This window comes from Methylobacterium sp. E-066 (genome assembly GCF_022829635.1).
Taxonomy (GTDB): Bacteria; Pseudomonadota; Alphaproteobacteria; order Rhizobiales; family Beijerinckiaceae; genus Methylobacterium.
In genome coordinates this window covers 53,918-165,528 of record NZ_JAKSYO010000096.1, presented here as the reverse complement: position 1 = coordinate 165,528, position 111,611 = coordinate 53,918, and the positions used below count along the sequence as shown (strand labels likewise).

The following is a 111,611-nucleotide window of genomic DNA, read 5'->3' as shown; positions in this document are numbered from 1 at the left end:
ACCCGCCCACTACGAGGCGGCAGTCGGGTGAGAGACCACGGCGGTGAATGCGGGTTCCGGGGGCGTCTCGGCTGCAATACGGCTTGGCCGTGCGGCTTGGGCGCCATGGGCAGTGACCGCTGGCATTGGAGTCGCGGGATCGGGGCGCTGACAAGACATCGCGACGAGAAAGACGGCAGCGGCCGGGGGTGATGCCCGGTCGGTGCCGCGGGTCGCCGCGGGGATCGGATCCCGCGCGTATTTGGCCGTCACCTGGGTCCCCGCGGCGTCCCGCGTCCCTCGTGCTGGGTCTTCTTGGGCCATGCCCCCGGCGCCTCAAGGCGGGTGGGGACGATGACGCATATCTGATAGAGACCGCGGCAGACCCGAAACATTGACGTTCGCCCGGCGGGCTGCCATCCGCCGGTCCGACATGTCCGCCCGCGGCACCGTTGAGTCCTGAACACAATGACAGACCTGATCGAGACGATCCGCCGGACGCTCGTGCCGATCCACAAGGAGGGCTATCCCTTCATCCTGATCGGCATCGTGCTGACGGTGCTGGCCGGCTACTTCTCCCAGTTCTTCGGCTGGATCTTCCTGATCCTCACCCTCTGGGTCTGCTACTTCTTCCGCGACCCGGAGCGGATCACCCCGGTGGAAGACGGGCTGGTGGTCTCGCCCGCGGACGGGCGCGTCAACCTGATCGCCACCGTGCTGCCGCCGCCGGAGCTCGACCTGCCGCAGGTGCCCACCTTACGGGTCTCGGTGTTCATGAACGTGTTCGATTGCCACGTGAACCGGGTGCCGGTGTCAGGCCGGATCGGCCAGATCCACTACACGCCGGGCCTGTTCCTCAACGCCGAGCTCGACAAGGCCAGCGACGACAACGAGCGCAACGGCATGGTCATCGAGACCAGCCATGCCGGACAGGCCAAGCGCGTCGGCGTGGTGCAGATCGCCGGGCTGGTGGCGCGGCGGATCGTCGGGTTCGTCTCGGCCGGGGACACGCTGGCGGTGGGCGAGCGGTTCGGGCTGATCCGGTTCGGCTCGCGGGTGGACGTCTACCTGCCGGCCGGCGCCACCGTGCTGGTCGGGCTCGGCCAGAAGGCCGTGGCCGGCGAGACGGTGCTGGCCGATCTCGGCGGCGGCCCGGGGCGGCAGTTCAAGCGGATCTAAGCTGTCATGGACGATCTGTTCCCGCCCTTCGCGCCCGATCCGAACGAGCCGCGCCCGCGCCGGTTCAAGCCGGTGCCGTTCCGGATGATCGCGCCCAACATGATCACCCTGATGGCGCTCTGCCTCGGGCTGACGGCGATTCGCCTGGCCTTCGAGGGCAAGTTCGAGCCCGCCGTCATCGCCGTGGTGGCGGCCGGCGTCCTCGACGGCATCGACGGCCGGGTGGCGCGGCTGCTCAAGGGCACGTCGCGCTTCGGGGCCGAGCTGGATTCGCTCGCCGACTTCGTGAATTTCGGCTGCGCCCCGGCGCTGATCCTCTACGGCTTCGCGCTGTTCCACCTGAAATCCGCCGGCTGGATCGTGGCGCTGATCTTCGCCATCGCCATGGCCCTGCGGCTCGCCCGCTTCAACGCCATGCTGGACGACCCGAACCGGCCGGACTGGAAGAAGGACTTTTTCGTCGGCATGCCGGCCCCGGCGGGCGCGCTGACCGCGATGCTGCCGCTCTACCTGCATTTCCTCGGCTTCGGCGGCGAGAGCTGGGCCGCCCCGGCGATCCTGATCTACGTGCTCGCCATCGCCCTGCTGGTGGTCTCCACGGTGCCGACCTTCTCGGGCAAGACCATGGGCAAGCGGGTGCCGCGCAGCCTGGTCCTGCCGATTTTTCTGTTCGGGGTCGCGGCCTTCGGCATCCTGATCAGCTACCCGTTCGAGGCCCTGGTGGCGGTGAGCGGCGGCTACCTGCTGACCATCCCGGTGGTCGCGGCCCAGTACCGCCGCCGCGCCAAGGCGGAACTCGCCGCCCCCGCCGAGGAGCCGGCGATCGGCCAACCTTGAGCGCTGGCTTTCGGGGAGCCGGCCCCTAGTTCCACCGATGCGTTCGGTGGGGGGCGGTGGATGCTCGAGGAATTCAAAAAATTCGCGTTGCGCGGGAACGTGGTCGATCTCGCTGTCGGCGTGATCATCGGCGCGGCCTTCGGGGCGATCGTCAATTCCGCCGTGCAGGACCTGTTCATGCCGGCGATCGGCGCGGTCACCGGCGGGCTCGATTTCTCGAACTACTACATCCCGCTCTCGTCCAAGGTGCAGGCCGGGCTGCCCTACGCGGATGCCAAGAAGCAGGGTGCGGTGCTGGGTTACGGCCAGTTCCTGACGTTGACCATCAACTTCATGATCGTGGCCTTCGTGCTGTTCCTGGTGATCCGGGCCATGAACAAGCTGCAGAACGCCGAGGCCAAGAAGCCCGAGGCGGTGGCCGAGGTGCCGGCGGACGTGAAGCTCCTGTCGGAGATCCGGGATATTTTGGCGGAAAAGCCGCGGGCCTGACGTGGAGACGTCAGGTCAGACCTTGGGCTTGCCGGCGTCCTCCGGGTTGACACCGAGGGCGTCGAGGATCTGGTCGAGGGCCTGACCCACTGCGCCGGTGCCCTCCTCGTGGGTCTTCAGCCGGGTCTCGAGCCGGCGGATCTGCGGCTCGAACGCGTCCGGCACCGGATCGTCCCCGAGGAAGCGGGGCTTGTCGGTGCCGACGGGCAAGACGCCGCGCAGTTGCTGGCCGAGGTGATCGCGCACCGGTTCCGGCAGCGTCGCGCCGGGCTCGCTCGGATCCTGGCTCATGGTCGCCTCGTCCTTCATCTGGAGCATCAACGGCTTCGCCGGAGAACCGTTGCGCCGCCGCGGGGTCCCTCACGAAAACAGGCCCCGGAGCGGGTGCTCCGGGGCCCGGTGGGCCGGTGCGGGACCGGCCCGTGGAATCAGTCGATGACCTCGACGATCCGGTGGCCGCGATCGACCAGCACCGGGCGGTCGTTCACCACCGTGTAGCGGTAGCCCGGCTGCACGCGGTACTCGGTCGGGACGTCGTAATAGGTGACGCCGCTGTTCGGCAGGGTGGAGCCGACGGCGACGCGGCCGTCGTAATCGTACGAGCGAACGTTGCGCTCGCGAACGTAGCTGCGGAAGCGCGGCGCCATGTCGACGCCGAGGATGCCGCCCACCGTGCCGGTGGCCGCACCGACGGCGCCGCCGACGATCCCGCCGATCGGGCCGGCCGCGTCGTTACCGGCGGCCGCGCCGCGCTCGGCACCCGGGATGGTGCCCTGGGCCTGGGCAGCGAGCGGCAGCGACAGGGCGAAGGCCGAGGCGGCGATCAGGGTCTTGAAGGTCATACGAGACATCTCCGTTCCGTGGCGTTCCGCCGCAGCAAAGGCAGCGAAGCTCGGGCCGGTAACGCCCGATCCCCGGATTCGGATGCATCTTTTTTCCCGGGCGACGGACCGCCCGGGGCGCAGGCTACGCGTCCTTGGGCATCGCCGACTGGATGAACCGGTCGGAGCCAAGATCCTCCTCGTCATAGCCCAGCAGCTCGGCCAGCCGGCCGCGGGCGCGGCTGACCCGGCTCTTCACGGTGCCGACCTTGCAGCCCATGATCGTGGCGGCCTCCTCGTAGGAGACGCCTTCGGCGCCGACCAGCACCAGGGCCTCGCGCTGGTCCGGCGGCAGCTTGGCGAGCGCCGATTGCAGGTCCTCGACGTCGAGCCGGTCGCCCTGGTGCGGGGCCGTGGCCAGCCGGGCCGCGTAGGAGCCGTCCTGGTCCTCGACCTCACGGACCCGCTTTCGGTGATCCGAGTAGAAGATGTTGCGCAGGATCGTGAACAGCCACGCGTTGAGGTTGGTCCCCGGCTGGAACCGAGCCCGGTGCTGCCAGCCCTTGAGCAGGGTGTCCTGGACGAGATCGTCCGAGCGGGCGGGGTTCGAGGTCAGCGACAGCGCGAAGGCGCGCAGCGACGGCACCGCAGCGAGCAGGCCGTTGCGGAATTCCGGCTCGATCGCCTCGCCGCGGGCGCGCAGCGCCTCTTCCAGCTTCTCGAGCAGGTCGGCGAAGCGGGACGGCAGCACCTCCTCGCCGATCCGCTCGTAGACGGTGCGCAGGTGCTCGCCGAGATGCGTGCGGATGTTCGGGGCGAGGTTCGGGCGGCCATCCCGAAGCCCATCCTCTTGGGACAGGACGGTGTCGGTCTCGTCGCGGCTCATGCGTATCGTGCTCGTCAGCTCATCGTGGCTCGACCTGCGGTCCGGACCGGTCGAGGCGGATCGCTTGTCGGCCGAACTCCCCCTCAAGTCCGGTCGATGCGCTCCTATTACAGGCGTTCTAGCGCATCGGAGGCGCGCATGCACCCTCGCCCAAGCTCGACTTAAGAAGCCCCGACCGGTCTCAACAGGCGGATCGCCCCATCCCGCAGGGTCAGGACATCGCCGCGGGCGAGGTCGGTCCAGCGCTCGTCCCGGGTCAGCGCCTGGGTGGCGATGACCGTGACCACGTCGCTCTCGGAGGTTTCCTGCGCAAAATTCACCTGCCAATCCTCGTCGATCAGGGTGGCGGTGCCGAACGGCGCCCGGCGGGTGAGATAGCAGAGGCGCTTGCCGCAATGGGCGTAGAGCGTGCGGCTGTCGGTCAGCAGCATGTTGAACACGCCGAGCGCATGCAATTCGCCCGCGAGGTCGGCCACGGCCCGGTCGAGGGTCGCGGGCCGAGGCAGGGCCTGGAACCGGGCCTGGAGGCGGCCGAGCATCCAGCAGAAGGCGTGCTCGCTGTCGGTGGAGCCGATCGGCATGAAGCTGCCCAGCGGCAGCCGCTTCACGCCCTTGAGCTGGCCGTTATGCGCGAAGGTCCACCGGCGGCCCCACAATTCCCGCGCGAACGGGTGGGTGTTCTCCAGGCTGACCCGGCCGCGATTGGCCTTGCGCACATGGGCGACGACGATGCGGCTCTTGATCGGCATGTCGCGCAGCAGCCGGGCCAGCTGCGAGCGCGAACTCGGCTCCGGCTCGTGGAAGCTGCGGCAGGTCCGCCCGTCATAGAAGCTGATGCCCCAGCCATCGGCATGGGGCCCGGTGTCGCCGCCGCGCCGGGCGAGGCCGGCGAACGAGAAGCGGATGTCGGTCGGCACGTTGGCGCTCATGCCGAGCAGTTCGCACATGATGGATCAGCCTAGGAGGGTCGCGCGGGATCGTCGGTCTGCCGCCATCCGACATGGCCCGCGGCGGGCATTCAGAGCCTCTCACAAAACTCCCGCCGCACCGTCGCGTGCGAAGGAAGGGCCCCCGGAAACCGGGAGTTTTGTGAGGTGCTCTCAGTCGCCCGACACGCGTCCGGCCGTCCGACGCTGCGCGCGTTCATGGAGGAACACCGCCGTCCAGCCAAGGGCGAGAACCAGTGCGGGCGTCACGACGAAGGCGACGACGAAACTCGCGTTCATCCGGCTAATCCCCTGAGTACACGCCTTGCCCCTAGATGTAGGCTGACCGCGATCGAAAGCCAAACCGTCGTTCCGATGAGCAGCACCCAAGGCTCGACCAGCGTGCGGAAGTTGCTGACATTGTAGATATAGCCGGCCAGCGGCGTCGCGATCCCCACCGTGACGCAGGACGTCGCGACCGTGTTGAGGGCCGATGCCAGCAGCTTCGTCTGCTCGATGCGGACAGGATCGGTCACCCGCGTATCCCGGCTTCTACCGCGCCAGATAATCGGTCAGCGTCATCCCGACCATGATGGCGACCCAGAAGAAGCCGAGCCCCGAGAACAGCCGCACCAGCGGCGGCTCGTGGATCACCTCCATGGAGACCAGGAGGATCAGCGCCACCATCACGGCGACGACCAGGAGCTCGACGATCCAGACCTGGGCGAAGGGCAGGGTGGCCCCCAGGGTGACGTTGACGGCGAGCAGCGCCAGCAGCGCCAGGAAGGTCAGAACCGGCGTGCGCAGCCGGCGCCGGAGCAGGGCGCGGTCGTCGGCGTTGAGGGTCGACCAGGGCGCGAGCAGCCTCATGCCTGATGCTGCTCCGGACCGGAATGGCCAGTTCGATCCGGAAGCATCGCGAGAGCGTCCTGCGCGGCGGCGGCGGCGTCCGGATCCGGCCCGGCGGCGAGTGCGGTGAGCTCAGCGCTCGCGACGCGGCGGCTCTCGGGATCCGCCATCGACACGCGATCCGCGTCCAGAAAGTGAAGCGCCTCGGACCGCGCCTCGAAGGAGCCGTTGCGGAGGATGTTGACGAGGCCCTCCAGAGAAAGCGTCCCGCCCAACTCGTCGAGGGCGAACAGCAGCGACCCGGATTGCGGGGCAACGTCAGCTCGCCGGAGGAGCACGCCGATGCGTTCCGCGGCACCGGCCGCCTTCAGTTCCGCGAGCGCCAGAGCGGCGGCGTTGCGCAGGCGGTGCGAACCGGTCCGATCGAGAAGGCGCGCGATCTCCGCTGCCGTCAGGGCCGGCGGCAGGCTCCCGACGTCGCGCAGCCACGCGATCATCTGCTCCTCGTCGACGGAGCCCGGAGATTCCCAATCCTGTAGAGCGACGGCCATGCTCAAGACCTTACACGATTCCGACCCGATTTGATCCACGCCTCATATTCCGCAAGCGCCTGCTCCCGGCTCTCCAGATCGCGTCCCCCGGACTCCTCCTTGCCGACGCGATGCCACCAGCGCCGAAAGGCTTCGAAGTCAGGCTGCTGGTCGAGGCCGAACCAACGGTCGCGCCGGGTCTGCGATCCGCCCCGAAAGCGGCCGCTCGGCTCCTTCGACATCGCATCGCATCCCCCGACTCACCGGTTCACGACATAAAGGATCGGGAAGGCCAGGATCCACACGAGGTCGATGAAGTGCCAGTACAGGCCGTAGACCTCGATCCAGTTCTGGTGGCGGGACAGGAAGCCGGCCTTGGCGGCCATCCAGGTCATGCCGAGCAGGAGGGCGATGCCGGTGAACAGGTGGGCCGCGTGCAGGATCGTGGCGACGTAGTAGAGGTTCACGAACAGCCGCGCCGGCGGCGTCTCGGCCAGGGCGAAGGGCCGGCTGCTCAGGAACGGCATCATGTGCTCGTCCCAGTCGGCGTAATACTCGTAGCCCTTGAGCACCAGGAACAGGCCGCCAAGCGCCGCGGTCGCGAGCATCGCCCGCACCATGGCGCGCTGCCAGCCGATCCGCGAGAACTCGATCGCCATCGACATGGTCAAGCTGGAGCAGATCAGCACCACGGTGTTGGTGGCGCCGATCCAGAACTTGAGGTGCTTGGCCGCCGCGACCGTCGCTTCGGGGTGCAGGATCCGGGTGATCAGCGCCACCAGGAACAGCGCCGAGAACAGCAGCAGCTCGGTGATCAGCCAGGCCCAGATGCCCAGCGTCGCGGCGGCCCGCTGCTGGCCCACCGTCTCGAAATGCCCGGCGCGGGCGACCCCGACGCCGTCTGCCAGCCCCTCGCTCATCCGTGCTGGTCCTGGGATTCCTGCGCCTGGATCGGGTAATCGTAGGGGATGCGCGGCACTTCGGGCGGGCTGAGGAAATTGTGCTTGGGCGGCGGCGAGCCGGTCTCCCATTCGAGCCCCTTGGCGTTCCACGGGTTGGCGGGCGCCTTGCGGCCGAACCACAGGGAATAGACCAGGTAGAGCATCGGGAAGATGTAGCCCGCGGCCAGGATCGTGGCGCCGGCCGAGGACAGCACGTTCAGCAGCTGGAACTCGACCGGATAGGTCGCGTAGCGGCGAGGCATCCCGAGATAGCCGAGGATGAACTGCGGGAAGAAGGTGACGTTGAAGCCGAGGAAGATCAGCACCGCCGAGACCCGGCCCCAGGGCTCACTGTACATCCGGCCGGTGAATTTCGGCCACCAGAAGTGCAGGCCGCCCAGGAAGGCCAGCACCGTGCCGCCGACCATGATGTAGTGGAAATGCGCGACCACGAAGTAGGTCGCGTGGATGTGCTGGTTGATCGCCAGCGTCGCCAGATAGAGGCCGGTGAGCCCGCCGAGGACGAACAGCCCGATATAGCCCATGGCGTAGAGCATCGGCGTGTCGAGCCGGAGGGAGCCCTTATGGATCGTGGCGGTCCAGTTGTAGACCTTGACCGCCGAGGGCACCGCCACCGCGAAGGACAGGGCGGAGAAGACCAGGGAGGCCAGGTCGCTCTGGCCGTTGACGAACATGTGGTGGCCCCAGACGAAGAAGGTCACCGAGGCCAGTCCGATCGACGCGTAGGCGACGAACCGGTAGCCGAACAGCTTCTTCTGCGCGAAGGCCGGGACGATCTCCGAGATCACTCCCATGCCGGGCAGGACCATGATGTACACGGCCGGGTGCGAGTAGAACCAGAACAGGTGCTGGAACAGCACCGGGTCGCCGCCATAGGCCGGGTCGAACACGCCGATATGGAAGCCCCGCTCCATGATCAGCAGGATCAGGGCGGTGGTGATCACCGGGGTGGCGAGCAAGAAAATCAGGCTCGTGGCGTAGTGGGCCCAGACGAAGATCGGCAGCTTGAACCACGTCATGCCGGGCGCCCGCATGGTGTGGATCGTGACCACGAAGTTGAGGCCGGTGAGGATCGACGAGAAGCCCACGATGGTCACGCCGATCAGGGCCGGCAGGACCCAGGTGTTCGAGAAGGCGGTGGAGAGCGGCGCGTAGAAGGTCCAGCCGGTATCGACGCCGCCCAGCACCAGCGAGACCAAGGTGAAGAACGCCCCGGCCATGAACACGTACCAGCTCGTCAGGTTGAGCTTGGGGAACGCCAGGTCCTTGGCCCCGATCATCAGGGGGATCAGGAAATTGCCGAAGGTCGCCGGGATCGACGGGATCAGGAAGAACCACACCATCACCACGCCGTGAATGGTGAAGGCCTTGTTGTAGGTGTCGTTGGTCATGATCGCGCCGTTCGGCACGATCAGCGCCAGACGGACCACGCCGGCCGCCACCGCCCCGATCACGAAGAAGCCGGTGATCGAGGTCAGGTACAGGATCGCGATGCGCTTGTGATCGGTGGTGAGGAACCACGAGCGCAGGGTCGAATCCGCGTGGAGATAGTCCGCCTTGCGCCCGAGGGTGGCCTCCGGCGCGTGCGGCTCGCGGCGGGCCGTGCCGCCGACGCTGCCCGTTGCGCTCATGATGTCGCCTTCATGGATTGGCTCTCATGGAGTCGCCTGCGCGGCCTTGCCGGAGGCCGGCGCCGTGTAGGATTTCAGGAAATCGATGAGGCGGCCGAGCTCGTCCTCCGGGATCCGCCCGGCGAAGCTCGGCATGACCTGCTTGTAGCCCTCGGCGAGCCGGTCGCCGTTGGGGTTCAGGATCTTTTCGCGCAGCCAGGTCTCGTCGGCCGTCACGGTGCGGCCGTCGGCGAGCTTCACCGGGCTGCCATAGAGCCCGGCGAGGCTCGGGGCCTTTACGGCCGAGCCGGGATCGTGGCAGCCGGCGCAGCCATAGGCCTCGTAGAGGGTGCGGCCGGCCGCGACCTTGCTCTGCTGGGCGCCGGCATGGGTCAGCCAGTCCTGGTAGTCGCCGGGGTTCATGAAGGTGACCTCGCCGCCCATCACGGAATGGTCGGTGCCGCAATATTCCGAGCAGTAGAGGTGATAGGTGCCGATCTTGTCGGCCTTGAACCACAGGTCGGTGTAGCGGTCGGGCAGGGCGGCGACCTGCAGGCGCACGGCCGGCAGGTAGAGGGCGTGGATCACGTCCTGGCTGATGATCCGCAGGCGGATCGGCTGCCCGATCGGCAGGTGCAGGTCGTTGATCTCGGCCTGGCCGGTGGGATGCTGGAACTTCCACATCCATTGCCGGCCGATCGCCTCGATCACCATCGCGTCGGGCGGCGCGTTCCGCGAGGCCACGTACAGCCGCGCCCCCCAGACGAAGAAGATCAGCGTCAGCAGGAACGGGATCAGCATCCAGCTGATCTCGATCAGGTTGGAGCGGATGCCGGACGGGTGCCGGTCCGCCTCCGAGCCCTCCCGGTAGCGCAGGGCGAAATAGGTGATCGCCACGAAGACCGGCACGGTCAGCAGCAGGGTCAGGACCGTGAAGGCCAGGATCAGCAGGTCCGTCTCGGACGCGGTGGCCGAGACCGCGGCGGGCCAGAGTTCGAGGGCAGCGTGGTTCGGCGTCATCCTGCTACCGGTCCGGCGCGTCGAGGGGGCGGCCGACGATCAGGTCCATGGCCCGGTCGATCGGGATGCGGGCCCGGGTGCGGGCCGGGTCGCTGTAGCCGTAGCCGGCGAGCCGGGCCGCAGCCTCGGCCCGCTGACGGTCGAGGTCGGCATAGGGGTCCGCCTGAAGGTTCGGCGGCGGCGGCGTCAGCGGCGCGGTCTGCTGGCGCGTCAGGGTCGGCAGGGTCCGGCGCTGGCTGGCGCTGAAGGCGCCCATCAGCCAGATCATGGTGCCGATGACCGTCAGGACCGCGAGCGCGAGGCCCGCCATCACCAGCGCGGTGTTGCGGACGCCGACATCGCGCGTCTCGTAGCCGGGACCGTCGGGATCGCGCGGGGCATTGGCCGGCGTGCCGCGGGGCGGGCGGCCGTTCAACAGGCCGCTGCCACGCAGGGTCAGCCCGGCCAGGATCGCCGGGATCAGGCCGGGACCGGGGGTGCCGCCGACGCTCATGCGACCCTCCCGGCGCGCCGGGCTGTCGGTGCCGGTCGCCCGCGCAGCAGGAGATGGAGCGCGGCGGCGAGACACGCCACGGCCAGGGCCGCGAGCGCATCGGCCGGACGGATCACGAACCGGTCGCGCAGGGCCGGGGTGACCAGCCAGAACATCTCGAGGGCGTGCACTGCGAGCGCCGCGCCGGCCAGGATCCGGGTGGTCGGGCGGCCCGGCCGCAGGGTCGCGAGCCCGGCCAGCACCACGACGATCCCGGCCGCGATCGACAGGCCGCGCCCGAGCCCGCCGCCCCGGGCGAAGTACCAGGCGACCTCCGGCGGCAGGTTGGCCGACCAGACGATCAAGAACTGCACGAAGTGCAGGAACGCCCAGAGCCCGAGCAGCACCACCAGGGGAACCAGCCGGCCGCGCCCGGGCGCGGTGCGCCCACGGCCCACCGGCTCCGGCTCCTCCCAGGCGAGCAGGATCGCGGCCGCGAAGGCCAGCCCGCTCCAGGCGGTCATCACCAGCAGGCCGAGCAGCGTGGAATCCAGCCGCGGGTCGAGGGAGGCGATCACGTCGGTGGTGAACAGGGTGCCGACCACCGCATGCAGGCCCACCGCCGGCACGGTGCGGCCCTCGCCCGGCTCGTCGAAGGGCCGCGCGAAGCGGAAGGCCAGCCAGGTCCAGGCCGCGAGATACGCGATCACCCGGGCCACGAAGAACGGCGTGGTGAACCAGAAAGCCGCGAGCGGCGTGCGCGGCGCCGCACCGACCCAGGGGTAGAGCACCGGCACCGCGGCCAGCAGCGGCAGGCCCAGCAGCGCGGCCACCGGCATCAGCGCCATCAGCCGGCGCAGGCCCGCCAGCATCTCGACGCCGCCGCGCTCGCGCACGCGCTTGCCGAACCGCTCGGCCACGATCGTCACCGGCAGGGCGCCGACAGGCAGCGCCAGGAGGACGAGCCAGGCCGCGAGATACGCGCACGCCGCCCCGCGCCAGCCGCCCGCGAGAAAGCAGCAGGCCAGCAGGCCGAGCCCGAGGAGACCGAGCAGGAGGGGGCGGCTCACTGGGTCGCCTCCAGGCGGGTCCGGTCGTCCGGCGACAGGCTCGCGACGGGCGCGTCCTGGCTGAGCTGGAGCGCCCGGACATAGGCGACGATCGCCCAGCGGTCGGCGGACGGGATCATCTGCGCCATGCCGAACATGGCGCGCCGGCCGTTGCCGATGGCGTCGTAGATCTCGGCGGCCGGGGCCTTGCGCAGGGGCTCGGCGGTGAGGTCGCCGGCATGCGGGAAGCCGCGCTGCACGACGATGCCCTGGCCGCGCCCGTCCTGGCCGTGGCAGGGGGTGCAGAACACCGCGTAGCGCTGCCGGCCGCGCTCGACCAGGTCCTGGCTGATCGTCTGCGGCTGCGGCGCCTCCCGGGCCGGATCGGTCCGCGGCACGGTCCCGGCGACCGGCTGGCGCATGGTGATCTGGCGGGGGAAGAACGGGTTCCGGTCCCAGGTCTTAGCCCGGGCCTGGTCGTCCATGTTGGCCTCGCCGCAGGCCGAGAGGGCCGGCAGCGCCGCGAGCAGGATGAGGCCGGCGGCGCGCCTCATCGCGGGATCCTGCGGATCTCGAGGGGGCGCCCGGCCTCGACCGGCAGGCTGGTCAGCCGGCGCTCGAACCGCGCCGCGTCGAAGCGGTCGCTGCGCGCCTCCGCGGAGAGGAAGAACCGGTCGTCCGAGGCGCGCAGGAAGCCCGGGATGTTGAAGGCCGGGTGGTTCAGCCGCGGCAGGCGGTTGAGCACCAGCAGCGCGAGGTGGATCGCGATGCAGCCGGTCATCATCGCGAAGGAGATGCTCGGCACCACGAAGGACGGCCAGGACAGGCGCGGGCGCCCGCCGATCAGGAACACGTAATCGTAGGCCGTGGCGTAGACGCAGAGCGCGTAGAAGCCCGCGCCGCCGAGCAACGCGCCGGCCAGCGCGTAGGGCAGGATCGAGCGGCCCTCCAGGCCCAGTGCCCGCAGGGTCCGGGGCATCGGCACCGGCCCGTGCCCGTCGAGATGGACATGGTCCGGCGGGCTGATCCCCGACACCGCCTGGAGGGCGGCGGCGAGGTCGGACTGGCTGGCGAAGGTGGCGGAGACGCCCCAGAGCGGCGCCGGCCCGGGATTCTCCTCCGGCCGGAGGGTGGCGCGGGACGCGGCCTCCCGGGCGGCGGCCTCGGTGCCCGGCGCCCGGGCGAGGGCCAAGCGGCGGCTCTCGATGATCGAGACCGCCGGCAGGTAGCGCAGGAACAAGAGCAGCAGGGTCAGGAACAGGCCGAGCGAGCCCGCGAAGGTGGCGATGCCCCAGGGATCCGGCCCGTAGGGCAGCCGCGAGGAGGGCAGGAAATCCTGGGTCAGGGTGACGACCAGCACCATGACGTGGTCGGCATAGGCACCGGCCGCGACCAGGAGCCCGACCGCCGCGATCGCGAGGGGCGCCGTTCGGGCGCGGGCCGACCACAGCACCTGCGCCGGCAGGACCAGGCCGAGGATCGCGGTCCACGAGACCAGGGCGTGGTCGCCGGTCATGCGCCGCACCAGCACGGCCCGCGCTTGCGCGTCGCCGTTGAGGAACGTGTCGAAATACTCGGCGGCGTAGCAATAGGCACTGGCGCAGCCGAGGCCGAGCAGCAGGCGGCCGAGCAGGTCGAGGTGGCGCGCGGTGACCAGGCTGTCGAGGCCGTAGACGACGCGGATCAGCACGACGATCGCCGCGGTGATGCCGACGCCGGAATAGACCGCGTTCACCAGGAAGCTCACCGGCAGCAGGGTGCTGTGCCAGCCCGGCATCAGCGAGCCGGCCAGCATCACCGAGGCGCCGGTCTGGACCGAGACCACCAGCAGCACGCCGAGCAGGGCCACCGTCCGGTAGGCCTGGACCCAGATCTGCCAATGGGCCGCCGAGCCGCGCCAGCCCGAGGCGACGATGCCGTAGACCTGCGCGCGCAGGAGCGCGCGCTTGCGGGTGCGGGCCTTGGCGTCGATCTGGCGCATCGCCTCCACGAAGGCGCGGTCGCGCAGGGTCGCCAGATCCGGCAGCAGGCCGATGAACCAGAGGCTCACGCAGATCACCAGGAAGGCGACGATGTCGATCGCGTCCCACAGGAGCGGCGAGCGGAATTGCGGCCAGAGGTCGTAGGTGTTGGGGTAGGGCAGGTTCCAGAAGAAGAACCACGGCCGCCCGAGATGGATGATCGGGTAGAGCCCGGCCGACGCTGTGGCGAGCAGCGCCAGGGTCTCGGCGATGCGGTTCACCGCCCCGCGCCACTCCGCCCCGAGCAGGAGCAGCACCGCCGAGACCAGCAGGCTGCCGGACGCCACCCCGATCCACCAATCGTAGCTCGCGATGTCGAGCGCCCAGACGACGGCATTGTTGTTCGCCCAGACCCCCGGCCCGGCATAGAGCAGGGTGCCGAGGGTGAAGACGAACATTCCGAGCAGCGCCACCGCCCCCGCGAAGGCGATCCACCAGCGGCGGTTGCGCGGATGCGTCAACGGGATCGCGGTGACCGTGCCGCCGATGCCCTGAAGGGTTTCGTCCGGCCGGATCAGAGGACCGCCTGCGAGAGCGCCGGACATGCTCAGCCCTCCCGTCCGGTGGGATCGGCGGCGGGCGCGAGCCCGGCGAGGTAGGTGGTGCGCGGGCGCGTGTTCAGGTGGCCGAGCAGCGCGTATTCCCGCGGATCCTTGCGGGCGGCCGAGACTTGGCTCGTCGGGTCGGCGACGTTGCCGAAGGTGATCGCCCGGGTCGGGCAGGCGCCCTGGCAGGCGGTCTCGACGGCGCCGTCCTGGATCGGGGCGTGCGCGTCCTTGGCCGAGGTGACCCGGGCCGCCGCGATGCGCTGGATGCAGTAGGTGCACTTCTCCATCACGCCGCGGGCGCGGACCGTGACCTCGGGATTGCGCTGCTGCTGCTGCACCGGGGTCATGCCGCCGGTATAGTCCAGGTAGTTGAAGCGGCGGACCTTGTAGGGGCAGTAGCTCTGGCAGGTCCGGGTGCCGACGCAGCGATTGTAGACCTGCAGGTTCAGGCCCTCGCTGTCGTGCAGGGTCGCCTCCACGGGGCAGCCGACCTCGCAGGGCGCCTGCTCGCAATGCATGCACGGCACCGGCTGGAAATGCGTCGTCGGCGCGTCGAGCCCGCCCGCGTAGTAGCGGTCGACCCGCAGCCAGCCCATCCAGCGCCCGAGCGCGACCTCCTCGCGCCCGACCACCGGGATGTTGTTCTCGGCCTGGCAGGCCGTGATGCAGGCGTTGCAGCCGGTGCAGGCATCGAGGTCGATCGCCATGCCCCATTGCGCCGCCGCGCCGGTCAATTGGGTTTCCGGGGCCGGGTAGAACGAGGCCGGGGCCGGCGCGCCCTTGGGGTCGCCCACCGGGGCGGCGCCCAGAGCCTGGACGCGGACGATATCCTCGCCCTCCATCGTGCCGAGGTTCTGGGTGGTCGCCGGCATCCGGCGCCGGCCGGTCTTGGTCAGCCGCGCCCCGGTGAGCCGCCAGGGCGTCGCGACGGGCCGCAGGGTCGCGGCGTCGTAGCCGAGGCCGTTCGAGAGGTGGTCCGGCACGGTGCGGCCGTAGCCGAGGCTGAGGGTCACGGTCTCGGCGGCCTGGCCGGGCAGGATCCAGGCGGCGCCCTCGACGGCACGCCCCGCCGCCTCGACCCGCACGATGTCGCCGGTGGCGACGCCCTCGCGCTCGGCGAGACGCGGGCTGAGGGCGATGACGTTCTCCCAGACGATCTTGGTCAGGGGTTTGGGCAGTTCCTGCAGCCAGGCGAGGTCGGCATGGGTGCCGTCCCAGATCGTGGAATCGGGGCGGAACACCACCTCGATCCCGTCCGCGGCGGGCGCCGGAGGGGAGGGCGGCGCCTCCTGCGTCAGGGCGACATCCTCGGTCGCGCCCGCGCTCTCGGGCCAGAAACCCCGGCGCAGGGCGTCGGCGAAGCGGGCCTCGAACGCCGCCGCATCCTCGCCTTCGGTCCGCCAGCGCGCCTTGAGCAGGCCGAGCGCGTCTTCGCCGCCCTCGCTCCCGCGCCCGTCGGTCAGGAAGGCCAGCATGTCCGGGAGGGTGCGGCCGTTGTAGAGCGGCGCCACCGTCGGCTGGATCAGCCCGACCGTGCCGTCGAGGGAGCGGACATCGCCCCAGGATTCCAGCGGATGCGCGATGGGCAGGTGCCAGTCGGCATGGGCGCCGGTCTCGTCGTCATAGAGCCCGGCATGGATCTTGAGCGGCACGCGCTCCATCCGGGCGGCGAAGTCGAGGGCGGCGGGCGCGTCGTAGACCGGGTTGGCGCCGAGCACGATCAGCACCTTTACGGCGCCGCGCTCCATCGCCTCCGCCAGATCCGCCAGGGTGCCGGCCCCCGCCTCGACCGCGGGCGCCGTGTGCCGCAGGGTCGCCCCGGTATTGCCGAGCGCGCCGTTGAGACGGTGGGCCAGGGCGTGCAGGTCCGGGCTCGCGGCGAGCCCAGCCGTGACGATGCCAGCGCCGCGTGCCTCGGCGAGCGCCTTGCCGGCGCCCCGGGCCCAGCGGGACACCGGATCGTCACCCGCAGGCGCGGCGCCGCCCCCGGCCAGGGCCAGGAGATCGCGCGCCAAAGCTTCGAGGCGGCCGGCCGGCACGGCGACGCCGTGATCGGCCTTGGCGCTGGTCAGCGTCGGGGTCGGGGCCGCGGCGTGCAGGGTGAGCAGGCGGCCCTCGGCATAGGCCGCCCGGCGCGCCGCGCTCCAGCGCCCCGACAGGCCGACCTGGCCGGGGCCGAGATCGAGGAAGTCGCCGTCCAGGGACACGATGGTGCGCGCCCGGCCGAAATCCGGAATCGTCTCCAGCGGCTTTCCATAGGCGCGGCGGGCACCTTCGTAGATCGCCTCGCGGCCGACGCCGGCGCCGGCGAACCAGCGCAAGGCCGGATAGGCGGCCCGCATCCGGGCGATCTGCGCCGCCACGGTGGGCGAGGTCACCGGCCCGGTCACCAGCGCCACGCCCTCGCCCCCGGCTTCGTGCCAGGCGGGCATCTGCGCCTGGAGGGCCGCCCGGAACGCCGCCCAGGAACTCGGGCGGCCGAGATGCTGCACCGCCTGGGAGCGGAACGGGTCGTAGAGGCCGAGCACGGAGGCCTGGGCCAGCACGTCGGTGCCGCCGTGGCTCCAGGGATGCTCGGGATTGCCCTCGACCTTCAGCGGCCGGCCGTTGCGGGTGGTGACCAGGATGCCGTTGCCGAACCCGTCGAACACCGCCGAGGAGGCGTACGACAGGTCCGTGCCCGGCACGATCCGCTCGGGCTGGTTGACGTAGGGCACCTCATAATCCCGGCTCCCGCCGCCGCAGGCGGTGAGACCGCCGAGCGCGAAGGAGGCGGCCATCAGCTTGAGGAAGCCGCGCCGCTCCGGGGACGCGGCGAGCCGCGCCGCGGAGGGGAACTCGGCCGCGAGGTAGTCGCGGAATTCCGGGCTGTCGGCGACGGCGTCGAGGCTGCGCCAGAAGCGCGGGCCGTCGCCGCCGGCGAGTTTTTGGCGCAGGGCCGCGATGTCGGATCCGCTGGTCATCGGTGGCAGATCCCGCATTCGGTCAGCCGCGAGCCGCCGCGGATATGGTACTCGGCCACGAGCTTCGGCCCGAGCGTCGCCTGGTCGGCCGGCGGCTTCCAGGTCATGTTCCAGACCTCGTCGGGCGTGCGGACGTATTTCTCCGGCGCCCGGTGGCAATCGAGGCAGAACTGCATCTCGAAGGCGTTGGCCCGGTAGGTCATCTGCATCGCAGTGACCTCGCCGTGGCAGGTCGAGCAGCCGATGCCCTTCGTCACATGCACCGAGTGGTTGTAGTAGACGTATTGCGGCAGCTTGTTCAGCCGCACCCATTCCAGCGGCTTGTCCTGGGCGTAGCTGTCGCGCACCGGCTTGAGCATGTCCGAGCCGGTCCAGATCTGCGAGTGGCAGGTCATGCAGGTATGGGTCGGCGGGATCCCGGCCGAGGCGACCTTGTCGACGGTGGTGTGGCAGTAGCGGCAATCGATGCCGAGCTCGCCGGAATGGTGCTTGTGGCTGAACGGCACCGGCTGGGCCGGGGCGATGCCGACCCCGGTGACGTAGTTCGAGCGCACGATCCCGGCCGCCAGCACCGGCAGGCCGACCAGGCAGGCGACCCCGGTCATCAGGGCGAGCCGGTAGATCGCGTCCGCGCCGGGCGTGAACAGCTGCGCCATCAGGCACGCCCGCGGGGCGGCACGATCCGGTCTTCGGGTTCGATCTGCTCAGCCTCGCGCCGCAAGCGTCGCCCCACCGTTGGTCCCGGGTTGGACAGTGCAGCGCAGCGGAACGCCGACGCAATGCGACCAAAGCGGCCGGGCGCCGGGGCGGCCCGCCGCGACCGTCCCAGTCTGGAACCTAGAGCTTTTCCAGACGAGAGCTAGAACATGGATCATCAAACCGGCCGCTTCCGGCATCGAGCGCTCGACACTTCCCGCCGGCGGCGCAAGACCTCCCGCCAGCAGCGCAAAATCTCCCGCCAGCGGCGCAAGACTTCCCGCCGGCGGCGCGAGGGCCTATGCGCTGCCTGACCGGGGCATGGCGGCCCGATCCCGCCGCCGCCCCATCCCGGACTCGCCTCGGACCCCTATGGATTCCGATCCCATCGTCCTGACCTGGCGCGCCGCCCGGCGCCTGCACGTCACCGCCGTCGCCCTCGTGGTCGGGCTCGGCGCCCCGCTCTGCGCGCTGGCCCTGCTGTGCCTGCGCGATCTGGTCGCGGTGCTGCCCCGCGACGAGGCGCCGGCCCTGCCGTTCCTGCGGGTCGCCCTGTCGCTGCCCGGCCGCGAGATCGTGCTGGCGCATGGATTCCCGATGCGTCCCGCCGAGCTGGAGCTCGCCGCCTTCCTGTGCATCGCCGGCTGCGCGCTGGCCCTGGCGGGGATCGGCTGGGTCGTGGCGCGCCTGTGCTTCAAGGCCCAGAACCAGGCCGCGGACGCCGTCCGGGAAAGCGTCCTGCGGGCGATCCTCGACGCGCCGGCCGGGGGCCGGGACGAGGCGCGCAGCCTCGCCCGCCTGGTCGGGGAGGTGCTGGGGCGGGGCGACCGGCTGCTCGCCGCCGGCATCGTCGTGCCGGCCATGACCCTGGCGGCGCTGCTCTTCGCCCTCGGCTTCGCGGGGTTGGCCGCCCCGCGGCTGATCCCGACCGCGGCGATCGGGCTGGCGGCGATCGGGCTGGCCTACGGGCTGGTCCTGGAACGCGCCCGGGACCGGCAGGACCTGCGCCTGCGCTCGAGCACCCGGGCCGAGACCAACCTGAACGACCTCGTGCGGCGGCTGCCGGCGGTGCGGGTCCACGGCGCCGCGGCCCTGGAGCGGAAGCGCATCGCCGCCCGGGTCGCGGCGATGCGCACCAAGGTCGCCCGGGCCGAGGCGCGGCTGGCCTATGCACGAGCACCGGCGCTCGCCCTGGCGGTGATCCTCCCGGCCATCGCCATCGGCACGGCCCTGTGGCGCTCCACGGCGCCGGGCGCACCGCCGGCACCGCCGGTCGATCCGGCCGCGCTGCTCGCCGCCACCGGGGCCTTCGGCCTCGCCGGCTGGCTCGCCGCGATCTGCGCCCGGCTCTGGACGGTCCGCAGATCCGTCCGCCCGCGCTTTCGCGACCTGGCGCGTCTCATCGCGATGCTCCAGGGGCGGCAGGCGAAGGCCACCCGGACCGGGCTCGCCCCGCCGCTCCCCCGGTCCGGCATCCTGGCGACGCAGGGGGTCGGCGCCTTCGACCCGGCCAGCGGCGAGCGGCTGACCGGCGTCGACGTCACCGTCACGATGCCGAGCCATGTCGCGATCACCGGCAGCCGGGGCAGCGGCGCCCGGGTGCTGGCGGCGGTGCTGGCCGGCCAGATCGAGCCGACCGCCGGGGCCGTCACCTATGCGGGCTCGGACCTGCGCGGCTTCGACGCCGCGGAGCGCGCCCGCCGCATCGCCTTCGCGGCCGGGGAGGCGATCCTGATGGAGGGCTCGCTCCGGCAGAACCTGCTCTACGGCACCGAGCCGGCCAACGCCCCCGACGACATCGCGCTGATCGGGATCAGTCGGCTCACCGGCCTCGACGGCTTCGTCTACGCCCGCGGCCTGACCGGCCGCCTCGACCCGGCGACCCAGCCCCGGCTGGCGGCGGCGATCGTCGCGGCCCGCCGGACCATGCGGGCGGCGCTCGCCGCCAAGGGGGCCGAGCGCCTGGTCGAGCCGTTCGACCCGGAGCGCTACAACCATCAGGCGAGCATCGGCGAGAACATCCTGTTCGGCGAGCCGGTGGGCGGCGCCTTCGCGCCCCTGCGGTTCGCCCGCCACCCCTACCTGCGGGCGGTGCTGGAGGCCGAGGAGCTGGTGCGGCCGCTCACCGAGATCGGCCTGTCGGTCGCCCGCAGCACGGTGGAGATCTTCGCCGACCTGCCCAACGACCATCCGCTCTTCGACAATTATTCGCTGTTCCAGGCCTCGGAGCGGGGATATTTCGAAGACCTCGTGGTCCGCCTGCCCAATGCCGCGAGTTTGCGCCGGGGACCGGCCGGCCAGCGCGACCGCACGCGGTTGATCGGCCTGGCCCTGCGCTACAGCGAGTCCCGGCACCGCTTCGGGCTGATCGATGCCGCCTTCGAGCAGCGGCTGGTCCAGGCGCGCCGCTCCTTCGCCCGGATGCTGCCGCCCCACCTCGCCGGCGCGGTGGAGTTCCACGATCCCGGCCGGGTCAATCCGGCCGCCAGCCTCGAGGAGAACCTGCTGTTCGGCCGGATCAGCCTCGGCGAGGCCAATGCCGAGCCGCGGGTGCGGGCGCTGGTGCAGCGGATCCTGGCCGACGAGGGGCTCGAAGCCTCGGTCTACAGCCTCGGCCTCGACAGCAAGGTCGAGATCCAGCCCAGCACCGGCGCGCTGGCGGACGGCGCCATCAACGCCCGGGAGCGCGTGGCGATCGAGCTGGCCCGCTGCCTCGCCCGGGAGCCCGACATCCTGGTGGTCGCGGTGGCGCTCGAAGACCGCACGGTCGAGGGCGTGCGCGACCGCCTCGCCCGGCTCCGCCAGGCCCGGGCCGGACGCGGCGTCATCGTCTGCCTGCCCGAATCGGGCGTGCCCGACGGGATCGAGCCGTTCGACGCGGTGATCGCCGTGGAGAACAGCGCGGTCGTCGCCCCCCAGGCCGCCGAGGTCGCAGAGCCGGAGCCGGCCCTCGCCTGAGGGCTACGGCCTCACGACGGCCGCAATGGCCGGTCAGGTCGGGACGCCGTGCCTGCCCGGCCTCGATTCCCCCTCGCCCGGCCGATCCAGCGCGGACGGTTCATGCCCTTCCCGATACCGAGATCCCTCGCCGCCGGCCTCGTGCTCCTGACCGCCTGCGGTCCGAGCGCGGCGCAGGCCGGAAAGGCCGACGCGCCGATCCCGGCCGCGACGCTTGCCGTCATGGCGCAGAAGGGCACCACGGCCGCCGCCCCGGTGCTGTTCCGGGCCTACAAGAAGGAATCCGAGATCGAGGTCTGGAAGAAGGGCCCGGCCGGGTACGTCCACATCAAGACCTTCCCGATCTGCCGCTGGTCCGGTCAGCTCGGCCCCAAGCGCAAGAGCGGCGACCGGCAGACCCCGGAGGGGTTCTACACGGTGCCCCGGCGCCAGATGAACCCGAACTCGCACTATTACCTGTCCTTCGACGTCGGCTATCCCAACGCCTATGACCGCGCCCATGGCGGCACCGGCTCGGCCGTGATGGTCCACGGCATCTGCTCGTCGATGGGCTGCTTCGCCATGACCGACGGCACGGTCGGCGAGATCTACGCCATCGCCCGGGAGGCCCTGAACGGCGGCCAGGCGGCCTTCCAGTTCCAGTCCTATCCGTTCCGGATGAGTGCCGAGAACATGGCCCGCCACCGGACCGACCCGAACATCGCGTTCTGGCGCGAGCTCAAGGCCGGGTCCGACCGGTTCGAGGCGAGCCGGGAGGAGCTTCAGGTCTCGGTGGTCGCCGGCCGCTACGCCTTCGCGCCGTCCCGGGATCCCGCCCGGGAGGCTGCCGTCGCGACCTACCGCGCCATCGAGGAGGCACGGATGGCAACGCTCGCCGAATCGGGCGAGCCCGCCGTGCGCACCACCTATTCCGACGGCGGCCAGCACGCCTTCTGGGCGGCCTATACCGCCCGGGGCGGCGCGGTCGGCGACATCAGCCGGCCGGAGGCTCTGGCCTATGCCGGCCAGGAGGTGGTGGTCGTGCCCGGCCACCGGGCGCCGCGCCCGGTGCCGGAATCCGTCTGGGCCGCCTGGGGCGGGCCCGAATCCGGTCTCGCGCTGCGGCAGATGGCCGGCTTCGTGCCGGTCTACGAGCGGGCGGCGGATCCGTTCGGGGCGCTGGCGGGCCGCCTCCCGGCGCGCTACGGCGACGGCCTGCCGTCCCTGCTGGCGGCGGCGCTCGCCGAATCCCCCGGCACGGCCGCCGGACACCCGATTCGGGCGGGCTCGGGCGCGGGCCTGATCGCCTCCGCCGAGCGCCTCTAGGCATGCACCGGACCCCGAAAGCGGCCCATCCGTGTGCGCGGCCGCACATCACGACGGCGTGCGGACCCCCAATTCATTGTACGGCAGGGGATGAGCGGTACTCCTGTCCCGTCGGCCTGCCGTATTCAGCGCTACCTTCCCGGAACGGCGACGGGGTTTCGATCGTAACGGATCGGGACCGACTGTCCGCAGATTCGTGATCGCCATGTCCAAGTATCCCGAGCCGACCATCTGCGCGGCCGATCAGGGCCTCGTCCTCCGATTCTGGGGCGTGCGCGGCTCGACTCCGGTCAGCGGCCCGCAATATGCCGAGTTCGGTGGCAGCACGCCCTGCATCGAGGTGCGCTGCGGCGAGCGGATGTTCGTGGTCGACGCCGGCTCGGGCATCTACAACCTCGGCCAGGGCCACCGCACCGATCTCCCGCGGGATGTCGACCTGCTGTTCACCCATCTGCATCTCGACCACACCGCGGGCCTTCCGTTCTTCAAGCCGGCCGTCCTCGACGCCGATCGGGTGATCAACACCTATTGCGGCAATCTCGGCGGCGAATCGGCCGGCCCGACCCTCGATCGCCTGTTCGCGCCGCCGCTCTTCCCGGTTACCCTCGACAGGCTGTGCTGCACCTTCAACCACCACGGGTTCGAGGCCGGCCAGACCCTGACCTTCCCGGACGGCTCGCGGGTCGACACGATCCTGCTGAACCACCCGCAGGGCTCGGTGGGCTACCGATTCGAGCATGGCGGCCGGCGCCTGTGCCTGATCAGCGATATCGAGCACAGCGACCCCTGGCCGGATCCCGAGCTGGCCAAGTTCGTCGCCGGGGCTGACCTGATGGTCTATGACGGCATGTTCACCGACGGCGAGTATCCGACCTGCCGGGGCTGGGGGCACTCGACCTGGCAGAAGGGCGTCGAGCTGGCGCGGATGGCCGGCGTCAAGGCGCTGGCGATCATCCACCTGCACCCGGCCCATTCCGACACGGCGCTGCGCGACATGGAGGCCGATCTCCAGGCGGAGATGCCCACCGCCTTTATCGCCCGCGAGAGCCAGAGCATCACGGTCGGCGCCCCGCGCTCGGTGAGTGGCCGGGCCGGCAACCGCCCCACGGTGGCGCGCGAGGTCCGGCGCCGGATCAAGGTCGCCTGATCGTCTCGGTCAGAAGGGGCGCCCGCTCCGGGGCCGGCTGTACCGGCGATAGGCGAACAGCACGAACAGCGCGACGCCGATGGTCAGGATGCTCCAGCCGTAATTGCTGATAAGCTGCGCATCAATCGGGTGGCCGATCAGGCCCAGCGCGACGAGCAGTCCGAAGACGGCGATCACCGCCGAGACGAGCATCCCTAGAATCATCGTGGTCCCCGGCGGCCCCGGCCGGCGCAGCCGCCCGGCGAATTCGTCCGTGGAAATGCATGGGGGCGGTGCCCGTTCCCGGTCGTGTCCGGCGCCGCGAGGCGCTAATCGCGCCCTGGCGCGCATGGGCGGCTCCCAAGGCGCCGAACTTAGGCTAAGTAGGCGCGCACGACGGCGCCCCGGGGCGCGCGAGGAGCCCGAGACCACGGCGATGACCGGCCCACAGAACACGCCTCAGGACAGCATGCCCGCATCCACCGCCGCCACAGGCCCGCTGCGCCCGCAATCCCAGCTCGTGACGATCTTCGGCGGCTCCGGCTTCCTGGGCCGCCACGTGGTGCGGGCCCTCGCCAAGCGCGGCTACCGGATCCGCGTCGCGGTACGCCGGCCGGACCTGGCGCTGTTCCTGCAGCCGCTGGGCAAGGTCAACCAGATCGTGGCCGTCCAGGCCAACCTGCGCTACCCCGAATCGGTGGCCCGCGCGGCCGAGCGCTCGGACGTGGTGATCAACCTCGTCGGCATCCTGCAGGAGACCGGCTCGCAGAGCTTCGCGCGGCTGCAGGTCGACGGGGCCGCCGAGATCGCCCGCGCCGCCGCCCGGCAGGGCGCCCGGATGATCCACGTCTCGGCGATCGGGGCGGATCCGGCCTCGCCGTCGCGCTATGCCCGCACCAAGGCCGAGGGCGAGGCCCGGGTCTTCGCCGCCTGCCCGGACGCGGTGGTGTTCCGGCCATCGCTGGTCTTCGGGCCGGGCGACAGCTTCTTCAACCGCTTCGCCGGTCTCGCCCGGGCGCTGCCGGTGCTGCCGCTGGCGGGCGGCCAGTCGCGCTTCCAGCCGGTCTTCGTCGGCGACGTCGCCGAGGCGATCGCCCGGGCGGTCGACGGCGCCGTGCCGGGGGGCAAGGTCTACGAGCTCGGCGGACCGGAGGTCGCCACCCTCGAGCACCTCGTGCGCTACATGCTCAAGACGATCCAGCGCAAGCGCGCCGTGGTCGACCTGCCGCTGCCGGTGGCCAAGCTCCAGGCCCGGCTCCTGGAGGTCGCCGACACCCTGACCTTCGGCCTGCTGCCCGACAGCCTGAAGCTCACCCGCGACCAGGTGATCCTGCTCCAGAACGACAACGTCGTGTCCGAGGCCGCCAAGGCCGAGGGCCGCACCATCGAGGCGCTCGGGATCACCCCGACCGCCGCCGAGGCGGTGGTGCCGGGCTATCTCTGGCCGTTCCGCAAGGCGGGCCAGTTCGCCACCGACCGGGACGAAGAATACCTGGCGGAGGTGCCCGACTCGATCGCACCGACGCCCATGGGTCCCGGCTCCCAGCACAGGCCGCAGACCGCGTCCGGGCCGGCGATCGGCGCCGACGCCGGCAGCTCCCCGGGAAGCGCCCAGAGCCGCATGGGCACCCGCTGGGGCACCCGGACGATGAGCTGACGGGTCGGGGCTCCGCCCCGATACCCTGCCAAAGGGCCTCGGGCCCTTTGGAAACCCATTTCCTTGCCGGTGAGGGCGTTGATATCCCCGCGTTCTCCTCGAAGGAGACAGCGCCTGACCTCGTCCGGGACCACACGATGATCGTCACCCCGTGGAACGGATCGGCAGGCTTGGCGTGAGACGCATCCTCGTCACCGGCGCGGCGGGCTTCGTCGGCGGCCACGTCCTGCCGCTCCTGGCCGTGTCGGGCGCCCGCGTGGTCGGGATCGGCCGCGGCGCACCCCGGGACCTGCCTGCGGGAGTCGATTACGAGCGCATCGACCTCCTCGACGAGGCCGCTTTGAGCGGCTTCATGGCGCGCTTCCGGCCGACCGAGATCCTCCACCTCGCCGGCCTCGCCTCGGTGGGTGAGTCGGCCACCGGGCCGGGCCAGACCTGGCGGGTGAACGTCAACGGCCTGATGAACCTCGTGGCGGCGGTCGAGGCGGTGCCGGGCTGCACGCTGTTCTTCGTCAGCTCGGGCGAGGTCTACGGCGGCGCGTTCCTGGCCGGTCATGCCCTCTCCGAGGAGGCCGAGCCCCTGCCGCGCAACACCTACGCCCGCTCGAAATGGGTCGGCGAGCAGCTGCTGCGCGACCTGCTGCCCCGGATCGGCGTGAAGCTCGTGGTGCTGCGGCCGTTCAACCATATCGGCCCGGGCCAGGACGAGCGCTTCGTCGTGGCCTCCTTCGCCGGGCAGATCGCCCGGATCGAGGCCGGCCGTGCGCCGCCCCTCCTCGAAGTGGGCAACCTCTCCTCGTACCGCGACTTCCTCGACGTCGCCGACGTGGCGGGCGCCTATGTCGACCTGATCGGCCGCGCGGAATCCCTGGCGGACGGGAGCGTGTTCAACATCAGCTCCGGCGTGCCCCGCACCATCGCCAGCGTCCTCGACGGCCTGCGCATCCGCGCCCGGGTGCCGTTCGAGATCCGCGTCGCCCCCGAGCGGGTGCGTCCGAGCGAGATCCCGCTGGCCGCGGGCGACGCGACCCGCCTGCGCGGAGCCACCGGCTGGCAGCCCCGGGTCGCCTGGGACGACGCCCTGGCCCGGGTGCTGGACGATGCCCGCGCCCGGCTCGCCCCGGAAGAGGGCTGAGACCCCTACCGGACCACCCCCTTCGCCACCAGCGCGTCCCGCGCCTCCGCCGAGACATCCAGCCGCTCGGCCAGGATCTCCTGGCTCGACTCCCCGAGGCCCGGCGGCATGCGGCGTACGGGCAAGCGGCGCCCGTCGAGGCGGTAGGGCGGGGCGATGACGTGGGCGTTGCCGGCGCCCTCGACCACGAGCCCGGCCTCCTGCGCGCGGTCGCAGGTCAGCGCCTCGCGCAGGCCCATCACCTCGCCGCAGGGGATACCCGCCCCGCGCAGGCGCGCGATCAGGGGCGCCCGCTCCCACTTGGCGAGCTCGGCCTCCAGGATCGGGATGAAGACGGCGCGGTTCTTCGAGCGGTCGAGGTTGGTGGCGAAGCGCGGGTCGGCGCACAGGTCCGGCCGTTCCAGAACCTGCTCGCAGAAGCGGCGGTACTGGGCGTTGTTGCCCACCGTGATCACCACCGGCCCGTCGCCGGCCTCGAACACCCCGTAGGGCACGATCGACGGATGGGCGTTGCCGTAGCGCGGCGGGTCGATGCCCCGGGCCAGCGCCTCAAGCCCGTAATAGGAGGTCAGCGCCACGCCGCAATCGAACAGGGCGAAGTCGATGGTCCGGCCGCGCCCGGTGCGCGCACGCTGGAACAGGGCCGCCAGCACGGCCTGGGCGGCGTATTGCCCGGTGAACAGGTCCACCGCCGCGACCCCGAACTTCAAGGGCGGCCCGCCGGCCTCGCCGTTGAGCGCCATCACGCCGGATTCGCCCTGTACCACGAGGTCGTAGCCGGGCCGGGTCGCCTCCGAGCCGTCCGAACTGTAGCCGGCAATCGAGCAGTAGATCAGCCCGGGATTCTCGGCCGAGAGCGCCGCGTAGCCGAGGCCGAGCTTGTCGGCGCCGCCGGTCTTGAAGTTCTGGACCAGCACGTCGCTCTCGCGGGCCAGCGCCTTGACGATCGCCAGCCCCTCCGGCGTGGCGAGATCGACCCCGATCGAGCGCTTGTTGCGGTTCACGCTGTCGAAATACGAGGTGTTGCCGGGGGTGGTCGTCACGCCCCAGTCCCGGGTGTCGTCGCCGCGCTCCGGGTGCTCGACCTTGATCACGTCGGCGCCGAGATCACCCAGCACCTGCGCACACCACGGCCCCGCCAGGACCCGGGACAGGTCGAGGACGCGGATCCCGGTGAGGGGCAGGTCGGATGACGGGTCAGAGTCCATCGCAAAGATCCTCAGAGCGCGCATCACACCGTGAAAAGTCCTGGTTCATCAGGGCTCCGCCCTGACAACCCGCCAAAGGGCTCGCCCTTTGGAAACCCGATCCCATGGGTTTTCACGCGCCCATCACGCCGTCGAGGCTGCGCACGGCCGCGACGAGTTTCGGGCGGACCACGTCCATCAGGAACCGGGCGTCGGTGATGACGGTGGGGCCGCCGCAATTGACCGACATGGGCGGCAGGCCGCCGCCGGGGTGGAATCCCACCGCGATGGCGCAGACCGTCTCCTGCCAGTCGCCGAACGAGGTGCAGCAGCCGATCTCGCGATGCTCGGCCACCGCCCGGTCGAGGCCGGCGCGCAGGGCGGGCCAAGCCACCGGGTCCAGGGCCTTCAGGTCCTCGTAGATGCTCTCGCGCTCGCGCTCGGGACACACGGCGACGTAGGCGCGGCCCATGGCGCTGCGGGCGAGCGAGATCCGCGAGCCGGTATCGAGGTTCAGCGAGATCGCGGCCGGCCCGCGCTGGCAATCGACGTAGCGCATGCTGAGCCGGTCGCGCACGCCCAGACCCACCGAGGCATTGGCCGCCTCGGCCACCGCCCGCAGGGCCGGCCGGGCGATGCCGCGCACGTCGAGCCCGCCGAGCGCCGCCGCGCTGAGGGCGATGGTCGCCGTGCCGAGCCGGTAGCGGCCGGTCTCGGCGGCGTGGTGCAGGTAGCCGAGCTTGGTCAGGGTGTAGGTCAGCCGCGACACGGTGGAGCGCGGCAGGCCGCAGGCCGCCGCGAGGTCGTGGTTGGCGAGGCTGGTCCGGCCCGGGCCGAAGCAGGCCAGCACCGCGAGGCCCCGGGCCAGCGCCGTGACGAAGTGGCGATCCTCCTTGGCGCCGTCCTCCTTGGCGCCGTCGCCCGGCGCCGCATCGGGATCGGCCAGCAGGTCCTGATCGGCGGTCCTCATCGGCGCAGGAACGCCGCGAAGGCCGCCTGCGCCTCCGGGCCCCGACGAAGCGCGTGGAACACCTCCGCCTCCTCGGCGAGCGTGCGGGCGACGCTGTCGTCCTGGCCCCGGCGCAGCGCCCGCTTGGTCGCCGCGATCGAGGCCGGGGGCAGGGCGGCCAGGGCGCGGGCCCGACCGAGCGCAACCTCCAGGGCCGTGCCCTCCGGGACGGCGGCGTTGACGAGGCCCGCCGCCACCGCCTCCGCGGCGCCGAAGGGCTCGCCGAGCATCAGCAACTCCGCCGCCCGCTTGGTGCCCGCGATGAGCGGCAGCAGGTAGCTCGACCCGCCTTCCGGGCTGAGGCCGAGCGCTGTGAACGGCAAGCGGAAGCGGGCGCCGTCCCCGGCATAGGCCAGGTCGCAATGCAGCAGCAGCGTCGTGCCGATGCCGACCGCGTGCCCCTCCACCGCGGCGACCACGGGCTTCGGGCAACCGCGCAGGGCCTTCAGGAAGGTCAGGCCCGGGCTGTCGCCCGCGGCCTCGACATCCTGAAAATCCTTGAGATCGTTGCCGGCGGTGAAGCAGCCGCCCGCCCCGGTGAGCACCACGGCGCGCAGGGTCTCGTCGGCGCCGGCGGCGTCGAAGGCGGCGGCGAGGCTCGCATAGGTCGCCCGGTCGAGGGCGTTGCGCCGCTCCGGCCGGTCGATGGTGATCAACCGGATCCCGGGCTCCGGATCGGCGATGCGGACGCTCAAGAGACAGCCTCACCGGCAAAATCCGCGGCGACGCCCGCGAGACCGGCCCGGGCGGCGGCGTATTCCCGAGCGAGCCGGGCCACGAGGTCGGCCGTGGCCGGCGCATCCGCGATGGTGCCGACCCCCTGGCCGGCGCCCCAGACGTCCCGCCACGCCTTCGCGCTGGCGCTGCCGAAGTTCATCGCGGTCTTGTCGCGCACCGGCAGCGCCTCGGGATCGAGCCCGGCGGCGCGGATGCTGGGCGTCAGGTAGTTGCCCGGAACGCCGGTGAAGTAGGGGGTGTACAGGATGTCGGCGGCGGCGCTGCCGGCGATCATGTCCTTGTAGCCCGACGCCGCGTTGGCCTCCCGGGTGGCGATGAACCGGGTGCCCATATAGGCGAGGTCGGCGCCCATGGCCTGGGCGGCCAGGATCGCCGAGCCGGTGGTGATCGCCCCCGACAGGATCAGCGGGCCATCGTAGAAGCGCCGGATCTCGCCGACCAGGGCGAAGGGGCTCAGCGTGCCGGCATGGCCCCCGGCGCCGGCGCAGACCAGGATCAGCCCGTCGACCCCCGCCTCCAGGGCCTTCTCGGCGTGGCGGACATTGGTGACGTCGTGGAACACCACGCCGCCATAGGCGTGGACCGGGCGGATCACCGCGTCCGGGGCCCGCAGCGAGGTGATGATGATCGGCACCCGATGCCGGACGCAGGCCTCGACATCCTGCGCCAGGCGGTCGTTCGAGGCGTGGACGATCTGATTCACCGCGAAGGGGGCGATTTTTCGGGCCGGATCCTTCGCGCGCTCTTCAGCGAGCGTCCGCGTGATCGTCGAAAGCCATTCGTCGAGCAACTCGGCGGGCCGGGCGTTGAGCGCCGGGAACGCGCCGACCACCCCGGCCAGGCATTGCGCGATCACCAGCTCCGGTCCCGACACGATGAACATCGGCGCGCAGATCACCGGCAGGGCGAGGCGGCCGCGGAGAACTTCCGGGAGGCGCCCGGCCGGGCTCTGTTCGGGGCCGTCGCTCATCGGAGGCTGCCGGGCTGTTGGCCGATACCGCGCACAGCGATCCTCCCTGATCGGTCGGGCGGCCCGGCCCTTGGAACCTGCCGGGGCGGGTTCGAGCCGGAATCGCGCCCGGGGCGGGTCTGAATGGCATGGCGCCCGGCACCGGTCAAACCGCTCCGCTCGGCGGCGTCCGCGATGCGGAACAGAATGACGGGACCGGCCTTTGAAACCTGTGTCTCCTTGACGTCCCGATCCTCACAGACCAACATCCTCGCCAATTGCGAACGATAATTCTGCACAGCAGAACAGGGGAGAGCGCCGCTTTGGTTCGTTACGAGGTCGATGGCGGCGTGGCCGTGCTCACGCTCGCCAACCCACCGGTCAACGCGCTGGGCGCCGCGCTGCGGGCTTCCCTCGACGACGCGCTGGCGCGGGCGGGAGCCGACGCATCGGTCCGGGCGATCGTGCTGGCGGCCGAGGGCAAGGTGTTCGTCGGCGGCGCCGACATCTCGGAATTCGGCAAGCCGCCCCAGGCGCCGAGCCTGCCGGACGTGCTGGAGCGGCTCGATGGCTGCCCGAAGCCGGTCGTCGCGGCGATCGGCGGCGCGGCGCTGGGCGGCGGGCTGGAGCTGGCGATGGCCTGCCATGGCCGGATCGCGGCGCCTGTGGCCAAGCTGGGCCTGCCGGAGATCAAGCTCGGGATCATCCCGGGGGCCGGGGGCACGCAGCGCCTGCCGCGGCTGATCGGGCCGGACGTCGCCTTCACGATGATGCTCACCGGCGAGCCGGTCTCGGCCGAGACGGCAGCAGGGCTCGGGATCGTCGATGCCGTGGTGCTGGGCGACCTCGTGCCGGCGGCCCGCACCCGGGCCCTGGAACTGGCCGATTCCGGCGCCCTGCCGCGGGTGCGCGACCGGGCGGACCGGCTGACCCCGGAGGCCCGCCAGGCCTTCGAGGCGAAGGCCGAGGCGGCGGTCAAGCGCGATTCCGAAGCGACCAACGTCCACGCCCTGGCCCGAGCCGTGCGCGCCGGCCTGGACCCGGACGCGTTCGACGCTGCGGTCGCCGTCGAGCGGGCCGAGTTCCGCACGCTGGTGGAGGATCCGCGCTCCAAGGCCCTGCGTTACGCCTTCTTCGCCGAGCGCGAGGCGGCCCGGGTGCCGGGCCTGTCGAAGGACACGCCCCGCCGCCCGATCGAGACGGCCGCGGTGATCGGCGCCGGCACCATGGGCGGCGGCATCGCCATGTGCTTCGCCAATGCCGGCATCCCGGTCACCGTGATCGAGACCGAGGCCGGCGCTCTGGAACGCGGCCTCGACCGGGTGAAGGGCCTCTATGCCGGCTCGGCCAAGCGCGGCTCGATCACCGAGGCCCAGCGCGACGCGCGGATCGGCCGGATCACCCGAGCGATCGGCCTGGAGAACGCCGCTCAGGCCGACATCGTCATCGAGGCGGCCTTCGAGGACATGGCGGTCAAGCGCGAGATCTTCTCCAAGCTCGACGGCATCGCTAAGGAAGGCGCGATCCTGGCGAGCAACACCTCCTATCTCGACGTCGACGCCATCGCGGCGGTGACCGGCCGGCCGCAGGACGCGCTCGGCCTGCATTTCTTCAGCCCGGCCAACGTCATGCGCCTCGTCGAGGTGGTCCGCGCCGGCAAGACCGCGCCCGACGTGCTCGCCACCGCGCTGGATCTGGCCAAGCGCCTCAACAAGCTGCCGGTGACGGTGGGCGTCTGCTTCGGCTTCGTCGGCAACCGCATCCTGGAACGCCGCAGCCGCGCCGCCGAGCGCCTGCTGCTCGAAGGCGCCCTGCCGCACGAGGTCGATGCCGCCGTGACCGCCTTCGGATTCCGGATGGGTCCCTTCGCCATGAGCGACCTCGCCGGCCTCGATATCGGCTGGCGCTCCCGCAAGGATTTCGGCGGCCGGGCGCCAGTGGCCGACGCGCTGGCCGAGATGGGCCGGTTCGGCCAGAAGACCGGCCGCGGTTTTTTTGTGTATGCGGACGGCGCCAGGACTGGGACCCGCGATCCCGAGGTGGAAGCGCTCATCGAGAAGACTTCAGCCGAGCATGGCATTGCCCGTCGAAGCTTCAACCCCGAAGAAATCGTCGCCCGGCTGATGTACCCGATGGTCAACGAGGGCGCCCGGATCCTGTCGGAAAAAATCGCGGCGCGGCCCGGCGACATCGATACGATCTGGATCAACGGCTACAACTGGCCGGCCTGGCGCGGCGGCCCGATGCACTGGGCCGACACGGTCGGTCTCAAGAGTGTCGCCGAGGCGCTGACGCGCTTCGCCCGGGAGACCGGCGACGACAGCCAGGAGCCGGCGCCGCTGCTGCGCAAGCTGGCGGATGAAGGTGGACGCTTCGCCACTTGGAAGGCGACGGCCTGATGGCCTGCCGGCCGATGAGGGTGCCGTTACGGGGTCGTTCGTGCGCCACCCCTTTCCCGGGCGCATGGAGCGTCAGCGGAATGCGACCCGGGACCCAGCACAAGACCGCGCGAAGCGTCCTTACAAAGAGATCTGTGCCGCTCCGCGGCGCTTGTGTTGCTGGGTCCCGGATCACCTTCCACTGCGTTTCAGGCGTCCGGGAAAGGGGCGCGGTTCATCCGCCCAAGGCTGCCAAGCTCATGGCGAAGAGCGGTTTTTGGATCACGCTGTGCGCAGCTTGCCCGAGCGGAACCATCACATCGACCGACCGCAACGCCGTTTTGAAGCCCCAGAGGAGCCCGGCATGACCGACGCGGTGATCGTCTCGACCGCCCGCACGCCGATCGGCAAGGCCCATCGCGGTGCGCTGAACCTCACCCGCGGCGCCGACCTCGCCGCCCACGCGATCCGGGGCGCCCTGGACCGGGCTCGGCTGGAACCGGACTCCGTGGAGGAGGTGGTGCTCGGCTGCGGCTATCCGGAGAACGCCACCGGCGGCAACGTCGCCCGCCACGCCGCGCTGGTGGCGGGGATCCCGGTGGAGTCGGCGGGCGTCACGGTCTCGCGCTTCTGCGCCTCGGGGCTCGAGGCGATCGCCAGCGCGGCCCGGCGGATCATCCTCGACGGCGTTCCGGTGGCGGTCGCGGGCGGGGTCGAGTCGATCAGCCTGGTCCAGCCGAAGGTCCAGCGGGAGCTGACCCGCAACGCCTGGTTGGAGGCGCATCTGCCCGCGATCTACATGCCGATGATCGAGACCGCCGACATCGTCGCCGAGCGGTACGGCATCTCCCGGGAGGCGCAGGACGCCTTCGCGCTGGAGAGCCAGCGCCGCACCGCCGCCGCGCAGGCGCAAGGCCTGTTCGATGACGAGATCGTCCCGATGAGCGCCGTGATGGCGGTGACCGACAAGGCCACCGGCGAGACCCGGGAGGTCGAGACACGGCTCGCCAAGGACGAGGGCAACCGGCCCGACACGACCCTCGAAGGCTTGGCGAAGCTCAAGCCCGTGCGCGGGGAGGGCGCCTTCATCACCGCGGGCAATGCCAGCCAGCTCTCGGACGGTGCCGCCGCCAGCGTGCTGATGTCGGCCGAGGAGGCCGCCCGGCGGGGCCTGACGCCGCTGGGCACCTTCCGGGGCTTCGCCTCGGCCGGATGCGGGCCGGATGAGATGGGCATCGGCCCGGTCTTCGCGGTGCCGCGCCTGCTGGAGCGGCAGGGGCTGACCGTCGCCGATATCGACCTGTGGGAGCTGAACGAGGCCTTCGCGTCCCAGTCGGTCTATTGCCGGGACAGGCTCGGGATCGACCCCGACAAGGTCAACGTCAACGGCGGCGCCATCGCGGTCGGCCATCCGTTCGGCATGTCGGGGGCGCGGCTCGTGGGCCACGCCCTGCTGGAAGGCCGCCGCCGCGGGGCGCGCTACGCCGTGGTGACCATGTGCGTGGCCGGCGGCCAGGGCTGCGCCGGCCTGTTCGAGATCGGAGGCTGACGATGGATCTGCGCTTTACGCCGGACGAAATCGCGTTCCGCGACGAGGTCCGCAGCTTCTGCCAGACGGAGATCCCGGCTGGCATACGGAAGAAGGTCTCGGAGGGGCGCAGCCTCGCCAAGGAGGACATCGTCGCCAGCCAGCGGATCCTCAACGCCAAGGGCTGGGCGGTGCCGCACTGGCCGCAGGAATGGGGCGGCCGGGATTGGACCCCGATCCAGCGCTACATCTACACCGAGGAGCTGTTCCAGGCGGCGGTGCCGCTGCCGCAGCAGTTCAACTGCTACATGTTCGGCCCCGTCCTCGCGACCTTCGGCCGGCAGGACCAGAAGGCGCGCTTCCTGCCGCGCGCGGCCAATCTCGACGATTGGTGGTGCCAGGGCTTCTCCGAGCCCGGCGCCGGCTCGGATCTGGCCTCACTCAAGACCAAGGCGGTGCGCGACGGCGACCACTACATCGTGGACGGCCAGAAGACCTGGACGACGCTGGGCCAGCACGCCGACTGGATCTTTTGTCTCGTCCGCACCGACTTCGAGGCCAAGAAGCAGCGCGGCATTTCCTTCCTGCTGATCGACATGAAGACGCCCGGCATCACCGTGCGGCCGATCCTGACCCTGGAGGGCCGGCACGAGGTCAACGAGGTTTTCTTCGACTCGGTGCGGGTGCCGGTCGAGAACCTCGTCGGCGAGGAGAACCGGGGCTGGGACTACGCAAAATTCCTGCTCGCCAACGAACGCACCGGCATCGCCCGGATCGGCCTCACCAAGGAACGCCTTCAGCGGATCAAGCGCCTCGCCAAGGAGATGCCGGCGGGCTCCGGGACCATGTGGGACGACCGCGATTTCCGCGGCCGGGTCGCCGAGGTCGAGGTCGAGCTGAAGGCGCTGGAAATCACCCAGATGCGGGTGGCAGCCAAGCAGGGACGGGCGGATTCGGTGGAGCCCGACCCCGCCTCCTCGCTCCTCAAGATCCGCGGTTCGCAGCTCCAGCAGGCGGCGACCGAATTGCTGGTCGAGCTCGCCGGCCCGTTCGCCCTGGCGGCGCCGGCCCGCGGGGCAGGGGCCAACAACCTGCCGGGCGGCTTCGATTGGGTCGATGCCGCGGCGCCGAGCTACTTCAACAACCGCAAGGTCTCGATCTACGGCGGCTCCAACGAGATCCAGCACAACGTCATCGCCAAGGGGATTTTGGGGTTGTGAGGGCAGGCGGGCCGCCCCCGCCGACCCCACCCACCCCCCTCATCCTGAGGTGCGGCGAAGCCGCCTCGAAGGAGGGCTCCAGGGATCGCGGGGCCGGCTGGAGGGCTCCTTCGAGGCCTCCGCTGCGCTCCGGCACCTCAGGATGAGGGTGTGGGTGGGATGAACGCCGCGACCGTGACCTTCCGCGAGAGAACACCACCATGGATTTCGACCTGAACGAGGACCAGTCGCTCCTGCGCGACAGCGTCGAGCGGCTGGCGGCGGATCTGTATCCGTCGCTGGAGAGCCGGCAGGCGCGGCTGAAGGCGCCGCTGGGCTTCCCGGAGGAAGGCTGGGCGGCGTTCGCCGAGCTCGGCGTCACCGGCCTGCCCTTCTCGGAAGCCGAGGGCGGGCTCGCCGGGGGGCCGGTGGAGACCATGCTGGTCATGGAGGCGGTGGGCCGCAACCTCGTGGTCGAGCCGCTGTTCGCGAGCCTGGTGCTCGGCGCGACGGCGCTCCGGCTCGGCGGCAGCCCGGCGCAGACGGAGACGATCCTGCCCGGCGTGATCGACGGCAGCCTGCGGCTCACCCTGGCCCATACCGAGCGCCAGTCCCGCTACGACCTCCACGACGTGGCGACCACGGCCCGGCGCTCGGGCGACGGGTTCGTGCTGAGCGGGGCCAAGAGCGTCGTGCCCAATGCCGACGCGGCCGGGCTGATGGTGGTCTCAGCGCGGGTCTCCGGGGAGCGGCGCGACCCGCACGGGATCGGGCTGTTCCTGGTGCCGACCGACGCCGCGGGGGTAGCGATCGAGGCCTACCCGACCCAGGATGGCGGGCGCGCCGCGGAGGTGTCGTTCTCCGACGTCGCGCTGCCGGCCGATGCGGCGCTGGGGGATCCCGAGGGGGGCCTGCCCCTGCTGGAGCGGGTGGTCGAGCACGGCATCGCGGCTTTGGCCGCCGAGGCGGTGGGCTCCATGGACGCGCTCCACAAGCTGACGGTGGAGTATCTCAAGACCCGCACGCAGTTCGGGGTCAGCGTCGGCTCGTTCCAGGCGCTGCAGCACCGGGCGGTGGACATGCTGATCCAGCTGGAGCAGGCGCGCTCGATGGCGCTCTACGCCGCCATGATGGTCGATGCGGAGGATCCCGTGGCGCGGGCGGCGGCGCTCGCGGCCGTGAAGGTGCAGATCAACAAGGCCTGCCGGTTCGTCGGCCAGGAAGCGGTGCAGCTCCACGGCGGCATCGGCATGACGCTGGAATATATCGGCGCCCACCACTTCAAGCGGCTCGCCATGATCGAGTACCAGCTCGGCGACACCGCCCACCACCTGCGCCGGATCACGCAAGGGGAGAACGGACTGCTGGCAGCGTGAGGGGCGATTTTCGCGCACCATCCCGCCCAAACCCCCGTCATCTCAGAGGCTGTGAGTTCTCCGATCCTTCGAGGAGGGAGCGCGACAGGCCCCCTCTCCCGTGCGGGAGAGGGCTGGGGTGAGGGATCAGGTCTATCCGGAGAGGTCGCACCCCTCACCCTGTCCCTCTCCCGCACGGGAGAGGGGACCCGCGCCTCGTCCTGGCGTTGCAAGCCCGTCTGTCGATCGAAAGACCAGAGCCTGTCAGAATGGGTGGGATGAACCAGGCAAAAAAGATCAGTTGAACAGCGAACCCACACCGCCCTGCACGCGGCCGAGGCCGGCGCGGGCGACGGCGTTGTTGGGTTCGATCACGGCGGCGCGCTGGTAGTTCTCCAGGGCCTCCTTGCGCTGGCCCGACTTCTCGTAGGCCAGGCCCCGATAGGCCCAGGAGGTGGCGTCCTTGTTGTTGACGTTGAGCGCCGCGTTGTAGTCCTCGATCGCCTTCGGGTACTGGTTGGTGGCGATCAGGCTCTGGCCGCGGGCCGCGTAGGGCGCGGACACGAACGGGTTGCGGTCGATCGCGGCGTCGAAGTCGGCGATCGCCTGGGTGTCCTGACCCTGCTTCTGCTTCACCAGACCGCGGGCATGGTAGGCCTCGGCCGATTCGGGCATCAGCCGGATCGCGACGTTGAGGTCGGCGAGCGCCTGATCGACGTTGCCCTGGGCGCGCTCGACATTGGCGCGGCCGATATAGGCCGGGCCGTAATTCGGGTCGATGCCGATCGCCTTGGTGAAGTCTTGGAGCGCGGCGGCGTCGCGGCCGACCTGGCGCTCGGCCAGCGCGCGGTTGTTGTAGGCCGAGCCCGAATTCGGGTCGATCTGGATCGCCTTGGTGAAGTCCGCGATGGCGTCGTTGAACTGGCCGGCGCGGGCATAGGCGGCGCCGCGGGTGTTGTAGGCGGCGGCGTCGTTCGGGTTGCGCTGGATCACCTCGGTCAGCGAGGCGATGTTGACGTTGGTGGCGCCCGTGGTGTCGGTCTCCACCACCGCGTATTGCCGCGGGCCGGCGGCGCTTCCGACGGTCTCGCAGCCCGCAAGCGCCGCGGCCGAGAGCGTGGCCGCGCCGATCAGCGCGATCTTGTGTGCCAGCCCGTTGCGTACGATCATCGCCCCACTCTCCCCGGGGCACGGCCCGCCCCGCGTGCCCACCCCGCCCCCGAATCTTGTCTGTCGCCCGGCTTACGCCGCGCCCCCTCGTCTCCGGGGCACCGTCGCGCATCGCGGTGAATGCCGGCTTAAGGATACGCGGTCCCGCGACCGGTCACGCCGTGGTGGAAGCTTTGGGATGTGGCGAAGGTATGGCTCGCGGACGCGCGCAGGCCGTGTCGCGGCCTCCGGCGCGCGCGCGGCCGGTCCGGTGTGTTCCCGAAGCCGCAGAACCGGGCTCGGTCAGGCCTCCGGAACGCGCCCGAGCCGGGTGACGTGGCCCATCTTGCGGCCGGGCCGGGCCTCGCCCTTGCCGTAGAGGTGCAGGTGGGCGCCGGGCTCGGCGAGCAGGGCGGACCAGTCGTCCGCCTGGGCGCCGATCAGGTTGCGCATCTCCACCGGCAGCCCGCCGACCCGGGCCGAATCGCCGAGCGGCCAGCCGGACACCGCCCGGACATGCTGGGCGAATTGCGAGGTGATCGCCCCCTCGATGGTCCAGTGCCCGGAATTGTGCACCCGCGGCGCGATCTCGTTGACCACGAGGCGCTCGGCCCCGTCCTCGCGCACCAAGAACATCTCGACGGCGAGCACGCCGACATAGTCCAGGGCGTCGGCGATCCGGCGGGCGATGTCGAGGGCGGCGCGGGCGGTCTCGGGGGTGAGGCCCGGGGCCGGCACCCGGGTCAGCGCCAGGATGTGGTCGCGGTGCTCGTTCTCGCACAGGTCGAAGGCCGCGAAGCCGCCGTCGCGGCCGCGGGCGGCCACCACCGAGACCTCGCGCTCGAACGGCACGAACCCCTCCAGGATCAGCGGCGCGCCGCCGAACTCGGCAAACAGCGCGTTGCGGTCGCCCTCGGCGCGCTCGCGCAGGATGCGCTGGCCCTTGCCGTCGTAGCCGAACCGGCGGGTCTTGAGCACCGCCGGCAGGCCGAGCGCCGCGATCGCCCGGTCGAGGTCGTCGGGCGTGTCGACCGCCTGGAACGGCGCGGTCGGGATGCCGAGCCGGTTGATGAAGTCTTTTTCGGTGAGGCGGTCCTGGGTGGTCGACAACGCCTCCGCGTTCGGATGCAGGGCGGCGTGCCGGGCCAGGATGTCGGCGGTGGCGCGCGGGATGTTCTCGAACTCGTAGGTCACCGCGTCCACGCTCCGCGCGAAGGTCGCGAGCGCTTCGGCATCATCGTAGGCCGCGCAGGTGGTGAGAGCGCAGACGTCGAAGGCGGGGCTGTCCCGGTCGGGCGCGTAGACATGCACCTTCAGCCCGTAATTGGCCGCCGCGAGCGCGATCATGCGCCCGAGCTGGCCACCCCCGACGATGCCGAGGGTGGAGCCGGGCTTCAAAACTGTTTCGGTCACGAAAGCTTTTCCGTCTCCGGCCGTTCGGCCACCGACGCGGTCTGGGCCGCGCGCCACGCATCGAGGCGTTCCGCCAGGGCAGGATCGGCGAGCGCCAGCACCGCGGCGGCGAGCAGTGCCGCGTTGACCGCCCCGGCCCGGCCGATCGCCAAGGTCCCCACCGGGATGCCGGCCGGCATCTGGACGATCGAGAGCAAGCTGTCCTGGCCGGACAGGGCCTTGGATTCCACCGGCACGCCGAAGACCGGCAGGCGGGTCATCGCGGCGGCCATGCCGGGCAGATGGGCGGCCCCGCCGGCGCCCGCGATCACCACCTTGAACCCGGCCGCGACGGCGCCCTTGGCGAAGGCTACGAGCCGGTCGGGGGTGCGGTGGGCGGAGACGATGCGCGCGTCGTACGGCACCCCGAGCGCGTCGAGCGTCTCGGCGGCGTGCCGCATGGTCGCCCAATCGGACTGACTGCCCATGATGATCGCGACCGGAGGCGACGCCATCGTTTGTCCCGGCAAAAGAGGGCGCTTACAGGCGGGGCGGCCCGGCGGCAAGGCGCCGCGCCGGCGCGTCCACTGACATCAGGCGATGATGTCCGGGGTGAGCGCATCCTCGATATGGTAGATCCGGTCGCGCAGGGTCAGCTTGCGCTTCTTCAGGCGCTGGATCTGGAGCTGATCCCCGGCGACGCTGCGCTCCAGCGCCTCGATGGCGCCGTCGAGCCCCCGGTGTTCCTCGCGCAGCCGATTCAGCTCGGCTTCGAGATCCGCCGGCTGCACGTTTTCGTTCGACTCGTCCGCCATCGTCACCCGCGGTATCGAAGACCGTTCCGTGTCGAAGAGCATGCGTTACACCCCGCCGCGGGACAAGCCGGCCCGGCAAGCATTCGTCAGGCTTGACCGGAGAAAAGGCTTCGACAGGTGCGGCATCCTGTGCCAGTCTCCATGTGTCGGAACAATGACAGGAGATTCGACTCATGTCGCTGCAGACGCATTTGAGCCAACTCGCCCGGAAGCACGAAGCCCTCGAGCGTGAGATTCACGAGGCGATCCACAGGCCTTCTGCGAACGACCTCCATATTGCCGAACTGAAGCGACGGAAACTTCTTCTCAAGGACGAGATCAACAGGCTGCAAGCCGGCAACGATACGCTGCACTGAGCCGCGCCTGACTGTCCCACGGTTAGACATCCAAGACGAGAACCGCCGCATCGGTCCGCCCGGTGCGGCGGCTTCTTTTCGTGGGGTGATGACCACTCTCTCCCGACTACGGCCCTCAGCCCGGGGAGCCCGCCAGACGCCACCGCGATCCCTGGAGCCCTCCTTCGAGGACGCTGCGCGGCACCTCAGGATGAGGGGGTTGGGTGGGAGGGGCGTTGTGCGGCTGGGCGCTTGGCCAGCATCCGCACATCATCCCAGTCGCCGCGGATCAGCGCCTCTTTCTTAGCCCGGCTCCAGCCCTTGATGCGCCGCTCCGCCGCGACCGCGTCGACGATTCGGTCGAACTGCTCGGCATAGATCAGCGTGACCGGGCGCCTTCGGCTGGTGTAGCCCGGATACGTGCCGGCCTCATGCTCGCTGAGGCGCTTGTCGAGGGACGACCCACGCGCGGAGCCGACATAGTAGCTGCCGTCCGAGCACCGCAGCATGTACACGAACGCATTCACGGCCCGACTCAGCTCGTCGCGGGACGCCGAGCCTAACGGTTTCTACCGCCCCTCCAACCCACCCCCTCATCCTGAGGTGCCGCGCAGCGGCCTCGAAGGAGCCCTCCAGAAATCGCGCGGCCGGCTGGAGGGCTCCTTCGAGGCCTCCGCTTCGCTTCGGCGCCTCAGGATGAGGGGGTGGGTGGGAGAAGCCGACTCTCCCGCTGAGCCGGGTCTCAATCCATAAGCGCGTCATCATCCCCCAAACGACCACCCGCGCGCGCAAAAAACAAGAATCAGCTACGCTGCCCGTGATGCCGCCGGAGAGCGGCCTCCGAGGACACGCCGCGCCGATGACCACCGCCAGCCTGCCGGGCCGCTATCCCGAGATCTACGACGCGGCGCGCCGCGACCCGGAGGCGTTCTGGCTGGAAGCGGCCGGGGCGCTCGACTGGTCGCACCCTCCCGAGCAGATCTTCGCGCCGGAGTCCGGCCCCTACGGCCGCTGGTTCCCGGACGGGACGCTCAACGCCTGCCACAACGCGGTGGACCGCCACGCCGACGGAGCGCGGGCCGAGCAGGCGGCGATCCTGTACGATTCCCCCGTCACCGGGACCAAGCGCAGCATCAGCTACCGGGAGCTGCGCGATTCGGTGGCGGCGCTCGCCGCGGTGCTGGCCGAGCTCGGCGTCGGCAAGGGCGACCGGGTGATCCTGTACATGCCGATGGTGCCCGAGGCGCTGTTCGGCATGCTGGCCTGCGCCCGGCTCGGGGCCGTGCACTCGGTGGTGTTCGGCGGCTTCGCGGCGAACGAATTGGCCGTGCGGATCGAGGATGCCGCCCCGAAGGTGGTGCTGGCCGCCTCCTGCGGACTCGAGCCGAACCGGGTGGTCGCCTACAAGCCGCTGCTGGACCTCGCGATCTCGACCTCCCGGCACAAGCCGGAGGCCTGCCTGATCCTGCAGCGGCCTCAATGCGCCGCGAGCCTGGTCGCGGGGCGCGACTACGACTGGGCCGAGACCGTCGCGGCCGCCCGGGCGGCGGGGAAGCAGGCCGCCTGCGTGCCGGTGGCTGCCACCGACCCGCTCTACGTCCTCTACACCTCCGGCACGACCGGCAAGCCGAAGGGGGTGGTCCGGGATACCGGCGGCTACCTCGTGGCGCTCGCCTGGTCGATGCCGAACCTCTACGGCGTCCAGCCCGGCGAGACCTATTTCTGCGCCTCCGATATCGGCTGGGTGGTCGGCCATTCCTACATCGTCTACGCGCCGCTGCTGCACGGCTGCACCACGGTGCTGTACGAGGGCAAGCCGGTGGGCACGCCGGATGCCGGGGCGTTCTGGCGGGTTGTCGCCGAGCACGGCGTCGTCTGCCTGTTCACGGCGCCGACGGCCTTGCGGGCGATCAAGAAGGAGGATCCGGCCGGGTCGCTGGTCGGCGCCTACGACCTCTCGGCTTTCCGCAGCCTGTTCCTGGCCGGGGAGCGGGCGGATCCGGATTCGGTCGCCTGGGCCGAGCGGGTGCTGGGCCGGCCGGTGATCGACCATTGGTGGCAGACCGAGACCGGCTGGCCGATCGCCGGCAATCCGCTGGGTCTCGGCCTCCTGCCGGTGAAGCACGGCAGCACCTGCGTGCCGATGCCGGGCTACCGGGTCGAGGTCCTGGACGAGGGCGGCAAGCCGGTCCCGCCCGGCACGATGGGCACCATCGCGATCCGCTTGCCCCTGCCGCCCGGCTGCCTGCCGACCCTGTGGGGCTCGGACGCGCGGATGCGGTCGAGCTACCTCGCCACCTTCCCGGGCTATTACGACACCTCGGATGCCGGGGTGATCGATGCCGACGGCTACATCACCGTGCTGGGGCGGACCGACGACATCATCAACGTCGCGGGCCATCGCCTGTCCACGGGCGGCATGGAGGCGGTGCTGGCCGGCCATCCGGATGTCGCCGAATGCGCGGTGATCGGCATCCGCGACGCGCTCAAGGGCGAGGTGCCCTGCGGCTTCGTGGTGCTCAAAGCCCGGGTCGACCGCGCCCCCGAGGACATCGAGCGCGAACTCGTCGCCAAGGTCCGCGACGAGATCGGACCGGTGGCGGCGTTCAAGCTGGCGCTCACCGTGCCGCGACTGCCGAAAACCCGCTCCGGCAAGATCCTGCGCGCCACCATGAAGCGCATCGCCGACCACGAGCCCTGGACCATGCCGGCGACCATCGACGACGCCACCGCGCTCGACGAGATCGATGCGAGCCTGAAGGGGCGGGGGATCGGCGCGGACTGAGCAATATGGGTTCCCGAAGGGCCCGAGGCCCTTCGGCGGGGTTCGGGGCGCGCAGCCCCGATCTCGGGCGAAGCCCGACACCAGGGCTCCGCCCTGGACCCGCAAAAGGTCCCGGACCTTTTGAAACCACGAAGTTTTCGGGCCGCGCCGCAGTCGCCCCTTGCGCCCCGAGATCCGCTGACCATCTCTAGGCCATCCAACCGGATGGGCTGGGGAGGGCGAGGCGATGACCGACACTGTGCAGGAACTCCGGCCCAAGGTGCCGGACAGCGAGAAGATCACGATCAACCTCGGCTTCGTGGATCTCGGCCGGGTCGACCTGATGGTCCGCGACGGGTTCTACGCCAACCGGGCCGACTTCATCCGCACCGCGGTGCGCAACCAGCTCGACCGGCAGGAGGAGGCGGTGCGCCAATCCGTAGCCCGGCGCCAGCTGCGCCTGGGCGTCTCGCACTATTCGCGCGCCGCCCTGGAAGCCGCCCGGGATGCCGGCGTGCCCCTGCACATCCAGGTCCTCGGCCTCGCCACCGTGGCGCTGGACGTCACCCCCGAACTGGCGCGCGCCGCGATCGCCTCCGTGGAGGTCCTGGGCGCGTTCCAGGCGAGCCCCGCGGTCAAGGCCGCCCTGGCCGACCGGATCGCCTGAGCAGCCCACCCGAACACCCCGACCGCACAGTCAGGCGCAGCGGCCGGCCGTGTCCGAACCCCACCCGCAAGGAACGGCCCGATGAAACACTTTCCCAAGATGGATTTTCTGAACTTCGACCTCTCGAAGATGAAGCTCGGCGGCTTCGGCGCCTCCGGCTCGGCCGAGGCCGAGGGCAAGCGCGCCGCCCGGGCGGCCCGGATGACCGCCGCGATGGGCCGGTTCCAGCGCCAGCAGGCCGACGCCTTCGCCCGCTGGGCCGAGGCGCGCGACCGCCCGGCCGAGGCCGCCGGATCCACCACCATCGACATGGAGGCGCCGAAATCCCCGGACGGCGCCTGGACCGCGCCCAACCCGGCCGCAGCCCCGGAGCACGCCGCCCCCGGAGGGGCCGACATCGCTTCGGCGGTGATGCGCACCGTGCGCGACAGCCTCGCCAAAGGCGGCATTCCCATCGGCGGCTTCGCGGAGGGGTTCGCCGGCGGCTCCGTCCAGCCGGGCAAGGCCGCCGCCCCCGTGCCGGAGGGCGCCCGGTTCGAGGACCGGGTCTTCACCGCCGCCGCGGGCAGCCGCCGCTACAAGGTGTTCGTGCCGAGCGGCTACACCGGCCAGGCGCTGCCGGTGCTCCTGATGCTGCACGGCTGCACCCAGAACCCGGACGACTTCGCCGCCGGCACGCGGATGAACCACCTCGCCGAGGAACAGACCTTCCTGGTCGCCTACCCGGAGCAGCCCCAGTCGGCGAACATGCAGCGCTGCTGGAACTGGTACGCCGCCGGCGACCAAGCGCGCGACGGCGGCGAGCCGGCCCTGCTCGCCGGCATCGCCCGGGCGGTGGTGGACGAGTTTTCCGCCGATCCGGACCGGGTCTACGCCGCCGGGCTCTCGGCCGGGGGTGCCGCAGCGGCGATCCTGGCGGCGACCTATCCGGACCTGTTCGCGGCGGTCGGGGTCCATTCCGGCCTGGCCTGCGGCTCGGCCCGGGACGTCGCCTCGGCCTTCGCCGCCATGAAGGGGCAGGGGGGTGCGCCGGGGCGCAACCGGCAGGCGGTCCCGACCATCGTGTTCCACGGCGACGTCGACCGCACCGTCCACCCGGCCAACGGCGACCAGGTGGTGGCCCAGGCCATGGCGGTCACCGGCCTCGCCGAGACGGTCGAGCGCGGCACGAGCCCGGGGGGCGTCGCCTATACGAGGACCGTCCGCAACGACGCGGCCGGCCGGACCCAGCTGGAATACTGGGTCCTGCACGGCGCCGGGCATGCCTGGTCGGGCGGCAGCCCGGACGGGTCGTTCACCGAGCCGAGCGGCCCGGATGCGAGTCGCGCGATGGTCCGGTTCTTCCTCGGGCATGCGCGGAAGGCGGGTGCCCAGGCCTGAGCGGTGAAACGGAGCCGGGGCTAAGCACCCCGGCTAGAGCGCTCGCCGCCGAAGTGGATACCGGTTCGACGCAAGCAAGCTAGTCGAATCAACGACTTAGAGCCGCTCCCGATCGCAACGCGATCGGGAGCGGCTCTAGGCATCACTCCGCGTCGTCCGGCTCCTCGTCCGGGACAACGGCCGACGGGGCCGGCAGCGACAGGCTCGGCGCGTAGGTCCCCGGCATCGTGCCGGTCGTGACCGAAGCGGGCAGGCGCTGCGGGCCGGGCTCGGCCGGGATCAGCGTCGCGCTCGCCGCGACAAAGCCGGCCAGGGCCCGCAGGTCCTGGGGCTGGCGCGGATCACGCGAGATGAGCGCCGCGTCGTGCTGGAGGCGCAGGTTGCAGGCCTGGGACGGCAGGCCGCCGTTCGGCGTGCAGGCATCGTGGCGGGCGCAGGCCGCGTCGAGGGCATCGATCGGCGGCAGCGGGGCATTGTTGCCCGGGCCGCAGTAATTGCCGTGGATCAGGATCTTCGGGCCGCCGAACGCGGCGGGCTGGGCCGTCGCTGGAAGGGCGAGGAACGCCGCCAGGGCGAACGGGGCTGCGGCCATAGCGGCCAGTCGGGCGGAACGGTTCGGGCGCATCATGGGGGACCTCGAGCGATCTCGCCCCCTCAGGCGGTTCGCATCGCCGGCATCACGCCGTCGTCCTGCCAAAAGTTAACGAACGGGCGGTCGGTTCCCGACGGGTCCTGCGCCCCCTGCATGGCGTGTGGGCTTCCGCACATGCGGGCGCTGGCCTCGGTTGCGGCGCTGCACCACATAGGCCCGGCCCGCACCGGAGCCGCCCATGACCGCCCGCCTGTTCGAACCGCTCGCCCTCGATGGTCTCACCCTCGAGAACCGCATCCTGATCGCGCCGATGTGCCAGTATTCGGCCCGGGACGGCGAGGCCACCGACTGGCACATGATCCATCTCGGCCAGCTCGCCCAGTCGGGCGCCGGCCTGCTGACCCTGGAGGCCACGGCGGTCTCCCCCGAGGCGCGGATCACCGCCTGGGATCTCGGCCTGTACTCGGACGGAAGCGAGCGGGCGCTCGGCCGGGTGCTGGAGGCGGTGCGCGAATACGCGCCGATCCCGATCTGCATCCAGATCGCCCATGCCGGCCGCAAGGCGTCGAGCCAGGTGCCCTGGGAGGGCGGCCAGCAGATCCCGCCGGAGCATCCCTATGGCTGGCGCACGGAGGCGCCCTCCGCGGTCCCGCACGGCGAGACCGAAGTGCCCCCCCACGCCCTCGACGCCGCCGACCTGAAGCGCGTCCGCGACCAGTTCGTCGCGACCGCCAAGCGGGCCGTGCGCCTCGGGATCGAGGCCGTGGAGCTGCACGGCGCCCACGGCTACCTGCTGCACCAGTTCCTGTCGCCGATCGCCAACAAGCGCACCGACCAATATGGCGGCAGCCTCGAGAACCGGATGCGCTTCCCGCTGGAAGTCTACGACGCCGTGCGCGAGGTCGTACCGGCCGGCAGCCCGGTCTGGCTGCGGGTCTCGGCCACCGACTGGGTCGAGGACGGCTGGGATCTCGACGAGACCGTGGCCCTGGGCCAGGCGCTCAAGCGGGCCGGCTCGCCCGCGCTCCATGTCTCCACGGGCGGCGTCTCGCCTAAGCAGGCGATCAAGCTCGGGCCGGGCTACCAGGTGCCCTATGCCGAGCGGATCAAGGCCGAGACCGGGCTGACCACCATCGCGGTCGGCCTGATCACCGAGGCGCAGCAGGCGGAGACGATCCTGGCCGAAGGCAAGGCCGACGCGATCTCGCTCGCCCGGGCCATGCTGTACGATCCCCGCTGGCCCTGGCACGCGGCGGCCGAACTCGGCGCCCAGGTGCGGGCGCCCAAGCAGTACTGGCGCTCGCAGCCGCGGGAGTACAAGGACCTGTTCAAGGACACGGCGTTCGGGCAGCGGTGAGATTTGATGGAAACCTTTGGATAGACCGCCCGCTCGGCTCTGTGCGTGCTTACGTTGTCAAATCCGGCCACCTTCATCGTGGAGCAAAACCGGATTTTTGTCTTCTTGCCCTGGCGAGTTAAGATGAAACCGGAGTTCGGCGCAGAGAATCATCATGCAGGCAGCCGTCGCACCGCCAACCGTTCCGGTCGGCAAGATCAAGAGCTTCGGACCGTTCGGTCCGAAGTACGAGGTCGGCCGAGCCCTTCGCCAGTTGGATGATGGCGACTGGATGATCGAGGTCACGATGATCGAGACGGGGGAGAAGGCGGAGTACCGCTGGACTCACCTAACCGATGACCCCGAGGCGTACTGATGTACGCGGTGGCTTTCGATCTGATTGTCGCTGAAACGGAGAAGCACCATCCGAAGGGCGTGACGCAGGCGCACACGGAGATCGGCGCAGTGCTCGGCGAGTACGGCTTTCACCGTGTGCAGGGAAGCCTGTACGTCACGGAGAAGGAGGATATGGCCAATCTATTCCTTGTCATCCAGGCCTTGCGCGCAAAGGTGTGGTTCCCAAAATCGGTCCGCGACATTCGCGCCTTCCGTATCGAGCAATGGTCGGACTTCACGTCTGTGGTGAAAGGCTAGAGTGCTCGCCGCCGAAGTGGATACCGGTTCGGAGTCGGCGAGCGCGCCAAATCAAAGACTTAGAGCCGTCCCCGATCGCAACGCCATGGTACACGATGCTGCCTTGGCAGGGCGGTCGGCTGAACGGACACAACTGTTGGTCCGGCCCTGATCGGCGCTCCTCCAACCCAACCCCCTCATCCTGAGGCGTGAGCGAAGCGAGCCTCGAAGGAGCCTTCCAGCTGGCTGCGCGATCCCTGGAGGGCTCCTTCGAGGGCGCCGCTATGCGTCGCCACCTCAGGATGAGGGGGTTGGGTTGGAGGGGCGCCGATCAAGACGAAGCCAGCCCCTGTCGTGTACTGTGTGTTCCAACGCGATCGGGAACGGCTCTAAGCGAAGCATACGATGAAGCAGAAGCGGGCGATCGAACCGGCAAATTTACAGCCCGGCCCGTTCGTCGGCAGCGCTATCCAGTGCGTCCCCCCCCCTGCAGCAACGGTGCCAAAGACGCCGGAAAACAGGGCTGACCCACGAGACGGGCGAATCTGCCAGGAACGACGGAGCCGACATCGCCACACCGGCCGCGATGAGCGCGTCAGGCAATCTCCGACGACTCAAGCACAGCCAAATCCGGACACCCAAAAGGCTTCCTTTTCAGAGGCCTGGGCATTCAACAGCGTCTCACCATCCCCTGTGCTGCCGTTGCGGCGACAACCACAGCAGATCCAGACCCCTACCGCGCCATCGCCCCGACCAGCGGCCCCAGCGGGCGGCTGATGTCCGAGCGGCCGAGATTCGGCGCGTAGAGGCTCGACACCGTGCCGTCGAGGAACAGGGCGTCGCGGCAGCCGAGGTCGTCCCGGAACAGCCGGGCGAAGGCCCCGAAGGTCACCGGGCGCTCGGAAATGGCGAACACGGCCACGCGCCCGTCCTCCTGCACCCCGACGCCGTTGCGGATCTTCTGGCTCGGCCCGTCCGTCGAGATTTTGGGGTGGATCTGGCCGTCGATCACCAGCATCGGGCCGGATTGCGTGGCGAAGTCCGGCCGGATCTTCGCCCTCAGGTAATGGCCGGTGTCGAGCACGCCGGCCTTGTCGCCCTTCATCCAGAACACGCCGTTGGGCTTGAGGTGGAAGTTGCCCGGGCCGTCCGCGGTGGAGACGCGCTTCATCTCGCGCCCATCCTCGACGTAGAGGCCGACCGGTGCCTGGTCCTTGTCGTACATGCCGGCATTCATCGCGAAGCCGAGGCGGCCACCCTGCTTCTCGGCCAGGGTCCCCAGTCCGCCGTAGGGCCGGCCGTCCTCCTGCAGCCAGAACAGCCGCAGCCGCTGCCGCCGCAGGTCGACGGTGCAGACCGTGAAGCTCTCGCCCTGCGCCTGGACGGCACGGCAAAGATCGGGCGCGGCCGGCGCCGCCACGGTGCCCCGGGCGAGGACGGTGAGCGCCAGGAGCGCGATCAACAGGGCGTGAACCGGGCGCTTCGTCATCGGTGGTTCCGTGAGGCCCGCAGGCGGAGACGCGGGCGGACGCGGCGCCTCTCGCCCGGGAAAACGGCGATTTTGGTGTCCGGAACCGCACCTTCGGCGCCCAGGATGGTGCCAGGCTTGCACGCGGAGGCAGCGGCGGCGCGCCGCGGGCGGGAGCTGAACTGTTTTCCATATTCGGACGTTTCTGGACCACGAGGGCGGTATTTTCGACGGAGAGATACGATGAAGGGTGCAGTGCTCGGCTCGGCCATGCTGGCGGCGGGTGCCCTGGTGCTGATGCCGGCCAGCGCGGATGCGCGCGGCTTCGGCGGTGGCGGATTCCATGGCGGCGGGTTCCACGGTGGTGGCTTCGGCGGCGGCGGGTTCCGGGGCGGCGGGTTCGGCGGTTTCCGGGGCGGCGGCTTCGGCGGTGGCTTCCGGGGCGCCGGCTTCCGGGGCGGCTACGGACGCGGCTTCTACGGACGCGGCTACGGTTACCGCGGCGGCTACGGCTACGGCCTCGGCGGCCTGGGTCTCGGCGTCGGGCTCGGATTGGCGGCCGGAGGCCTCTATGGCGGCTACGGTGGCTACGGCTATCCGGGCTACGGTTACGGCTACGGCGGCGGCTACGCCCCGGTCGGCTACGGCTATGGTGGCGATTACGGCTACGGCGGCGGCGGTGGCTGCTACACGGTCCCGCGGACCCGCTGGACGCCCTACGGTTACCGTCGGGTCTTGGTCGAGCGCTGCTACTGAGCGGCATCGACCGAACCACTAGGAACGGAAAGGCCGCCTCCGGGCGGCCTTTTCCTTGCGTGACGCCTCCTTACGGTTGCAAAGCTCGGCCATGGGCGCCGATACTGGCCCCCGCGAGTGGGAGCGTGTCATGCGTACGGAAGCCGGGGCGGTGAATACGGGCGTGGAGGCGGTGGAAATCCGCGACGCCAGCCTGACGGCTTTCTATCGATCCATGACGCCGCCGGAGCGGCACACCTTCTGGGCCTGCGCCGCCGGGTGGTGCCTCGACGGCATGGACTTCATGATCTACCCGCTGGTGATCGGGACGATCATGGCCCTGTGGCACGTCGATGCCGGCACGGCCGGGCTCGCCGCCACGGTGACGCTGCTGGCCTCGGCCTTGGGCGGATGGCTCGCCGGCTTCGTCGCCGACCGGATCGGCCGGGTGCTCACCCTCCAGATCACCATCCTGTGGTTCTCGGTGTTCTCGCTGCTCTGCGCCTTCGTGCAGAACTTTGAGCAGCTGCTCATCGCCCGGGCGATCCTGGGGCTCGGCTTCGGCGGCGAGTGGGCGGCCGGCGCCGTTCTGATCGGCGAGACCATCCGGGCCGAGTATCGCGGCCGCGCCGTCGGCTCGGTCCAGTCCGGCTGGGCGATCGGCTGGGGCATGGCCGTGCTCGCCCAGGCGGTGACCTTCTCGCTGCTGCCCCCCGAGATCGCCTGGCGCTGGATGTTCGCGATCGGCGCGCTGCCGGCCCTGCTGGTGTTCTACCTGCGCCGCTACGTCCAGGAGCCGCAGGTCGCCGCGGAGACCCGTGCCCGGGCCATCGCCACCGGCGACCGGCCGAAGATCTGGGAAATCTTTTCCGGGCCGATCCTGAAGACCACCCTGCTCGCTTCGCTCGCCGCGGCGGGCTGCCAGGGCGGCTATTACGCGATCACCACCTGGGTGCCGCGCTTCCTCACCACCGAGCGCGGCCTGTCGGTGGTGTCCTCCACGGGCTACCTCGCAGCTTTGATCATCGGCTCGTTCACCGGCTACCTGGTCGGCGCCTGGGTGGCGGACCGGCTCGGCCGACGCCCGCTGTTCCTGATTTTTTCCCTGGGCGCGATCGCCGTGGTGATCGCCTACACGCAGATCCCGCTCTCGAACGGCGTGCTCTGGGTGCTGGGCTTCCCGCTCGGCTTCTTCGCCTCTGGCTACTTCTCCGGGATGGGCGCCTTCCTGACCGAGCTCTACCCGACGCGCCTGCGCGGTTCGGGGCAGGGGTTCTGCTACAACTTCGGCCGGGGCGTCGGCGCCCTGTTCCCGGCGCTGGTCGGCTTCCTCGCCGAGCGCGCCGGCCTCGCCTCGGCCATCGCGATCTTCGCGGCGATCGCCTACGGGATCTTCTTCCTGGCGGCCTTCGCGCTGCCTGAGACCCGCGGCCGGGTCCTGCACGCGGATACCTGACCATGGCCGAGATCCGAGACTGCCCCGCCCCGGATCCGCAGCCCGGCGGCCCGACCCGCTACCGGGTGCCCGCCGGCGCGGTCGACACCCACGCCCACGTGATCGGCCTGCCGCCGGCCTATCCGCTGGTGGCCGACCGCAGCTACACGCCCCCGGCCGCCCCGGCGGACCGGTACCTCGCCATGCTCGACGCCACCGGCATGGCCAACGGCGTGCTGGTCCAGGTCAGCGTCCACGGCACCGACAACCGCCTGATGGTGGAGACGCTCCGGGCCAATCGGCAGCGCCTGCGCGGCATCGCGGTGATCCCGCTGGGCCTGCCCGACGCGGAACTCGCGGCCCTGAAGGAGGCCGGGGTGGTGGGCTTGCGCCTCAACGTGCTGTTCGGCGGCGGGGTCGGCCTCGATGCGGTCGAGAGCTACGGCGCGCTCGCCCGCGAGATGGGCTGGCACCTCCAGTTCCTGCTCGACGCCCGCGACCTGCCGCCCATCGCCGGGCGCCTATCGCGGCTGCCGGTGCCCCTGGTCTTCGACCATATGGGCCACATGCCGGCCTCGGCCGGGGTGGAGCATCCGGGCTTCCAGGCCCTGCTCGGCCTCGTGCGCGACGGCCATTGGGTGAAGCTCTCGGGCGCCTTCCGGGATTCGGTGACCGGGCCGCCCTACGCCGACACCATCCCGTTCGCCCGCGCCCTCAACGACGCCGCCCCCGAGCGCTGCCTCTGGGGCTCGGACTGGCCGCACGTCGCCGCCTGGGACGGGCCGCCGCGTCTGGCCGACCTCCTCGACCTGATGGCCGAGTGGGTGCCGGACGAGGACCGGCGCCGCAGGCTCTTCGTCGACAACCCGCGCCGCCTCTACGGCTTCGGCTAGATTGTTTTAAACGCGTATCTCGACGCGCCGGCCCTGGCCGGGAGGCGCGGGGGGACCGGAGGCGGCGGCCCCCTTGGTCGCGCTCTCCGCCACGAGCCCGGCGACGGCCTTCTCGGAGGCGATCTGCTGGCGCGCTGCCGCGATGCCGATCGACTGGTTCTGGGACGTGGCCAGCAGATGTGTGGCGGTGGCGGCAAGACTCGTCATGGCTTGCCTTTAGCAGGCCGCGCCTGAACCTGGCGTTAGCTGGATCCGTCGCCTTTGAGCGAATGCATGCCCAGACCGGGTTCCCAAAGGGCTCAGCCCTTTGGCGGGGTTCGGGGGCGGAGCCCCTGAAGAGAGCAGGGTTCCACCCTGCACCCGCAAAAGGTCGAAGACCTTTTGAATCCAGCACTTACTGCCTACTCGTACAGCACTAAAAACTCGGCGGCGTGCAGGCGCTCACCACCTCGCACGGGTTGGGGCCGACGCAGCGGAACCGGTGCGGGCGGCGGCTGTCGAAGCTGTAGGCGTCGCCGGGGCCGAGGATGCGCCGCTCCTCGCCGACCGTGACCTCCAGGCGCCCGGACAGCACGATTCCGCCCTCCTCGCCCTCGTGGGAGAGCGGCACCCGGCCGGTATCGGCACCGGGCTCGTAGCGCTCCTTCAGGAGCTGGAGCATGCGCCCGAACAGGCTGTCGCCGACCTGGGCGTACGAGATCGCCCCCTTGGTCGCCTTGCGGCCGATCTCGGTGAGCTCGTGGGCGGCGAAGAACGCCTTGCGCTCGGGCTCCGGTTCGAGGGCGAAGAATTCGGCCATGCCGATCGGCACCCCGTCGAGGATGCGCTTCAGGGCGCCCACCGACGGGTTCACCCGGTTGGCCTCGATCAGCGAGATCGCCGAGTTGGTCACCCCGGCGCGCTTGGCCAGGGCCCGCTGCGACAGGCCGTGGCGGGCGCGCACGAAGCGCAGGCGCTCGCCGACATCGATGCTCATCCGCCCGGGCTCCGTTTCAGGTGTTGAGGATCCCGCAACGGTGGCGCCCGCGGCCCCGATTCTGCAAGGGCTTGGCGGCGATCAGAAAAGGACTTGTTGCCCGATCCGCCAGGGTGTCCCCTGGACCGATCGCCGCCCCGGAGCGCCCTCCATGACCGATCATCCCTTACGCAACACGCCCTCCCTCGACGCCTTCTGGATGCCGTTCACGGCCAACCGCCAGTTCAAGGCGGCGCCGCGCATGCTCGTGGCCGCGCAGGGCATGCACTACACGGCCGATGACGGCCGCACGGTGCTGGACGGCACCGCCGGGCTCTGGTGCGTCAATGCCGGCCACGGGCGCCGGGGGATCAGCGCGGCGGTGGAGCGCCAGCTCGCCACCCTCGACTTCGCCCCGACCTTCCAGATGGGCCACCCGATCGCCTTCGAGTTCGCCGAGCGGCTGGCCGAGATCGCCCCGGGCGGCCCGGACCAGCGCCTCGACCGGGTGTTCTTCACCAATTCCGGCTCCGAATCGGTCGACACCGCCCTCAAGATCGCGCTCGCCTACCAGCGGGCGATCGGGCAGGGCACCCGGACCCGGCTGATCGGCCGGGAGCGCGGCTATCACGGGGTCGGCTTCGGCGGCCTGTCGGTGGGCGGCATCGTGTCGAACCGTCGGGTCTTCCCGCAGCTCAACGGCACCGACCACCTGCGCCACACCCACGACCCGGCCCGCAACGCCTTCGTGAAAGGCCAGCCCGAGCACGGGGCGGAGCTGGCCGAGGATCTGGAGCGGCTGGTGGCGCTCCACGGGGCCGAGACCATCGCGGCCTGCATCGTCGAGCCGGTGGCCGGCTCGACCGGCGTGCTGATCCCGCCGAAGGGATATCTCGAGCGCCTGCGCGCGATCTGCACCAAGCACGGCATCCTGCTGATCTTCGACGAGGTCATCTCCGGCTTCGGCCGCCTCGGCGCGCCCTTCGCCACCGATTATTTCGGCGTGGTGCCGGACCTCGTCACCAGCGCCAAGGGCCTGACCAACGGCACGGTGCCGATGGGCGCGGTGTTCGCGAGCCGCCCGGTACACGACGCGCTGATGAACGGCCCGGACGGGATCGAGCTGTTCCACGGCTACACCTATTCCGGCCACCCGGTGGCCTGCGCGGCCGGCCTCGCAACGCTGGACATCTACCGGGAGGAGGGGCTTCTCACCCGCGCCGCCGACCTCGCCGACGACTGGGCGGCGGCGATGCACGACCTGCGCGGGCGCAAGAACGTCATCGACATCCGCACCATCGGGCTGATCGCCGGCATCGAGCTGGCCCCCCGGCCCGACGCCCCCGGCAAGCGCGCCTACGACCTGTTCGTGGATTGCTTCGCGCGCGGCCTGCTCACCCGCGTCACCGGCGACATCATCGCCCTGTCGCCGCCGCTGATCCTGGAGCGCGGCCAGATCGGCGAGATCGTCGAGGTGCTGGGCGCGGCGATCGACCGGGTGGCGTGAGGAGCGGGGGCTGGCGGACGCGCATCACGACACCGATCGATGATGATGCTCTGGCGGCACAATAAACTGCTTTGTCATTCCGGGGCGCCGAAGGCGAACCCGGGATCCAGATCCGCCGACGATGAAAGTGCTTGCGCTGTCTGCGGTTATGGATCCCGGGTTCCGCTTCGCGGCCCCGGGATGACAAGGAGGATGTTCGGACAGCGGTGCAATGCCCGCATCCTTCAAAGAAGAAATAGCTCTCTGCGCCCGAGTCCTCCACGAGCACGATCGGTCCCATCCTAAAAGCGGCCAGCGACGAGAACGCCTCTCTACCAATCGCCTCCGCCAATACCCGCGGCGCGGGGGAGGGCGGCGTCGTGCAGCCTTGAAGCCTGTGGGTGCCGGCCGCATCTGCCGCTCAACCGGGATGTGAGCCGGGTCGAGAGGATGTGCATGTCGAACACCGCCCTGATCGTCGGCGCCAGCGGGATCGTCGGGAGCGCCACCGGGGTGCTGCTCGTCGAGGAAAGCTGGCGGGTCGCGGGGCTCGCCCGCAAGCCGGTGGATCTGGCGGGGATCGAGCCGGTGGTGGCCGACCTGCAGGATCCGGCCTCCCTGGAGACGGCGCTGGCCGGCCTCGCCCCGAGCCACGTCTTTTTGGCGACCTGGCAGCGGCGCCCGACCGAGGCCGAGATGATCCGGGTCAACCGGGCCATGATCGAGAACCTGCTCGACGCCCTGCGGCCGCAGAAGAGCGTCAGCCACGTCGCCCTGGTGACCGGGCTGAAGCATTATCTCGGCCCGTTCGAGGCCTACGGGAAGGGCACCCTGCCGCAGACGCCGTTCCGCGAGGACCAGGGCCGGCTCGACATCGAGAATTTTTACTATGCCCAGGAGGACGCGGTGTTCGCGGCCAGCGCCCGGGACGGCTTCACCTGGAGCGTGCACCGCCCGCACACGATCATCGGCAAGGCGGTCGGCAACGCCATGAACATGGGCACGACGCTGGCCTGCTACGCCACCCTGTGCCGGGAGTTGAAGCGCCCCTTCACCTTCCCGGGCTCGGCCGCCCAGTGGAACGGGCTTACCGACATGACCGACGCAAGGCTGCTCGCCCGCCAGTTGCTCTGGGCCTCCACCGAGCCGAAGGCCGCCAACGAGGCGTTCAACGTCGTCAACGGCGACGTCTTCCGCTGGAGCTGGATGTGGGGCCGGATCGCCGACTGGTTCGGGATCGAGGCGGTGCCGTTCGACGGCACGGTCCGGCCGCTCGAGGAGCGGATGGCGCAGGACGGTCCGGCCTGGGCCGAGATCGCCAAGCGCCATAACCTAGCCGAGCCGGACCTCGAAAAACTGGCCTCGCCCTGGCACACCGACGCCGATCTCGGCCGGCCGATCGAGGTCGTCACCGACATGAGCAAGAGCCGGCGCCTGGGTTTTACGGCGTATCAGCCCACCGATGACGCGTTCTACGACCTGTTCACCCGGCTCCGGGCGGACCGGCTGATTCCCTGATCGGCGGGATAGCGGTCGCTCACATTGGGCGGGCAGGTCGTAACGAACTGCTCGCCCGAATGGGCTACCGGATTACCAAACAAGCCTTGGATCATCTGCGCAGCGGCGGGCGGTCGTTCCCTCGACGTGAAAGCCTGAGATCCCCTTGCCCCGCTTGCGGGGAGAGGGCCGCGACGACTTCGTCGTCGGCGCGGCGAGGCGGCAGCCGGAGGTGAGGGGGCGGTTCAGGGCGCGCGCTTCGTTCTGAGCCGCCCCCTCTCCGCCGCTCCGGCTGCGCCTGCGCTTCCCGCACGGACGACGAGGTCCGCGCGGGGAGAGGGGGAACCCGTGCTTCAGCCCGGCCGCCGCTCCGTCCCGCACCACTCGGCCACGAACAACGCCATCGCGGTGGTGCAGCGCTGCACCGAAGCGAGGCTCACGCGCTCGTCGAAGCCGTGGATGTTCTGGGCGCTGGGCCCGTAGCACAGGGCCGGCACCCGGTCGTAGAGGGCGTGGACCCGCGCATCGAGGTAGCTCGGCGACATGAAGCTCTGCAGCTTGGTGCCCATCGCTCGTTCGTGGGCGCGGCCGAGCACGGCTTCCGCCTCCGAGCCCTCCTCCAGCACGTAGCCCTCGGCGAAGAACCCGTTGAAGGCCACGCGCGGCGGGTTGTTGGCCAGGAAGGAATCCGAACGGGCGAAATCGGAGACCGCGGCCTCGATCTCGGCGGCGGCGTGGGCCGCCGGGACGCCCGGATAGAGCGCGACCCGGCAATCGATCCGGCACCAGGCCGGAACCGAGGAGGCCCAGTCGCCGCCCTCGATCCGGCCGATATTGAGGTTGATCGGGTGGTCCTCCGCCTCGAAGTGGCGGTGCTCCGATCTCTCGGCGTTCCAGCGCGCCTCGAGGTCCCGCAGGGCGCCGATCACCCGGTAGGTGGCGTCGATGGCGTTGGCGCCGGCGCCCATCTCGCGGACATGCACCGGCACGCCCCGCACCTCGACGGTGAACCACAGCACCCCGGTATTGGCGCGCACCAGCTTCTCGTCCTCGGGCTCCGGGATCAGCACGGCGTCGGCCCGGTAGCCACGCAGGTGGGTGGCGAGCGCGCCGTTGCCGGTGGATTCCTCCTCGACCACCGACTGGATCGTCACCGCTGCAGCGGGCTGAAGGCCGAGGCGGGCGAGCGCGTCGAGGGCGAACAGGTTGGCGGCGTGGCCGGCCTTCATGTCGCCGCCGCCGCGGCCGTAGAGCCAGTCGCCCGCGATCGCCGGGTCGAAGGGCGGATGCGTCCACAGGTCGAGGGGACCCACCGGCACCACGTCGACATGGGCCTGCAGGATCAGCGAGCGCCCGGTCTCGGTCTGGGGGCGGTGGTGGCAGACGACGATCGGGGCCTCCGAGTGGCGCTCATCGATCTTCGAGCCGCCCGGATGGGCCGCGATGGCGGCCCGGTCCATGGCGAAGCGCTCGGTGGCGTAGCCCCGGGCCCGGAACGCGCCGAACACGTAATCCTGGCAGGCATGCTCGGCCCCCCGCAGAGAGGCGAACCGGACCAGGGCCTGCGTGTGCGCCACCTGATCGGCGAAGCCTTCGGCCACGGAGGCTTCGATCTCGGCGGCGAGGGCGGGGTCGAGAGCCATGGGATCTCCAGGTCAGGGATGGGTAGGAGGCGCCCGGCCTGGGACGCCTGTCAACGGGCCGCATCTTCCGTGCCGAAGCCCGTGCGCGCCACCCTTGCGAACGCCGATCCGCCTACGCAGTCGAACCTTGCATCCGCCGGTTTCCGCCCAGGAACCTTGGCGTTGCCAATAGCTTAGCCTATTTGAATTCCGTCTTCGCTCATCCATCGAGGTCGTGCATGCGTATCGGTCTGGTCTCGGTCCTGTCCGGATTGCTCCTGTGGGGCGCCGCGTCGCCGGCGGCACGGGCGGATGTGCTCATCAGCGTCGACAAATCCGCCCAGCGGATGGAGGTCTCGGTCGACGGGCAGCCGCGCTATACCTGGCCGGTCTCCACGGGCGTCGAGGCCTACGACACCCCGTCCGGCTCCTATCGGCCGTTCCGGATGGAGCGCACCCACTCCTCGAAGGAATGGGACGACGCGCCCATGCCGTTCGCGATGTTCTTCACCACTCAGGGCCACGCGATCCACGGCACCAACCACGTCCGCAGCCTCGGCCGCGCGGCCTCGCATGGCTGCGTGCGCCTCTCGGTGCGCAACGCCGCGACCCTGTTCAACCTCGTGAAAACCCAGGGGATGAACCGGACCCGCGTCCAGATCGAGGGCGCCGACGCCCTGGTGGCCGAGCGCAGCACCCGCAGCCGCCGGGTCGCCCGGAGTCGCGATCTCGACGCGCCGGACGACAGCATGGCCGATCTCGACCAGATGGGCCGCCGCCCGCTCCCGGCCTCCTACGCCCGCACCGCCGTGCGCCCGGCCTACGCGCCGGTGCCGGGCTATGGGTATCCGGTCGAGGTGGATGTGGGGGAGGGGTGGTAGGGCAGCGGCCTGGTCGGTCCTTCCCACCCACGCCCTCATCCTGAGGCGGCGGCGCGTAGCGGAGCCCTCGAAGGAGCCCTCCAGACGTCACTGCGATCCCTGGAGCGCTCCTTCGAGGCCAAGCGATCGTCGATCGCCCGGCACCTCAGGATGAGGGGAGCGTTTGGGATCCGCGTTGCCGGCTCCCCCACCCACCGCGTCGTCTGAGCGCGGCCGACCACCCCTGTCCGCCCGGCCCATTGCCCCGGCGGGCATCCCGGCCTAGCTCCTGCGCGGCCCCTAGAGCCTGCGCGGCGCCCGCCGCGATCGATATGGATGGAGACCCCCCGATGCCCTTCGCTTTCAGCCGGCCCCTGCCGCTTGCCGCCTTGGCGCTGGCCGCTTCCACCGTCACGGGCCATGCCCTGGAGGTGACGCGCTCGGCCGACATCGCCGCGCCGCCGGCCAAGGTCTGGCAGACGATCGGCGAGTTCTGCGGCATCGGCGACTGGCACCCGGCCATCGAGAAGTGCGTCCTGTCCGACAAGGACGGCCTGAAGGTCCGAACCCTCAGCCTGAAGGGCGGCGGCACCCTCAAGGAGGAGCAGGTCTCCCGGGACGATAAGGTGATGAGCTACACCTACACGATCCTGGAAGGCCCGCTGCCGGTCGCCGACTACAAGTCGACGCTGGCGGTCGCCCCCGAGGGCGCGGGCTCCAAGGTGACCTGGAGCGGCACCTTCAACGCCAAGGGCGCCCCCGACACCGTGGCGCTCGACGCCATCCAGGGGATCTACGACTCGGGCCTGAAGGCACTGGCGGACAAGGCCAAGTAGGGCGCTCAATCGCCCGCGCCGGTGCAGGGCTCGACGCGCCCCCTCTCCCGTGCGGGAGAGGGTTGGGGTGAGGGATGCGCCCTTTCCGGAAGACCCGGACCCCTCACCCTGTCCCTCTCCCGCACGGGAGAGGGGACCCGCGCCCTCCGGGGAGAGGGCGGGCGCGTCTCAGGTCTGGACCGGGCCCCTCATCGGGCCACAGATGATTCTGAACGCGATCTGTGATCATCGCAGCGCGCAGGCATGCCGCCGGGGCGATTGACCCACTGCCAAGCTCGGCTCAAAACCCCGGCGGCGCAGCCGGTGCGCCGCAATAGGATGATCGCCGTGCCCGCGTCCCGTCTCCCGATGCGCCTCAGTCTCGTCGTTCTCGCCGCCGCGACGCTGGGCGCCTGCCAGCAGCGTTCAGCGCCCAAGGTCTCCGAGCCCTCGCCGATCGTTCCGGCGCCCCTGACTCTCCCTACGGGCAGCGGCTGCGGTCCGGAGATCGCGCGCACGAAGGCCATCGTCGACAGCGACGTGGCGACCGGCAACCTCAACAAGCCGGTGGGCGACACCTTCAACGCCGACCTCAGCCAGGCCGCCGCGGCATGCGCCGCCGGCAAGTCCGGCGAGGCGCTCCACCTCCTGGCCGCCGCCAAGAGCCGGTACGGGTATCGTTGAGACTTCGCAGGGCTCCGCCCTGCACCCGCACAACGTCCCGGACCTTGTGGATCCGGGACTGAGAGTCTGTTTGACGTCGCAACCTCGGTCGGACAACGGTTGTCCTGATCCCTCCCCTCATCCTGAGGTGCTGCGTAGCAGCCTCGAAGGAGCCCTCCAGCCAGCCGCGCGATTCCTGGAGGGCTCCTTCGAGGCCTCCGCTTCGCTCCGTCGCCTCAGGATGAGGGTGAGGATGGGAAAGACCGGTCGAATCGGCTCTCAGACGATGAACAGTAAGTTCAAGCCCGCGCGGCGAAATCCGTCCTCGGCAATCTTCAGGTCGAGGCCGTAGGACGCGATGTCGTCCGCCACCGGGTCGAGCGCCGGCGCCCGGTGCTGGTGCAGGTGCTTGATGTAGCTGTGGCAGGTCGTGCAGGTCTCGACCTGGACGTCCTTAGACACCTCGTCGAGCCCGTAATAGCTGATGCCCTCGCCGGAGCCGCAGGCGGTGCAGCGGATCCGGACGTGGTTCCACAGGGTGCCGCAGACCGAGCAGCTGAGGTACCGGGCCTTGTCGGCGGGGGTCCAGCTCACCACCACGCTCGCCACCGGTGCGCCGCCGCAGCACGGGCAGACGCCGTCGGCCACGGGCTTCAAGACCGACGCATCGAGGCGCGCCGCGTCCTGCGCGAACCGGACCTGCAGGGCCGCGGCCACGAACACGCATTCGGCGATCCGCTCCATCGGCAGCCCGCCTTCCACGACTTGCACCGCCAGATCGAGCCGGTCCGCCGGGGAGGCCGCCAGCAGGCTCGCCCGGGCCGCCTGGGACGCCTCCGGGGACACGGACAGGTCGAGCTGCTTCAGCAGGGCGGTGAGGCAGCCGTCGAAGCCCGGATCCGCCTCCAGCCGATGCCGCGACAGGGGCGGCATGCCGTGCTCGGCACGCAGGGCCATGTCGGACACGGCCGGCGCCTCGGCGGGCGGGAAGGCCGTCTGGACCGACGCCTGCGCCCGGGCCACCTCTGCGACGAACCGCAGATAGGCCTCGAGCGGATGCCCTGGTGCCGCCGCGGTCAAGCGTGCGGCCCGGTCGGCGAACAGCGTTCCGGGATCGGGCAGCCGCACGAACGGCACCGAGCCCGAGATCCCGATCTTGTCGGGATCGGGCTTCAGCTCGCTGAAATCCCGCCGCCGGGGTTTTGGCTCGGAAGCGGCGGGAGTCGTCTCGGCCGGAGCCGCCGGCTTCCGCCTGAAGAAATTGGCCACGCCTCAGGATCCGCGCTTGTCCACCGAGCCCCGGCGCACCTTGGCGCCGGCGATCTGCCGGAACCACTTGCGGTGATGCCGGTAGGCCCAGCCGCCCGTGACCGTGCCGCGGACCATCGCCCGGCCGGTGCCGCGCACCCAGATGCCGGCGTAGATGTGGACCACGATGATCGCGATGGCGATCACGGCGGCGAGCGAGTGGGCGAGCAACGCCCAGCGCTGGGTCTCGATCGTGGTGAGGCCGCCGAAATAGGTGTTCCAGATCACCAGGCCGGTGACGAACATCACCCCGATCAGCGCGGTCTGGCCCCAGAACACGCCCTTCTGGCCGGCATTGTACTTGCCGAGCTCCGGCAGGCGGTCCTCCCGGTTGGTGACCACGTCGCCGATCTTCATCGACCACGCGACATCGTCCTTGTTGGGGATGTTGAGCCGCCAGAAGCGCACGAACAGGAAGAAGAAGCTCACCGCCAGGGCGACGCCGAACCACGGATGGATCGCGCGCGTCGCCTGCCCGCCGCCGAACAGGCCGGTCAGCGAGAACAGGTAGGGCGTGAACATCGCCAGGCCGGAGAGGGTCAGCAGGGTGAACAGGATCGCGGTGATCCAGTGGTTCACGCGCTGAACGCCGGTGTAGCGCGGGACGTACATCACCTCCGGCGTTTCGCCCTTGGCGTGATGCAGGGGGCGGGAATCACCGTCCCGGATATCGTTCTGGCTCGTCATCGGCCTTCTCGCGCCTGACGTGGCGCCGGCCCAGCGCCGCAGCGGCGGCGAGGGCTGGCTTTGAATTCGGTATCGCTTGGCCGGCACGCCGGCCTAGCGAATGCACAGAGGGCCGGATGAGACGCGGGTCCCCTCTCCCGTGCGGGAGAGGTCTGCTCTCGCAGAGAGCCGGGTGAGGGATGCGACCTCTCCGGAAGACCCTGGTCCCTCACCCCAACCCTCTCCCGCACGGGAGAGGGGGCGCGTCACGACCTTCACAAGCGGCGGGTCACCCTCGTAACCCGCCGACACGCTCCTATCAGTGCGGCCGCGCCTCGCCGCTGCCGGTCTCGCCGCGGCGCTTGGCCTCGTCGTACTCGACCGCCTCTTCCTCTTCTTCCGGCACGACCTCGTTCGGGCCGGCCGTCACGTAGTGGAAGAAGCCCGCGACCGCGGCGAAGCCCATCGCGGCGAGCCCGAACACCTTGGCGCCGCCCTTCCAGAAGGCGACCAGCGGCGAGATCTTCGGGTCGTTCGGCAGGCCGGCATAGAGGCTCGGCTGGTCGGCATGGTGCAGCACGTACATGACGTGCGTGCCGCCAACGCCAGCCGGGTCGTAGAGACCGGCATGCTGGAAGCCGCGCGACTTGAGGTCCTCGACCCGGGTCTCGGCCTGCTCGATCATCGCCTGCTTGGTGCCGAACATGATCGAGCCGGTCGGGCACGCCTTGGCGCAGGCCGGAGCCTGCCCCACCGCGACCCGGTCCGAGCACAGGGTGCACTTGTACGCCTTGTGGTCGGTCTGGCTGATGCGCGGGATGTTGAACGGGCACCCCTTCACGCAATAGCCGCAGCCGATGCAGTTCTCCTCGATGAAGTCGACGATGCCGTTGGAATACTGCACGATCGCGCCGGGGGACGGGCACGCCTTGAGGCAGCCCGGCTCGGTGCAGTGCATGCAGCCGTCCTTGCGGATCAGCCATTCGAGGTTCTGGGTCTCCGGGTTCTCGTACTCGGTGAACCGCATGAGGGTCCACGACTTCGGCGTGAGGTCGTGGGGGTTGTCGTAGACACCGCGATTGATCCCGATGTCGTCGCGCAGGTCGTTCCACTCTTCGCAGGCCGATTGGCAGGCCTTGCAGCCGATGCATTTCGACACGTCGATGAGCTTGGCGACCTCCACCTGGCGGCGGATCTCCGGCGGCGTCTCCGTGGAGGCGGAGCGCTGGCGGATATCGAGGGAGCTGTAATCGGCCATGATCTCGAGCTCCTCAGGCGACCGCGTCGGACGGCGGCGTGGTCGGCTCGATATTCACGAGCCAGGCCTTGAACTCCGGAGTCTCGGTATTCGCATCACCCACCACGGGCGTCAGCGAGTTCGGGTGCCATCCTTTCTTCGTCAGGCCCATGAAGCCCCAGTGCTGCGGGATGCCGACGACGTGGACGGGCTTGCCGTCGCAGATCAGCGGCTTGATCCGCTTGGTCACCACCGCCTTGGCCTTGAGCGAGCCGCGCTTCGACCAGACGCGGACCCAGCCGCCCTTGGTGATGCCCTTCTCCTTCGCCAGCTCCTCCGAGATCTCCACGAAGGCCTCCGGCTGGAGGATCGCGTTGATCCGGGCGTGCTTGGTCCAGCCGTGGAAGTGCTCGGTCAGGCGGTAGCTCGTCGCCGCGTAAGGAAAGTCCTTCGCGTCGCCGAGATCGGCCAGGTCGTCCTTGAAGATGCGGGCCGCCGGGGCGCCCTTGATCTTCGGGAACGGGATGTTGGCCATCGGCGACTCGAACGGCTCGTAATGCGTCGGGAACGGCCCGTCGCGCATGAGCCCCCGGGTCCACAGGCGGGCGACGCCCTCCTGGTTCAGGATGAACGGCCCGACGCCCTTATCCGGGGCGACGGTGACGCCATAATCCGGCACGTCGAAGCCGATCCACTGCTTGCCGTTCCACTCGATGAGCTTCTTCTTCTCCGACCAGGGCTTGCCCTCCGGGTCGCAGGACGCCCGGTTGTAGAGCACGCGCCGGTTGGCCGGCCACGCGAAGGCCCAGTTCGGGGCGATGCCGCGGTCGCCGGGATCATTGTTGTCCCGGCGGGCCATGGTGTTGCCCTTCTCGGTGTAGCAGCCCGAGTAGATCCAGCACCCGCAGGCGGTGGTGCCGTCGTCCTTGAGCTGGGCGAAGCCGTCGAGCTGCTTGCCCGCCGGGATGATCGTCCCGTTGAGGTCCGGCGTCGGCGCCACGGTGAAGCCGTTGAGCTCGCGGGCGAGCTCGGTCGGCGTCGGCGATTCCGCGATCGCGTAGTCCCATTTCAGGTTGAGGATCGCGTCCGGGAACGCGCCGCCATCCTTCTTGTAGGCCGCCTTCACGCGGAGGAAGATCTCCGACATGATCTCGATGTCCGAGCGGCACTCGCCCGGAGGCTCCTGGGCCTGCCAGTGCCACTGCAGCCAGCGGCTGGAGTTCGACAGCGAGCCTTCCTCCTCCACGAACAGGGTGGTCGGCAGCTCGAACACCTCGGTCTGGATCTTGGTCGGATCGACGTCGTTGTACTCGCCGTGGTTCTCCCAGAACCGGGCGGTCTCCGTCTTGAGCGGATCCATCACCACGATGAACTTCATCTTGGAGAAGGCGTCCGTCATCTTGGCGCGGTTCGGGAACGACAGCAGGGGGTTGAAGCCCTGGATGATGTAGCCCGTCATCTTGCCCTGCTTGGCGAGCTCGAACCCACGGATCACGTCGTAGGTCGGCACGTCGAGCTTGGGCAGGTAATCGTAGGCCCAGTCGTTCTCCTTCGTCGCCTTATCGCCCCACATCATCTTCTGGAACGAGACGAAGAACTTGTTGTAGTTCTGCCAGTAGCTGGTCTGGCCCGGGCGCAGCGGCTTGAACTGCCGCTTGGCGATGTAGCTCGCGTAGTCCGGCTCCTTCTCCACGGGCAGGTTGAGATAGCCCGGGATGAGGTTCGACATCAGCCCGAGATCGGTCAGCCCCTGGATGTTGGAGTGGCCGCGCAGGGCCTGCATGCCGCCGCCGAGCATGCCGATATTGCCCAGCAGCGTCTGGACGATGCACATCGAACGGATGTTCTGCGAGCCCTTGGAGTGGTGCGTCCAGCCGAGCGCGTAGAGCGAGGCCATCGTCCGCTCAGGGCTCGACGTGGTCGCCATCAGCTCGCAGACCTTCAGGAAGGTCTCCTTCGGCGAGCCGCAGATCCGCTCCACCATCTCCGGCGTGTAGATGGCGATGTGCTTCTTCAGGAGCTGCATGACGCAGCGCGGATGCTGCATCGTCTCGTCGACCACGGCGTAGCCGTCGGGACCGATCTCGTAGTCCCAGGTGCTCTTGTCGTAGTCGCGCTTCTCGGCGTCGTAGCCGGCGAACAGGCCCTCGCTGAAATCGTAGCCTTCGCGGACCACGTAGCCCGCGTTGGAATAGGCCGCGACGTAGCGGTGCTGGAGCTTGTCGTTGTCGATCAGGTACTTCGCGACACCCGACAGGAACGCGATATCGGTCCCCTGCCGGATCGGGCAGTACAGATCGGCCACCGACGCCGTGCGGGTGAAGCGCGGGTCGACGACGATGAGCTTGGCGTTGTTATGGGCCTTCGCCTCGACGACCCACTTGAATCCGCACGGATGCGCTTCGGCGGCATTGCCGCCCATCACGGTAATCACGTCCGCGTGCTTGATGTCCATCCAGAGGTTGGTCATCGCACCGCGTCCGAAGGAGGGCGCCAAACTGGCGACCGACGGACCGTGTCAAACCCTGGCCTGGTTATCGAAGACCAGGGCCCCCATGCTTCGGACTGTCTTGTAGGTCAGCCAGGCCGTCTCGTTGGTGGTGGCCGAGGCCCCGAGGAAGCCCGTCGTGGTCCAGCGGTTGACCGTGAGCTCTTCGTTCTTGGCCAGGAAGTTCTTGTCCCGATCCTCCTTGAGGAGGGCCGCGATCCGGTCGAGGGCGAAGTCCCAGGAGACGCGCTTGAACTCGGAAGTGCCGGGCGCCCGGTAGAGCGGGTACTTGGTGCGCGTCTCGGCATGCACGAAGTCGAGCAGGGCCGAGCCCTTCGGGCAGAGCGTGCCACGGTTGACCGGGTGATCGGGATCGCCCTCGATATGCATCACCGAGGAGCGCGCGTTCTTCGAACGGTCGCCCAGGCTGTACAGGATGACGCCGCAGGCGACCGAGCAGTACGGGCACGTGTTGCGGGTCTCGCGCATCTGCGCGAGCTTGAACGGCCGCACCGCGGCGGCCATGGCCGGCTGGAGTCCGCCGAAGCCGAGTGCGCCGAGCGAGCCGCCCGCGAGGCCGGCGCCGGCCCCTTTGAGCAGGCCACGCCGAGAGACCTGGACGTTCATCTCCGCTCCTTAAAGCGATCTGGTATAATTCCAGGGTGTCCCAAAAAAGCGTGCACGAGGCAAGTGCGATGGGGTGACACAGCGGGCAGGGCTGTCTTGCATGTGCCGGCACGTTCAAGTGCCGGCTATCATCCTACAGGAGCACGTGTTTTTTACTTGGAGGGCGCGGCCGGATTGTTGCCCGAGGGGCCGCCGGTGCGGTGGTCGAGGGGCGCCTGCGGCTCCGTCGCGGAGGATCCGCCCGTATCCGCCTTGGGGACCGGCCGGTCGGCGTTCTCGCCGATCGACTTGCCGCCCGGGTTCGGCGCGTCCTTGGCGGCCGATTGCTCCCGGGGAACCGGCGCCTGACTCCAGCCGTCCTGGGCGCTGCGGGACTTGTCGCCCATCGCGTCGATCCCCTTGATCTCGCCGGGCTGCGTCTGGGCCAGGGCCGGGGCGCTCGTCGCCGCCAACGCCAGGAACGCCATCAGAGTCAGGGAAATCGAGCGGGACACAGGGTGGATCCGATCTGCGCGAGGGGTCATGGCCGGCAACGTGCCCCCGGGGCGGCCAGTTCCGGCCCCCGGGACCGGCCGCCGTGACGGCTTCTTAACCAAGCTTTGCCAATCTCCTGGCGTGGCCGCCTAGGAGACTCGGGATCATGACGAAGTCGTATCCGGAGCGTCCGTCCGAAGAGACCGCCTCATCGACCGTGGCCTCCCTCAGCCCGAGCGTCCGCCGGCATCTTGGCCAGAACCTGCGGGCGGTCTACGCCGACACGCTGGCGGCGCCGATCGACCAGCGCCTCGAGGCCCTGGTGAAGCAACTCGGCAAATCGAAGCCTTGAGCGTCGCGTCTTACGGATCGGGCGACGAAGCGCTTCGAGCGAAATGTGCGCCATCGCACATGAGTTCGTTCTTTCTACGAAACCCTCTGACGCGCTGACATTCTTCTCCTGGCTTTTCGAGCTGGAGAAGATCCATGCCTTCTGCCCTCATCAATCCCCCTGACCGCTTGTGCTCCCGGGGAATCCGACGATCCTGCAGCCCGCATAAGGCCGTGTGACCACGCGCCCGAGACTTGACTTCGTTCGATAAACCGAACGATCCAGGGCTTTCTGGGTGCGCCTCGCTGCGGCGCACCCGTTAGCGGCTGGGAGAGCGGGCGTGATAAAGAACGGTGCGGTCAGGAACCGGGCTTTCGGGCTGTCGATGCTGGTCGGGGCCGGCCTGTTGTCCTGCCTTCAGCCGGCCGCTGCCGAGACCGCGCTGCTGAACGTCTCGTACGACCCGACCCGGGAACTCTACCGCGACATCAACACGGTCTTCGCCGAGGAATGGAAGGCCAAGACCGGCGAGGCGATCACGGTGCGCGCCTCGCATGGCGGCTCGGGCGCCCAGGCCCGCACGGTGATCGACGGCGTCGACGCCGACGTGGTCACGCTGGGCATCCCGTCGGACATCGACGCCATCGCCAAGCTGACCCGCAAGATTCCCGACGACTGGCGGACCAAGCTTCCCAACGAGGCCACACCCTACACCTCGACGGTGGTCTTCCTGGTCCGCAAGGGCAACCCGAAGGGCGTCAAGGACTGGGCCGACCTGACCAAGCCGGACGTCAAGGTGATCACCCCGAACCCCAAGACCTCGGCCGGCGGCCGCTGGAACTTCTTGGCCGCCTGGGGCTACGCCTACGGCCAGGACAAGGACGCCGCCAAGGCCGACGCCTTCGTGGGTCAGATCTACAAGAACGTGCCGGTTCTCGACACCGGCGCCCGAGGCTCCACGGTGACCTTCGCGCAGCGCGGGCTGGGCGACGTGCTCCCGACCTGGGAGAACGAGGCCTACCTGGTGCTGCAGGAATTCGGCGCGGACAAGTTCGACATCGTGTCGCCGCCGACCTCGATCTACGCCGAGCCGCCGGTGGCCCTCGTGGCCGCCAATGCCGAGCGCAAGGGCACCACCAAGGCCGCCCAGGCCTATCTCGACTTCCTGTACAGCGACCGCGCGCAGGCGATCTTCGCCAAGCACCATTACCGCCCGATCCGCCGCGAGGCGGCGGCCCCGGCCGACCTCGCCCAGCTCCCCGAGATCAAGCTGTTCAAGATCGAGGAGTATCAGGGCTCCTGGGACGAGATCCAGAAGCGGAACTTCGACGCCGGCGGCTTGTTCGACCGGTTGAGCCGGGCCGGCCGCTGAGGCGGGAACCATGGTCGAGACGCCGCGTCGCAAACGCACCTTCCGCCGCCCGAGCGTGATCCCGGGCTTCGGGCTCAGCTTCGGCTACACGCTGACCTGCCTCGGGCTCATCGTGCTGCTGCCGCTCGCCGGGCTCGTCGCCAAGGCGTCCGGCCTCGGCCTCTCCGGGATCTGGGACGTTGCCACCGATCCGCGGGTGTCCAGCGCCCTGCGGATCAGCTTCGGCGTCTCGGCGGTCGCGGCGCTCGTGGCTTCGGTCTTCGGCTTCCTGGTCGCCTGGGTTCTGACCCGCTACCGCTTCCCGGGCCGCAAGCTCATGGACGCGGCGGTCGACCTGCCCTTCGCGCTGCCGACCGCGGTGGCCGGCATCGCCCTGGCCTCGCTCTACGCGCCGGACGGGTTTTTGGGCGCGCCGCTCGCCCGGCTCGGCATCCAGGCGGCCTACACGCCGGTGGGGATCTTCATCGCCATGGTGTTCATCGGGCTGCCCTTCGCGGTGCGGACCGTGCAGCCGCTGATCGCCGAGATCGACAAGGAGATCGAGGAGGCGTCCGCCACCCTCGGGGCCAACCGGTTCGCGACCCTGACCAAGGTGGTGCTGCCGCCGCTGATCCCGGCGGTGCTCACCGGCTTCGCCATGGCCTTCGCCCGGGGGGTCGGCGAGTACGGCTCGATCATCTTCATCGCCGGCAACCTGCCCTACGTCTCGGAGATCGCGCCGCTCCTGATCGTGATCAAGCTGTCCGAGTTCGACTATGGCGGGGCGGCGGCGATCGCCACGATCATGCTGGGCATCTCGTTCCTGACGCTGCTTACCATCAACCTGATCCAGGCCTGGAGCCGGAGGCGCTTCGGCTATGTCTGAGATCTTCTCGCCGACCGTGGCACCGATCGTGCGGGCGGAGCCGGTCGCCTCGGAGGGGGCGGCCACCCGCACCGTGCTGATCGGGATCGCGATCGCCTTCCTGGCGCTGTTCCTGGTGCTGCCGCTGATCGCGGTGTTCACCCAGGCCTTCTCGAAGGGGGTCGAGGCCTTCCTGGCGGCGTTCCGGGAGCCCGATGCCTGGAGCGCGATCCGCCTGACCCTGACGGTGGCGGCGATCGCGGTGCCGTTCAACGTGGTGTTCGGCCTGGCGGCCTCCTGGGCGATCGCCAAGTTCGAGTTCTCCGGCAAGTCGCTGCTGATCACCCTGATCGACCTGCCGTTCTCGGTCTCGCCGGTGGTCTCGGGGCTGATCTACGTGCTGCTGTTCGGCTCGCAGGGCCTGTTCGGCACCTGGCTCGTGGACCACGGGATCCAGGTGCTGTTCGCCCTGCCGGGGATCGTGCTGGCGACCGTGTTCGTGACCTTCCCGTTCGTCGCCCGGGAGTTGATCCCGCTGATGCAGGAGCAGGGCTCCTCGGAGGAGGAGGCGGCCCTGACGCTCGGGGCCTCGGGCCTGCACGCGTTCCGCACGGTGACGCTGCCCAACATCCGCTGGGGCCTGCTCTACAGCGTGCTCCTCTGCAATGCCCGGGCGATGGGCGAGTTCGGGGCGGTGTCGGTGGTGTCCGGCCACATCCGCGGCCTGACCAACACCATCCCGCTCCACGTGGAGATCCTCTACAATGAGTACAACTTCGTCGCCGCCTTCGCCGTCGCTACGCTCCTCGCTGTCCTCGCCCTCATCACCCTCGTCCTCAAATCCTTCCTCGAGTGGCGCTTCGCGGGCGAGCTCGCACACGGCCGGACTCACTGACCGCTCCTCGACGGCGATCCGGGTCGAGGGCATCTCCAAGACCTTCGACACGGCCGCGGTGCTGCACGACCTGTCGATCGACGTGCGGGCGGGGGAGTTGCTCGGGCTGCTCGGCCCCTCGGGCTCGGGCAAGACGACGCTGCTGCGGATCATCGCCGGGCTCGACGCGCCGGACCGGGGCCGGATCCTGTTCGGCGACGACGACGCCACCGGTCTGGCCGTGCAGGAGCGGGCGGTGGGCTTCGTGTTCCAGCACTATGCCCTGTTCAAGCACATGAGCGTGGCCGACAACATCGCCTACGGGCTGAACGCGCGGCGCCGGGCCGACCGGCCGGCTAGGCCTGAGATCAAGCGCCGGGTCGGCGACCTGCTCGACCTGATCCGGCTCTCGGGCTTCGGCGACCGCTACCCGTCGCAGCTCTCGGGCGGCCAGCGCCAGCGGGTGGCGCTCGCCCGGGCGCTCGCCGTCGAGCCGCGGGTGCTGCTGCTGGACGAGCCCTTCGGCGCCCTCGACGCCCAAGTCCGAAAGGACCTGCGCCGCTGGCTGCGCGAGATCCACGACCGCACCGGCCAGACCACGATCTTCGTGACTCACGATCAGGACGAGGCCCTGGAACTGTCGGACCGGGTCGCGGTGCTGGATCGCGGCCGCCTGGAGCAGGTCGGCACCCCGGACGAGGTCCAGGAACACCCGGCCTCGGCCACGGTGATGAAGTTCCTCGGCGACCACGTCGAGGTGGAAGCGCTGGCCGAGGGCGGCCGGGTGCTGGTGCGCGGCCGGGAGACGCCGGTGGCGACACCGGCCGGGACCATCGGCCCGGTCAAGCTCTACGTCCGGCCCTGGCAGTTGCAGCTCGCCGAGCCCGAGGCGGCGCATCTCTCCGGCACCGTGCGCAGTTCCTACCGCAGCCAGGGCCGCCAGCGCATCGAAGTCGCCGACGACCAGGGCCGCGTGCTCGCGGTGGAGGATTTCGACGGCATCCGCTACCCGGCCGGGCATCCGGTCGGGCTGCGGATCAACGGGGGGCATGTGTTCGGGTGAGGCGATCGCTGGCTGGGCTTTGAAGGCTTAGCGATGGCTCATCTGATATTCGTGGCCTCCGACGGAGGCTGAGCCATGGTGGTTCGCGGCTATTGCGTCGAGGTCGAGCCCCTGTCCGAGGTGGGCGCAGCCGGATGGCTCGGTCGCGTACCGGACTTGCCCGGCTGCATATCCGACGGGGACGATCTCGTGCTGCTAGAGGCGAATGTCGCCGAGGCCATCGAGACTTGGATCTCTGCCGCTCATCGGTTGGGGCGAGACATTCCTTCGCCAACACTTGCTCCGGCTCCGCGCCCCTGAAGCCAAGCGCGCGGCTTCTCCAAAACGTTTCACGCCACCGGAACGGTCTGCTTGAGCCAGTCGCTCACGGCGCGGACATCGGCGCAGGCCATGTTCTCCCGCGTCGCGACGATATGGTAGGTTTCCCCCGGGATGACCGGTCCGAACGGGTGGATGAGCAGGCCAGCCTCGATCTCGGGTGCGGCCAGCACGAGGCTCGCGACAATGACGCCGTGACCGGCGACAGCCGCCTGAAGCGCGTGTGCATCCTCGGTGAAACGCAGCCCTTGATCGACGGCGAGGTTGGGCATGCCGGCCAGGCGCGCCCACCGGGGCCAGTCGGGCGCCAGCTCCAGCCGTTTCCACTCGACATGCAGCAGCGTGGCGCGTTTCAAGTCCTCCGGTTTGGACAATCCAAGGTTCGGGCTGCAGAGAACGCCGAACCGTTCGGACTGAAGCGGTTCCGACACCAGCCCGACGAAGGGTCCTGATCCGTAGCGGACGGCGATATCGGCGAGCCCTGAAGCCAGATCGACCAGGTCGTCCGAAGCGTGCAGCCGCAGGTCGAACGCCGGATGGTGCTCCCGGAACAGGCTGAGGGCCGGCAGAAGGCGCCGCGCCGTGAAGAGCGTCGTCGCTGTCAGCGTGACCGCCTTACGTTGCCGCCTCGGCGACAGGTCGGCAATCGCGCGTTCGAAGGCGTCGAAGCCGTCGCGCAGGATCGGATAGAGCCGATGGCCGGCACTTGTCAGCGACACACGCCGGACCTGCCGCACGAACAACGGCATGCCCAGCGTGTCCTCCAGCAGACGGATCTGATGGCTCACCGCCGTCGGCGTCACGGCGAGCTCTTCGGCGGCCTTGCGGAAGCTGAGGTGACGGGCGGCCGCCTCGAAGGCGCGCAGAGCGGCCAGCGGCGGCAACCTTCGAGAGCGCGCCATGGATGAGTTCAGTTCAGCCATCGGGTGAGCGATTCGCGTTCGTCATACGCCGCACGCTGTGGATGATCGGGTCGTGACCGAATCGTGTACATGAAGCGGGCTTCTCCATGTCATCCTCCACACGTCCTTCCATTCGCCTGCTCCAGATCGACGCGAGCGCCCGGTCCGGCCTGTCCGGTCGCGACCGGCATGGCTCGCACACGCGACGGCTGAGCCGGCGCTTCGTCGATCGCTGGTCGGAAGCACGGCCGACGGATCCGGTGACATACCGGGATGTCGGGAACGAGCCGCCAAGCCCGGTCACTGGTCCCTGGATCGCCGCAGCCTTCTGTCCGCCCGAACGACGCGACGGCGCCCAACGGGCGGTACTAGCGGAAAGCGACGTTCTGGCAGCCGAGCTGATCGCCGCCGACCTCATCGTCATCGGCGCGCCGATGTACAATTTCGGCCTGCCCGCGCAGCTCAAGGCGTGGATCGACAATGTCGTGCGCGTCGGTGTGACGTTCGGGTTCGATCGTGCCCGTCCGGGAGAGCCCTATTGGCCGATGCTGCCACCCGGCAAACACTTGATCATCCTGACGGCGCGTGGCGATCATGGCTATGATGCGGGCGGACGACTGGCCGCGATGAACCTCGTAGAGCCCGGACTGAAAGTTCCTCTTGGTTATCTCGGACTTCGCGACAACGATACCGTCGCGGTGGAATATGACGAGTTTGCCGACGAGCGGCTGAGCGTGTCCATCGCTCGGGCGGAAGCAGCCATCGACCACTTGGTCGAGCGCCTCGTGTCAGACAGCTGATCGGGACTCGTACCGGGTATGGGACGGCACGGTCCTAAGGCGTCTTGGCGAAGTGAGACGAAAGAGAGAGATTCTCCGTGCGACCGAGTTGCGCGGAATTCACTAGAAGTTACCTCATTGCCGACAGCAGTCATGATACTGAAGATAACCTCGAAACGATCCTGTAGGTCGAGGCGTCCCTGTCATCCCACATCGGTCCGAGCAGAATTATCCTTAATGGCCCCTCAAATCGTCTGCCTCCGAGATCGTGTTTCTGTGTCGAACTACGCAGTGAGAATCCTAAGGAAGGCTCTTCCCAGACAGACCCTTAAGCGCTAGGATGAAAAACTTAGCGTGCGACCTATCGCCTTCTGCCGTAAATACAATCGTAGGAATTTAAGTGTAAATATAAATTGATTTTATATTTCAATACATAGCAAAAATTACTATAGATCCACCCAATTAACTGTATTGCAGAAATACTCATACAATGGAAACGTGCGATAGCACAATGTCGCGGAATAAAATTACTTGGAGCGCAATTGCCCGAATCTGCATTACAATTTCATATGCAGGATTTTTGGGCGCCTGCATGGCGAATTCATATCCGCCAACACTTTCCAAATACGCTAAGGCTGAGGCAAACGAGGCTCCCATTCTCGTCCAGAAAGTGGGCGCCGCCATTGTCGTGCGTGTATCACTCAATGGAAGCCACTGTCCTACAAGCGTTGTGGAGATGAGAAGAGTTGTAAACGGAAAGGTTGAACAGGGATCTCGTACTTTGGTCGGTCAGATCAGGGAATATAAAATCCAGCGGCGATTATATTGAGGATTTTAAAAAACTACTATCGTTAGATACCATAAAGTATGCCTTCTCTGCAGAGGGGATTAATTACGCTAAAGATATTCGCACGACCTACCGAGAAATTATTCCCGGTAATTACATAATAAATCACATCACATGTCAATTTGGGCGTGAAATTACCGAAGTTAGCGCCGAGGAATGGTCATTTCTTACGGGCAGAGATGATCTACCCATTCCAGGCGATAATTACATTTCCATCGGCAATGGACAGATTGTTGACTCTGGATTTATAGACGTCGTCAGCACTGACGGCAGATACTTGCGCCGTAGCGGGCAAGTACGCCTGGTCAGTTCCGAGGCACCACAATCGTTTCGCACCGTCGTGGCTAACGACCTGCCAGACCTGTCAAAAAAAATTATTTACTCTCGATTTTCGGCATATTTAGAATAACATAACGCCACTGGATCAAATTAAAACAAAGACGATAGATCAGTCCGTCTCTGACGAAAAACCTGTTTGAGGTTGATTTAGATAAGGCGTTCCCCAAGAGTTTGGGGGAAACAGACGTTGCGATACCTGATACCGAGGATTGCATACTGGTAGCGGAATTTTGACGATGGCCATCATCTCGCATGGCACCCGATAGGCTGTAGATTAGCGGCGGCTCCCTATTTAATCGGGGCTCGCCAGCGCGTCACCGTTCTCTTACGCTCTGGCCCATGACGACCTCGAATCGCACCGCCCATCCCGATGTCCTCGCCGCAATCGGCCAAACGCCGCTGATCCGGCTGCGCCGCGCCTCCGAGGCGACCGGCTGCGAGATTTTCGGGAAGGCCGAGTTCCTCAATCCCGGCCTGTCGGTGAAGGACCGGGCGGCGCTCGCCATCGTGCAGGATGCCGAGGCGAAGGGCCTGATCCGGCCGGGCGGGACCATCGTGGAGGGCACAGCCGGCAATACCGGCATCGGCCTCGCCCTGGTGGCTTCCGTGCGCGGCTACCGGACGCTGATCGTCATCCCGGTCACCCAGTCCGAGGAGAAGAAGCAGACCCTTCGGCTCGCCGGCGCGCGCCTCGTCGAGGTGCCGGCGGTGCCGTTCGCCAACCCGAACAACTACGTCCACGTCGCCCGGCGGCTGGCCGAAAAGCTCGCCGCCACGGAGGCCAACGGGGCGTTCTTCGCCGACCAGTTCGACAACGTCGCCAACCGGCAGGCGCATGTGGACGGGACCGGCCCCGAGATCTGGGACCAGACCGGCGGCCGGGTCGACGGCTTCGTCTGCGCCGCCGGGACCGGCGGGACGCTCGCCGGCACCGCGGCGGCGTTGCGGGCCCGGAATCCGGGGGTGCGCATCGCGCTCTCCGACCCGGAGGGCTCGGCCCTCTACGCGCACTACACCACCGGCACCCTGAAGGCGGAGGGCTCCTCGATCACCGAGGGGATCGGCCAGGGCCGGATCACGAAAAACCTCGACGGCTTCACCCCGGATCACGCCTTCCGCATCCCCGACCGCGAGGCGCTGGACATCGTCTTCGGCCTGATGCGGGAGGAGGGGCTGTCGCTGGGCGGCTCGTCCGGCATCAACGTCGCCGGGGCGATCCGGCTGGCCCGGGAGCTCGGGCCCGGCCACACGGTGGTGACGATCCTGTGCGACGGCGCGGCGCGCTACGCCTCGAAACTGTTCAACCCGGCCTTCCTGACCGAGCGCGACCTGCCGGTGCCGGGCTGGCTCGAGGCGCCGCAGGATGTGTTGCCGGATTGGCACGCCTGAGCGCTACGGCCTCATCCGGCGATTATCCTCACAAAAGCGTGGGATCGCGTTGAACGGAACGGATTGTCGCAGCGTTTGAACGGTCACGCTCGCATCAGCGCGGCTGTCCGGAGAGTCCGATCCATGTCCCTCGTCACCATTCTGCTCATCATCCTGATCATCCTGGCCTTCGGCGGCGGCGGCTTCCTGGGCGGCGGCGCCTATCGCGGCCCGGGCTTCGGCCTCGGCGGCATCCTGCTCATCGTGCTGATCGTGCTGCTGGTCACCGGCCGGCTGTAAGGCCCGTCCGGACGCCGTCCCCCGCCGGGCCGCCTGCGGTTCGGCGGGATCGTCCGACGCGGCATGTCCGCGTCACGGATCGGGGCCGCGCTCCCGGTCCGTGATGAGGCGCCGGCCTTATCGGCAGGTGATCCCGACGATGGCCGACGCGGCCGCGCCGGGCCCGATCTCCGAGCGCGGCTTCGCCTCGGCGATGCCCTGGCCGGCCAGGAAGGCCGAGACCGCATGCGCCGGCACCAGAGCCGTGCGCGCGGGCGGCACGATGCCGGCGACCCGCCGCGGCGCCGCCGGATAGCGGGCCACGAGTCCGACCAGGCGCCCCGACCGGTCGAGCACCGGCGCCCCGGCGGAGCCCGGCTGAAGCGGCGCGATCACGCCGCCCGTCACGGCCGTGGCCGGTGCGGCCAGAACTCCGTCCGCGCCTGGAGCCAGCGCGATCAGGGCCTCGTCGGCAGCGGGCGGATCGGCCCGCACCGGCATCCGCACCGGGGCCGGGATGCCGGCCGCCTCGAGCAGCGCGAGCCCGGCCGGATCGGTCGCGAGAACCCGGGCCGTGGCCTGGCCGATCCGCGGCGCCGGGCAGCCTTCCAGCACCGCCGCCGCGGTGAGGACGCGCCCCGGCGCGATCACCAAACCGGTTCCCGCACCCGCAGGGGTGGCTGTTGTCGTCGGCGGCGGCGCGGCGGCGGAGCCGGCCAGCGCGCTCGCGGCGACCTTCGGGGGCGCCGCATCGGCGGCCGCCGGGAACGGCGTGAAGGCGTTAGCCACCGCGATCACCAGGCGGCCGACCTCCGCCGCCAGGGCCCGGTCGTAGCCGATCAGGAAGCCGCGCACGCCCTGCGGCCCGGCATCGTAACGGACGTAGGACAGGCCGCTCGCGGTCTCCGCGGTGACCACCAGGGACTCCGGCTTTCGCAGCTTGTAGGTGACCTTGCGGTTGGGCAGCGCCGCCGTGAGCTGGTCGAACAGGCTGTCCAGGGTCTCGCCGCCCGGGGGGATGGCGCGCGACTCCAGGGTCACGCGCCCGTCGGCGCTCTGCCAGCGGGTGCCGGTTGGCAGGGCCGTGCGCTTCGACAGCAGGCGCTCGGGCACGCCGATCACCACGCCGGTGGCGGGATCGGCGGCGATCCGGAAGCGCGCCGCCGCCTTGGCCGCTTCGCCCGCCGCCAGCAGCGCCGCCCGGCCGCGCGGCTCCAGCGGATCGGCCCCGCCGGTCCGGGTCCGGTAGGCGGTCAGCGCGTCGAAGATCCGGCGGCCGAACGCCCCCGAGACCACGGCGTTGAAATCGCCGGTCCAGACCAAGGCATCCTGGATCGCCTTGCGGTCCGCCTCGGTCAGCGCCTCGAAGGCAGCCCTGGTCGTCTCGAAGGCGGGATCGGGCGCGACGGGCTTGGCGGGTGAGGCGGCCTTCGGAGCGGGCTGGGCCGGTCGGGCCATCGCCGGACGGTCCTGGGCGAATCCCGGGTTTGGCGCCGTCAAGCCGCCCAGCACGAGGACCGCCAGGAGGAGAGCCCTCCGGGGGCCGCGCGGCGCAGCGGTCGCCCGACCCGGTTCCTGCCCAGCTTCCCGCGAATCCATCGCCGTCCCCGACGCTCAACACGGTAACCTTGGCAGAGCCCTCCGCGGCGCGCCAGACCGGACGCCCTCGGCCGGCCGCGCACGGGGAAATCTGTCCAAACCGGCGTCGCGGTCCCGTGCACACGGCCGCGCGATGCGCTAGAGGGCAGGAATCCGGCCTCGCGGGCCGGCCCGGACTCCGAATCGGGACCCGACTCGGACCTCCTGCCGGCCGCGCGCCGCCGCCATGGTCCGACGCGGAGCCCGGCATGAGCGAGACGAACAACACCTTCAAGAAGGCGCCCAAGCGCAAGCCCGCCAAGGGCAAGAGCGTCAGCGTCTCCCCCGAGATGCGGCAGGCCTATGCCGACCTGATCCGGGAGCGCGCCGAGAAGCAGGAAGCCTACGGGCGCCACCTGCCGCAGGAAGAGACCAAGCGCCGGTAGGAGACCGGGTTTCCAAAGGGCTCAGCCCTTTGGCGGGGTTTCGGGGCGGAGCCCCGAAGCATTGGGCGAAGCCCGACACCAGGGCTCTGCCCTGGACCCGCAAAAGGTCCCGGATCTTTTGAAACCCTGACCACCCTAGCGCTTGCGCACGAACTCGGTGCGCAGGACGAGCCCCTTGATGGTGTCGTGGCGGCAATCGATCTCTTCGGGATCGTCCGTGAGCCGGATCGACCGGATGACCGTGCCCTGCTTCAGGGTCTGGTTCGCGCCCTTGACCTTCAGGTCCTTGATCAGCGTGACCGAGTCGCCGTCGGCCAGGACGTTGCCGGCCGAATCGCGGACCTCGGCCCGGGCGGGTGCTGCGGCGGAAGCCTCGCCGGGCGGGAGCCACTCGCCCGTCGCCTCGTCGTACACGTAAGAATCGTCGTCTCCGGCCAAGTCTGGAACCCCCGATGCCGGGTCCGGGCGCTGCGCCCGTCACCCTGCGCGTCCGCGCCCCTCACGCCGAATCGGTCATCGCCCCGGCGGGGGTGCTGGAACGAGCGCGGCCGTTCTCGCTCCCGGCCGGGCCGGGGGCAAGAGGGGAGGCCGGCCCCCCGCCCGAGAGCGGGAGCCGGGAGTCAGCGTCAGCGTCAGCGCTTGAGCGGGCCGGCCTCGATCACGTCCTCGACCGTGCGCAGGCCCGCGCGCGGGGAGTTCACCAGGCAGGCCATGTTGCCGGGCGGGTGCTGGTTCTTCCACATCTTGGTGTGGGCCTGGGGGATCTTGTCCCAGGGAAACACCTCGCTCATGCACGGGTCGACCCGGCGCTCGATCACGAACTGGTTGGCCGACGAGGCCTGCTTGAGATGGGCGAAGTGCGAGCCCTGGATCCGCTTCTGGCGCATCCAGACGTAGCGGGCGTCGAAGGTGATGTTGAAGCCGGTGGTGCCGGCGCAGAACACCACCATGCCGCCGCGCTTCACCACCAGCGCCGAGACCGGGAAGGTCGCCTCGCCCGGGTGCTCGAAGACGATGTCGACATCCTTCTTGCCGGTGATGTCCCAGATCGCCTTGCCGAACTTCCGCGCCTCTTTCGTCCAGGCGTTGAACTCAGGCGAGTTGACCTTGGGCAGCTGCCCCCAGCAGTTAAAGTCTTTGCGGTTGATCACGCCCTTGGCGCCGAGGCTCATGACGTAGTCGCGCTTCGACTCGTCCGAGATCACCGCGATGGCGTTGGCGCCCGAGGCCGCGCAGAGCTGGACGCCGAACACCCCGAGACCGCCGGAGGCGCCCCAGATCAGCACGTTCTGGCCCGGCCGGACCGTGTGCGGCGCGTGGCCGAACAGCATGCGGTAGGCGGTGGCGAGGGTCAGCGTGTAGCAGGCCGCCTCTTCCCAGGTGAGGTGCTTGGGCCGGTCCATGAGCTGGCGCGACTGCACCCGGCAGAACTGCGCGAAGGAGCCGTCCGGCGTCTCGTAGCCCCAGATCCGCTGCGAGGGCGAGAACATCGGGTCGCCGCCGTTGCACTCCTCGTCGTCGCCGTCATCCTGGTTGCAGTGGACGATGACCTCGTCGCCGACCTTCCAGCGCTTCACCTTGGCGCCCACCGCCCAGACGATCCCGGACGCGTCGGAGCCGGCGATGTGGTACTCGGCCTTGTGCACGTCGAAGGGCGAGATCGGTTCGCCGAGGCCGGCCCAGACGCCGTTGTAGTTCACGCCCGCGGCCATGACGTAGACCAGCACCTCGTCGTCGCCGATCGACCAGACCGGCAGCACTTCGAGCTGGTGGGAGTCCTCCGGCGGCCCGTGACGCTCGCGCCGGATCGCCCAGGCGTACATCTTGGCCGGCACGTGACCCAGCGGCGGGATCTCGCCCATCTCGTAGAGATCTTTGAACTCGCCGTCCGCCGGACGGACCGCACCGCTCGCAGCCATCTCGCTCTCCTCTCATCCCGCGCTGTTCTCACGGCCGCGGTTCTCTCTCGCGCTATAGCGGCGATGTCGGAGGCGTCCAAGTGGGCCGAAAGTCGAAATCGGAGGGTTTCGCGCGTGAAAAAGGCGCCGGCACAAGGCCGGCGCCCACCTATTCAAATTCGGCTTGCGAACCGACCAAGTATTATTCGGCGGCGGCCTGGCGGGTGTCGATCCCGAGACCTTCCGCGACGCCGCGGCCGAAATCCTGGTGTACCTTATACCAATGGGCAATCATCCGCTCCTGGATGTGCCGCGGCGAGTCGCCCATCGAGGTGACGATGTTCTTCACGAGCCGCTGGCGCTCACCCGCGTCCAGCACCTTCGACCAGAGCTGGCGCGGCTGGCCGTAGAGGTCCTCGTCGTCGTTCGGCCAGCCGTAGCGGGCGGCGTCGCCCCGGATGCGCAGGGGCGGCTCGGCGAAGGCCGGATCCTCCACGGGACCGCCGAAGGAGTTCGGCTGGTAATCGACCTGCGCGCCGTGGTTGCCGTCGGTGCGCATCGACCCGTCCCGGTGGTAGGTCTGCACTTTGGCGTTCTTGGCCTGGTTCACCGGGATCTGGTGGTAGTTCACGCCGAGCCGGTACCGATGCGCGTCCGAGTACGACAGGATGCGGTTCTGCAGCATCTTGTCCGGCGAGAAGCCGATGCCCGGCACCACGTTCGACGGCTCGAAGGCCGATTGCTCGATCTCGGCGAAGTAGTTCTCCGGATTTCGGTTCAGCTCCATCTCGCCGATCTCGATCAGCGGGTAATCGCCATGCGGCCAGACCTTGGTGAGGTCGAACGGGTTGATCCGATAGGTGTCGGCATCGAGCTCCGGCATGATCTGGACAGAGACCTTCCATTTCGGGAAGTCGCCCCGCTCGATCGCCGAGGACAGGTCGGCCGCCGAATAATCCGGATCCGTCCCGGCGATTTGATCGGCCTCCTCCGCAGAAAAATTCTGGATGCCCTGCTTGGTGTGGAAGTGGAACTTCACCCAGTAGCGCTCGCCCTTCTCGTTCCAGAGCGAGAAGGTGTGCGAGCCGTAGCCGTTCATGAACCGGGCCGATTTCGGCGTGCCGCGGTCGCTGTACAGGATCATCACTTGGTGGATCGCCTCGGGCGAGAGGCTCCAGAAGTCCCAGCGGCGCCAATGCGGCTTCAGGTGCGTGCGCGGGTCGCGCTTCTGGGTGCGGATGAAGTCCGAGAACTTGATCGCGTCGCGCACGAAGAAGATCGGCGTGTTGTTGCCGACGAGATCCCAGTTGCCCTCCTCGGTGTAGAACTTCAGGGCGAAGCCGCGGGGATCGCGGGCGGTGTCGGCGGAGCCGGATTCACCGCCCACCGTGGAGAACCGGGCGACCATCGGCACCGCCTTGCCGACCTCCGTCAGCACCTTGGCGCGGGTGTACTGGCCGAGCGACTTGGTCAGCCGGAACGTGCCGTAGGCGCCGTAGCCCTTGGCGTGCACCACCCGCTCCGGGATCCGCTCCCGGTTGAAATGGGCCATCTTCTCGATGAGGTGGTAGTCCTGCATCAGCACGGGCCCGCGGGGGCCCACGGTGATCGAATTCTGGTTGTCGGAGATGGGGTTGCCGAACGCTGTCGTCAGGCGCGGGCTCTGATCGGCCATCGCTGTCGCTCCTTGGGGCGCTCGCCGCCGGCCGAGCCAGTCGGTCCGGCGCTGGAGAGCGCGGTTAGTCACGGATCCGGAATCGGGGGCGACGCCGGTCGCGCCCGATTCGGCGGCCGCACGCATGCGAAACGGTGCTGGTGCGATCGCCGGCGGTCCAACGCGCCGGTTCCCGTTTGGAGCCATTAAATTCCAGGTCGCGCGCGGGCTTGTGAGGCGGCGCGCGGGACCGGCGCTTCAAATCCGGCTGTCCGCCCGGACAAGTTTTTTAAAGGCCGCCCAAACACAACCGGCGCGCGTTGCACCTCTGTCGCGGATGACGCGCCCGGCCGCCTTCGCTACGGTGCGGTCAAGGCTGCGCCCCGAGCGCGGATAGTCAAGAACACGACATGGAGGCCAGGATGGGCGTGCGCGTCGCGGAAACCACGGGCGACAAGACGCCCCGCGATAAACCCTGGATCATCCGCACCTATGCGGGCCATTCCAACGCGGCCGAGTCCAACGCGCTCTACCGGGGCAACCTCGCCAAGGGCCAGACCGGCCTGTCGGTGGCCTTCGACCTGCCGACCCAGACCGGCTACGATCCCGATCACGAATTGGCGCGCGGGGAGGTCGGCAAGGTCGGCGTCTCGATCGCGCATCTCGGCGACATGCGGACCCTGTTCCAGGACATCCCGCTCGCCCAGATGAACACCTCGATGACGATCAACGCCACGGCCCCGTGGCTGCTGGCGCTCTACCTGGCGGTGGCCGAGGAGCAGGGTGCGCCCTTCGATGCCCTCCAGGGCACGACCCAGAACGACATCATCAAGGAGTACCTGTCGCGCGGGACCTACGTGTTCCCGCCCGCGCCCTCGCTCCGGCTCACCAAGGACGTGATCCTGTTCACGACCCAGAACGTGCCGAAGTGGAACCCGATGAATGTCTGCTCCTACCACCTGCAGGAGGCGGGGGCGACGCCGGTCCAGGAGCTGTCCTACGCGCTGGCCATCGCCATCGCGGTGCTCGACACCGTGCGCGACGACCCCGAATTCGACGCGACAAGTTTTTCCGACGTGTTCGGGCGGATCTCGTTCTTCGTGAATGCCGGGCTGCGCTTCGTCACCGAGATCTGCAAGATGCGGGCCTTCGCCGAGCTCTGGGACGAGATCGCCCAGGAGCGCTACGGCATCGACGACCCGAAGAAGCGGATTTTTCGCTATGGGGTCCAGGTCAACAGCCTCGGACTGACGGAGCAGCAGCCCGAAAACAACGTCCACCGCATCCTGATCGAGATGCTGGCCGTGACCCTCTCCAAGCGCGCCCGCGCCCGGGCGGTGCAGCTGCCGGCCTGGAACGAGGCCCTCGGCCTGCCGCGGCCCTGGGACCAGCAATGGTCGATGCGCATGCAGCAGATCCTGGCCTTCGAGACCGATCTTCTGGAATATGACGATATCTTCGACGGCTCGAAAGTCATCGAGGCCAAGGTCGAGGCTCTGAAGGCCGAGACCCGGGCCGAGCTGGAGCGGATCGGCGGCATCGGCGGCGCGGTCGCCGCCGTGGAGACCGGCGCCCTCAAGCGCGCCCTGGTCGAGTCGAACGCCAAGCGGATCTCGGCGATCGAGGCCGGCGAGCAGATCGTCGTCGGCGTCAACAAGTGGCAGCAGGGCGAGCCCTCGCCGCTCACCGCCGGGGAGGGCGCGATCTTCTCCGTGTCCGAGACCGTGGAGATGGAGGCGCAGGGCCGCATCCGCGACTGGCGCAGCAAGCGCGACGACCGGGCTGTCGGCCAGACGCTCGAAGCCCTGGAGCAGGCCGCGCGCTCCGGCGCCAACATCATGCCGGTCTCGATCGCGGCCGCGAAGGCCGGCGTCACCACCGGCGAGTGGGGCGAGCGCCTGCGGCAGGTGTTCGGCGAGTACCGGGCGCCCACCGGGGTGAGCCTCGAGACCGTCTCCTCCGGGGCGGCCGAGGAGGCCAAGCTCCTGATCGCGGATCTCGGCGAGCGGCTCGGCGAGACGCCGCGGCTGGTGGTCGGCAAGCCCGGCCTCGACGGCCACTCGAACGGCGCCGAGCAGATCGCGTTGCGCGCCCGGGATGTCGGCTTCGACGTGACCTACGACGGCATCCGCCAGACCCCTGCGGAGATCGTGGCGAAGGCCAAGGAGACCGGCGCCCACGTGGTCGGCCTGTCGATCCTGTCCGGCAGCCACGTGCCGCTGGTGCGCGAGGTCCGCGCCCAGATGCGCGAGGCCGGGCTCGACCACATCCCCGTGGTGGTCGGCGGCATCATCTCGCCGGAGGATGAGCTCGTCCTGAAGAACATGGGCGTGCGCGCGGTCTACACGCCCAAGGACTACGCCATCGACGCGATCATGATCGGCCTGGCCAAGGTGGTGGAGAAGAGCCTGGACCGGCAGGGCAGCCCGCCGGAGCCGGCGCGGGAGGGCGCGCAGGTTTACTGAAGACGCATCCGGCCGGGATACAGGTGTGCGCGCCTTCCCGATCGCGCTGCGGATCGCGTAGGACGGCGCGATGCCGTCCGCCCTCGCTACGATCCTCGTCCTCGCCGTCCTGCTCGCCGCCGCCCTGTCGGCCGGGCTGATCCTGCGGTTGCGCCCGGCCCTCCAGCGCTACGCCCTGGCGCGGCCGAACGCCCGGTCGAGCCACACGGTGCCGACGCCCCAGGGTGGCGGGATCGCCGTGGTGACGGCGCTGGTGACGATCTCGGGGCTGCTGATCGCGGCGCCGGAGATCGGCGGCCGGCCGGACTGGATCGGGCTCGCGAGCGGCACCCTGGTCCTGGCGCTGCTGGGCGCCGTGGACGACCTGCGGCCGCTGCCGGCCAGACTGAGGCTCGCCGTGCAGGCTGGGGTGGTCGGCGTGCTGGTCTGGCAGCTCGACGGGCGGCTGCTGCCTTGGGCGCCCCTGTGGCTGGAGCGCGGCCTCGCGCTGCTGGCCGGCGTCTGGTTCGTCAACCTGACGAACTTCATGGACGGGCTCGACTGGCTGACGGTGGCCGAGATCGTCCCGGTCTCCGGAGCACTGCTGCTGCTCGGGCTCGCCGGATACCTGCCGCCGCTGCCGGCCCTGGTGGCGGCCTGCCTGCTCGGGGCGCTGCTCGGCTTCGCGCCGTTCAACCGGCCGGTGGCGAACCTCTTCCTCGGGGATGTCGGCTCGCTGCCGATCGGGCTCGTCACCGCCTGGCTGCTCTGCCAGCTCGCCCTGGCGGGGGGGCTCGCCGCCGCCCTGCTGCTACCGCTCGTCTACCTCGCCGATGCCAGCCTGACGCTCGCCGCCCGGGGGGCGCGGGGCGAGCGGGTCTGGGAGGCGCATCGCGGCCACTACTACCAGCGCGCCACCGATAACGGCCTGACCGTCTTGGGGGTCGCGGCGCGGGTGTTCGGGGTCAACCTCGTGCTGGCGGGGCTCGCCGCCGCGACCTTGCTTTGGCCGTCCTGGCCGGTCACGCTCGGAGCGCTCGCGGCCGGGCTTGCCCTGGTCGCCACCCTGCTCCGCCGCTTCGCCCGCGCCCCCGCGCCGGCCCATGCCGAAGGTGCCGCCAGCCCGTGACCGGATCGATCGCGCTCACCGGGGCCACCGGGTTCATCGGCCGCCATCTGCTTGCCGACCTCACCGCCCGCGGCTACCGGGTCCGGGTGCTGCTGCGCCGGCCGACGGCGCTGCCGGAGGGCGCCGCGAGCGCGGTGGTCGGCGACCTGACCCGCCCGATCAACATGGCGGCGGCGCTCAGCGGCGTCGACGCCGTGGTGCACTCGGCGGGCCTCGCCCATGCCATGTCGGGCGCCCCCGAGGACGATTACCGCACCCTCAACACCGAGGCGACGCGCAAGCTCGCGGAGGCTGCGGCCCGGGCGAGGGTGCGGCGGTTCGTGTTCCTGTCCTCGATCCGCGCGCAGGTCGGGGCCAGCGCGCCGGGCGTCGTCGGGGAGGGCGATGAGCCCCGGCCCACCGACGCCTACGGCCGCTCCAAGCTGGAGGCCGAGCGGGCGCTCTCCGAGACCGGTCTCGACTGGGTCGCGCTCCGCCCGGTCCTGGTCTACGGCGCGGGCGTGAAGGGCAACATGGCCGCGCTCCTGCGGCTCGCCCGCAGCCCCTATCCGCTGCCGCTGGGCTCCCTCGCGGCGCGGCGCTCGCTGATCTCCCTGGAGAGTCTGTCGGGGGCCGTGGACACCGTCCTTCGGGCGCCGGCCCCGATCCGATCCGCCCTGATCGCCGCCGATCCGGACCCGCTCAGCCTGGCCGAGATGCTCACGGCGCTGCGTGCCGGCCTCGGCCGCAAGCCCGGGCTGGTCCCGGTGCCGGCCGGCCTCCTCGGCCTGGCCTGCCGGCTGACCGGCCGGGAGGCTGTGTTCGCCCGCGTTGCGGAAGGCCTGGAGGCCCGCGCCGACGGCCTCGCGGCGCTCGGATGGCGCCCGGCCGCGCCGACGCGGGACGGGCTGGCGCGCTTGGCGCGAGAGGGCGGCTGAATTCAGGGCGGTGACGGTCTTTCCCATCCACACCCCTCATGCTGAGGCGCCCGCTTCAGCGGGCCTCGAAGGAGCCCTCCAGGAATCGCGCGGCCGGCTGGAGGGCTCCTTCGAGGCCTCCGCTGCGCTCCGTCGCCTCAGGATGAGGGGGTTGGGTGGGACGAAACACGAGGTCGACCCGGGGAGCCGAACGCGTCAGCCGATCGCAGCGCTCGCCGCACTAACCGGCGGCTCGGCCTCGGCCGTCGCCCCCGTGGAAACAAACTCCCGCCCGCCCGGCCGTTGCGCGTGGCGCTCGCGGAAATGCGGCACCGCCGCCTCGAACACGGCCTCCGCGGCCGCCCGGTCGCCCGCCGCGACGGCCGCCCGCAGCTGGGCCACCCAGGCGTCGAGCCGGGCGCGGTCGGCGAAGACCGGGCGGGCCGCCATCACGCCGTCGATGCCCGGCAGGGTGACCCGGGGCTCCTCACGGGCGAACAGGATCTCGTTGAGCCGCTCGCCGGGGCGGGCGCCGGTATAGGCGATCTCGATCTCGGCCCCCGGCTCGAACCCGGCGAGCCGGATCATCCGCTCGGCGAGCTCGGCGATCCGCACCGGCTGGCCCATCTTGAGCACGTAGACCGCGGCGCGCTCGGCCTCCGGGGTGGCCCGGCCCTCGCCGTCGGCGTGGGAGGCCGCGGTCAGCACGAGGTCGCAGGCCTCACGGACGGTCATGAAATAGCGGACCATGTCGGGATCGGTGACCGTGACCGGGCCGCCCCGGGCGATCTGCCCCTTGAACACCGGCACCACCGAGCCGACCGAGCCGAGCACGTTGCCGAAGCGCACGGCGATCAGGCGGGTGGGATGGTCCGGCTTGGCGGATTGCTCGGCATCCAGCGCCTGGGCGACCATCTCGGCGAAGCGCTTGGTGACGCCGAGCTGCGAGACCGGCTCGATCGCCTTGTCGGTGGAGACCATCACGAGGGCCCGGGCGCCCGCCGCCACCGCGGCCTCGGCGACGTTGATCGAGCCGAACACGTTGGTCTTGATGCCCTCCTGCCAGTCGCGCTCCAGGTAGGGCACCTGCTTGAGCGCGGCGGCGTGGACCACGCAATCGGGCCGGAACGCCGCGATGACCTGATGGACCCGCTCGCGGTCGCGGATATCGGCGAGCACACCGGTCACCGCGGCCTGGGCGGACAGGATCGCCGGGTGGCTGAGGATGCCGTGGAGCGCCGGCTCCGAGGATTCGAGCACCAGCACCGCGGCGGCCCCGAAGGCCACGGCCCGCAGGCAGATCTCCGAGCCGATCGAGCCGCCGCCGCCCGTCACCACCACCCGGCGGCCGGCCAAAAACGCCTCCAGGCGCGGCCGGTCGATCGCCACGGTGGGGCGCAGGAGCAGGTCCTCGATCTCGAGGGGCGCCAGCTCGGGCCCCTGCGCGCCCTCGCCGAGCCCGACCACGCGGGCGAGCGGCAGGCCGAGCCGCCGGGCGCGGGCGATCAGGTCGTCGGGGGCGGCCTCCGGCACCAGGGCGCTCGGGGCGGCCACCAGCCGCCGCACCGGCTCGCCGCTCGCCGCCAGCTCCGCCACCACCCGTTCGAGATCCCGGAAGCCGCCGAGCACGGGCACGCCGCGCATGAACTGCCCGGTCTCGTCCGCCCGCGGCGACAGGATCCCGCGGGGCGCCAGCTTCCGGACGGAGCCGGTCTCGATGGCGCGGATCAGCACGTCGAGATCGCCGCCGCGCCCGAGCAGCAGCGTCGGCACGGTGGCGGCCCGGGCGCTCGATTGCCGGGAGCGGGTGTCCTTGAGGTACCGGAACGCAAGGCGCGCGCCCCCGAGCAGAAAGATCTGCAGGACCCAGTACAAAACAATCGCGATCTTGCCGAAGAAGTAGAAGCCGTAGAGGTCGGCCGAGACCAGGACCCAGTCGGTCACCAAGAGGGCCAGGGCCAGGACGCTCGACGCCCGGACGATCCCGGCGAGATCCTGCAGCGAGGCGAAGCGCCACTTGGTCCGGTACAGCCGGAACCGGCCGTAGACGAGGCCGGCGAAGAGCAGGAACGGCGGCAGCAGCAGCGGCAGGGCGTGCAGGCGCTCGTCCAGCATGCCGCCCTGGAAGCGGAACAGGAAGGTGAGCACCACGGCGGCGGCGGTCGCCGCGAGGTCGTGGGCCACCATCACCGCGATCTTGTAGAAGCGCTGCTGCATCGGGGGCCGAATGGGGTGCCGCGCGGTATCCGCCGCGGCATCCGCCCTGTCAACGCGGGGCCGGACGCCTCAGGAGCGCGCCCCGCCCGGGGATCGTCCTACTTGACGATCGCGCCGGAGAAGCCGGTCTTGAAGTTCTTCTGGTAGGTCCGGCCCTTGAGCGGGTAGACCTTGTCGACGAGCAAGGTCTTGACGCGCTCGTTGAAGTCTTCGGTCGTTACAGTCTGCGCCTTACCCGTGATCAGCGTCCTGGCCATAATCGTCTCCGCGTCGTCGCCCAGGGCACGGTATTGCGCGGAGGGTGAACTCTACATGGGGCATGGGCGACGATTTACAAAGACTTATCTTTCAGGTGAGCGCCCGGACGGCCGCTCCGGCCGCGTCGTCGACCCGGTCGATATCGGGGGCGTCGATGTGCCGATAGCGGGCCTGGATCAGCCCGAACGCCCCGAAGGCGGCGTGGCCGGCCCCGACCAGGGCGAGCAGGATCCAGCCATAGGGCTGGGCGCGCAGCAACGCGAAGGCCTCGGTCAGACCCTTCGCGTCCGACGAGCGCTGGTGCCAGGCCGCCGCCACCAGGAACCCGCCGATGATCAGGAAGGCGATGCCCCGGGCCGCGTAGCCGAAGCGCCCGATCGGGCCGGCCCAGCGGTCGCGGGCCTGGGCGTCGAGGGACAGCCGCTCGGTGACGTCGCCCCGCCAGGCCTTGCCGAGGAAGCCGAAGCCGCCGCCGATCACACCGAGGCCGACGAGGGCCACGAGCCAGCGCCCGAAGGGTTTTGCCAGGAGCCAGGCGGTGCCGTCATGCACGCCGTCGCCGCCGCTCATCCCGAGGCCGAGGCTGAGCGAGGCCGCGCTGACGGCGAGCCCGAAATAGATCGCCGCGCTGATGAGATGCGCGCCGCGCACCGCCAGCCCCTTGGCCGAATTGCCCCGCCGGTCGGCATCGGTCACGCCCTCGACCAGGCGCCAGAGGGCGAAGCCGGCGAGCCCCAGGGCGATCAGCCCAACCAGGACCGCGCCGAACGGCCCGCCCAGGACGGCGCGCAGGGCATCCTTGCTGTCGCCGGCCCGGCCGCCCTGGCCGATGGCGGCGAGCAGCGCCAGGGCGCCGACCACGCAGTAGACGACCCCGCGGGCGCCGTAGCCGAGGCGGGCGATGCGCTCGATCGTGTTGCGCCCACCGGGGAAAGGCGTCATGCGCGGCACCGGGCGGAGCGTTGTTCAGGGTTCGGCACGGGCGGATCCGGTGGCGTGGGCCCGATCAACGTCCGGACGCCCGGACCCGATCCGTTGCCAGCTCTACACCGGCGGCCGGATCACACTGGATCACACTGGATCACATGGGCGTCCGCTCCGCGCGGCCGGCCAGGGCGACGTAGAATCCGAGGCCGTCCTGGGCCGGCAGAGTATGCAGGCGCTCGATCAGGCCGCGACGCTTGGCGTCCAGGAGCAGGCGGCCCGCCGGCTGGAACAGGGTCTCGCCGCCGCCCTCCGGGGGCGGGTCCAGGCGGATCGCCACGGTCTTGCCCTTGGCGAAGCGGCTACGCTCCAGCATGTCCTTGAGGGACGCCTCCGCGGTCGCCCGGTTGGCGCCGCGCAGGTCGAGCACGGATTCCGCGTCCGTCACGCCGAGGGCGCCGCGCAGCTTGGCCGCGTAGAAATCTTCGAAGTGGGGCAAGTCGGCGCCTTGAAGCTCTGCTGGGCCGGACGAACCGGCGCGTTGCGATCGGGTGCGGGGCCTCAGACGGCGAGGCCGCGGTAGATGTCGCGCACCGGCACGGTGCCGTCGAGTTCCGGCAGCGCAAGGCTGCCGTCGAAGCCGAGCGCCTGCACGGTCCAGTCATCGGCTTCCCGGCGCCACACTTCAACGCGGGCCTCGTCGGAATAGACGATCAGCAGAACCGCGAGGCTCGGCACCGTGCGGTAGAAGTCGATCTTGCGGCCCCGGTCCAGGCTCATGGTCGAAGGCGACAGCACCTCGGCGACCAGAAGCGGATCCTCCGCGTAGCCATCGGGCAGCGGCGGCCCGCAGCGCACCACCACGTCCGGGATCGGCACGAAATCGTCCTGCGCGGCGCTGACGATCCCGAGCCCGGGCATCGCGCGGCAGCCCCGCGGCTCGGCCAGGGCATCCAGGCGTCCGGCCAGGTTCATGACGATGCGCTGATGGCGCTCCCGCGGCGGCGACATGAGCGCAGGCTCGCCGTCGAGGAGTTCCCAGCGCTCCGCATCCGGGCGGTTCTCCGCCCAGCGCTTGAACTCGGCAAATCCCATGCGCGTGTCGCGCCGCGCGGCCACAGCCATCGCCGCCCTCCGGTCACCGGACGATGGTAGCACCGGTGATGCCACCCGCAACAGCGCCGGTTCAGACGGTCCCCCGGGCGTAGGCCTCGCCCACCGGCAGGGCACCACCGAGTTCCGGCAGGGCGATGGCCTCGCCCGGCCCGGCGACCCGCATCGTCCAACCGGCATCCCGGCGCCAGACCTCGATCCGGGCCTCGTCAGAATAGACGATGAGCAGGCTCTGGAGGCTCGGGACGGTGGCGTAGAAGGCGAGCTTGCGGCCGCGGTCGTTGGTCATGGTGCCGGGCGAGAGCACCTCGGCGATCAGCAGCGGATCGTCGATGAAGCCTCTGGACGGCATCGACCCGCAATGGACCACCACATCCGGGTAGGGCGCATAATCGTCCATCGCGTCGCTGAGGATGGCGAGGCCCGGATAGGCGCCGCAGCCGCGCGGCTCGGCCAGCCCGTCGAGACGGGTGAGCAGGTTGGTCACGATGCGCTGGTGCCGGGCGCTCGGGGACGCCATCAGCACCGGCTCGCCGTCGAGTAGCTCCCAGCGCTCCTCGTCCGGACGCGGCTCGACCCAGCGCCGGTACTCGGCGACGCTCATGCGCCCAGTCTGCATCGCGGCCTCCGATCGGACGCACAACGATATCACGGATCGAAAAATCCGGCGCCAACTCAATCGGTTGCGACCGCTGCGGCCAAGTCCCCGCCGGCCTCGAGGAAGCGTTGCGGGTCGACAGGCTCGCCGTCGATCCGGGTCTCGTAATGCAGGTGCGCCCCGGTGGAGCGCCCGGTCGAGCCGACGGCGCCGACCACGTCCCCCGCGGCGACACGCTGGCCGGGGCGGACGCGGATGCGGGCGAGGTGGCCGAATCGGGTGACCACGCCGTGGCCGTGGTCGATCTCGACCATGTTGCCGTAGCCGCCGGCATAGTCCGCGGCGCTCACCCGGCCGGGGGCGGTGGCGCGGGCGGGCTCGCCGGACTCGGCCTTGAGGTCGAGGCCGGTATGGAACGCCAGCCCCCGGGTGAACGGGTCGAGCCGGGTGCCGAACGGGCTCGACACGACCGGCTCGCCGCGGATCGGCCGGCGCAGCGGCAGTGCTGCAGCGAGCCGGTGCAGGCGCTCGCCATCACCCAGCGTCCGGCGGGCCAGGTCCAGATTGCCTTCGAAGCCGCTTGCGACGCTGGTTCCGTCCAGGGCGCGGGCGTCGAGGGGCACCAGCGGGCCGCCGGTTCCGGTCTCTGCCGTGCGGTCCAGGCGGTCGGGGTCGAGGCCGGTGCGGCCGATCAGCCCGCGCAGGCGCCGGACCGTGTCGCCGGCCCGCTCGACCACCCGGGCGAGGCGCTCACCCTGCGCGGTCCCCAGGCCGTCGAGACGCGCCTCCAGCCGGATCAGCCCGGTCTCGGCGTCGATAGCGCTCCGGCGGGGGAGGGCGGGGAATCGGGGCGGGACGCCCGTCTCGGCCGGGCGCAGGCCGAACCCGTCCGGGCCCTCGTCCAGGTGAGGCAGTGCGCCGGTGGTGAGCGGGTCGTTGATCTGGGTTCCGAGGCCGGCCAGGGCCGCCTGCCGGCGCTCCAGCTCGGCCTGACGCTCCAAAGCCGCCGCGACCCGCTCGGCCAGGCTCGATTCCGCGCCGGCCCGGTCGCGGCCCGCCCGGTCGAGCCGGTCCCGCAGCTCGGCGAGTCGGGCCTCGTAGGCGTCCCGCATCGCCCCCTGACGGGCGACGAAGCCGGCGAGCACGTCGTCGTGGAACACGATCAGGTAGGAGGCCCCGAGCGCCCACAGGAGGGCGAGGGCGAGCCCGGCGGCGAGGAGCTTGGGAAGCGGCGGGCGATGCATCAAGACGGCCCCGTGGAAGCCGCCATTCAGACCCGATTAGGGTTAAAGATCCGTCGCGCCGCCCGCTCCCGACCGGCTACCGCCGCCACGGGTTTCGGTCTTCGAGCAGGCCGGCGTGCCGAGCGCGGGGCCCCTCTCCCGCGCGGGCTAACGGATTCACATATCGGTCTATCAGCAAGCGCTTGCGGCACCACGCTTTTCCCCTCCCCCTTGCGGGGAGGGGCTAGGGGTGGTGCAGGATCGAACGTGAGGGTGCCTTCTGCACCACCCCCACCTCCAACTCCTCCCCGCAAGGGGGAGGAGAGCCCGCCCCCCCTTCGCAAGGCAATGTTTGAATCCGCGAGCCTGCACGGGAGAGGGGGCACGTCGCGGCCTGCTAGAACGAGAGCGCCCCAAACCCGTGTCGACGGTAGCCCGCCCGATCAGGGCAGCGCCCGGGCGGCCTCCAGCACCGCCTCGGCATGACCGGGCACCTTCACCTTCGGCCAGACCTTGGCGATGCGCCCCTCCCGGTCAACCAGCACGGTGGTGCGCTCCACGCCCATGTATTTGCGCCCGTACATGCTCTTCTCGACCCAGACTTCGTAGGCCTCCAGCACGGCCTTGTCCTCGTCGGAGGCGAGCGGGAAGGCGAGGCCGTACTTGCCGCAGAACTTGTCGTGGCTCTTCACCGGGTCCGGCGACAGGCCGATCACCTTCGCGTCGGCCTCCGCGAAGGCCGGCAGCAGGCCGTTGAAGTCCTGCGCCTCCAGGGTGCAGCCGCTCGTGTCGTCCTTCGGGTAGAAGTAGAGCACGATCTTGTGACCGCGGAGTGCCGACAACGCGATCCGCCCGCCGCCGGAGGCCGGAAGGTCGAAATCGGGGGCCGGATCGCCCTCTGACAGTGGCATCGTGCCTTCCTTTCGGCCGATTGATGGTGTGCAGTCCCGCCATGCGCGGCAGCACCATGAGGTTGCGCCGCGCCGCCCGACCAGAACTCGGAGTCACGCCCGCTGTAAAGCGCGGACGCGCTTCGATCCACCGGCCGCGGAGTTCCGCGTGCGAAGCCCCCGGAACAAGGGTCCCGATGGCGGACGAGACGACCTTGGCAGGCAAGCCTCGGGGGAGGGCGCGACGTTGGGGCGGGTTCTGCCTCGTCGGCGCGCTCGTCCTGGTGCTGCTCGTCGGCGGCGGGATCGGGCTGGCAGTCCTGCGCCTGTCCAACGGCCCGCTGCAGATCGACGCCCTGTCGCGCCGGGTCGCCGCCGCGGTGGCCGAGCGGATCGGGCCGGGCTGGAGCATCGGGATCCGCGGCAGCAGCCTCGAACTCGACCGCGAGAACGCCCTGAGCCTGCGCTTCTCCGGGCTCGACATCCGCAATCCGCAGGGCGACCTGGTGGTGCGGGCGCCGCTGGCCCTGGTCAGCCTCGACCCCTGGAGCCTCCTGCATCTCAACCTGCAGCCCCGCTCGATCGAATTCCGCGAGACCCAGACCACCGCCCTCGTCCACCGGGACGGGTCGATCGCGTTCGCGGCCTCCGAGGCCAACCACCCGGTGGATATCGAGCCGCACACGCCGCCGAGCGTGGACGAGGCCCGCGGCAAGGTCTCGCCGCTCTCGGCGACCCTGGCCTCGATCTTCGGCGTGGTGCTGGATTCCAGCGGCGTCGTCGGCGCCCTCGACCGCGCCCGCATCACCGACGCGCGCCTGCGGCTGATCGACGACGACGGCCGCGAGCGCGCGGTGTTCGCCCGGGTCAACGGGCTGTTCGGGCGCGATCCGGTGAACGGCACCCGCAACTTCGAGTTGCGACTCGATGGCCCCCATGGCGAGTGGCGGTTCGGCGGCGCGCTACGCGAGGCCGGCGAGGGGCAAGAGGGCAAGGGGCAAGACGGCAAGCCGCTGGCGCGCTCCGGGGTCATCACCCTGGACGACCTGCCGGTCCCCGACCTGCTGCTGCTCTCCGGCCAATCGAGCCTGCCGCTGACCACCGATCTCAAGCTCTCGGCCCGCGCCGACGTGAGCCTGGTGGCCGGGCGGATCACGACCATGAACGCCAAGGTCCATACCGGCGACGGCACCTTCCTGATCGAGGAGAAGGACTTCAACCCGGTCACGGTCGAGAGCCTGGACGCGACCCTGAACTGGGACGAGGCCGGCCGGGTCATGTCGCTGACCGGGCTGGACTACCGGGGGGCCGGCAACGCCGTCCATCTGACCGGCACCTGGACCGAGAGCGCGCCGGACGCCGCCACGGCCTGGACCGCGACGCTGTCGGGTCGCGACGCGACCTTGCGCGGGGCGACCGCGAAGGACGCGCCGGTGAAGATCGACGCGCTCGACGCGCAGCTCACCGGCCGGGACGGCGGCATCGCCATCGACGCCCTCAACGTTGCCGCCCCGGGCGTGCAGGGGGTGATCACCGGCACGATCGGCACCACGGCCGACGAGGGCGGCCTGACCCTGCGCATCCTCGGCCATGACGGCGAGGTCCGGACCGGCCTGCGCCTGTGGCCGGAGCATATCGCGCCGCCGGCCCGCACCTACCTGGTGGACCAGTTGCGCCGCGGCCGGATCGAGTCCGTCGACATCCGCGTGAAGATGTCCGGCACGGTGCTGGCCGCCGCGACCAAGGGCGAGCCGGCCCCCGACGACGCGGTGCATATCGATTTCCGGGTCTCCGACGCGGCGCTGGACGTCACTCCCGACGCGCCGCCCGTGGTGAAGGGCAACGTCTCCGGGACGATCACCGGGCGCTCGACCACCGTGCGCAACGTGACCGCCGAGGTGCGCGGACCGGACGGCCGCGGGCTGGCGATCTCGGACGGCAGCTTCGTGATCCCGCAGATCACCCCGGACCGGGTGGTGGCGCAGATCGGCATGCGGCTCTCCGGGGGCGCGGACGGCATGGCCTCCGTGCTCCAGGCGAAGCTGTTCAAAAGCCTGATGAGCGTCGATCTCGACCCGGCCACGATCAAGGGCAACGCCGACCTGCGGGTCGACTTCCCCCTCGACCTGAAACACGTGCCCGACCTGCCGAACCTGCCCGTGACCCTGTCGGGGACGCTCTCCGACCTCTCGGTCGACAAGGTGATGGGCAAGGACCGGCTGGATTCGGGCAAGTTCTCCCTGCTGTACGACCGCGGCGCCTTCACGCTGAAGGGCGACGGCCGGGTCGCGGGCGCCCCCATCTCGGTGGACCTGCGCCAGCCCAAGGTCGGCCAGCCCGGCGAGGCGGTGGTCAACCTCGCCCTCGACGATGCCTTACGCGGCAAGAAGGGCCTGCCGACCGCGCCGCAGCTCTCGGGCACGATCCCGGTCCGGGCCGTGGTGCCGATCGGCCGGCCCGGAACGGCCAAGCCGCCGATCCGGGTCGAGGCGGACCTCGCCAAGGCCGGCATCGACGGGCTGGTGCCCGGCCTGACCAAGCTGGCGGGCAAGCCGGGCCGCGTCAGCTTCACGCTGGTCGATAGCGGCCAGACCTACGAGCTGCGCGATTTCGCCCTCGACGCCGCCCCGGCCTCCGCGCGCGGCAGCCTGACGATCAGCCCGGAAGGCGGCCTGGAGCGCGCCGACCTGACGAGCGTCAAGCTGTCCCCGGGGGACGACCTGCGGGTGAGCCTCGACCGCACCGGCACCGGCTACAAGGTCCTGGTCCGCGGCGCGGTGGTCGATGCGCGGCCGTTCCTCAAGTCCCTGGGCGGCCCGGACGCCAAAGGCGGCAAGGAGGCGAAGGACGCGAACCCGAAGGATATCGATGCCGACATCCAGGTGCCGATCGTGGCGGGCTTCAACGACGAGGCGCTGACCAACGCCAACCTGCGGCTGTCGCTGCACGGCCGGACCCTGAAAGCCGCCACCATCACCGGGCGCTTCCGCGCGGCCCCGTTCGCCGCCACCGTCACCCGCGGCGAGCGCGGCGTGCCGACGCTGGCCGTGGACTCGGCCGATGCCGGCGCGACGTTGCGCTTCGTCGACATCTACCGGCGGATGTATGGCGGGCGGCTCACCGCCGGGATCGGCCTCAACGACGGCCCGCAATCCGGCGTCGTGCAGATCCGCGACTTCTCGCTCCGCAACGAGCCGGCGCTGTCCAGCATCATGGCGCAGGGACCGGAGCCGGCCGAGGCGGACACGGCCCGCGGCCGTCGGATCGCCCCGGGCCGAGCGGCCGGGGACGTCACCTTCGACCGGATGCGGGCGAATTTCGTGCGCAGCGGCAGCCGGGTCGATTTCAGCGACGCGGCGATCTCCAACGCCGCGATGGGCTTCACCCTGTCGGGCTGGCTCGATACCGGCCGGGAGCGCACCGACATGACCGGGACCTTCGTGCCGCTCTACGGGCTCAACAACGTCGCCTCGCAGCTGCCGCTGCTCGGGCCGCTGCTGGGCGGCGGGCACAACGAGGGCCTGTTCGCGGTCAATTTCCGCGTCTCCGGCAAGCTCGCCTCCCCGGATGTGAGCGTGAACCCGCTCTCGGCCATCGCCCCGGGCTTCCTGCGCAAGCTGTTCAGCGCCGGCGGCGGCCCCTTCGCGGACGGCGTACCGGCGGTGCCGCAGGGCGAGCGGTAGCGGCATCCCGTCCGGCGGCACGTTTTCGACCTGCACCGTCATTGCGAGCGCAGCGAAGCAACCCAGGGAAACGCCATCTTCTGAGATCGCGCGCTGTTCTGGGTTGCTTCGCTGCGCTCGCAATGACGAAGGGGGAAGATGAACGCTGCCGCAAAGGCGCGAAAAAACCCGGCGCAGCGGACCGCACCGGGCTCGACCCAAAAGTCGCAAAAAACTACTTCTCGACGAAGGCTTTCTCGATCACGTAGTGGCCGCCTTCGCCGTGGTTGCCTTCCTCGTAGCCGCCGGTGCTGAGCAGCTCGCGGGTGTCGCGGATCATGTCGGGGCTGCCGCACAGCATGAAGCGATCGGCCTCGACCGACATCGCCGGCAGGCCGATATCGGCAAACAGCTTGCCCGAGACCATCAGGTCGGTGATCCGGCCGCGGTTGCGGAACGGCTCGCGGGTCACGGTCGGGTAGTAGATCAGCTGGTTCGAGATCATCTCGCCCAGGAACTCGTGGCGGGGCAGGGACTCGGTGATGGTCTCGCCATAGGCCAGCTCCTGGACCTGGCGGCAGCCATGGACCAGCACGACCTTCTCGAACCGGTCGTAGGTCTCCGGGTCCTTGATGATCGACAGGAACGGGGCCAGCCCCGTGCCGGTGCCGAGCAGGTAGAGGTTCCGGCCGGGCAGCAGGTTGTCGAGCACGAGGGTGCCGGTGGGCTTCTTGCCGACGATGATCGGGTCGCCGACCTTGAGGTGCTGGAGCTTCGAGGTCAGCGGTCCGTCCTGGACCTTGATCGAGAAGAACTCGAGCTCCTCCTCGTAATTGGCCGAGACCACCGAATAGGCGCGCAGCAGCGGCCGCCCCTCGACCTCGAGGCCGATCATGGTGAACTCGCCGTTGCGGAACCGGAACGCCGGGTCCCGGGTGGTGCGGAACGAGAACAGGTTCTCGGTCCAGTGATGCACCGACAGAACGCGCTCCTCGTAGAACTTGCTCATCGACGGATCAGTCCTCGAATCCTCTGATGCTCGGCCCATGCCCCCGGCGATTCGGGGTGCATGAGGTTCGGCGGATCGTCGCCGCCCCGCGGGCGCGGGGTCGGACCCTACGCGTCGGCGCGCCGGGATCCGGATGTCAAACACATGTCGGGTGCTTCTTTCGCAGTTGCAGCACGCCCGTCAAGGCGCGTCAGGATCACACCTGCGGAAGAAGTGAATCGCCTGGAATCGTTCGAATATTTTAACCGGCGGTGACCGGCCGGATCGGCTTCAGCCCCGCCTCGATCGCGGCCCGGCGCGGCTCCAGGAACGGCGGCAGGGCGAGGCGCGCGCCCAGGCTCTCCAGGGGCTCGTCGGCGGTGAAGCCCGGACCGTCGGTCGCGATCTCGAACAGGATGCCGTTGGGCTCGCGAAAATACAGGCTGCGGAAGTAGTAGCGGTCCACCGGCCCGCTGCTCGGCACCCGGGCGGCCTTCAGCCGGTCGGCCCAGGCCTCGTAATCCGCATCGGGGATGCGGAAGGCGACGTGGTGGACCGCACCCGCACCCTGCTGCGCCGGCGCCGACGCATCGGCCAGGAGCTGGATCTCGGCGGCCGGGCCGCCGGGGCCCATGGCGTAGACCTCGACCGGGCCGTCGCCGGTCTCGAAGCTGCGCGCCAGGCGCATGCCGAGCAGATCGGTCAGCACGGCGGCCGTCCGGGACGGGTCCGGCACGGACAGGCGGATCGGGCCCAGCCCGCGGATCTGGTAGGCCGCGGGCACCGGCGAGGCGTCCCAGGGATGCTCCGGGCCGGTGCCGCCGTCATCGACCAGGGCGAGGCGCTGGCCCTCGGGATCCTCGAAATCGACGGTGAGGCGGCCATCGCGCAGGGCGGGTTCGGCCACCACGGATCCGGCCTCGCGCAGGCGCACGTGCCACCACGCCACCGCGCCCTCGCCGGGCACGCGCAGGTGGGTGCGGGTGATGCTGTTCGACCCGCGCCGCTCCCGGGGCGCCGGCCAGTCGAAGAAGGTGATGTCGCTGCCGGGGCTCGCCAGCCCGTCGGCGTAGAACAGGTGATAGGCCGAGACGTCGTCCTGGTTCACGGTCTTCTTCACGAGCCGCAGGCCCAGCGTGCCGGTGTAGAAGGCCACGTTCTCCGCGGCGCGGGCGGTCACCGCGGTGAGGTGATGGATGCCGGTCAGCTGCATGGTTTTTCGTGGGGGTCCCGCTCCGATGCGCCTCAGGTAGGGATCGGTCGTCGGCGTTGCGAGCACACGGCTGGAATGCAGTGGGTGTAAGGGGGCAGACTGCCAAGCCCCACGCCCCTGGGAGACACCCGATGGCCGTCGCGTACGAGACCGACACCGTCCTGCCGCCGCTGCATCCCGGCGAGGTGCTGCGCGAGGATTTTCTGATCCCCCTCGGCCTGTCGGCCGGCACGGTGGCGCGGGCCTGCCGCGTCCCGCGGACCCGGATCGAGCGGATCGCCGCCGAGCAGATCGGGGTCTCGACGGACACGGCTCTGCGCCTCGGCCGCTATTTCGGCACGAGCGCGGAGTTCTGGCTCAATCTCCAGCGCCAGTACGAGGTGGAGACGTTGAGCCTTGCTCTCGGTCCGGAGATCGAGCGAATCGCCCCGCTCGCTCGCGCGGCGGCCTGAGCCTCAGAGCCCGACCGGGCGGCCGGCGGCGACCACCAGCATCCGGCCATCCGCAAAAGTCCGGGCGGCAGCGCGGCGGATGTCGGCCTGGGTCACGGCCGAGACCAGGGCGTTGCGGCGGGCGATGTAATCCATGCCCAGCTCCTCGAAGGCGATCTGCACCAGCTGGTGCGCGATCTTGGTCGAGGTGTCGAAGCCGAGCGCGTAGGAGCCGGTGAGGTAGTCCTTGGCCTTCTGCAGCTCGTCGTCGTCGGGCCCGTCCGTGATCAGCCGGCCGATCTCGTCGCCGATCACCGACAGGGCCTCGCCGACGCGCTCGTTCTTGGTGGCGGTGTAGCCCCAGGTCATCGCGGCGGAGCGGTGGCTGACCAGCGAGGTCCCGACCGAGTAGGCCAGCCCGCGCTTCTCGCGCACCTCCTGGAACAGGCGCGAGGTGAACGCGCCCCCGCCCAGGATGTGGTTGAGCACGTAGGCCGGGATGAAGTCCGGGTCGCGCCAGGCCACGCCGGCCATGCCGAAGCGGATCACGGATTGCGGCACGTCGAGATCGACCACGATGCGCCGGCCGAGTTCCTGCACCTCCGTGCGCGGCACCGCCTCCAGCGCCCCGGCCTCGGGCAGGGCCCCGAAGGCGCGGTTGAGACCTTCGGCCAGCTGCTCGGCCCCGATGGCGCCCACCGCCGCGACCTTCACCCGGCCGCGGCCGATGATGCGGGCATGCATCGCCAGCAGGTCGTCCCGGGTGATCGTGGCGACGCTCTCGACCGTGCCCGAGGAGGGCCGGGCATAGGGGTGGCCGGCGAACGCCTCCTTGAAGAACCGGCGCGAGGCCAGCACGCCCGGATCGTTCTGCTGGTAGCGCAGGCCGGCGATCACTTGGCCGCGGACGCGCTCGATCGCGTCCGGGTCGAGGCGGGGCTTGGCGAGCGCCAGGGCGAGGAGCGCGATGCCCTCGTCGGCGTGCTTGACCAGCATCTTGAGCGAGCCGCCGATCGCGTCGGGGCCGGCATGGAAGGACAGCTCGATCGCCCGGGCGGCGAGCCGCTCCTGGAACGCGTCGGAGGTGAGGTCGCCGGCGCCCTCGTCGAGGAGCCGGGCCAGCATCTGCGCGCAGCCGGCCTTGCCGGCCGGGTCCTGCGCGGCACCGCCCTCGAAGGTGAAGGCCAGGGCGATCATCGGCACCACGGGGGATTCGACGTGCCACGCCTCGACGCCGGCGGCGGTGGTCACCGGCAGCGCCGTGGTGGGGGAATTGGCGGGGGCGGCGGTGTCGACAAAGGTCTCGGCGACGCTCATGGGAACCTCTTTTTTATCGTGTCACGGGCGGCGGAGCCGGTCGACGCTCACGGCCTGATGCAGGTCCCGGCGGGGCTAAAAAACCGCCCGCCGGGACGCGCCCGAAGAACTACTCCGCGGCCATCGCCACCGGGGCGTCGGGGTCCTGAGCCTTGGTCAGGTAGCCGGTGACCGAGCGGGACGGCGTCAGCCAGCGCTCGGCGGCGGCCTTGAGGCGCTCCTGCGAGACCGCCTCGATATCGGTCGGCCAGCGGCGGACCTCCTCGATGGTCTCGCCGATCGCCAGCGCCGAGCCGTAGATCCGGGCGAGCGAGGACTGGCTGTCGGAGGAGTAGACAGTCTCGGCCACGAGCCGGGTCTTGGCGCGCTCGATCGCCTCGGTGCCCAAGGCCTCCGCGGGGGCGCGGCGCAGGATCTTGTCCACGGCCTCCTCCAGCGCCTCCAGGGAGACGCCCTCGGCCGGCACCGCGTAGACCGAGAACCGGGTCTCGTCGATCGCCGAGCCCATGTACCAGGCGCCGGCATTCACCGCGAGGCCGGTCTCCATGACCAGCTTGCGGTAGAGGTAGGAGGTCGAGCCGCCGCCCAGCACCTCGGCCAGCAGCTCGAGGTCGTGGCAGCCGCCGTCGCGGGCGGTGATGCAGGAGGGGGTCAGGTAGAGCCGCTGCAGGGTCGGCTGCTCGACCTTCGGGTCGGCGACCGCGACCCGGCGCAGGGCCTTGGGCTCGGGCTCGCGCGCCCGCAGACGCTCGGGCCGGGCGCCCTGGGGGGCGACGCGGCCGTAGGTCTCGTCGGCGAGACGGCGGACCTCGTCCGGGGTCACGTCGCCGGCCACCACCAGGATCGCGTTCTCGGGGGTGTAGAAGCGCTTGTAATAGGCCAGCGCGTGCTCGCGGTTCAGGCCCTCGATCTCGTGCATCCAGCCGATTATCGGGATGCCGTAGGGGTGATGCACGAACAGCGAGGCGGCCATCGCCTCGGAGAGCTGGGCGGAGGGGTCGGTCTCGACCCGCATGCGCCGCTCCTCCAGCACCACGTCGCGCTCGGGCGCGACCACGGCGTCGTCGAGGACGAGGCCGCTCATGCGGTCGGCCTCGAACGCCATCATGGTGCCGAGATGGTCGCGGGCGACCCGCTGGAAATAGGCGGTGTAGTCGTAGCTGGTGAAGGCGTTCTCCTGGCCGCCGAGGCCCGAGACGGCCTTGGAGAAGGCGCCCACCGGGTGCGTCTCGGTGCCCTTGAACATCAGGTGCTCGAGGAAGTGGGCGATGCCCGACTGGCCCAACGGATCATCGGCCGAGCCGTTGCGATACCAGATCATGTGGGTCGCGACCGGCGCCCGGTGATCGGGCACCACCACCACGTCGAGGCCGTTGTCGAGGGTGAAGGCCGTGACCTCCGGTCCGCCCGCCTCGGAGCGCCCGAACGGCGCGGCCTCGCCCCGGCCGGCGCTGCCGCCGTACGGCGAGCCCGGACGCAGCGGGAAGAGGGTGGGCGTCGCCTTCCTGAACAGGTGCATTCCGCTTTCCTTTTGCCGGCCCCGTTCCCGACGCCCCCCTTGGCGGGACGCCAGGATGGATCGGGGCCGTCCGCGTCTCCGGCCGGCAAGAGCCGTACCGGGACAGAGTTGTCATGTTGCCATGCCGGGACGCCGTTGCAACAGCGCCACAGCTTGATGGTTACTGCTGGGCGCGCTGACGCTGATAGGCCCGGGGGTCGGCCTCGTCGCGCTCGCGGCTGGCGTTGTTGATCGGGTCCCGCGACGGCGGCTGGGCCAGCTTCTTCGGGGATTGGCGGTAGCCGGTGGGCGGGTCGGTCAGGATGTCCCGGGCCGGCTCGACATCCGAGGGCTCGGCATTGGCGCTCTTGCCCTTCAGCAGGTCGAACGGGCTGAGCAGGCTGTCGTCGCGGTTGGTATCGCCCGGCTTGCGCTCGGCCTCGGTGGTGACACTCGCGCCGGCGCGCCGGCCGTTGCGGATCTCGTCCACCGACAGGGTGGCGTTGTTGTCGTCGTAGCGCCCCTGAGCCTGGCTGCCCTTGGGCAGGCGCCGCTCGGTGGCGGCGCGCTCGCGCTCGGCGATCTCGGGATCCTTCGGCCAGGCGGTGCCGGTGGAGCGGGCCCGGGGCTGGGGCAGGGCCTTGCCGTCGAGCTTGGGCGGCATCACCAGCGGCGGGCGCTCGTGATAGTCGATCGGGTCCTGGCGCTTCTCCAGGAGGCCGATGCCGGAGAGCGCGTCGCGCATGAACTCGCCGCGCTCCTGCGCCTGCGCGCCGCAGGTCAGCAGCGGCGCCAGCGCGACCGCGGCGGGGAGGATGAGACGAAGCCTGCGGTGCCCGGTCATGCTGCCTCACGGGTTCCGGCCGGGAATCCGGCGCGGGGACGGCCGCGACGCGGCCTGATCCGACGGGTCCCGGCCTGAGACCGGTTTCCGGCGATCGTATGGCGCCTTGACCGCATCGCACCAGAGGCTTGGAGCGGGCAGGGCCTATGTGTTGCAGGAATCACGGGCGCGGCGCCGATCCGTTCCGGGCGGCGTCGTTCGGCGTACTGCGTCCGGCTGGACTCAGGCTGTCGAGAATCAGGCCGATCACCCCGGCGACGATGGCCGCATCGGCGACGTTGAACACGTACCAGGACCAGCCGCCGGCATGGAGGTGGACGAAGTCGAACACCGCCCCGTAGGCGGCCCGGTCGATGGCGTTGCCGAGCGCGCCGCCGACGATCAGCCCGAGGGCGACCGCCAGCAGCCGCGAGCCGGCCCGGGTCATCCAGATGCCGAGGCCGAGGGCAGCGGCCAGCGACAGTATCACCAGGAACCAGCGCCCGGCGCCGCTTTCCTGCTGGAACAGCCCGTAGGAGACGCCGCGATTCCAGACCACCACGAAGTCGGCGAACGGCGCCAGCCGCCACGGCTGGGTCAGCACGAGGTCGGTGCCGAAATAGAGCCCGAGCTTGGAGGCCTGGTCGAGGACCAGGGTGACGAGCAAGGCCAGCAGGCCGGCGCGGGTGGGGGTCATGGGCGGAGCAGGGGGGCGGATGAACGTGCCGCTCCTTCCCAGCTTTGTGGGCAACCAAGGTCCCACATCACCCTGGGCAGGCCGCGACGCACGCTCCTCCCCCTTGCGGGGAGGAGTTGGAGGTGGGGGTCGCCCAGAAGGCACCGCCGAGTCTCATGCGGCACCACCCCCACCCCTGACCCCTCCCCGCAAGGGGGAGGGGAAAGCGCGCGGTGTCTCAGGTGCTTGCCGCCGAACCGAGTTCTCGGACTCGCCCCCCACCGGTCGACGATGTTCACACGTCGATTCCCGCAGGCGGCGACGTACCCCCTCTCCCGTGCGGGAGAGGGTTGGGGTGAGGGATCTGATTTCTCCGGAGAGGTCGCACCCCTCACCCTGTCCCTCTCCCGCACGGGAGAGGGGGCCCGCGCCCCATCCTGGGATGAGCGGGTCTGACAGGTCCGCGAACGGCGAGAGGGAGAGAAATCCCCGACAAGACTCACGCGGCGCTGGCCTCCGGGTGGGCCGTGTCCCACTCGCGCAGGGCCTGGGCGTCGCGGGGGGTGACGTCCGGAAACTCCGGGTCGCTGCCGACCGCCGGGGTGACCCGCCAGGAGCGGGCGCATTTGCGGCCCTCGGCCGGATTCGGCACCACGGCGACGCCGCGTACCTCGTCGATCCGGAACGCGTCCGCAGGGCCCTCGCCCGCCACCACCGTGATCGCGGAGGTGATGCAGGTATCGGCGAAGTCGCAGCCCTCCAGGGCGGCGAGCAGCTCCGGATCCGAGACGTAGACGGTCGGGGCCGCCTCCAGGCTCGCGCCGATCCGCTTGGCCGCGCGCTCGATCTCCAGCGCGCCGGTCACGGCCCGGCGCACCTTCCGGATTTTTTGCCAGCGCTCCGCGAGGGTGGGGTCGAGCCACGCCGCCGGCGTTTCCGGCAGGGTCTGGAGATGCACCGAGCCGTCGGCGGACGGGTAGCGGTCGAGCCAGGATTCCTCCGCCGTGAAGGCGAGCACCGGCGCCAACCAGACCACCACCCGGCGGAAGGTCTCGTCGATCACCTGCAGGGCCGCCCGGCGGGTCACCGACGAGATCGGATCGCAGTAGAGCGCGTCCTTGCGCACGTCGAAGTAGAACGACGACAGGTCGCCCGTCATGAAGCCGTTGAGCAGGGCCACGACCCGCTTGGTGTCGTAGGTCGCGTAGGCCTCGCGGATCTCGCCGTCGAGCTCGGCCAGCCGGTGCAGGATCAGCCGCTCCAGCTCCGGCATTTTTTGGAACGCGACGTCGTCGCCGGGAACGCGATGCGCCAGGGATCCCAGCATCCAGCGCAGGGAGTTCCTGAGCTTCCGGTAGGTCTCGGCAAAGGTCTTGATGATCTCCGGGCCGATCCGCAGGTCGTCGGTATAGTCCGAGGCGGCGACCCAGAGGCGCAGGATGTCGGCGCCCGAATCCTTGATGATGCTCTGCGGCGCGACGACGTTGCCCTTCGACTTCGACATCTTAAGGCCCTTGCCGTCGAGCACGAAGCCGTGGGTCAGGACGATGTCGTAGGGCGCCCGGCCGCGGGTGCCGGAGGATTCGAGCAGCGAGGACTGGAACCAGCCCCGGTGCTGGTCGGAGCCCTCCAGGTACATCACCCGGTCCTGGCCGCCGTCGCGGACGCGCCGCGCGCCGGCGAGCGCCGGGAACGCCTCCGGATCGTCCAGCACGAAGGCGTGGGTTGAACCGGAATCGAACCAGACGTCGAGGACGTCCGTGACTTTCTCGTAGGCGGCGGGGTCGTGGTCCGGGGCCAGGAAGCGCTGGGCGGCATCGTCCCGGAACCAGGCATCGGCGCCCTCTTCCTTGAAGGCGTCGCGGATCCGGGCGTTGACGGAAGCGTCCTTGAGGATCTCGCCGCTTTCCCGGTGGACGAACACGGTGATCGGCACGCCCCAGGCGCGCTGGCGCGAGACCACCCAATCCGGGCGGTTGCCGACCATGCCGGTGATGCGGTTCTTGCCCTGGGGCGGCACCCACTGGGTCTCGTCGATGCTCTGGAGCGCGACCTCCCGCAGGGACCGGTTGCCCAGGCTGTCCACCGGCCGGTCCATGGCGATGAACCATTGCGGGGTGTTGCGAAAGATCACCGGCTTCTTGGAGCGCCAGGAATGCGGGTACTGGTGGCGCAGCACGCCGCGGGCGACCAGCGCCCCGGCCTCGGTGAGCGCAGCGATGACCGCCTTGTTGGCGTCGCCCTTCTCGCCCTTGTCGGTGAGCACCCGGGTGCCCTCGAAGCCCGGCGCGGCCTTGGTCAGGGCGCCGTCCGCATCCACCGTGTAGGGGATCGCGGGGTCGATGCCGCGCTCCTGGAGCAGCCGGCCGCTGGACATCCAGAGCTCAAAGTCCTCGCGGCCGTGGCCGGGCGCCGTGTGGACGAAGCCAGTGCCGGATTCGTCGGTGACATGGTCGCCGTCGAGCATCGGCACGGCGAAGTCGTAGCCGCGGCCGTTGAGCGGATGCGCCAGGGTGAGGCCGGCCAGGGTCTCGGGGCGCACGTCGCCGATGCGCTCGAACGCCTCGACCCGGGCGGCCTTGAACACGGTGGCGGCCAGGCTGTCGGCCAGCAGGTAGGTCTGCCCGGGGGTCGCCCAGTTCTCGGCCGGAGCCTGCGTCACCCGGTAGAGCCCGTAGGCGATCTTTTTGGAATACGCGACGGCGCGGTTGCCCGGCATGGTCCAGGGGGTGGTGGTCCAGATCACCACCCGAGCGTCCGCCAGCGCCGCGTCGGCGCCGTCATCGGCTCCTTGCCGGATCGGGAACGCGACGAACACGGTATCGCTGACGTGCTCCTCGTACTCGACCTCGGCCTCGGCGAGCGCGGTCTTCTCGACCACCGACCACATCACCGGCTTGGAGCCGCGATAGAGCTGGCCGCTCATCGAGAACTTCATCAACTCGTCGGCGATCACCGCCTCGGCCGGGTAGGCCATGGTCGCGTAGGGGTGGTCCCAGTCGCCGGTGACGCCGAGGCGCTTGAACTCCTCCCGCTGCACGTCGAGCCAGTGGGCCGCAAACGTCCGGCATTCCTGCCGGAACTCGATCACCGGCACGTCGTCCTTGTTGCGGCCCTTGGCGCGGTACTGCTCCTCGATCTTCCACTCGATCGGCAGGCCGTGGCAGTCCCAGCCGGGCACGTAGTTGGCGTCGAGGCCGAGGGCGCCCTGCGAGCGCACCACCACGTCCTTCAGGATCTTGTTGAGCGCCGTGCCGATATGGATGTTGCCGTTGGCGTAGGGGGGGCCGTCGTGCAGCACGAAGCGGGGCCGGCCCGAAGCGGCGGCGCGGATCTTCCCGTAGAGGTCGATCGCGGCCCAGCGCTCGAGCAGCAGCGGCTCCCGGGTCGGCAGGCCGGCGCGCATCGGGAACTCGGTGCGCGGCAGGAACAGGGTCTTGGAATAGTCGCGGGCAGCCGCGGTCTCGGGGGTGGTCATCGGATCTCGCATCGGCGGTCGGGCCGGCGGCGTCGGGCCGGCATGGGCGGGCTAATCGGGCGGCAGACGATCCCGGACCTCCGCGCGGCCACGCCGAAGCGGGCCCTCAAGCGGAGGCCGGGCCGGTAATTCGAACGCTGCGGCCCGGGCCGCAAAGGATACGCGAAGCGTGCATCGCCCGTTCTGTATCAGCGGCCTCGGCCCGATGCCAGCGGCTGCAGCGATCCCGCGATCGGGCGCTGCGCCGAGACGGCCGGCAAGGCGGAACGACCCCCTGCCAACGGGATCGACCGGCGTTCGTATGAGACCTTTCGGCACCTGAACCGTTGGTGGGTACGACCCCCGCAACCCGAAGCGGTGCGGAACACATCGAATCACCCATCAGGAGCAGACCATGAAGAAGCTGATGATCGCGACCCTCGCCCTCGCACCCCTCGCCTTCGCGAGCGCCGCCCAGGCCCAGGGCACGGCCCGGGGCGCCCAGCGCGGCGTCGAGGATGGTTCGGCCGCCGGCGGCCCGATCGGCGGTGTCGTCGGCGGCGCCGTGGGTGCGGCCACCGGCACGGTGGGCGGCGTCCTCGGCACCGATACCGATCCGGCCCGCCGCGCCCGTGAGGACCGGCGCGAAGAGCGGCGCGAGGAGCGTCTGGACCGGCAGGAGCGCATGGGCCGCTGAGCCGGACCAGACGCGTGCGGCGTTCCGAACCGAACCCGCGCGCTCCCGCTGACGATCAGTGCGGGATCATTCCCACGGCCACGCACTGAACCCGGCCGGTCGCCTCAGGCGGCCGGCCTGTCCCGGCGGATCGTCTCCTGCGCCAGGAGATAGAGGCCGGAGCCGACCACAATCATGGCGCCGGCGACCGTCCAGCGGCTCGGCACGTCGCCGAACAGCAGGAAGCCCAGGGTCACCGACCACAGCAGCTGGGTATAGATGAACGGCGCCAGGATGTTGGCCGGCGCCCGGGCATGGGCCAGCACCAGCAGCCAGTGCCCGATCGTCCCGAACAAGGCGACCCCGATCAGCAGGGCCCAATGGGTGAGGTTGGCCGGGCTGGTCCAGATCCAGGGCAGGAGCGGGGCCATCAGCGCGAGGCCCGCGAGCCCGGTATAGAACATGGTCGTGGCGGTGGAATCGTAGGCCGCGAGCTTGCGCGTGATGATCGCGTAGAAGGCGTAGACCACGACGTTGGCCACGCAGAGCAGGGCGGCCGGGTGCATCCCGCCGAACCCGGGGCGCACGATCACCAGCACGCCGATGAAGCCGACGCCGATCGCCACCATCCGGCCCCGGGACGACCATTCGCCGAGCAGCGGCCCGGCCAGCAGCGCGACGGTGAGCGGTGCGGCGAACTGGATCGAGATCGTCTCGGCGAGTTGCAGATAGCGCAACGCCAAGAAATTCAGGGCCGTGGAGGCGAACAGCAGCAGCGAGCGCACGATCTGCAGGGTGAGCCGCCGGCTCTTCACGACGCCGGGCGTGCGCACCGGGTTGATGAACAGCGAGATCATCGCGACGCTGGCAGCGTAGCGCATGAAGGTGGTGACCAGCGGGTCGACCCCGGCCCGGGCCAGCGTCTTGGCGCTGGCGTCGAGGCTCGCGAAGAACGCGACGGCGCCGCACATCAGGGCGATGCCGACGATCCGCCGGCGGCGCGCGAGGTCGGGTGACGGGGCCGCGTGGACGGGGACCCTGTCGTTGGCGACGGATGTCGCGACCTGCGTGCTCATGCCTGCCAAATCTCGGTGGAGGCCTGGATTTCTGCCACGCTCGCGCCCGCGGCGGCACCCGCCGCTGCGCAGGGGAAGTATGCAGCCGGCACGGTTCGCCGGCGCAGCATCCGGCTCAGCGCTTGGCCGCGACCTTCTCGGCGGAAGCGGTCTTGGTCGCCGCCTTGGCGACCTTCGCCTTGGCCGGGGTCGCGCCCGCGATCAGGGCGGCGAGGTGGCCCTGGTCGAGGCCCGCGGTCGGGGCCGGCATAACAGGGGCCGGCGCGATGGCAGCCGCACTCACAGGCCGGCGCGGCTCGATGGAGCCGGTCGCGGCCGGATCGGGAAGGCTGGCGAAGGCCGCGATCGGACTGGCGGGAGTGGATTCGCGCTGCACGCGCAAGGTCCAATGGGCGGCGGTGGAGAGGGCGGCAATCCCGAGGATCGCCTTGATGCCGCCGGTGAGCAGGGCTCGCATGGTCGTCAGGCCCGAGAGAACGCGGTTACGCCGGACCGGATCCCCGGCCTCGTCGTATCATCGCGCCGGAGCGTGAACGAAGCTCCAAGCCGACCGCATCGGGCTGTCCCGGATCGGGGCAAAAGCGCCGAACCGGCCTCGGCTCTCGGATGAGGAATTCTATGTGGGCCTTGCGCCGAGCCCGCGGTTCCTGTTCCCCGCGCTCCCGACACGCCTGCAGCGACTCGGCCCACTGAGCCTCACAGGATTGGCCCAGAGAACTGGTCCGGACCACCCCGTCACTGCCGGCCCCGCTACCATGCAGGCCCGAGCGGGCTCGCGAAACCTTCAGGCGCATCAGCCGCGGGGACCGTCCGTGTAGAGGGTGGCAGCCGAGCCGGCAACAGAGCGGCGGCCGAATCGGCGCCCCCGCGGCGATCAGCGCTCCGCGGCAGCCGCGGCGAAGCGTATCAGCGCGGCGATCTCGGGCTTTCCCGCCTCGGCGGCGAGGCGCTCGTAGAGATCGGCGTAACCGGAAAAAACCTGCCGCCCGGCCGCGTCCGGCCCGAGGAAATCGGCGATCTCGCCCATCTCGGGCGCCCAGCGATAGGCCTTCGGCGCCATGTCGGGCAGGGCCTTGGCGAACCGGGCGAGCAGCGCCGGCTCGTTCTCGGCGAGTTCGTCGAGCAGCGCCGTACCGGCCCCGGCGCGCTCGGCGGCCAGGATCATGATCGCGGCGAGCGCGGTCAGCCCCTTGTTGAGGCCGGCATAGCTCATCTTGAGGCTGGAGGCCGCGCCAACGGCGCCAGGACAGACCCTCAAATCGAGGCCCAGTTCGCGCAAGATCAGGGCCGGGGCGGTGTCGGCCCCCGAGACGTAGACACGGGGCCCCTTGGTGCCGGGCTTCGGCGGCAGGCCCAGGATCGCGCCGTCGAGGAACAGCGTCGCAGTTTCAGCGACGATCGCGGCGATCCGCGCGAGGGTGTCCGGGCTGACGGCGTTGGCGTCCACATAGACCGGCTTGCGCGGCGCCGCCGCAAGAGCGGGGGCGAGGCGGCGAGCCAGAGCCTCCGCATCGGCGGGCGGCACGATCGACAGCAGGATGTCGGCGGCCACGAGGTCGGCCAGGCCGGCATCGACCAGGCCGGCCGCCGCGGCACGCGCCCGGCTCGCCGCTCCGCGCCCTTCGAGCGAAGTCAGCACCCGGGCGCCGTGCTCGACCAGCCGCGCTCCGATGGCACTGCCCATGGCGCCGGGGGCGATCACCGCGATGGTGGGCATGGGAGGCTCCGAGAATGGGCTGCTGGGACCATGGTAGCCAGCGCGCTCACGCAGTCATAGCGTGCTACGCGATCGGAGATCGCCTTTACGATCCAACGGCGCGCCGATAATCTCCTGGGCATGGCCCAACGCGCAGTGAGTCCACCCGAGCAGTCCGGGCATTGGCGCCTTCAGGACGCCAGAAGCCGGTTCGGCGAGTTGGTTCGTCGGGTCCGGAGCGATGGCCCGCAGCATGTCACGGTCCATGGGCAGGAAGCCGTCGTCGTGATCTCCGCCGAGGAGTTCCGCCGGCTTACCGGGACGGCGACGGGCCAGTCGCTGATCGATGTGCTGCAGGCCTCACCGCATCGGGATATCGATCTCGAATCCGAATCCGTGGTGATGCCGGTCCGCGACGTCGGCTTGTGACCCGCTGGCTGCTCGATACCAATGTCCTGTCTGAGCTACGACGTCCGCGCCCCGAGCAAGGGGTCTTGGCCTTCGTCGCCGCTCAACCACTGAACGCCCTCTTCGTGAGCTGCGTAACGCTCGCAGAACTCCGCTTCGGGATCGAGCGGCTCCCCGACGGAGCCCGGCGGATGGAACTGGCCGATTGGCTCTCGAACCAGCTGAGGCCGATGTTCGAGCGACGTATCCTGCCCCTCGACGAGGACGTGATCGTGCGCTGGCGGTTTCTGGTCGAAGAGGGCCGGCAACGCGGACACACGTTCTCGCAGCCGGATCTGCTGATCGCCGCGACGGCCCTGGAAGCGGGACTGACGCTGGCCACGAGGAACACCTCGGACTTCGTGCAGACCCGCGTCCCAATCTTCAACCCATGGACCGACCCGCTCCCATGAG

The 111,611-nt window shown here is 70.2% G+C and carries 107 protein-coding genes; 46 read left to right on the top strand and 61 right to left on the bottom strand.

Annotated features, from left to right (window positions below):
* The first annotated feature begins 447 nt into the window (after positions 1-447).
* From MKL20_RS13715 to mscL, 3 genes are read left to right on the top strand one after another with little or no spacing between them, the layout of a single operon-like run.
* Positions 448-1,158, top strand: coding sequence for a phosphatidylserine decarboxylase (locus MKL20_RS13715; protein WP_244037124.1), 711 nt, complete (start codon positions 448-450; stop codon positions 1,156-1,158).
* A gap of 6 nt (positions 1,159-1,164) precedes the next feature.
* Positions 1,165-1,995, top strand: coding sequence for a CDP-alcohol phosphatidyltransferase family protein (locus MKL20_RS13710; RefSeq protein ID WP_244037123.1), 831 nt, complete (start codon positions 1,165-1,167; stop codon positions 1,993-1,995).
* A gap of 60 nt (positions 1,996-2,055) precedes the next feature.
* Entirely contained in the window at positions 2,056-2,484 is a 429-nt protein-coding gene (mscL, locus tag MKL20_RS13705; protein ID WP_243966209.1) for a large conductance mechanosensitive channel protein MscL, read from the top strand.
* A gap of 15 nt (positions 2,485-2,499) precedes the next feature.
* On the opposite strand, the gene MKL20_RS13700 is transcribed toward mscL, so the two are convergent.
* From MKL20_RS13700 to MKL20_RS13620, 18 genes are all read right to left on the bottom strand, one after another.
* Positions 2,500-2,802: a hypothetical protein gene (locus tag MKL20_RS13700; protein WP_409568149.1), complete on the bottom strand. Its 303-nt coding sequence runs from the start codon at positions 2,800-2,802 to the stop codon at positions 2,500-2,502.
* A 110-nt stretch (positions 2,803-2,912) separates the two neighbouring features.
* Positions 2,913-3,326 (bottom strand): DUF1236 domain-containing protein, encoded by a 414-nt coding sequence (locus tag MKL20_RS13695; protein ID WP_244037122.1) that lies wholly within the window; start codon positions 3,324-3,326, stop codon positions 2,913-2,915.
* A 124-nt stretch (positions 3,327-3,450) separates the two neighbouring features.
* A complete protein-coding gene (locus tag MKL20_RS13690; RefSeq protein WP_244037121.1) occupies positions 3,451-4,191 on the bottom strand; it encodes a NepR family anti-sigma factor in 741 nt (246 codons plus the stop codon).
* Positions 4,192-4,352: 161 nt separating this feature from the next.
* Positions 4,353-5,138 (bottom strand): class II glutamine amidotransferase, encoded by a 786-nt coding sequence (locus MKL20_RS13685; RefSeq protein WP_244037120.1) that lies wholly within the window; start codon positions 5,136-5,138, stop codon positions 4,353-4,355.
* 153 nt (positions 5,139-5,291) lie between these two features.
* A complete protein-coding gene (locus MKL20_RS32975) occupies positions 5,292-5,417 on the bottom strand; it encodes a hypothetical protein (RefSeq protein ID WP_279594729.1) in 126 nt (41 codons plus the stop codon).
* Complete coding sequence (locus MKL20_RS13680) at positions 5,414-5,653, bottom strand: hypothetical protein (RefSeq protein WP_244037119.1); 240 nt, start codon at positions 5,651-5,653, stop codon at positions 5,414-5,416. The genes MKL20_RS32975 and MKL20_RS13680 overlap by 4 nt, the downstream gene beginning before the upstream one ends.
* 16 nt (positions 5,654-5,669) lie before the next feature.
* Positions 5,670-5,987, bottom strand: coding sequence for an oxidase (locus MKL20_RS13675; RefSeq protein WP_244037118.1), 318 nt, complete (start codon positions 5,985-5,987; stop codon positions 5,670-5,672).
* A complete protein-coding gene (locus MKL20_RS13670; protein ID WP_244037117.1) occupies positions 5,984-6,463 on the bottom strand; it encodes a hypothetical protein in 480 nt (159 codons plus the stop codon). Before MKL20_RS13670 ends, MKL20_RS13675 begins: the two co-directional genes overlap by 4 nt.
* 56 nt (positions 6,464-6,519) lie before the next feature.
* Positions 6,520-6,738 carry a hypothetical protein gene (locus MKL20_RS13665; RefSeq protein ID WP_244037116.1) on the bottom strand — a complete coding sequence of 73 codons (219 nt, stop codon included), beginning with the start codon at positions 6,736-6,738 and terminating at the stop codon, positions 6,520-6,522.
* Between the two features lie 18 nt (positions 6,739-6,756).
* Complete coding sequence (locus MKL20_RS13660; protein ID WP_244037115.1) at positions 6,757-7,416, bottom strand: cytochrome c oxidase subunit 3; 660 nt, start codon at positions 7,414-7,416, stop codon at positions 6,757-6,759.
* Positions 7,413-9,089, bottom strand: coding sequence for a cbb3-type cytochrome c oxidase subunit I (locus MKL20_RS13655; protein WP_243966191.1), 1,677 nt, complete (start codon positions 9,087-9,089; stop codon positions 7,413-7,415). The genes MKL20_RS13660 and MKL20_RS13655 overlap by 4 nt, the downstream gene beginning before the upstream one ends.
* Positions 9,090-9,113: 24 nt before the next feature.
* Positions 9,114-10,088 (bottom strand): cytochrome c oxidase subunit II, encoded by a 975-nt coding sequence (gene coxB, locus MKL20_RS13650; RefSeq protein ID WP_244037114.1) that lies wholly within the window; start codon positions 10,086-10,088, stop codon positions 9,114-9,116.
* Between the two features lie 4 nt (positions 10,089-10,092).
* A complete protein-coding gene (locus MKL20_RS13645; protein ID WP_244037113.1) occupies positions 10,093-10,581 on the bottom strand; it encodes a hypothetical protein in 489 nt (162 codons plus the stop codon).
* Positions 10,578-11,630 carry a hypothetical protein gene (locus MKL20_RS13640; protein WP_244037112.1) on the bottom strand — a complete coding sequence of 351 codons (1,053 nt, stop codon included), beginning with the start codon at positions 11,628-11,630 and terminating at the stop codon, positions 10,578-10,580. The genes MKL20_RS13645 and MKL20_RS13640 overlap by 4 nt, the downstream gene beginning before the upstream one ends.
* The gene (locus tag MKL20_RS13635; RefSeq protein ID WP_244037111.1) at positions 11,627-12,163 is read right to left on the bottom strand and encodes a c-type cytochrome; all 537 of its coding nucleotides are present in this window, start codon (positions 12,161-12,163) and stop codon (positions 11,627-11,629) included. Before MKL20_RS13635 ends, MKL20_RS13640 begins: the two co-directional genes overlap by 4 nt.
* Positions 12,160-14,175, bottom strand: a complete 2,016-nt coding sequence (locus MKL20_RS13630) for a quinol:electron acceptor oxidoreductase subunit ActD (RefSeq protein WP_244037110.1) — start codon at positions 14,173-14,175, stop codon at positions 12,160-12,162. The genes MKL20_RS13635 and MKL20_RS13630 overlap by 4 nt, the downstream gene beginning before the upstream one ends.
* A 2-nt stretch (positions 14,176-14,177) precedes the next feature.
* Positions 14,178-17,141, bottom strand: coding sequence for a TAT-variant-translocated molybdopterin oxidoreductase (locus tag MKL20_RS13625; RefSeq protein WP_244037109.1), 2,964 nt, complete (start codon positions 17,139-17,141; stop codon positions 14,178-14,180).
* Positions 17,138-17,797: a cytochrome c3 family protein gene (locus MKL20_RS13620; RefSeq protein WP_243966182.1), complete on the bottom strand. Its 660-nt coding sequence runs from the start codon at positions 17,795-17,797 to the stop codon at positions 17,138-17,140. Before MKL20_RS13620 ends, MKL20_RS13625 begins: the two co-directional genes overlap by 4 nt.
* A gap of 412 nt (positions 17,798-18,209) precedes the next feature.
* On the opposite strand from MKL20_RS13620, the gene MKL20_RS13615 reads away from it, so the two are divergent.
* The 3 genes from MKL20_RS13615 (at position 18,210) to MKL20_RS13605 (ending at position 23,247) form a co-directional block, all read left to right on the top strand.
* Complete coding sequence (locus tag MKL20_RS13615; protein WP_244037108.1) at positions 18,210-20,795, top strand: ATP-binding cassette domain-containing protein; 2,586 nt, start codon at positions 18,210-18,212, stop codon at positions 20,793-20,795.
* 102 nt (positions 20,796-20,897) lie between these two features.
* Positions 20,898-22,100: a murein L,D-transpeptidase family protein gene (locus MKL20_RS13610; protein WP_244037107.1), complete on the top strand. Its 1,203-nt coding sequence runs from the start codon at positions 20,898-20,900 to the stop codon at positions 22,098-22,100.
* A gap of 205 nt (positions 22,101-22,305) precedes the next feature.
* A complete protein-coding gene (locus MKL20_RS13605) occupies positions 22,306-23,247 on the top strand; it encodes an MBL fold metallo-hydrolase (protein WP_243966177.1) in 942 nt (313 codons plus the stop codon).
* 9 nt (positions 23,248-23,256) lie between these two features.
* Here the strand turns inward: MKL20_RS13605 and MKL20_RS13600 are convergent, their stop codons facing one another.
* The gene (locus MKL20_RS13600) at positions 23,257-23,439 is read right to left on the bottom strand and encodes a hypothetical protein (RefSeq protein WP_244037106.1); all 183 of its coding nucleotides are present in this window, start codon (positions 23,437-23,439) and stop codon (positions 23,257-23,259) included.
* 256 nt (positions 23,440-23,695) lie between these two features.
* On the opposite strand from MKL20_RS13600, the gene MKL20_RS13595 reads away from it, so the two are divergent.
* The gene (locus MKL20_RS13595) at positions 23,696-24,883 is read left to right on the top strand and encodes a complex I NDUFA9 subunit family protein (RefSeq protein ID WP_244037130.1); all 1,188 of its coding nucleotides are present in this window, start codon (positions 23,696-23,698) and stop codon (positions 24,881-24,883) included.
* A gap of 175 nt (positions 24,884-25,058) precedes the next feature.
* Complete coding sequence (locus tag MKL20_RS13590) at positions 25,059-26,018, top strand: NAD-dependent epimerase/dehydratase family protein (protein WP_244037105.1); 960 nt, start codon at positions 25,059-25,061, stop codon at positions 26,016-26,018.
* Positions 26,019-26,023: 5 nt separating this feature from the next.
* On the opposite strand, the gene MKL20_RS13585 is transcribed toward MKL20_RS13590, so the two are convergent.
* The 4 genes from MKL20_RS13585 to MKL20_RS13570 form a co-directional block, all read right to left on the bottom strand.
* Positions 26,024-27,226 (bottom strand): CaiB/BaiF CoA transferase family protein, encoded by a 1,203-nt coding sequence (locus MKL20_RS13585; protein ID WP_244037104.1) that lies wholly within the window; start codon positions 27,224-27,226, stop codon positions 26,024-26,026.
* Positions 27,227-27,338: 112 nt separating this feature from the next.
* On the bottom strand, positions 27,339-28,175 hold the full coding sequence (locus MKL20_RS13580; RefSeq protein ID WP_244037103.1) for an IclR family transcriptional regulator: 837 nt from the start codon (positions 28,173-28,175) through the stop codon (positions 27,339-27,341).
* On the bottom strand, positions 28,172-28,909 hold the full coding sequence (locus tag MKL20_RS13575; protein WP_244037102.1) for an enoyl-CoA hydratase-related protein: 738 nt from the start codon (positions 28,907-28,909) through the stop codon (positions 28,172-28,174). The genes MKL20_RS13580 and MKL20_RS13575 overlap by 4 nt, the downstream gene beginning before the upstream one ends.
* Complete coding sequence (locus MKL20_RS13570; protein ID WP_244037101.1) at positions 28,906-29,922, bottom strand: NAD(P)H-dependent flavin oxidoreductase; 1,017 nt, start codon at positions 29,920-29,922, stop codon at positions 28,906-28,908. The genes MKL20_RS13575 and MKL20_RS13570 overlap by 4 nt, the downstream gene beginning before the upstream one ends.
* A 302-nt stretch (positions 29,923-30,224) precedes the next feature.
* Here MKL20_RS13570 and MKL20_RS13565 point away from each other — a divergent pair, with 302 nt between their 5' ends.
* The 4 genes from MKL20_RS13565 (at position 30,225) to MKL20_RS13550 (ending at position 36,382) form a co-directional block, all read left to right on the top strand.
* Complete coding sequence (locus tag MKL20_RS13565) at positions 30,225-32,300, top strand: 3-hydroxyacyl-CoA dehydrogenase NAD-binding domain-containing protein (RefSeq protein ID WP_244037100.1); 2,076 nt, start codon at positions 30,225-30,227, stop codon at positions 32,298-32,300.
* 343 nt (positions 32,301-32,643) lie between these two features.
* Entirely contained in the window at positions 32,644-33,828 is a 1,185-nt protein-coding gene (locus tag MKL20_RS13560; protein WP_244037099.1) for an acetyl-CoA C-acyltransferase, read from the top strand.
* Between the two features lie 2 nt (positions 33,829-33,830).
* Positions 33,831-35,027: an acyl-CoA dehydrogenase family protein gene (locus MKL20_RS13555; protein WP_244037098.1), complete on the top strand. Its 1,197-nt coding sequence runs from the start codon at positions 33,831-33,833 to the stop codon at positions 35,025-35,027.
* Positions 35,028-35,227: 200 nt separating this feature from the next.
* Positions 35,228-36,382 (top strand): acyl-CoA dehydrogenase family protein, encoded by a 1,155-nt coding sequence (locus MKL20_RS13550; protein ID WP_244037097.1) that lies wholly within the window; start codon positions 35,228-35,230, stop codon positions 36,380-36,382.
* A gap of 276 nt (positions 36,383-36,658) precedes the next feature.
* Here MKL20_RS13550 and MKL20_RS13545 read toward each other — a convergent pair whose 3' ends face one another.
* The 4 genes from MKL20_RS13545 to MKL20_RS13530 form a co-directional block, all read right to left on the bottom strand.
* Complete coding sequence (locus MKL20_RS13545; RefSeq protein WP_243966163.1) at positions 36,659-37,531, bottom strand: tetratricopeptide repeat protein; 873 nt, start codon at positions 37,529-37,531, stop codon at positions 36,659-36,661.
* A gap of 282 nt (positions 37,532-37,813) precedes the next feature.
* Positions 37,814-38,923 carry a 5-(carboxyamino)imidazole ribonucleotide synthase gene (locus MKL20_RS13540; protein WP_244037096.1) on the bottom strand — a complete coding sequence of 370 codons (1,110 nt, stop codon included), beginning with the start codon at positions 38,921-38,923 and terminating at the stop codon, positions 37,814-37,816.
* Positions 38,920-39,417 carry a 5-(carboxyamino)imidazole ribonucleotide mutase gene (purE, locus tag MKL20_RS13535; protein ID WP_244037095.1) on the bottom strand — a complete coding sequence of 166 codons (498 nt, stop codon included), beginning with the start codon at positions 39,415-39,417 and terminating at the stop codon, positions 38,920-38,922. The genes MKL20_RS13540 and purE overlap by 4 nt, the downstream gene beginning before the upstream one ends.
* Before the next feature lie 78 nt (positions 39,418-39,495).
* Positions 39,496-39,759 carry a YdcH family protein gene (locus MKL20_RS13530; RefSeq protein ID WP_152997395.1) on the bottom strand — a complete coding sequence of 88 codons (264 nt, stop codon included), beginning with the start codon at positions 39,757-39,759 and terminating at the stop codon, positions 39,496-39,498.
* A gap of 131 nt (positions 39,760-39,890) precedes the next feature.
* On the opposite strand from MKL20_RS13530, the gene MKL20_RS13525 reads away from it, so the two are divergent.
* Entirely contained in the window at positions 39,891-40,073 is a 183-nt protein-coding gene (locus tag MKL20_RS13525; RefSeq protein WP_243947087.1) for a YdcH family protein, read from the top strand.
* A gap of 185 nt (positions 40,074-40,258) precedes the next feature.
* On the opposite strand, the gene MKL20_RS13520 is transcribed toward MKL20_RS13525, so the two are convergent.
* Complete coding sequence (locus MKL20_RS13520) at positions 40,259-40,579, bottom strand: GIY-YIG nuclease family protein (RefSeq protein WP_244037094.1); 321 nt, start codon at positions 40,577-40,579, stop codon at positions 40,259-40,261.
* Between the two features lie 332 nt (positions 40,580-40,911).
* Here MKL20_RS13520 and MKL20_RS13515 point away from each other — a divergent pair, with 332 nt between their 5' ends.
* From MKL20_RS13515 to MKL20_RS13505, 3 genes are all read left to right on the top strand, one after another.
* The gene (locus MKL20_RS13515; protein WP_244037093.1) at positions 40,912-42,837 is read left to right on the top strand and encodes a propionyl-CoA synthetase; all 1,926 of its coding nucleotides are present in this window, start codon (positions 40,912-40,914) and stop codon (positions 42,835-42,837) included.
* A gap of 226 nt (positions 42,838-43,063) precedes the next feature.
* Entirely contained in the window at positions 43,064-43,483 is a 420-nt protein-coding gene (locus tag MKL20_RS13510) for a CopG family transcriptional regulator (protein WP_243959909.1), read from the top strand.
* A 129-nt stretch (positions 43,484-43,612) separates the two neighbouring features.
* Positions 43,613-44,863, top strand: a complete 1,251-nt coding sequence (locus tag MKL20_RS13505) for an alpha/beta hydrolase family esterase (RefSeq protein WP_409568150.1) — start codon at positions 43,613-43,615, stop codon at positions 44,861-44,863.
* Between the two features lie 142 nt (positions 44,864-45,005).
* Here the strand turns inward: MKL20_RS13505 and MKL20_RS13500 are convergent, their stop codons facing one another.
* Positions 45,006-45,491, bottom strand: coding sequence for a hypothetical protein (locus MKL20_RS13500; protein ID WP_409568148.1), 486 nt, complete (start codon positions 45,489-45,491; stop codon positions 45,006-45,008).
* A 202-nt stretch (positions 45,492-45,693) separates the two neighbouring features.
* On the opposite strand from MKL20_RS13500, the gene MKL20_RS13495 reads away from it, so the two are divergent.
* From MKL20_RS13495 to MKL20_RS13485, 3 genes are all read left to right on the top strand, one after another.
* Positions 45,694-46,812, top strand: coding sequence for an NADH:flavin oxidoreductase/NADH oxidase (locus tag MKL20_RS13495; RefSeq protein WP_244037091.1), 1,119 nt, complete (start codon positions 45,694-45,696; stop codon positions 46,810-46,812).
* A 154-nt stretch (positions 46,813-46,966) separates the two neighbouring features.
* Complete coding sequence (locus tag MKL20_RS13490) at positions 46,967-47,167, top strand: DUF5397 domain-containing protein (RefSeq protein ID WP_244037090.1); 201 nt, start codon at positions 46,967-46,969, stop codon at positions 47,165-47,167.
* Complete coding sequence (locus tag MKL20_RS13485) at positions 47,167-47,445, top strand: virulence factor (RefSeq protein ID WP_244037089.1); 279 nt, start codon at positions 47,167-47,169, stop codon at positions 47,443-47,445. Before MKL20_RS13490 ends, MKL20_RS13485 begins: the two co-directional genes overlap by 1 nt.
* A 712-nt stretch (positions 47,446-48,157) precedes the next feature.
* On the opposite strand, the gene MKL20_RS13480 is transcribed toward MKL20_RS13485, so the two are convergent.
* On the bottom strand, positions 48,158-48,913 hold the full coding sequence (locus MKL20_RS13480) for a phosphodiester glycosidase family protein (RefSeq protein WP_244037088.1): 756 nt from the start codon (positions 48,911-48,913) through the stop codon (positions 48,158-48,160).
* A gap of 222 nt (positions 48,914-49,135) precedes the next feature.
* On the opposite strand from MKL20_RS13480, the gene MKL20_RS13475 reads away from it, so the two are divergent.
* The 3 genes from MKL20_RS13475 to MKL20_RS13465 all read left to right on the top strand — a co-directional run bounded on the left by MKL20_RS13475 (position 49,136) and on the right by MKL20_RS13465 (position 51,955).
* Positions 49,136-49,648: a hypothetical protein gene (locus MKL20_RS13475; protein ID WP_243966148.1), complete on the top strand. Its 513-nt coding sequence runs from the start codon at positions 49,136-49,138 to the stop codon at positions 49,646-49,648.
* Between the two features lie 130 nt (positions 49,649-49,778).
* Positions 49,779-51,083: an MFS transporter gene (locus MKL20_RS13470; RefSeq protein ID WP_244037087.1), complete on the top strand. Its 1,305-nt coding sequence runs from the start codon at positions 49,779-49,781 to the stop codon at positions 51,081-51,083.
* Between the two features lie 2 nt (positions 51,084-51,085).
* Positions 51,086-51,955, top strand: a complete 870-nt coding sequence (locus tag MKL20_RS13465) for an amidohydrolase family protein (RefSeq protein ID WP_244037086.1) — start codon at positions 51,086-51,088, stop codon at positions 51,953-51,955.
* A gap of 6 nt (positions 51,956-51,961) precedes the next feature.
* Here the strand turns inward: MKL20_RS13465 and MKL20_RS13460 are convergent, their stop codons facing one another.
* Positions 51,962-52,162 (bottom strand): hypothetical protein, encoded by a 201-nt coding sequence (locus MKL20_RS13460; RefSeq protein ID WP_244037085.1) that lies wholly within the window; start codon positions 52,160-52,162, stop codon positions 51,962-51,964.
* Positions 52,163-52,370: 208 nt separating this feature from the next.
* Positions 52,371-52,931 carry a cupin domain-containing protein gene (locus MKL20_RS13455; RefSeq protein ID WP_244037084.1) on the bottom strand — a complete coding sequence of 187 codons (561 nt, stop codon included), beginning with the start codon at positions 52,929-52,931 and terminating at the stop codon, positions 52,371-52,373.
* Positions 52,932-53,082: 151 nt separating this feature from the next.
* Between MKL20_RS13455 and MKL20_RS13450 the strand changes: the two genes are divergently transcribed.
* Positions 53,083-54,417 (top strand): aspartate aminotransferase family protein, encoded by a 1,335-nt coding sequence (locus tag MKL20_RS13450; protein ID WP_244037083.1) that lies wholly within the window; start codon positions 53,083-53,085, stop codon positions 54,415-54,417.
* A 435-nt stretch (positions 54,418-54,852) separates the two neighbouring features.
* Positions 54,853-55,914, top strand: a complete 1,062-nt coding sequence (locus MKL20_RS13445; RefSeq protein ID WP_244037082.1) for an SDR family oxidoreductase — start codon at positions 54,853-54,855, stop codon at positions 55,912-55,914.
* Between the two features lie 332 nt (positions 55,915-56,246).
* Here MKL20_RS13445 and MKL20_RS13440 read toward each other — a convergent pair whose 3' ends face one another.
* The gene (locus tag MKL20_RS13440) at positions 56,247-57,536 is read right to left on the bottom strand and encodes an ArgE/DapE family deacylase (protein ID WP_244037081.1); all 1,290 of its coding nucleotides are present in this window, start codon (positions 57,534-57,536) and stop codon (positions 56,247-56,249) included.
* A 218-nt stretch (positions 57,537-57,754) separates the two neighbouring features.
* Here MKL20_RS13440 and MKL20_RS13435 point away from each other — a divergent pair, with 218 nt between their 5' ends.
* The 3 genes from MKL20_RS13435 (at position 57,755) to MKL20_RS13425 (ending at position 59,874) form a co-directional block, all read left to right on the top strand.
* Positions 57,755-58,396, top strand: a complete 642-nt coding sequence (locus MKL20_RS13435) for a L,D-transpeptidase (protein ID WP_244037080.1) — start codon at positions 57,755-57,757, stop codon at positions 58,394-58,396.
* Positions 58,397-58,725: 329 nt separating this feature from the next.
* The gene (locus tag MKL20_RS13430) at positions 58,726-59,211 is read left to right on the top strand and encodes an SRPBCC family protein (RefSeq protein WP_244037079.1); all 486 of its coding nucleotides are present in this window, start codon (positions 58,726-58,728) and stop codon (positions 59,209-59,211) included.
* Between the two features lie 318 nt (positions 59,212-59,529).
* The gene (locus tag MKL20_RS13425; RefSeq protein ID WP_244037078.1) at positions 59,530-59,874 is read left to right on the top strand and encodes a hypothetical protein; all 345 of its coding nucleotides are present in this window, start codon (positions 59,530-59,532) and stop codon (positions 59,872-59,874) included.
* Positions 59,875-60,132: 258 nt separating this feature from the next.
* Here MKL20_RS13425 and fdhE read toward each other — a convergent pair whose 3' ends face one another.
* From fdhE to MKL20_RS13400, 5 genes are all read right to left on the bottom strand, one after another.
* The gene (gene fdhE, locus MKL20_RS13420; protein WP_244037077.1) at positions 60,133-61,122 is read right to left on the bottom strand and encodes a formate dehydrogenase accessory protein FdhE; all 990 of its coding nucleotides are present in this window, start codon (positions 61,120-61,122) and stop codon (positions 60,133-60,135) included.
* A gap of 3 nt (positions 61,123-61,125) precedes the next feature.
* Positions 61,126-61,848, bottom strand: a complete 723-nt coding sequence (locus MKL20_RS13415; protein ID WP_244037076.1) for a formate dehydrogenase subunit gamma — start codon at positions 61,846-61,848, stop codon at positions 61,126-61,128.
* A gap of 298 nt (positions 61,849-62,146) precedes the next feature.
* Positions 62,147-63,085, bottom strand: coding sequence for a formate dehydrogenase subunit beta (gene fdxH / locus MKL20_RS13410; protein ID WP_244037075.1), 939 nt, complete (start codon positions 63,083-63,085; stop codon positions 62,147-62,149).
* Positions 63,086-63,098: 13 nt separating this feature from the next.
* Positions 63,099-66,179 (bottom strand): formate dehydrogenase-N subunit alpha, encoded by a 3,081-nt coding sequence (gene fdnG / locus MKL20_RS13405; RefSeq protein WP_244037074.1) that lies wholly within the window; start codon positions 66,177-66,179, stop codon positions 63,099-63,101.
* Between the two features lie 152 nt (positions 66,180-66,331).
* Positions 66,332-66,673 (bottom strand): hypothetical protein, encoded by a 342-nt coding sequence (locus tag MKL20_RS13400; protein ID WP_244037073.1) that lies wholly within the window; start codon positions 66,671-66,673, stop codon positions 66,332-66,334.
* Between the two features lie 146 nt (positions 66,674-66,819).
* On the opposite strand from MKL20_RS13400, the gene MKL20_RS13395 reads away from it, so the two are divergent.
* The 6 genes from MKL20_RS13395 (at position 66,820) to MKL20_RS13370 (ending at position 71,437) form a co-directional block, all read left to right on the top strand.
* The gene (locus MKL20_RS13395) at positions 66,820-67,005 is read left to right on the top strand and encodes a hypothetical protein (RefSeq protein ID WP_244037072.1); all 186 of its coding nucleotides are present in this window, start codon (positions 66,820-66,822) and stop codon (positions 67,003-67,005) included.
* Between the two features lie 364 nt (positions 67,006-67,369).
* Entirely contained in the window at positions 67,370-68,356 is a 987-nt protein-coding gene (locus MKL20_RS13390; protein ID WP_244037128.1) for a sulfate ABC transporter substrate-binding protein, read from the top strand.
* Positions 68,357-68,366: 10 nt separating this feature from the next.
* On the top strand, positions 68,367-69,221 hold the full coding sequence (gene cysT, locus MKL20_RS13385) for a sulfate ABC transporter permease subunit CysT (RefSeq protein WP_243960869.1): 855 nt from the start codon (positions 68,367-68,369) through the stop codon (positions 69,219-69,221).
* Positions 69,214-70,095 (top strand): sulfate ABC transporter permease subunit CysW, encoded by an 882-nt coding sequence (gene cysW, locus MKL20_RS13380; RefSeq protein ID WP_244037071.1) that lies wholly within the window; start codon positions 69,214-69,216, stop codon positions 70,093-70,095. Before cysT ends, cysW begins: the two co-directional genes overlap by 8 nt.
* 16 nt (positions 70,096-70,111) lie before the next feature.
* On the top strand, positions 70,112-71,137 hold the full coding sequence (locus MKL20_RS13375) for a sulfate/molybdate ABC transporter ATP-binding protein (protein WP_313898991.1): 1,026 nt from the start codon (positions 70,112-70,114) through the stop codon (positions 71,135-71,137).
* 75 nt (positions 71,138-71,212) lie between these two features.
* Positions 71,213-71,437, top strand: coding sequence for a type II toxin-antitoxin system HicB family antitoxin (locus tag MKL20_RS13370; protein WP_244037070.1), 225 nt, complete (start codon positions 71,213-71,215; stop codon positions 71,435-71,437).
* Between the two features lie 29 nt (positions 71,438-71,466).
* Here MKL20_RS13370 and MKL20_RS13365 read toward each other — a convergent pair whose 3' ends face one another.
* Positions 71,467-72,378 carry a LysR substrate-binding domain-containing protein gene (locus MKL20_RS13365; RefSeq protein ID WP_244037069.1) on the bottom strand — a complete coding sequence of 304 codons (912 nt, stop codon included), beginning with the start codon at positions 72,376-72,378 and terminating at the stop codon, positions 71,467-71,469.
* An 86-nt stretch (positions 72,379-72,464) separates the two neighbouring features.
* On the opposite strand from MKL20_RS13365, the gene MKL20_RS13360 reads away from it, so the two are divergent.
* From MKL20_RS13360 to MKL20_RS13345, 4 genes are all read left to right on the top strand, one after another.
* On the top strand, positions 72,465-73,157 hold the full coding sequence (locus MKL20_RS13360; protein WP_244037068.1) for an FMN-dependent NADH-azoreductase: 693 nt from the start codon (positions 72,465-72,467) through the stop codon (positions 73,155-73,157).
* 740 nt (positions 73,158-73,897) lie between these two features.
* Entirely contained in the window at positions 73,898-74,392 is a 495-nt protein-coding gene (locus MKL20_RS13355; RefSeq protein ID WP_244037067.1) for a hypothetical protein, read from the top strand.
* A 269-nt stretch (positions 74,393-74,661) separates the two neighbouring features.
* Positions 74,662-75,711, top strand: a complete 1,050-nt coding sequence (locus MKL20_RS13350) for a cysteine synthase A (RefSeq protein WP_244037066.1) — start codon at positions 74,662-74,664, stop codon at positions 75,709-75,711.
* Between the two features lie 123 nt (positions 75,712-75,834).
* Positions 75,835-75,990 (top strand): hypothetical protein, encoded by a 156-nt coding sequence (locus tag MKL20_RS13345; RefSeq protein WP_007563230.1) that lies wholly within the window; start codon positions 75,835-75,837, stop codon positions 75,988-75,990.
* Between the two features lie 117 nt (positions 75,991-76,107).
* Here the strand turns inward: MKL20_RS13345 and MKL20_RS13340 are convergent, their stop codons facing one another.
* A complete protein-coding gene (locus MKL20_RS13340) occupies positions 76,108-77,568 on the bottom strand; it encodes a trypsin-like peptidase domain-containing protein (protein WP_409568147.1) in 1,461 nt (486 codons plus the stop codon).
* Between the two features lie 248 nt (positions 77,569-77,816).
* On the opposite strand from MKL20_RS13340, the gene MKL20_RS13335 reads away from it, so the two are divergent.
* The gene (locus MKL20_RS13335) at positions 77,817-77,993 is read left to right on the top strand and encodes a hypothetical protein (RefSeq protein ID WP_243960898.1); all 177 of its coding nucleotides are present in this window, start codon (positions 77,817-77,819) and stop codon (positions 77,991-77,993) included.
* 135 nt (positions 77,994-78,128) lie between these two features.
* Here MKL20_RS13335 and MKL20_RS13330 read toward each other — a convergent pair whose 3' ends face one another.
* The 3 genes from MKL20_RS13330 to MKL20_RS13320 all read right to left on the bottom strand — a co-directional run bounded on the left by MKL20_RS13330 (position 78,129) and on the right by MKL20_RS13320 (position 81,566).
* Positions 78,129-78,431, bottom strand: coding sequence for an alkylphosphonate utilization protein (locus tag MKL20_RS13330; RefSeq protein WP_243960900.1), 303 nt, complete (start codon positions 78,429-78,431; stop codon positions 78,129-78,131).
* Positions 78,432-78,625: 194 nt separating this feature from the next.
* The gene (gene ccrA / locus MKL20_RS13325; RefSeq protein ID WP_244037064.1) at positions 78,626-79,912 is read right to left on the bottom strand and encodes a crotonyl-CoA carboxylase/reductase; all 1,287 of its coding nucleotides are present in this window, start codon (positions 79,910-79,912) and stop codon (positions 78,626-78,628) included.
* A gap of 181 nt (positions 79,913-80,093) precedes the next feature.
* Positions 80,094-81,566: a catalase gene (locus MKL20_RS13320; RefSeq protein ID WP_244037063.1), complete on the bottom strand. Its 1,473-nt coding sequence runs from the start codon at positions 81,564-81,566 to the stop codon at positions 80,094-80,096.
* A 401-nt stretch (positions 81,567-81,967) separates the two neighbouring features.
* Between MKL20_RS13320 and MKL20_RS13315 the strand changes: the two genes are divergently transcribed.
* From MKL20_RS13315 to MKL20_RS13305, 3 genes are all read left to right on the top strand, one after another.
* Positions 81,968-84,010 (top strand): protein meaA, encoded by a 2,043-nt coding sequence (locus MKL20_RS13315; RefSeq protein ID WP_244037062.1) that lies wholly within the window; start codon positions 81,968-81,970, stop codon positions 84,008-84,010.
* A gap of 70 nt (positions 84,011-84,080) precedes the next feature.
* Positions 84,081-85,118 carry an MraY family glycosyltransferase gene (locus MKL20_RS13310; RefSeq protein ID WP_244037061.1) on the top strand — a complete coding sequence of 346 codons (1,038 nt, stop codon included), beginning with the start codon at positions 84,081-84,083 and terminating at the stop codon, positions 85,116-85,118.
* Entirely contained in the window at positions 85,115-86,035 is a 921-nt protein-coding gene (locus tag MKL20_RS13305) for an NAD-dependent epimerase/dehydratase family protein (RefSeq protein ID WP_244037060.1), read from the top strand. The genes MKL20_RS13310 and MKL20_RS13305 overlap by 4 nt, the downstream gene beginning before the upstream one ends.
* A gap of 195 nt (positions 86,036-86,230) precedes the next feature.
* Here the strand turns inward: MKL20_RS13305 and MKL20_RS13300 are convergent, their stop codons facing one another.
* The 8 genes from MKL20_RS13300 to MKL20_RS13265 form a co-directional block, all read right to left on the bottom strand.
* Positions 86,231-88,231, bottom strand: coding sequence for an SDR family NAD(P)-dependent oxidoreductase (locus MKL20_RS13300; RefSeq protein WP_244037059.1), 2,001 nt, complete (start codon positions 88,229-88,231; stop codon positions 86,231-86,233).
* Between the two features lie 98 nt (positions 88,232-88,329).
* Entirely contained in the window at positions 88,330-88,488 is a 159-nt protein-coding gene (locus MKL20_RS13295) for a hypothetical protein (protein WP_167367636.1), read from the bottom strand.
* Positions 88,489-88,579: 91 nt separating this feature from the next.
* On the bottom strand, positions 88,580-89,431 hold the full coding sequence (locus MKL20_RS13290; protein ID WP_244037058.1) for a DUF1206 domain-containing protein: 852 nt from the start codon (positions 89,429-89,431) through the stop codon (positions 88,580-88,582).
* Positions 89,432-89,570: 139 nt separating this feature from the next.
* The gene (locus MKL20_RS13285) at positions 89,571-89,912 is read right to left on the bottom strand and encodes a hypothetical protein (RefSeq protein ID WP_092036933.1); all 342 of its coding nucleotides are present in this window, start codon (positions 89,910-89,912) and stop codon (positions 89,571-89,573) included.
* 62 nt (positions 89,913-89,974) lie between these two features.
* A complete protein-coding gene (locus MKL20_RS13280) occupies positions 89,975-90,538 on the bottom strand; it encodes a Uma2 family endonuclease (protein WP_244037057.1) in 564 nt (187 codons plus the stop codon).
* Positions 90,539-90,599: 61 nt separating this feature from the next.
* Complete coding sequence (locus tag MKL20_RS13275) at positions 90,600-91,145, bottom strand: Uma2 family endonuclease (RefSeq protein ID WP_244037056.1); 546 nt, start codon at positions 91,143-91,145, stop codon at positions 90,600-90,602.
* Positions 91,146-91,201: 56 nt separating this feature from the next.
* Complete coding sequence (locus MKL20_RS13270; protein ID WP_244037055.1) at positions 91,202-92,368, bottom strand: M23 family metallopeptidase; 1,167 nt, start codon at positions 92,366-92,368, stop codon at positions 91,202-91,204.
* 422 nt (positions 92,369-92,790) lie between these two features.
* Entirely contained in the window at positions 92,791-93,258 is a 468-nt protein-coding gene (locus tag MKL20_RS13265) for a peroxiredoxin (RefSeq protein ID WP_244037054.1), read from the bottom strand.
* Between the two features lie 176 nt (positions 93,259-93,434).
* Here MKL20_RS13265 and MKL20_RS13260 point away from each other — a divergent pair, with 176 nt between their 5' ends.
* Positions 93,435-96,920, top strand: a complete 3,486-nt coding sequence (locus MKL20_RS13260; RefSeq protein ID WP_244037053.1) for a DUF3971 domain-containing protein — start codon at positions 93,435-93,437, stop codon at positions 96,918-96,920.
* Between the two features lie 214 nt (positions 96,921-97,134).
* Here MKL20_RS13260 and MKL20_RS13255 read toward each other — a convergent pair whose 3' ends face one another.
* Together MKL20_RS13255 and MKL20_RS13250 are read right to left on the bottom strand one after the other, a co-directional pair.
* Entirely contained in the window at positions 97,135-97,908 is a 774-nt protein-coding gene (locus MKL20_RS13255) for a ferredoxin--NADP reductase (protein ID WP_244037052.1), read from the bottom strand.
* A gap of 241 nt (positions 97,909-98,149) precedes the next feature.
* Complete coding sequence (locus MKL20_RS13250; protein ID WP_244037051.1) at positions 98,150-99,100, bottom strand: ring-cleaving dioxygenase; 951 nt, start codon at positions 99,098-99,100, stop codon at positions 98,150-98,152.
* A gap of 131 nt (positions 99,101-99,231) precedes the next feature.
* Between MKL20_RS13250 and MKL20_RS13245 the strand changes: the two genes are divergently transcribed.
* Entirely contained in the window at positions 99,232-99,552 is a 321-nt protein-coding gene (locus MKL20_RS13245) for a HigA family addiction module antitoxin (RefSeq protein WP_244037050.1), read from the top strand.
* 3 nt (positions 99,553-99,555) lie between these two features.
* On the opposite strand, the gene MKL20_RS13240 is transcribed toward MKL20_RS13245, so the two are convergent.
* From MKL20_RS13240 to ileS, 5 genes are all read right to left on the bottom strand, one after another.
* On the bottom strand, positions 99,556-100,848 hold the full coding sequence (locus MKL20_RS13240) for a M16 family metallopeptidase (RefSeq protein ID WP_244037049.1): 1,293 nt from the start codon (positions 100,846-100,848) through the stop codon (positions 99,556-99,558).
* Between the two features lie 109 nt (positions 100,849-100,957).
* A complete protein-coding gene (locus tag MKL20_RS13235; RefSeq protein WP_244037048.1) occupies positions 100,958-102,367 on the bottom strand; it encodes a M16 family metallopeptidase in 1,410 nt (469 codons plus the stop codon).
* Between the two features lie 160 nt (positions 102,368-102,527).
* On the bottom strand, positions 102,528-103,190 hold the full coding sequence (locus tag MKL20_RS13230) for a hypothetical protein (RefSeq protein WP_243972000.1): 663 nt from the start codon (positions 103,188-103,190) through the stop codon (positions 102,528-102,530).
* Positions 103,191-103,350: 160 nt separating this feature from the next.
* A complete protein-coding gene (lspA, locus tag MKL20_RS13225; protein WP_244037047.1) occupies positions 103,351-103,866 on the bottom strand; it encodes a signal peptidase II in 516 nt (171 codons plus the stop codon).
* A 478-nt stretch (positions 103,867-104,344) separates the two neighbouring features.
* Positions 104,345-107,323 (bottom strand): isoleucine--tRNA ligase, encoded by a 2,979-nt coding sequence (gene ileS / locus MKL20_RS13220; RefSeq protein ID WP_244037046.1) that lies wholly within the window; start codon positions 107,321-107,323, stop codon positions 104,345-104,347.
* A gap of 394 nt (positions 107,324-107,717) precedes the next feature.
* Here ileS and MKL20_RS13215 point away from each other — a divergent pair, with 394 nt between their 5' ends.
* Positions 107,718-107,999, top strand: a complete 282-nt coding sequence (locus tag MKL20_RS13215; RefSeq protein WP_243972007.1) for a hypothetical protein — start codon at positions 107,718-107,720, stop codon at positions 107,997-107,999.
* A gap of 104 nt (positions 108,000-108,103) precedes the next feature.
* Here the strand turns inward: MKL20_RS13215 and MKL20_RS13210 are convergent, their stop codons facing one another.
* The 3 genes from MKL20_RS13210 to MKL20_RS13200 form a co-directional block, all read right to left on the bottom strand.
* Positions 108,104-109,054, bottom strand: a complete 951-nt coding sequence (locus tag MKL20_RS13210) for a DMT family transporter (protein WP_244037045.1) — start codon at positions 109,052-109,054, stop codon at positions 108,104-108,106.
* A 115-nt stretch (positions 109,055-109,169) separates the two neighbouring features.
* A complete protein-coding gene (locus tag MKL20_RS13205) occupies positions 109,170-109,511 on the bottom strand; it encodes a hypothetical protein (protein WP_244037044.1) in 342 nt (113 codons plus the stop codon).
* Positions 109,512-109,928: 417 nt separating this feature from the next.
* Complete coding sequence (locus MKL20_RS13200; RefSeq protein WP_244037043.1) at positions 109,929-110,771, bottom strand: NAD(P)-dependent oxidoreductase; 843 nt, start codon at positions 110,769-110,771, stop codon at positions 109,929-109,931.
* Positions 110,772-110,891: 120 nt separating this feature from the next.
* Here MKL20_RS13200 and MKL20_RS13195 point away from each other — a divergent pair, with 120 nt between their 5' ends.
* Positions 110,892-111,179 (top strand): type II toxin-antitoxin system Phd/YefM family antitoxin, encoded by a 288-nt coding sequence (locus MKL20_RS13195; protein ID WP_244037042.1) that lies wholly within the window; start codon positions 110,892-110,894, stop codon positions 111,177-111,179.
* Positions 111,176-111,610, top strand: a complete 435-nt coding sequence (locus tag MKL20_RS13190; RefSeq protein ID WP_243972017.1) for a type II toxin-antitoxin system VapC family toxin — start codon at positions 111,176-111,178, stop codon at positions 111,608-111,610. The genes MKL20_RS13195 and MKL20_RS13190 overlap by 4 nt, the downstream gene beginning before the upstream one ends.
* Position 111,611: the final 1 nt, after the last annotated feature.

Coding starts and splice junctions, on each gene's coding strand:
- MKL20_RS13310 (WP_244037061.1), top strand. CDS start 84,081: ATGCCGTCCGCCCTCGCTACGATCCTCGTCCTCGCCGTCCTGCTCGCC.
- MKL20_RS13470 (WP_244037087.1), top strand. CDS start 49,779: ATGCGTACGGAAGCCGGGGCGGTGAATACGGGCGTGGAGGCGGTGGAA.
- MKL20_RS13265 (WP_244037054.1), bottom strand. CDS start 93,258: ATGCCACTGTCAGAGGGCGATCCGGCCCCCGATTTCGACCTTCCGGCC.
- purE (WP_244037095.1), bottom strand. CDS start 39,417: ATGGCGTCGCCTCCGGTCGCGATCATCATGGGCAGTCAGTCCGATTGG.
- MKL20_RS13625 (WP_244037109.1), bottom strand. CDS start 17,141: ATGACCAGCGGATCCGACATCGCGGCCCTGCGCCAAAAACTCGCCGGC.
- lspA (WP_244037047.1), bottom strand. CDS start 103,866: ATGACCCCCACCCGCGCCGGCCTGCTGGCCTTGCTCGTCACCCTGGTC.
- MKL20_RS13645 (WP_244037113.1), bottom strand. CDS start 10,581: ATGAGCGTCGGCGGCACCCCCGGTCCCGGCCTGATCCCGGCGATCCTG.
- MKL20_RS13320 (WP_244037063.1), bottom strand. CDS start 81,566: ATGGCCGATCAGAGCCCGCGCCTGACGACAGCGTTCGGCAACCCCATC.
- MKL20_RS13505 (WP_409568150.1), top strand. CDS start 43,613: ATGAAGCTCGGCGGCTTCGGCGCCTCCGGCTCGGCCGAGGCCGAGGGC.
- MKL20_RS13600 (WP_244037106.1), bottom strand. CDS start 23,439: ATGCTCGTCTCGGCGGTGATCGCCGTCTTCGGACTGCTCGTCGCGCTG.
- MKL20_RS13655 (WP_243966191.1), bottom strand. CDS start 9,089: ATGAGCGCAACGGGCAGCGTCGGCGGCACGGCCCGCCGCGAGCCGCAC.
- MKL20_RS13370 (WP_244037070.1), top strand. CDS start 71,213: ATGGTGGTTCGCGGCTATTGCGTCGAGGTCGAGCCCCTGTCCGAGGTG.
- MKL20_RS32975 (WP_279594729.1), bottom strand. CDS start 5,417: ATGAACGCGAGTTTCGTCGTCGCCTTCGTCGTGACGCCCGCACTGGTT.
- MKL20_RS13260 (WP_244037053.1), top strand. CDS start 93,435: ATGGCGGACGAGACGACCTTGGCAGGCAAGCCTCGGGGGAGGGCGCGA.
- MKL20_RS13435 (WP_244037080.1), top strand. CDS start 57,755: ATGCGTATCGGTCTGGTCTCGGTCCTGTCCGGATTGCTCCTGTGGGGC.
- MKL20_RS13255 (WP_244037052.1), bottom strand. CDS start 97,908: ATGAGCAAGTTCTACGAGGAGCGCGTTCTGTCGGTGCATCACTGGACC.
- MKL20_RS13570 (WP_244037101.1), bottom strand. CDS start 29,922: ATGAGCGACGGCCCCGAACAGAGCCCGGCCGGGCGCCTCCCGGAAGTT.
- MKL20_RS13690 (WP_244037121.1), bottom strand. CDS start 4,191: ATGAGCCGCGACGAGACCGACACCGTCCTGTCCCAAGAGGATGGGCTT.
- MKL20_RS13695 (WP_244037122.1), bottom strand. CDS start 3,326: ATGACCTTCAAGACCCTGATCGCCGCCTCGGCCTTCGCCCTGTCGCTG.
- MKL20_RS13280 (WP_244037057.1), bottom strand. CDS start 90,538: ATGGCTGTGGCCGCGCGGCGCGACACGCGCATGGGATTTGCCGAGTTC.
- ccrA (WP_244037064.1), bottom strand. CDS start 79,912: ATGGCTGCGAGCGGTGCGGTCCGTCCGGCGGACGGCGAGTTCAAAGAT.
- MKL20_RS13615 (WP_244037108.1), top strand. CDS start 18,210: ATGGATTCCGATCCCATCGTCCTGACCTGGCGCGCCGCCCGGCGCCTG.
- MKL20_RS13445 (WP_244037082.1), top strand. CDS start 54,853: ATGTCGAACACCGCCCTGATCGTCGGCGCCAGCGGGATCGTCGGGAGC.
- MKL20_RS13500 (WP_409568148.1), bottom strand. CDS start 45,491: ATGATGCGCCCGAACCGTTCCGCCCGACTGGCCGCTATGGCCGCAGCC.
- MKL20_RS13585 (WP_244037104.1), bottom strand. CDS start 27,226: ATGGACTCTGACCCGTCATCCGACCTGCCCCTCACCGGGATCCGCGTC.
- MKL20_RS13230 (WP_243972000.1), bottom strand. CDS start 103,190: ATGACCGGGCACCGCAGGCTTCGTCTCATCCTCCCCGCCGCGGTCGCG.
- MKL20_RS13200 (WP_244037043.1), bottom strand. CDS start 110,771: ATGCCCACCATCGCGGTGATCGCCCCCGGCGCCATGGGCAGTGCCATC.
- MKL20_RS13665 (WP_244037116.1), bottom strand. CDS start 6,738: ATGTCGAAGGAGCCGAGCGGCCGCTTTCGGGGCGGATCGCAGACCCGG.
- MKL20_RS13700 (WP_409568149.1), bottom strand. CDS start 2,802: ATGCTCCAGATGAAGGACGAGGCGACCATGAGCCAGGATCCGAGCGAG.
- MKL20_RS13675 (WP_244037118.1), bottom strand. CDS start 5,987: ATGAGGCTGCTCGCGCCCTGGTCGACCCTCAACGCCGACGACCGCGCC.
- MKL20_RS13560 (WP_244037099.1), top strand. CDS start 32,644: ATGACCGACGCGGTGATCGTCTCGACCGCCCGCACGCCGATCGGCAAG.
- MKL20_RS13270 (WP_244037055.1), bottom strand. CDS start 92,368: ATGCATCGCCCGCCGCTTCCCAAGCTCCTCGCCGCCGGGCTCGCCCTC.
- MKL20_RS13480 (WP_244037088.1), bottom strand. CDS start 48,913: ATGACGAAGCGCCCGGTTCACGCCCTGTTGATCGCGCTCCTGGCGCTC.
- MKL20_RS13595 (WP_244037130.1), top strand. CDS start 23,696: ATGCCCGCATCCACCGCCGCCACAGGCCCGCTGCGCCCGCAATCCCAG.
- coxB (WP_244037114.1), bottom strand. CDS start 10,088: ATGACGCCGAACCACGCTGCCCTCGAACTCTGGCCCGCCGCGGTCTCG.
- MKL20_RS13300 (WP_244037059.1), bottom strand. CDS start 88,231: ATGCAGCAGCGCTTCTACAAGATCGCGGTGATGGTGGCCCACGACCTC.
- MKL20_RS13555 (WP_244037098.1), top strand. CDS start 33,831: ATGGATCTGCGCTTTACGCCGGACGAAATCGCGTTCCGCGACGAGGTC.
- mscL (WP_243966209.1), top strand. CDS start 2,056: ATGCTCGAGGAATTCAAAAAATTCGCGTTGCGCGGGAACGTGGTCGAT.
- MKL20_RS13530 (WP_152997395.1), bottom strand. CDS start 39,759: ATGCTCTTCGACACGGAACGGTCTTCGATACCGCGGGTGACGATGGCG.
- cysT (WP_243960869.1), top strand. CDS start 68,367: ATGGTCGAGACGCCGCGTCGCAAACGCACCTTCCGCCGCCCGAGCGTG.
- MKL20_RS13390 (WP_244037128.1), top strand. CDS start 67,370: ATGCTGGTCGGGGCCGGCCTGTTGTCCTGCCTTCAGCCGGCCGCTGCC.
- MKL20_RS13710 (WP_244037123.1), top strand. CDS start 1,165: ATGGACGATCTGTTCCCGCCCTTCGCGCCCGATCCGAACGAGCCGCGC.
- MKL20_RS13290 (WP_244037058.1), bottom strand. CDS start 89,431: ATGACGCCTTTCCCCGGTGGGCGCAACACGATCGAGCGCATCGCCCGC.
- MKL20_RS13210 (WP_244037045.1), bottom strand. CDS start 109,054: ATGAGCACGCAGGTCGCGACATCCGTCGCCAACGACAGGGTCCCCGTC.
- MKL20_RS13525 (WP_243947087.1), top strand. CDS start 39,891: ATGTCGCTGCAGACGCATTTGAGCCAACTCGCCCGGAAGCACGAAGCC.
- MKL20_RS13415 (WP_244037076.1), bottom strand. CDS start 61,848: ATGACGAGCCAGAACGATATCCGGGACGGTGATTCCCGCCCCCTGCAT.
- MKL20_RS13425 (WP_244037078.1), top strand. CDS start 59,530: ATGATCGCCGTGCCCGCGTCCCGTCTCCCGATGCGCCTCAGTCTCGTC.
- MKL20_RS13670 (WP_244037117.1), bottom strand. CDS start 6,463: ATGATCGCGTGGCTGCGCGACGTCGGGAGCCTGCCGCCGGCCCTGACG.
- MKL20_RS13605 (WP_243966177.1), top strand. CDS start 22,306: ATGTCCAAGTATCCCGAGCCGACCATCTGCGCGGCCGATCAGGGCCTC.
- cysW (WP_244037071.1), top strand. CDS start 69,214: ATGTCTGAGATCTTCTCGCCGACCGTGGCACCGATCGTGCGGGCGGAG.
- MKL20_RS13515 (WP_244037093.1), top strand. CDS start 40,912: ATGACCACCGCCAGCCTGCCGGGCCGCTATCCCGAGATCTACGACGCG.
- MKL20_RS13610 (WP_244037107.1), top strand. CDS start 20,898: ATGCCCTTCCCGATACCGAGATCCCTCGCCGCCGGCCTCGTGCTCCTG.
- MKL20_RS13635 (WP_244037111.1), bottom strand. CDS start 12,163: ATGAGGCGCGCCGCCGGCCTCATCCTGCTCGCGGCGCTGCCGGCCCTC.
- fdxH (WP_244037075.1), bottom strand. CDS start 63,085: ATGGCCGATTACAGCTCCCTCGATATCCGCCAGCGCTCCGCCTCCACG.
- MKL20_RS13335 (WP_243960898.1), top strand. CDS start 77,817: ATGAGCGAGACGAACAACACCTTCAAGAAGGCGCCCAAGCGCAAGCCC.
- MKL20_RS13365 (WP_244037069.1), bottom strand. CDS start 72,378: ATGGCTGAACTGAACTCATCCATGGCGCGCTCTCGAAGGTTGCCGCCG.
- MKL20_RS13315 (WP_244037062.1), top strand. CDS start 81,968: ATGGGCGTGCGCGTCGCGGAAACCACGGGCGACAAGACGCCCCGCGAT.
- MKL20_RS13250 (WP_244037051.1), bottom strand. CDS start 99,100: ATGCAGCTGACCGGCATCCATCACCTCACCGCGGTGACCGCCCGCGCC.
- MKL20_RS13360 (WP_244037068.1), top strand. CDS start 72,465: ATGTCATCCTCCACACGTCCTTCCATTCGCCTGCTCCAGATCGACGCG.
- MKL20_RS13550 (WP_244037097.1), top strand. CDS start 35,228: ATGGATTTCGACCTGAACGAGGACCAGTCGCTCCTGCGCGACAGCGTC.
- MKL20_RS13685 (WP_244037120.1), bottom strand. CDS start 5,138: ATGTGCGAACTGCTCGGCATGAGCGCCAACGTGCCGACCGACATCCGC.
- MKL20_RS13715 (WP_244037124.1), top strand. CDS start 448: ATGACAGACCTGATCGAGACGATCCGCCGGACGCTCGTGCCGATCCAC.
- MKL20_RS13465 (WP_244037086.1), top strand. CDS start 51,086: ATGGCCGAGATCCGAGACTGCCCCGCCCCGGATCCGCAGCCCGGCGGC.
- MKL20_RS13460 (WP_244037085.1), bottom strand. CDS start 52,162: ATGACGAGTCTTGCCGCCACCGCCACACATCTGCTGGCCACGTCCCAG.
- MKL20_RS13485 (WP_244037089.1), top strand. CDS start 47,167: ATGTACGCGGTGGCTTTCGATCTGATTGTCGCTGAAACGGAGAAGCAC.
- MKL20_RS13240 (WP_244037049.1), bottom strand. CDS start 100,848: ATGAGCGTCGCCGAGACCTTTGTCGACACCGCCGCCCCCGCCAATTCC.
- MKL20_RS13430 (WP_244037079.1), top strand. CDS start 58,726: ATGCCCTTCGCTTTCAGCCGGCCCCTGCCGCTTGCCGCCTTGGCGCTG.
- MKL20_RS13630 (WP_244037110.1), bottom strand. CDS start 14,175: ATGTCCGGCGCTCTCGCAGGCGGTCCTCTGATCCGGCCGGACGAAACC.
- ileS (WP_244037046.1), bottom strand. CDS start 107,323: ATGACCACCCCCGAGACCGCGGCTGCCCGCGACTATTCCAAGACCCTG.
- MKL20_RS13475 (WP_243966148.1), top strand. CDS start 49,136: ATGAAGGGTGCAGTGCTCGGCTCGGCCATGCTGGCGGCGGGTGCCCTG.
- MKL20_RS13580 (WP_244037103.1), bottom strand. CDS start 28,175: ATGAGGACCGCCGATCAGGACCTGCTGGCCGATCCCGATGCGGCGCCG.
- MKL20_RS13235 (WP_244037048.1), bottom strand. CDS start 102,367: ATGCACCTGTTCAGGAAGGCGACGCCCACCCTCTTCCCGCTGCGTCCG.
- MKL20_RS13545 (WP_243966163.1), bottom strand. CDS start 37,531: ATGATCGTACGCAACGGGCTGGCACACAAGATCGCGCTGATCGGCGCG.
- MKL20_RS13340 (WP_409568147.1), bottom strand. CDS start 77,568: ATGGATTCGCGGGAAGCTGGGCAGGAACCGGGTCGGGCGACCGCTGCG.
- MKL20_RS13245 (WP_244037050.1), top strand. CDS start 99,232: ATGGCCGTCGCGTACGAGACCGACACCGTCCTGCCGCCGCTGCATCCC.
- MKL20_RS13295 (WP_167367636.1), bottom strand. CDS start 88,488: ATGGCCAGGACGCTGATCACGGGTAAGGCGCAGACTGTAACGACCGAA.
- MKL20_RS13440 (WP_244037081.1), bottom strand. CDS start 57,536: ATGGCTCTCGACCCCGCCCTCGCCGCCGAGATCGAAGCCTCCGTGGCC.
- MKL20_RS13450 (WP_244037083.1), top strand. CDS start 53,083: ATGACCGATCATCCCTTACGCAACACGCCCTCCCTCGACGCCTTCTGG.
- MKL20_RS13395 (WP_244037072.1), top strand. CDS start 66,820: ATGACGAAGTCGTATCCGGAGCGTCCGTCCGAAGAGACCGCCTCATCG.
- MKL20_RS13350 (WP_244037066.1), top strand. CDS start 74,662: ATGACGACCTCGAATCGCACCGCCCATCCCGATGTCCTCGCCGCAATC.
- MKL20_RS13620 (WP_243966182.1), bottom strand. CDS start 17,797: ATGGCGCAGCTGTTCACGCCCGGCGCGGACGCGATCTACCGGCTCGCC.
- MKL20_RS13215 (WP_243972007.1), top strand. CDS start 107,718: ATGAAGAAGCTGATGATCGCGACCCTCGCCCTCGCACCCCTCGCCTTC.
- MKL20_RS13205 (WP_244037044.1), bottom strand. CDS start 109,511: ATGCGAGCCCTGCTCACCGGCGGCATCAAGGCGATCCTCGGGATTGCC.
- MKL20_RS13455 (WP_244037084.1), bottom strand. CDS start 52,931: ATGAGCATCGATGTCGGCGAGCGCCTGCGCTTCGTGCGCGCCCGCCAC.
- MKL20_RS13660 (WP_244037115.1), bottom strand. CDS start 7,416: ATGAGCGAGGGGCTGGCAGACGGCGTCGGGGTCGCCCGCGCCGGGCAT.
- MKL20_RS13495 (WP_244037091.1), top strand. CDS start 45,694: ATGACCGCCCGCCTGTTCGAACCGCTCGCCCTCGATGGTCTCACCCTC.
- MKL20_RS13490 (WP_244037090.1), top strand. CDS start 46,967: ATGCAGGCAGCCGTCGCACCGCCAACCGTTCCGGTCGGCAAGATCAAG.
- MKL20_RS13345 (WP_007563230.1), top strand. CDS start 75,835: ATGTCCCTCGTCACCATTCTGCTCATCATCCTGATCATCCTGGCCTTC.
- MKL20_RS13195 (WP_244037042.1), top strand. CDS start 110,892: ATGGCCCAACGCGCAGTGAGTCCACCCGAGCAGTCCGGGCATTGGCGC.
- MKL20_RS13275 (WP_244037056.1), bottom strand. CDS start 91,145: ATGCAGACTGGGCGCATGAGCGTCGCCGAGTACCGGCGCTGGGTCGAG.
- MKL20_RS13510 (WP_243959909.1), top strand. CDS start 43,064: ATGACCGACACTGTGCAGGAACTCCGGCCCAAGGTGCCGGACAGCGAG.